This window comes from Caballeronia sp. GACF4 (assembly GCF_023631025.1).
GTDB lineage: Bacteria > Pseudomonadota > Gammaproteobacteria > Burkholderiales > Burkholderiaceae > Caballeronia.
On record NZ_JALQDW010000002.1, the window covers coordinates 457,760 to 573,102 of the forward strand.

The following is a 115,343-nucleotide window of genomic DNA, read 5'->3' on the forward strand; positions in this document are numbered from 1 at the left end:
GGCCATCGCCTGCAGATTGCACGCCGTGCCGGTATTCGACACTGTGAATCCGAACTGCCCGAAGTTGGCCGTGATATTGGCGAGCGCCGGCACGATATCCAGATAAATCACCTTCGACATCAGGCCCGATTGCGTCAACGCGGCGGCAAGCGCCTGATTGAAGCCTAGCGATGCCTGCGTCAGCAGCGCCTTGACGGCCGCGTTGCTCATCATGCCCTGCGGCGTGGTGCCGATATCCGGCACGTTCGACACCAGCACATGCGTTGCGCCATGCTGCAGCACCGAGCCGATGACGCCCGCCAGATCGATCGCCGATTGCACGATCGCGGTGGTCGCCTGCGCTGGCGTCATCTGTCCTGCCTGCACGGCCGTGAGGTTGTACAGAATATCGTTCGCGCCGCCATTGACGATGACGAGCTGATTCGAATTGAAGCTTCCGTGCGACGCCAGATAGTTCGTCACCTGTTGCGCCACCGGCACCGTCAGCGCCCCCGTGTAATTGGCCGGATCGGTCGTCGCATGACTCACGCCAATAGGATTGGTCACGCGCGATCCGCCCTGCGCGTAGCCGAGCCCCGATTGCGCCTGGGGCGGCGTGCCGAAGCCACCGGTCATCGCGGGCGTGAGCGTGTCGCCGTAGTATTGCGCGACATCCTGAACCCACACCTGACCGGGATTCGTCGTGAAGCGGCCGCCGCCGAAGTTGGCCGCCGCCACCGGCGCGTAGGTGCCGACGTCGGAGAGGCTATCGCCGAAAGAGACGACTTGCAGTTTGACACCGCCCGGCGGCAACGAATTGTTGTTGTCGTCGCCACCGCCGCCGCACGCGGCAATCAGGGCGAAAGCGGCGCTCGCCGTGGCAATTCGGGCGTAGCGCACCAGGGCGGCGCGCGTCGAGAGTTGCTTCTTCATGGACCTCGTCTCCAATTTTCGGTGTTATGTGTTTGAATCCGCAGCGCGTGTGCCTTGTGTTGGCCCGCGTGTCTGTCTGCGTTTCGTCCGGCGTGCGCCTCGATACGCGCGTGCGCTCGAACGAATTGTGCATCACGAAGGTGGTCGAGTCATCCTTCCGTCATGCGTGCCCGACAGCGTACACGGCGCGCGTGCAGGCGCGGGCGGTCTTCGTAGAAGAAATCTTCGGTCCGCCTTGCCGGGCGCGGGTTTGGCTCAATTGCGTCGCGCCTGCCTCCTATGCTTGGCGCAACGCGCGTTCAGTCTTCGATGCCCGGCTTGCGCGCGCCTTCGTACACCCATTCGAGGAGCGCGTCGTGCGCGGCGCGTGCTGCCTCGGCGCGCGGATCGTTGATGAAGCTCACCACGACATAACTCTCGCCATTGGCCGCGCCGACGTAGCCCGCGATCGCCCGGACATCGCGCAAGGTGCCGGTCTTGATGTGCGCATTGCCGAACGCGCCCGCGTTGGTCAGGCGGTTGCGCATGGTGCCGTCCACGCCGGCAATGGGCAGCGATTCGACGAACACTTGCGCGACCGGACTCGCGTTCGCCGCTTGCAGAAGGTCGGCGAGCGAGAGCGCGGAGATGGTTTCGTCGCGCGAGAGTCCGGAGCCGTTGTCGAGCACGAGACCGGCCATTGGCAGGGCGCTTTTCTTGAGAAACGTCTGGATGGCCTGCGAGGATTTGGCGGTCGTCGCGGGCGGTTTTAGTTGCGCCGCGCCGATGGTCAGAAACAGATTTCGCGCCATCACGTTGTTACTGAACTTGTTGATGTCGCGCACGATATCCGACAGCACCGGGCTGCGATGCGTGCCGACGAGCCGCGCCGACGAAGGCGTCGGGCCTTCGCGCGTGGCGCCCTGAAACGTGCCGCCCGCCTGCTTCCACAGCGCGAGGAAGCCGCCTGCGAAGAACGTCGAATGGTCGAGCGCGGCGACGTTGATGGTGCGCGAGCCGCAGCGCAACGGATAGTCGCCGATGAACGACGCCTGCACGAAGCCGCCCTGCGTCTGCGCCACGCTCGGCGATGCGGACGGCAACGTGCCCGCGCACGCGCCGCGCGTCACGCGCAATTCGTTGTCGATCTGCAGTTGCGCCAGTTGCGGCAATACGTCGATGGATACCTGCCCGTCCGGATTCGGCGTGAGCGTGAAGGTAAGCGACTTGAACGCGTAGAGCAGCGGATCGGGACCGACGTTGTAGGGCGCGGCATCGTCGTTATCGAACGCGGGCAGATCGCGCGTGGAGGCGTCGAAATAGCGCTTGTCGAGCACGAGCGCGCCATCGATTCCCGTGATGCCGTTCTTGCGTATCTGATCGACGAGATCGATCAGTTCTTCCGGCACGAGCTTCGGGTCACCCGTGCCCTGAATGTAGAGATTGCCGTGCAGCACGCCTTGTGCGTCGACATCGCCATCGGCGTAGGCGGTGGTTTTCCAGCGATAGTCGGGGCCGAGCAGCGAGAGGCCCGAGTAAGTCGTGACGAGCTTCATCGTCGATGCGGGGAGCATCGGCCGGTCCGCGTTGATCGTGACGAGCGGCACGGGCGCGCCGATACGTTGCACGACTACGCTCATCGACGAAAGCGGGATGTGCGCGTGAGCGAGCGCCGCCATGACCGGTGCGGGCAGTGGCCCGGCGGGCACGCGTTCTCGTGCGGCGAGGGCTTTCTCGGCTCTGGACGCCTTGCCTGCGCGTTTTGCCTTCGCGCCGCCATGCGCCGCGCGCTCGGGCGCCTGCGCTTGCGATTCGGACTTCGAGCCGCCACGCGCTTGTGCTTCGGGCATGTGAGCGATGGCGGCAAAGCCGATTGCGGCGGCGAGTGCAAACGACGAACAGCGAGAAACGAGCGAGACAAGCGGCATGGGCGTGCTTTTGATGTTGTTAGGCGAAGCCCACACGGGCGAAAAGCTCATTGTAGACAAGCTGGCTTGCGAAAATCGTACGAATAGGGGTTTGTCGGCTGGCCAAGGGCGGCGAGCAAGCGCGCCCCTCGTCACATCGCGTGATCAAGCGTCATAGATTCCAGCACCCTGCAAGATTCATCACATCCACCATTAAGCCTTGCTTAAGCCTGCCCGCGCCCGGCAAAGCTAGAATGGCTACGACTTTCAAAGCCGGTCTCCCCAACCAAGAAGACGAGATGCCATGCGAATCCTGCTAGTCGAAGATGACCGGATGATCGCCGAAGGTGTGCGCAAGGCGCTGCGCGCGGACGGCTTCGCGGTCGACTGGGTGCAGGACGGCGAGGCCGCGCTGACGGCCGTCGGCGGCGAGCCCTACGACCTGATGCTGCTAGACCTCGGCTTGCCCAAGCGCGATGGCATCGACGTTCTCAGGACGCTGCGCGCGCGTGCGAACGCATTGCCGGTGCTGATCGTGACGGCGCGGGACGCCATCGCCGATCGCGTGAAAGGACTCGATGCCGGCGCCGACGATTACCTCGTTAAGCCCTTCGATCTCGACGAACTCGGCGCACGCATGCGGGCGCTCATCCGTCGTCATGCGGGACGCGGCGAATCGCTCGTGCGTCATGGTCAACTCACGCTCGACCCGGTCGGTCATCAGGTGACGCTCGCGGGCGCGCCTGTCGCGCTCTCGGCGCGCGAATTCGCGTTGCTCGAAGCGTTGATGGCGCGTCCGGGCGCCGTGCTCTCGAAGAGTCAGCTCGAAGAGAAAATCTACGGCTGGGGTGAGGAAATCGGCAGCAATACGGTCGAGGTCTACATCCACTCGCTGCGCAAGAAGCTCGGCGCGGACCTCATTCGCAACGTGCGCGGCTTGGGTTACATGGTCGCGAAGGACGCCTGATGCGGTCCATCCGCCGGCAATTGCTCATCTGGCTGCTCGCGCTCGTGATTGTCGGCGTGGGCTTTGCCGGATGGCTCATCTACCGGCAGGCGCTCGCCGAAGCCAACGAACTCTTCGATTATCAATTGCAGCAGATCGCGGCGGCGCTGCCTTCGGAGCCGTTTTCGTCGGTGCTCACGTCGCGCAGCGAAAGCGACGAGGGCGTCGTCATCCAGATCTGGAATCGCAACGGCGTGCTGATGTACTACTCGCATCCGCGCGTGCCGCTCGCGCCGCACGCCGAACTCGGCTTCTCGACGGAAATGACGGCGCGCGGCGAGTGGCGCGTGTATAGCGCGATCGTCGGCGACAACGTCGTGCAACTCGCGCAGCCGCTTTCGATACGCAACCGCGTCGCGGCGGGCGTCGCGTGGCGCACGTTGTGGCCGCTGGTCCTGTTGCTGCCGCTGCTCGGGCTTGCGATCTGGGTGATCGTCGGACGCGGGCTTGCGCCCTTGCAGCGTGTGACGAGCGCGCTCGATACACGGCATCCCGAAGCACTCGATCCGCTTCCCAATCAACGCTTGCCGCAGGAAGTGCAGCCGGTCGTGCGGGCGCTGAACGCGCTGCTGGCGCGTTTGTCGACGGCGCTCGATACGCAAAAAGCCTTCGTCGCCGATGCCGCGCACGAGTTGCGCACGCCGCTTGCCGCCGTGCAGATTCAGGCGCAGCTCGTGGCGCGCGCGCAGGACGACGCATCGCGGCGCGAGGCGTTGCTCGATTTGCACGAAGGCATCGCGCGCGCCACGCGGCTCGCGGAGCAGTTGCTTGCGCTCGCGCGCTCGGAGCCGGACGGCAAGGGCGTGGCGACGAAAGTCGATCTGGCCGCGTTGCTCGAAACGTGCGTGCGCGGTTACGTGCTCGTGGCGCAGGAGCGCGGCGTGGACCTCGGCATCGAGGCAAGCGAGCCCGCCACCGTGACGGGCGACGCGGATTCATTGCGCGTGATGTTCAACAATCTCATCGATAACGCGACGAAATACACGCCGCGCGGCGGCCGCGTGGATGTCTGCTTAAAAATAAAAGATGGACATCCAGTCGTCGAAATCGCGGATTCCGGGCCGGGCATTCCAGAGAACGAACGAGAAAGAGTATTCGACCGGTTTTATCGCGTGGGCGAAAGCGTGGACCGCGCGCGTACGGATGTGGCGGGCAGCGGGCTTGGGCTTGCCATCGTGCGGCGGATTGCGGATCAGCATGGGGCGGCTGTTCACCTTGGAGCGTCCGTCGCAGGCGGACTTCGAGTCGTGGTCACGTTTTGAGTTTCACGCGCTGGTCCCTATCGGATCGTCATGCGCTGATGGGCGCATAGGGCGTTGGGCTGCGCTGGCAGGCCAAACAGCGTCCGCCTTTAGGCGCCGTCGTTGTTTAAAAAGAATTCCAAATTCCGATTCTTCTCCGGTTTGTTCAAACGCGATCGCCGGAATGAAGAACAACCAAGTTAGCGATTTGAAGGAAAGCTGTAATGCGGTAACACAGGATCTTTTCAAATCCACACAATTAATTACTCGTTTCAGACCTGATTTTCTATCGGTTAGACGTAAGTCTATTGACATCGGCAGACATTAGGAGCGCGCTTATGTCTCCTGACAACAAATTGCCGTAAATTTCGTCTCACTGCAGGCGAGCTAGTTTCGATTGATCGACGTGCTTCAAGGCAGTTAAATCAACGAGATCCTTTAATGCTCGCACCCGTCAACGTGGGCTGCGCCCATTCGGTGACATTGCTCTCTTTGATTCGTTTTTTATTCGCGATCCTTTTGCTTTAAACGGATTTCTCGTGCGAAGCAGTGTTTTATCGCATTCGATTTTTACTTTTAGGTTTATTCATGAACAAAGCTCTTCGTCCCTCGAAACTGCAATCGCGCCTGATCAAAAAAGTAATGCCCGCCGCTCTCGCTGCAGGCGCTGTTGCAATTGCATTGCCGATGACGGCGTCAGCTGTTACTGCGCCGTTGATCGTCAACGATTCGGACTTTGGCTCGCCTGATCCGGGCCAGTGTCAGTTTCTGTCGGGTCAAGCCCTAACAACCGTTGGCATGGAAAATTGCGGCACATCTGCCACTGCCGGTTACAACACAGTTACCCAAACGGGCTCAGTTTCGATCGCGAATGCTTCGATGTCTGTCGGGGGTTACCAGTTTATCAATGGCGCCGATTCTAATAACAACGCGCTGACCGTTTCGAAAACGGGCGCTAATATTCAACTCAACAATGGCAAGGTAACCAATCTTGCAGCTGGCACGGCGAATACGGATTCGGTGAATTTTGGGCAGTTGAAGAACACCGCACAAAGCACGGCAAAGGCGATTGGCGGCGGTTCCGCGCTGAATAGCGACGGCACGATTTCGGCTCCCAGCTTCGCGCTGACGAACGCAAACTCGATCAATGGTACGTCTGGCGCCGCTACCGACGTCGGCACGGCTTTCGGTACGGTCGATGCAGCGTTGGGCAAGCTCAACTCGAACGTGACGCAAAACACAGCCGACATCGCGAACCTCAACACCGGACTCACAAACGGCACACTCGGCTTGGTTCAGCAAGACCCGACGACACGCACTATCACCGTGGCAAAGTCCACGGACGGTACCGTTGTCGATATGACGGGCTCGCAGGGCGCTCGCACGGTCACGGGCGTTGCTCCTGGCGCCATTTCCGCATCGAGTCTAGATGCAATTAACGGCTCGCAGCTCTACGCTACGAACCAGAACGTGGCACAAAACACGTCCAACATTGCGCAGAACACGTCCGACATCGCGGCGCTGAACACGAACGTTGCTCAAAACACGTCTGATATCTCGTCGCTGAAAACCAACGTTGCGCAGAACTCGTCGGATATCGCGCAGAATACGAGCGACATCAGCAACATCAATCAACAGATCGCCAGCGGCAACGTCGGTCTGGTGCGTCAAGACGCAACGACGCAAAACATCACCGTTGCGAAGGACACGGGCGGCACGGTCGTCGACATGACGGGCACCGATGGCACGCGTACGGTGACCGGCGTATCCGCTGGCGCCTTGAGCGCCGACAGTACCGACGCAGTCAACGGCTCGCAGCTTTATCAAACGAACCAGAACGTTTCGAGTCTGGCGCAGCAATTGAGCAACGTCGAAGGCGCTGCTTCAACGGTCGCTTCGCAAAAGACCGACACCCCCGCTGTTGCGTCCGGCACCGACTCGACCGCTCTCGGAAATGGCTCGAAGGCTACGGGTAACAACTCCGTCGCGCTGGGTAGCGGTTCTGTCGCGGACGAAGACAACACCGTCTCGATCGGCTCGAAGGGCAACGAACGTCGCCTGACGAACGTCGCGCCGGGCATCAACGGTACCGACGGTGTCAACATGAACCAGTTGAACGCAGTTCAAAGCAACGTCGATACGGTAGCTCGTCAGGCATTTTCCGGCGTCGCCGCCGCGATGGCGATGCCGAACCTGACGCCGAGTCAGCCGGGCAAGACCGTGGTCGCAGCCGGTGTCGCGAACTACAAGGGCTACACGGCCATGGGCATTGGCGGCACCTACCGTTCGCGTGACAGCCGCTGGCTCGTCAACGCTGCAGCCTCGATCACGCCGCACGGCGACGCAGGCGTGCGCGGTCAAGTCGGCTACGAGTTCTAAGCGCGCGGTTCGCGAGCGAGACCAAACCAGAAGCACGAAGCATCGATAAGGCAGTAAGCAGGGCGGCTATCCGAAAGGGTAGCCGCCCTTTTTGCATTTTTACGCACCTTAAGAAAGCTTTAAGCGACACCCCGTAATCTTCGTTCATCCAATGGCGCCTTCTCAAGCGCAACCCGTCAGGAGCACACACGATGAAAGCGAAGATTCTCACACGCAGCGCCGTCGCAGCAGCGGTCGCCGTTGCCTTGTCGGCGGGCTACGTGGCCGGCCATAACAACGTGCCTGCGCCGCAGGTCATCGCGCCCGCGCAAGCCGCGCTGATGCCTGCCGAAGCCGCGGCGAAGACCGGCGTTCCCGATTTCTCCGGCCTCGTCGAAACCTATGGTCCGGCCGTGGTGAATATCAGCGCGAAGCATGTCGTGAAGCAAACATCCGCCCGACGCGGCAACGCGAATCAAGTGCCGATGGACCCCGACGATCCGTTCTATCAGTTCTTCAAGCGCTTTTATGGCGGCGTGCCCGGCATGGGCGGCGGCGATGGCGCGGGTCCCGGCGCGGACCGTCCGAGCGAAGGGCTGGGTTCGGGTTTCATCGTCAGCAACGACGGCTACATTCTCACCAACGCGCACGTGGTCGATGGCGCGAATGTCGTCACCGTCAAGCTCACGGACAAGCGCGAATATCGGGCGAAGGTGGTTGGCGCGGACAAGCAATCGGACGTCGCGGTGCTGAAGATCGACGCGAAAGATTTGCCCACGGTGAAAATAGGCGATCCCAACGGCAGCAAGGTCGGGCAGTGGGTGGTTGCCATCGGTTCGCCGTATGGCTTCGACAACACGGTGACCTCCGGCATCATCAGCGCGAAGTCGCGCGCGCTGCCCAACGAGAATTACACGCCGTTCATCCAGACCGATGTACCGGTGAATCCGGGCAATTCGGGCGGGCCGCTCTTCAATCTGCAAGGCGAAGTCATCGGCATCAACTCGATGATCTATTCGCAGACGGGCGGTTTCCAGGGGCTTTCGTTCGCCATCCCGATCAACGAGGCGATCAAGGTAAAGGACGCGCTCATCAAAACGGGTCACGTCGATCGCGGCCGGCTCGGCGTAACGGTGCAAGGGCTGAATCAGACGCTCGCCAATTCGTTCGGCATGAAGTCGCCGCAAGGTGCGCTCGTGAGTTCGGTCGAGCCGGGCGGACCGGCAGCGAAGGCTGGCTTGCAACCTGGCGACGTGATTCTTTCGCTGAACGGCACGCAGGTGACGGATTCGACCTCGTTGCCGTCGCAAGTCGCGGGTCTTTCGCCGGGCACATCGGCGAAGGTGCAGGTGTGGCGCGACAAGAGCGCGAAGGATCTGACCGTGACGATCGGCGCGCTGAAGGACGCCAAGACCGCAAGCGCTGACGTGAAGGGCGACGACGATGGCGGCGCCGCCGCACAGGACGCGCGCCTCGGCGTCGCGGTGCGCCCGCTCACGCCGGAAGAGAAGCAGGAAAGCTCGGTGTCGCGCGGTTTGCTCGTGCAGCAATCGAACGGTGCGGCGGCGAATGCGGGTATTCAGGCAGGCGACGTGATTCTCGCGGTCAATGGCCAGCCCGTCACGACGGCGCAGCAGTTGAAGACGATGATCTCGCACGCGGGCGACAGCATCGCGCTGCTGATCCAGCGGGACAATGCGCAGATTTTCGTGCCGGTCGATCTTGGCTGATGGTGTACGTCGATGCGCGTCATGCGGTTCGGAGTGGCGTGTTCGCGTCGCTCCGAAACGCGCTTGCGCATGCGGCATGAATGGCGCTTAGCGTCGCTGAGTCGTCCGGCGTGCTTTTCCGAACACGCAATGGATAGCACGTTCTGCAATGGCTTTCGGATCACTCCACCAAGCGCGTCCCACCGCACGATCAACAACCCCCCGCCCGAACGCGCAGGCACAAAGCATGCTCCACACCCCACTCGGTGCCCCATCGCGTGGAAAAGACGCATCGGGCGTGGCGTCGTCGGTGTGTTCGCATGCCGCGGCATCGAATAAAGGAGCCAACATAATGATGAGCAAGACCACGGGAAAACTGGCGACCGCGTTGCTGGCGACGGCGCTTTCGGCTGGAATGGCAGGCGGCGCATGGGCGCAAGCATCGAGCGCCGGCACGAGCGATACGTCGAGCGCGGGCAACGAAAACGGCGGCGGACTGCCGCAGATCGAACAGCAAGGCGATGTGTCCTACACGTCGGGCGGCGTCGGCCTCGACGAATCGCACGCCTTGCAGCGCGAACAAGCGCATTGGCCGCTATCGCTGCGTTTTACGGGTCCAACCGCGGATTACTTGTCGGGCGTGCACGTGCGGATCGTCGGCGGCAAAGGCGGCGAAGTGCTGAGCACCGATTCCATGGGACCTTACATGCTTGTCAAGCTGCCGGCGGGCAGCTACACGGTCTACGCCAAGTACAAGGATCAGGAGAAGAAGCAGTCGGTCAATGTCTCCGGACCGGGCAAGGCGAAGGCGGCGTTTCACTGGAGCATCCAGTAACGATAACTCCCGCCGGTCCGGGCGAAATCCCGTCCACCCGGCGACCAGAGTTTGTCTCATAATGAAGCCACGGGCAGCACGCTCGTGGCTTTTTTTGGTGACGAGGCGTCCAACGCGCCTCGCAAATTCGGCAGAGGCCGGAGGGCCCACGATGAGCACGGATCTGAACGACGGGCATGAAGCGGCGCATCGGATCGAGATCGCGCCGAACGGACGGCGCTGCCGCGTGATTCACCAGGGCGTCACTTACGCCGACACGCACGAAGCCGTGACGCTTTCCGAAACGGGCGCCGACGACGTGCACTATTTCCCGCGCGCCGACGTCAACATGGCGCGCCTGCAACGCTCCATCCATACATCGGACTGTCCGTTCAAGGGGCAGGCCACGCACTACCATCTGATGACCGAGGAAGGTCCGGTCGAAAACGCCGCCTGGAGTTACGAGGCGCCGCTCGAAAGCGCGCGGCAGATCGGCGGATACCTCGCGTTTTATCCATCGCGCGTCGATCGTATCGACGTGACTTCCTAGGCAGGGCGTCGAATAAAAGCGCCGAACTCGAGGCGCGCGAGCCGAAACGCAATAGCCAGATCGCGGTCCTTGCCCGGAGAAGCGGATGGAAGTCACCGAAGCGTTGCGCGTTCCGCTCGATCCGGCGCATGTGAAGGCGGCGTTGAGCGATCTCACGCTGTTGCGCGCGAGTCTCGATAATTGCGAGTCCTTTACGCTCACGCCGAGCGGCGAGTACGTGTTGACGCTCGTCATGCCGATCGGCGCCTTGCGCGCGCGTTACGAAATTCGCGCGCACATTGCTCGTCGCAGGCGTCTGGCGCAGGCCGACGAAAGCCAAGAAATCGACGACGACACCAGCACGCTCAGTTTCAAGGCCCGCGGCGAAGGCGTGGGTTCGTTGCGCGGTCAGATAGCCGTCGCGGTGAACGCGGAGGACGGTGGCGCGGACACGTGGATCGAATATACGGTCTGGGCGACGGTTTCGGGGCCGCTCGCCGCATTGCCGCCACGGCAGATCGAAAACGCGCTGCACGAAGCAGCCGACGACTTTTTCGCCGAATTCTGCGAAGTCGTGCGGGCGAAATACGGTTTGCCATCGGCGCGTGCGGAACAGGGAGCCGTGCCGCGCCGGCATCTCTTCTTGCGACCGGGTTCGATGTCGGCGGCGTTCTCGCGTCGCGGCGGCGCGACCGCTCGCGCGATGGGCGGAACCTCCAGCGATGGCGCCGCGACCAATGTGCTGCGTCATCGTCTGGCCGCGCATGGCCTCGTGCGCCGTAGTCGCGATGGCGCGGGCGCACCGCGCGTGTTCGGTCTGCCCGCCTGGGCGTGGCTCGCGATGCTAGTTTGCGTCGGACTCTTTGTGTTCTTCGCAGAGTACGTTGGCCTGCAATGAGGCGGGCATCGAACGCTCGGGGTATCCGGCGTTCTTGAGCAAGGCCGGACTGCACCGCAAGGCGTCGAAGCAGGCATCGATAACGGCTTCGGAGTCGTGTTCCGGATCGACGCTTCCAGGCAGCATCAGCGAATCGTGCAGGATGCCGGTGAAAAGCCCGTGCAACAGCGTGGTGGCGCGTCGCGTGTCGAGCGCCGCCGGCAGTTGCTTCTTTTCGATGGCATTACGCAGCGCACGCTCGATGCGCTCCATGCCGTCGCGCATGTTGTTCTGATGGCGCTCGCGCACCGGTCCCATTTCCTCGACGAACTCGCACTTCAAAAACAGAATGTCGAAGACGCGGCGGCGCTGTTCATCGGCCGTGATGCTGCGCATGCACCAGATGAAGATTTCGCGGATGCGCGCAAGCGGGTCGGGCTCCTTGCCGTCGAGCGTTGCTTCCACGAGTTCGTCGAGCGGAAGAAGACTTCGGTCGAACATGGCGTTGAAGAGGTCGCCCTTGTTGGCGAAATGCCAGTAAATCGCGCCGCGCGTGACGCCCGCGGCGTGCGCGATATCCGCGAGCGTCGTTCGCGACACACCTTTCTCGTAAAAGACGCGCTCCGCCGCGTCGAGGATGCGGTTGCGTGTTTCCTGTGCTTCTTCCTTGGTTCGTCTGACCATATTCTGCGGCCGTTGGCCGTCTGCTCCTGCCTTGCTGTTCGACCGGGCGAAGGCCGGTTGTCGAAGGTTCGTCGAACGTAATCGATTCCGTCGAGGCGATTTCGCTACGCCTTGCCGACGGATCGCTGTCTCAGTTTTTTACATTCATTCGTGAATGTATATACAATACCACCCGTCGACCGATAGCCCAAGCTGGAGAGGGCGAGTACTATCCGACCAAGCTTTCATTTCGATTGCCCGTTCTGGCCGTCCTCTTGGCCATCGGCGGCGCTTGCATAGCGCCGCGCACGGGCAGGAATACAGGCAAGCGAGCCGGCCACTGGCCGGTCGTTGCGCTCACTGGTCTCACTGCTTGGTTATTGGTCAGCGTCTTGCGACGCTTGTGCGCGGCATCGCCCGGGGAAGGCCGTCGCGCACCCAACTTCACTCTCAGTCTTAGACAGAGGTCGCTCCATGCGCGTCGAACGGGTTCCATTCCGCTTAATCACCGCCGCGACGGCTGCCGTTTTCCTGGCTGCCTGCGGACAAAAACAGTCAGCACCTCCGCCGCAAACGCCCGAAGTGGGCATCGTCACCGTGCAGCCGACCAGCGTGCCGGTCATCGCCGAATTGCCGGGCCGCACGAACGCGTTCCTGGTCGCGCAAGTGCGCGCGCGGGTGGATGGAATCGTCCTGCGCCGTGAGTTCGTCGAAGGCGCGGAAGTCAAGCAAGGTCAGCGTCTGTACAAGATCGACCCGGCGCCGTATATCGCCGCACTGAACAACGCCAAGGCGACGCTCGCCAAGGCGCAGGCGAACGTCGCGTCGCAGAACGCCTTGACCGGGCGCTACAAGGTGCTGGTCGCGGCCAATGCGGTGAGCAAGCAGGACTACGACAACGCCGTGGCCGCGCAAGGCCAGGCCGTCGCCGATGTCGCCGCGGGCAAGGCCGCCGTCGATACCGCGCAGATCAACCTCGGCTACACCGACGTGGTCTCGCCGATCACCGGCCGCACGGGTCTGTCGCAAGTCACGCCGGGCGCGTATGTACAGGCGAGCGCGGCGACGCTGCTCACCACCGTGCAGCAGCTCGACCCGATCTACGTCGATCTGACGCAATCGAGCGTCGACGGCCTCAAGCTGCGTCGTCAGATTCAGGACGGGCGTTTGCAGACTCAGGGCATCCACGCGGCGAAGGTGTCGCTGGTGCTGGAAGACGGCCGCGTCTATCCGGAGCAGGGCAAGCTGCAATTCTCCGATGTGAGCGTCGACCAAAGCACGGGTTCGGTCACCGTGCGCGCGATCTTCGACAACAAGGATCGCGTGCTGCTGCCGGGCATGTTCGTGCGGGCGCGTATCGAGGAAGGCACGAACGACAAGGCGCTCGTCGTGCCGCAAATCGGCATCACGCATGACCAGAAGGGCCAGCCGACTGCGCTCGTCGTCAACAAGGACGACAAGGTCGAACTGCGTCAGCTCGTCACCGGTGGCACGTTCGGCAACAACTGGGTGGTCGACAGTGGCTTGAATCCGGGCGACCGCGTGATCGTGAACGGCGTGGAAAAGGCGAAGCCCGGTATGCAAGTGAAGCCGGTCGCGGCGCAACTGCCCGCACAGCCGGCCTCGGGCGCGGCGGCCGGTCAGGCGCCGGCGGCATCCGGCGCGGGCGCGACACCCGACAACGCCAACAGCGCGAGCGGCGCCACGGGCCCGAGCGCAGCCGCGCCGGGCGCAGCTTCGGGCAACGCATCCGGCGCGCAAGCGGCGCCGGCATCGGCCGCATCGGGCGCGTAATAACAGGGAGCCTGTTTCATGGCAAAGTTTTTTATCGATCGCCCGATTTTTGCGTGGGTGATCGCGATTATCTTGATGCTGGCGGGCATGGCGTCGATCTTCACGCTGCCTATCGCGCAGTATCCGACGATCGCGCCGCCTGCCATCCAGATCAGCGCGACGTATCCGGGCGCATCCGCGAGCACGGTCGAAAACACGGTGACGCAGGTGATCGAGCAGCAGATGAGCGGCCTCGATCACTTGTTGTATCTGTCCTCGACCAGTGACGACTCGGGTACGGCCACCATCACGCTGACGTTCGCGGCGGGCACGAATCCGGACATCGCGCAGGTGCAGGTGCAGAACAAGCTGCAGCTTGCGACGCCATTGCTGCCGCAGGTCGTGCAGCAGCTCGGTACGAAGGTCACGAAGTCGAGCAGCAGCTTCTTGCTGGTGCTTGCGTTCGTGTCGCAGGACGGAAGCATGAACAAGTACGACCTCGCGAATTACGTGGCGTCGAAAATTCAGGACCCGCTTTCGCGTATCGATGGTGTGGGTACGGTCACGCTGTTCGGCTCGCAGTACGCCATGCGTATCTGGCTCGATGCGACCAAGCTCACCAACTACAGTCTGACGCCGGTCGACGTGCAGACCGCCATCACCGCGCAGAACGTGCAGGTGGCGGCGGGCTCGCTCGGCGGCACTCCGGCTGTTCCGGGGCAGATGTTGCAGGCGACCATCACGCAAGCGACGCTTCTGCAAACACCCGAGCAGTTCGGCAACATTCTGCTGAAGGTGAATCAGGATGGCTCGCAGGTGCGCCTGAAGGACGTGGCGCGTATCGATCTGGGTGGCGAAAACTATAACTTCGACACCAAGTACAACGGTGCGCCGACGGCCGGTTTCGGTATCCAGCTCGCAACGGGCGCGAACGCGCTCAACACCGCGAAGCTCGTGCGCCAGAAGGTCGACGAACTGTCGAAGTACTTCCCGAACGGGCTGGTCGTGAAGTATCCGTACGACACCACGCCGTTCGTGCGGCTTTCGATCGAGGAAGTGGTCAAGACCCTGATCGAAGGTATCGTGCTGGTGTTCCTCGTGATGTATCTGTTCCTGCAGAACTTGCGGGCAACGCTCATCCCGACGATCGCCGTGCCGGTCGTCTTGCTCGGCACGTTCGCGATCATGTCGGCGGTCGGGTTCTCCATCAACGTGCTGTCGATGTTCGGCCTTGTGCTTGCCATCGGCTTGCTGGTGGACGATGCCATCGTGGTGGTGGAAAACGTCGAGCGGGTGATGTCCGAGGAGCACTTGTCTCCACGGGACGCAACCCGCAAGGCGATGGACCAGATCACGGGCGCGCTGGTGGGCGTGGCGCTCGTGCTGTCGGCGGTGTTCGTGCCGGTGGCGTTTTCGGGCGGTTCGGTCGGCGCCATTTACCGGCAGTTCTCGCTCACCATCGTGGCGGCCATGGTGCTGTCCGTGATGGTCGCGCTGGTGCTCACGCCGGCGCTGTGCGCGACCATTCTGAAGCCGCATCCGGAAGGGCATCAGCCCGAGAAGAAGGGTTTCTTCGGCTGGTTCAACCGCAACTTCAACAAGAGCCAGGACAAGTACCACAAGGGCGTGCAGCACGTGATCCGGCGCTCGGGGCGCTGGCTCATCATCTATCTGGTCGTGATCGTGGCAGTGGGCATGCTGTTCCTGCGCCTGCCAAAGTCGTTCCTTCCCGATGAAGACCAGGGCACGATGTTCGTGCTCGTGCAGGCGCCGTCCGGCTCGACGCAGGAATACACGGCCGGTGTGCTCGCCGACGTGCAGAACTATCTGCTGAACGACGAGAAGGCGATCGTCGAATCCGTCTTCACGGTGAACGGCTTTTCGTTCGCGGGTCGCGGCCAGAACTCCGGTCTCGTGTTCGTGCGGATGAAGGACTACGCGCAGCGTCAGGCGAGCAACGACAAGGTGCAGGCGCTGGTCGGCCGGATGTTCATGCACTTCGCGCCCTACAAGAACGCGATGATTTTCCCGGTCAATCCACCGTCGATTCCGGAACTCGGCACCGCGTCGGGCTTCGACTTCGAGCTGGAGGATCGCGCCGGCGTGGGGCACGCGAAGCTGATGGAAGCGCGCAACATGCTGCTCGGCATGGCGTCGAAAGACCCGGTGCTCGCGCAGGTGCGTCCGAACGGCCTGAACGACACGCCGCAGTTCAAGGTGAACATCGACCGCGAGAAGGCGAATGCGCTCGGCGTCTCCATCTCCGATATCGACCAGACTTTCTCGATCGCGTGGGCGTCGCAGTACGTGAACAACTTCCTCGACGTGGATAACCGGATCAAGAAGGTGTACGTGCAGTCCGAGCCGCGCTTCCGTATGTCGCCGGAAGACATCGGCAAGTGGTACGTGCGTAACACCTCGGGCACGATGGTGCCGTTCTCGGCCTTTGCGACCACCGACTGGATCTACGGTTCGCCGAAGCTCGAGCGCTACAACGGTATCTCGGCGGTGGAAATCCAGGGTGCGGCCGCGCCTGGCAAGTCGACCGGTCAGGCCATGACGGCCATCGAAGCCATCGCGGCGAAGTTGCCGGCGGGTATTGGCTACGAATGGACGGGGCTGTCGTATCAGGAACGTCAGTCGGGTTCGCAGGCGCCTATTCTGTACGGCATCTCGATTCTCGTCGTGTTCCTGTGTCTCGCGGCGCTGTACGAAAGCTGGTCGATTCCGTTCTCGGTCATCATGGTCGTGCCGCTCGGCGTGCTCGGCGCGCTGCTCGCGGCGACGCTGCGCGGTCTGGAAAACGACGTGTTCTTCCAGGTCGGCCTGTTGACTACGGTGGGTTTGTCCGCGAAGAACGCCATTCTGATCGTCGAGTTTGCGCGTGAGTTGCGCATGCAGGGCATGTCGACGGTGGAAGCCGCGATGGAAGCGGCGCGTCTGCGGCTGCGTCCGATTCTGATGACGTCGCTCGCGTTCATTCTCGGCGTGATGCCGCTTGCCATCAGTAACGGCGCGGGTTCGGCGAGCCAGCACGCAATCGGCACCGGCGTGATCGGCGGGATGCTGACCGCGACCTTCCTTGCGATCTTCATGATCCCGATGTTCTTCGTCGTGATCAGCAAGTTCAGCAAGAGCAAGGACATGCCGGCACCGGGTTCGTCCGGCGGCGATATCGAAGGTCCGCATGGCGGCGCGCCCGCGGGCTCTGGCAAGGAAGGACATTGAAATGCTAAAACTTTCGTTGATCGCAGCCGCCGTGGCTTTCGTGGCCATGGGCTGCACCTTCGAGCCGAAGTACGACCGGCCGGCCGCGCCCGTCACGCAGACGTTCCCGGAAGGCGGCGTGTACGCCACGCAGCCGACTGCCGAAGGCGCGGCAGACAAGAGCCGCAGCGCGAGCGGGCAGACCGCGCCGGATATCGGCTGGCGCGACTTCTTCGCCGATGCGCGTCTGCAGCGTATTGTCGAACTCGCGCTCAAGAACAACCGCGATCTGCGCGTGTCGATGCTCAACGTCGATGCGGCGCGCGCGCAGTATCAGATCACGCGCGCGGGCCTCTTTCCGACGCTCGATGCGGTTGGCTCGCAAAGCAAGCAGCGCACGCCGCGCAACCTGTCGTTCTTCGATCAGACCATCTCGAACACGTATTCGGTGGGCGTGAATGCGTCGTGGGAAATCGACTTCTTCGGGCGGATTCGCAGCCTGAAGGATCAGGCGCTCGCGCAGTATTTCTCGCTCGCGGAAACGCGCAAGGCGGCGGAAATCTCGCTGGTGTCTTCGGTGGCGGACCAGTATCTGACCATGCTCGCCTACGACGATCTGCTCACCGTCACGCAGAACACGCTGAAGACGGCGCAGGAGTCGTATCGCATCACCAAGCTGCAGTTCGACAACGGTACGGGTTCGGAACTCGATCTGCGTCAGGCCGAGGGCGTGGTGCAACAGGCGCAGGCGAATCTGCAGTCGCAGGCGCGTCTGCGTGCGCAAGCGGAAAACGGTCTCGTGCTTCTCGTGGGCGAACCGTTGCCGGACGATCTGCCGGGCGGCATGCCGCTGGATGCGCAGGACTTGCTCGCCGACATTCCGGCGGGTCTGCCTTCCGACCTCCTCACGCGCCGTCCCGATATCGCGGCGGCCGAGCAGAGCTTGCTTGCGGCCAATGCGAACATCGGCGCGGCGCGGGCCGCGTTCTTTCCGCGCATTTCGTTGACGGGCAGTTTCGGTACGCTCTCGCCCACGCTTGGCGGATTGTTCAAGCCGGGTTCGGCGGCGTGGTCGTTCGCACCGCAGATCAGCGTGCCAATCTTCGAGGGCGGCACGAACGTCGCCAATCTGGATCTGGCAAACGTGCAGAAGCGCATCGAGATTGCCAACTACGAGAAGGCCATTCAGACGGCATTCCGCGAAGTGGCCGATGGTCTCGCCGCGCGCGGCACGTACGACGAGCAGATTCGCTCCCTGCAACGCTTCGTGAGTTCGCAGAGCCGGCGGCTGGAGTTGTCGGACCTGCGCTATCGCAATGGCGTGGACAGCTATCTCGCTGTTCTGACCGCGCAGACCTCGTTGTATGACGCGCAGCAGACGCTCATCAGCGCGCGTTTGAACCGCCTGACCAACCTCGTCGATCTGTACCAGTATCTCGGCGGCGGATGGATCGAGCATTCCGGCGATGCCCCGCGTCCGGCCGACACTCCCACGGATTTCGGCTCGGCTACTCCGCCGAAGGCAGCATCCGACGCGGCGAGTTGAGGTTCGCAAGTTGCGCTCGGTAGTCACTTTCGCAAGCTGTCCGTGATGGTTGATAGTGGGATGATGCAGTGAAGAGCCCGACCTCGTGTCGGGCTTTTTTTCGTCCATGGTCCACGTCGCGGCGTGACACTGAATGTACCGGGAAAACGCGTCGCGCGATGACAGGTCGTGCCAAATTTCAGCAAATTATTACCTTTGTTTAGCGTTACTGATCGACGCGCTAACTATAATCGGCATCCTCCAACGTGCCTGCGTGCTGAAGGCATGTCAGCTTTCCTGTGCAACTGCGTGCGTATCGGCATTAATCGACACGCAAATCAGTTGCGATTGCATGTGAATCGGCTGCGAATGGCTGCAAATGGGCTGCAATCGACGAAGCGCTTCCTGGCCACAGGCTTCATTCAATGGGGAAGATTAGGTATCCCGAAAAGACGATTGGCATCGACGTTCTTTCCGTCCGTCCTCGACCGAGGACGTGCGTATCTATTCATCTATTTATCCCGGTAACCACAGAGGTCGTCGCTCCATGCGTTTCGAACGGATTCCATACCGCCTCATCTGCGCTTTGTCGGTCGTCACGCTAGCGGCCGCATGCGGTGAAAACCATCCGGACATGCCGGCGCATGCGCCCGAAGTCGGCGTCGTCATGCTTGCGCCGGTCGCGGTGCCCGTCGCGAGCGAACTGCCGGGCCGCACCAGCGCTTTCATCGATGCACAAGTGCGTGCGCGCGTCGATGGCATCGTGCTGCGCCGTGAATTCACCGAAGGCAGTCTAGTCAAGGCCGGTCAGCGGCTCTACAAGATCGACCCGGCGCCGTACATCGCCAAGCTGGACAGCGCGAAAGCGTCGCTTGCGAAGGCCGAGGCGAATCTTGCATCGACCAATGCGCAAGCCGAGCGCTACAAGGTACTGGTCGCCGCGAACGCGGTAAGCAAGCAGGACTATGACAACGCTGTCGCGTCGGCCGGTCAGGCCGCCGCCGACGTGGCACAGGCTCGCGCCTCCGTGCAGACCGCGCGAATCGACCTCGGCTATACCGATGTCACCTCGCCCGTGACCGGCCAGATCGGCATCTCGCAGGTCACGCCGGGCGCCTACGTGCAAGCGGCGCAAGCCACGCTCATGGCAACCGTGCAGCAGCTCGACCAGGTGTATGTCGATCTCACGCAATCCAGCCTCGACGGGCTCAAGCTGCGCCGCCAGATTCAGGAAGGGCGTCTTACCGCGTCGGGTCCGAACGCCGCGAAGGTTTCGCTGATTCTCGAAGACGGCCGCGTCTATCCCGAACAAGGCCGCCTGCAGTTTTCCGATGTAACCGTGGACCCGTCCACCGGCTCGGTAACCGTGCGCGCCGTGTTCGAGAACAAGGATCGCGTGTTGTTGCCCGGCATGTTCGTGCGAGCGCGTATCGAAGAGGGCGTGAATCCGCAGGCGCTGGTCGTGCCTGTCACGGGCGTCACGCATGACCAGAAGGGCACGCCAATCGCACTGATCGTCGATACCGACGGCAAGGTCGCGCTACGCGAGCTCGTGACCTCCGGCATGGTCGGGCAGAACTGGGTCGTCGACAGCGGCGTGAAGGCGGGCGACCGGGTGATCGTCGAGGGTATCGAGAAGGTGCGTCCCGGCATGCCGGTGAAAGCGGTGACGGTTCAGTCGCCCGGGCCTTCCACGCAGCCTTCTTCCGACAATCAGGCCGCCGCTCCCGCGAAGGCTGCTTCAGCCGTTGCTGGCGCGTAGGGACGGAGGATACGCCACATGGCCAAGTTTTTTATCGATCGCCCGATTTTCGCGTGGGTGCTTGCCATCATCCTGATGCTCGCGGGCCTCGCGTCGATCTCGACGCTGCCGGTCGCGCAATATCCGACGGTCGCGCCACCCAGCATCCAGATTACGGCGACGTATCCCGGTGCATCGGCGCAGACGGTCGAGAACACAGTCACGCAGGTGGTCGAGCAGCAGATGAACGGGCTCGACCATCTGCTCTACATTTCGTCCACCTCCGATGACTTCGGCACGGCCACCATCACGCTGACCTTCGCGGCGGGCACCAACCCCGACATCGCGCAGGTGCAGGTGCAAAACAAGCTGCAACTGGCGACACCGAACTTGCCGCAGATCGTGCAGCAACTCGGGTTGTCGGTTTCGAAGTCGAGCAACAGCTTCCTGCTCGTGCTCGCGTTCGTCTCCGAAGACGGCAGCATGAGCCGCAACGATCTCTCCAACTACGTCGCGTCGCATTTGCAGGACCCCATCAGCCGAGTCAACGGCGTGGGCACGGTGAGCCTGTTCGGCACGCAGTACGCCATGCGCGTCTGGCTAGATCCAAACAAACTCAGCAACTTCCAGCTCACACCGGTCGACGTGCAGAACGCGCTCAAGGCGCAGAACGTGCAAGTCTCGGGCGGCCAGCTAGGCGGCACGCCTGCGGTGCCCGGCCAATCAATGCAGGCCACGATCACCGAAGCTACTTTGCTGCGCACGCCCGACCAGTTCGGCAACGTGCTTCTGAAGGTGAATCAGGACGGCTCGCAGGTGCGGGTGAAGGACGTGGCGAAGGTGGGTCTCGGCGGCGAGAACTACAACTTCGAGACGCAGTACAACGGTTCTCCGGCGGCGGGCTTCGGTATCAATCTGGCGACTGGCGCGAACGCGCTGGCGACGGCGGACGCGGTGCGCGCGAAGGTACAGGAGCTGTCGAAGTACTTCCCGCCCGGTCTCGTCGTAAAGTATCCGTACGACACGACGCCGTTCGTGCGCCAGTCGATCTCCGACGTGGTGAAGACGCTCATCGAGGCCATCGTGCTGGTGTTCCTCGTGATGTATCTGTTCTTGCAGAACATCCGCGCCACGCTCATTCCGACCATCGCGGTGCCGGTGGTGCTGCTCGGCACTTTCGGCGTGATGGCGGCGGTGGGTTTTTCCATCAACACGCTATCGATGTTCGGCATCGTGCTCGCCATCGGCTTGCTGGTGGACGACGCGATCGTGGTCGTCGAAAACGTCGAGCGCGTGATGAGCGAGGAAGGGCTTTCGCCGAAGGAAGCCACGCGCAAGGCCATGGGCCAGATCACCGGCGCGCTGGTGGGCGTGGCGCTCGTGCTGTCGGCGGTGTTCGTGCCGGTGGCGTTCTCGGGCGGCTCGGTCGGGGCGATCTATCGCCAGTTCTCGCTGACCATCGTCTCGGCAATGGTGCTCTCCGTGCTGACCGCGATGATCCTCACGCCGGCCTTGTGCGCGACCATCCTGAAGCCCTTGCCGCAAGGTCACGAGGAAAAGACCACGGGTTTCTTCGGCTGGTTCAATCGGACCTTTAACAAGGGCCGCGACAAGTATCAGGTCGGCGTTGCGCGTGTGATTCGTCGCTCGGGGCGCTTCCTCGTGTTATACCTCGCGGTCATCGCGGTGGTTGGCCTCTTGTTCACCAAGCTGCCGAAAGCGTTCCTGCCCGACGAAGATCAGGGCACGATGTTCGTGCTCGTGTCCACGCCCGCCGGTTCCACGCAGGAAATGACCCAGCGCGCGCTGAACGACGTGGCCAACTATCTTTTGAAGAAAGAAAGCGGGATCGTCGAGTCCGTCTTCACGGTCAACGGCTACAGCTTCGCGGGCCGTGGCCAGAACTCCGGCCTCGTGTTCGTGCGCATGAAGGACTTCGCCAAGCGCCAGAGCGCGGACGAAAAAGTGCAGGCGCTCGTCGGCCGAACTTTCGGACAGTTCGCGGGCTATCGCAATGCGCTCGTATTTCCGGTGAATCCGCCGTCGATTCCCGAACTCGGCACCGCGTCGGGCTTCGACTTCGAACTGGAGGATCGTGGCGGCGTGGGCCACGAAAAGCTGATGGAAGCGCGCGGCATGCTGCTCGGTCTGGCCGCGAAAGATCCGTCGCTTGCGCAGGTGCGCCCGAACGGCTTGAACGATACGCCGCAGTTCAAGGTCGACATCGACCGCGAGAAGGCGCTTGCGCAAGGCGTGTCGGCGTCCGATATCGACCAGACGTTTTCGATCGCCTGGGCGTCTTCGTTCGTCAACAACTTCCTTGATGTCGACAGCCGGATCAAGAAGGTGTATCTGCAGGGCGACGCGCCGTTCCGCATGTCACCCGACAACATCAATAGCTGGTACGTGCGCAACAACGCCGGTTCGATGGTGCCGTTTTCGTCGTTCGCGACCGGCCGATGGAGTTTCGGCTCGCCAAAGCTCGAACGCTACAACGGCAATTCGTCAGTCGAAATCCAGGGCATGGCCGCGCCGGGCCGCTCCACGGGCCAAGCCATGCAGGCCATCGAAGCCATCGCCGCGAAGTTGCCGGCAGGCATTGGCTACGAATGGACGGGTTTGTCGTTCCAGCAAATTCAATCCGGTTCGCAGGCGCCGGTTCTGTACGGCATTTCGATCCTCGTGGTGTTCCTGTGTCTCGCGGCGCTCTATGAAAGCTGGTCGATCCCGTTCTCCGTGATCATGGTCGTGCCGCTCGGCGTGGTCGGCGCGTTGCTTGCCGTCACCTTGCGTGGACTCGAAAACGACGTGTACTTCCAGGTCGGTCTTCTGACCACGGTGGGCCTGTCGGCGAAGAACGCCATTCTGATCGTCGAGTTCGCGCGCGACTTGCAGATCTCCGAAAAGATCGGACCGATCGAGGCCGCGCTCGAAGCCGCGCGTCTGCGTCTGCGTCCCATCCTGATGACCTCGCTCGCCTTCATTCTCGGTACCTTGCCGCTCGCAATCAGCAATGGCGCGGGCTCGGCGAGTCAGCACGCCATTGGCACCGGTGTGATCGGCGGCATGGTGACCGCGACGTTCCTCGCCATCTTCATGGTCCCGATGTTCTTCGTCGTCGTGCGCGCGCGCTTCGGCGGCGACAAGGAAGACGCGGACGCCGCGATCGCGCATTACGAACGGCAACGTGCCAATGCCTCGCACGGCGAGGGAAAGGGCAACAGCAACAGCAACGGCAACGGCACGGGCAAGCAGGGACATTGAGATGCGTAGATTTTCTTTGATTGCAGCAGCCGTGTCCGTGATCGCGACCGGCTGTACGATGGCGCCGAAATACGAGCGCCCCTTGCCGCCAGTCGCAGCGAGCTTTCCGACAGGCGGTGTGTACGAGACGCAACCGCCGGGGGCGCACAATGCAAACGGCGTGTCCGCGGCCGACACTGGCTGGCGCAATTTCTTCGTCGATGCGCGTTTGCAGCAGCTTATCGATATCGCATTGAAGAACAATCGCGATCTGCGCGTCGCCGTGCTCAACGTGCAGGCGGCGCAAGCGCAGTACCGTGTCGTGCGTTCGGAACTGTTTCCGACTATCGGCGCGCAAGCGGGCCAGTCGAAGCAGCGCACGCCGAAAGATCTGTCGTTTCTCGATCAGACGATCTCGAATCAGTATTCGGTCGGGTTGAACGGCGCATGGGAGATCGATCTGTTCGGCCGCGTGCAGAGTCTCAGGAATCAGGCGCTCGCGAAGTATCTTGCAACGGCGTACGCACGCAAGGCAGCGGAGTTATCGCTCGTGTCCCAGGTGGCGACACAGTATCTGCAAGTGCTGGAGGCTGACGACCTGCTTCAAGTCACGCAACAGACGCTCAAGACCGCGCGCGATTCATACGGTATCAACAAGCTCAAGTTCGATAACGGTACGGCATCGGAACTGGAACTGAGTCAGTCGCAGACCGTGGTCGAAAGCGCGGCGGCCAATTTCCAGGCGCAGGAGCGCGCACGCGCGCAAGCCGTCAATGCGCTCGTGCTGTTGCTCGGCGAGCCGATGCCCGCCGATATGACGGGCGGCATGCCGCTCGACGATCAGCACCTGTTGACCGATATTCCGGCGGGTGTGCCGTCGGATCTGCTGACGCGCCGTCCGGACATCATGGAGGCCGAGCAGAATTTATTGGCGGCGAACGCGAACATCGGCGCGGCGCGCGCGGCGTTCTTCCCGAGCATTTCGCTCACCGGCAGTTTCGGCACGCTGAGTCCGTCGCTCGGCGGGTTGTTCAAGCCGGGTTCGGCAGCATGGAGTTTCGCGCCGACCATCACGCTGCCGATCTTCGAAGGCGGTCAGAACATGGCCAATCTCGATCTGGCGAACGTGCAGAAGAAGATCGAGATTGCGCAGTACGAGAGGGCCATTCAGTCGGCCTTCCGCGAAGTCGCCGATGGGCTCGCGGCCCGCGGCACTTACGATCAGCAAATCGCGGCGCTCACGCGCGAAGTGAGCGCACAGCAGCGGCGTCTCGATCTTTCGACATTGCGCTACAAGCAGGGCGTCGATAGCTATCTCGGCGTGCTCGAAGCGCAGCAGGATCTGTATTCGACACAGCAGATGCTGATCACGGCGCGCACTGAGCGTTTGTCTAATCTGGTGAGCTTGTATCAGGCGCTCGGCGGCGGATGGATCGAGCATACGGGAGACATGCCGCGCGAGGCAGATGCGCCGGTTGCGGCATCGGCGGGTTGAGATCGTGCGAAACAGCGCCTGCTGTTCTTGCGCGACGTAAAAAAAGCGCCGCGGCTTACACCGCGGCGCTCAACGCAAGCACTACAGGAATCTGCTCTTACTGCGCTTCACGCGCATGAGCCGCGCCGTCGAACTCGTGTGCGGCCTCGCGAATCTCGCGGCGCGCATCGCGCTCCTTGCGCACGCCGTTGAACACGATATTCAGAATCACCGCCGACACCGAAGCCAGCAAGATGCCGCTGTGAAGAATCGGCTCCAGCGCATGCGGCAGTTGCGTGAAGAACTTCGGTGCGACCACCGGCACCATGCCCATACCCACGCTCACCGCGACGATGAACAGGTTGTGATGGTTCGTCGAGAAGTCCACGCGCGACAGCGTCTTGATGCCGTTCGCCGCGACCATGCCGAACATCACGATGCCCGCGCCGCCAAGCACGAACGGCGGCACCGATGCAACGACCTGCGCCATCTTCGGAAAGAGGCCGAGCACGACGAGAATCACGCCACCGGTCGCGCAGACGAAGCGGCTCTTCACGCCCGTCACTCCGATCAGCCCGACGTTTTGCGAGAACGACGTATGCGGGAACGAGTTGAAGACGCCGCCGATCAGCGTGCCGAGGCCATCGACACGCAGGCCGCGCACGAGCGCTTTCTGATCCACCGGACGATCGACGAGATCGCCGACCGCGAGAAACATGCCGGTCGATTCGATGAAGGTCACGAACATGACGATGACCATGGTCGCCACCGACAGCGCGTCGAAGTGCGGCAAGCCGAAGTGGAACGGCAGCACGACGCCGACCCACGGGGCGTGCTCGACGCCGTCCATGTTGACGCGGCCGAGCATAGCGGCGATCACGAAGCCCGCGACAATGCCGAGCAGCACCGAAATATTGGCGATGAAGCCGCGCGCGAACTTGTTGATGAGCAAAATCAGCGAAAGCACGACGAGCGACAGCAGCAGATAAACGGGATTGCCGTAGTCGGGATTGCCCACACCGCCCGCCGCCCAGTTGATGCCCACGCCCATAAGGGACAAGCCGATCACCGCGATCACCGTGCCGACCACGACGGGCGGGAAGAAACGCAGGAGCTTGCCGATCATCGGCGCGAGCACGATGCCGATCACGCCGGCCGCGATGGTCGAGCCGAACACATCGAGAATGCCGAGCGAAGGATTGGTGCCGATGGCGACCATCGGGCCGACGGCGGCGAAAGTACAACCCATGATGACCGGCAAGCGGATGCCAAAGATCCAGAGACCGAGCGTCTGGATCAGCGTGGCGACGCCGCATGAAAACAGATCGGCGCTGATGAGGAACGCGATCTGATCCTTGGACAGATTCATCGCGGCGCCGAGAATCAGCGGCACCGCAACCGCGCCCGCGTACATCACGAGAACGTGCTGGATGCCAAGTGTCAGTAACTGTCCTGTCGGCAAACGCTCGTCCACCGGATGCACCTTGTTCGAAGCCATGTCTCTCTCCTTGTATGCCTTGGCATTTGTGTGGCCTCCACGGTAAGTGCATCAAAATGCGCGAACAAGACCACGGGACGCTATACGCCGCGTTCGCACGCCGATATATATTTAGCGCGCCCGGATCATTTGCGTTTCGCGGAAGTCCTTGCTACAAGGGGTTTGGCGGTTATCGAAGCAGAACCGTCGTGTGACGAAAGGCCGCCATCTTCGTGTGCTCGTTATGATGTTCATGGCGGCGCGCGTATAGTCCGTTTTTCATGCTCGTCGCGTATTGGCGGGGTTAACCCGCGATTTACGCGTTTTCCCTTACTCCTTCCGAAGCACGAAATCCCATGCGTTTCTTAGGCATCGATCTCGGTACGGGTTCGCTGAAACTGGCCATCATCGATGAACGCGGCCACGAGGTCGCCATGACGAGCCGTGCTTATTCGGTCACGAGCGCGCATCCCGGCTGGGCCGAAACTTCCGTCGATACTTGGTACGCCGCGCTCGCCGATGCCGCCGCGCATCTTCCCGTCGACGAACGTCAGGCGGTGCGCGCGATCGGCTTCTCCGGTCAAATGCATGGCGTCGTTCCCGCCGATGCCAACGGCCGCGCGTTGCGCCCCGCGATGCTCTGGCCGGACACGCGCGCGAGCCATCTGCTCGATGCGTGGCCCGAGCCGCAGCAAAACCCCGTCGCGCCGGGCATGGCCGGTCCGCTGTTGCGCTGGCTCGTCGCGCATGAAAGCACGCTTGTCACGCAGATGCGCTGGGCATTGCAGCCGAAGGACTGGCTGCGCGCGCGTCTGGGCGGCGCGTTCGTGACGGATGCATCGGATGCATGCGCCACGGCGCTCGCCGCGCCATCGGGCGAATGGGACGATGCGCTCATCGACAAGCTGGGTTTGCAGCGCGCGTGGTTCGCACCGCTCGCGGCATCGCATGCAACGGCGGGCACGTTGTCGGCGGCAGCGGCGGCGGAACTGGGCCTGCGCGCGGGCATTCCGCTCGCCGTCGGCGCGGGCGATACGCCATGCGCCGCGCTCGGCAGCGGCCTCACCGCCGACGGCGACGCGCTTCTCACCACGGGCACCGGCGGCCAGATCATCGTGATGTGCGACGCCGCGCCCGCACCCGTGCACGGACTGCATACGTATCGCGCGGCGAGCGGCGCGTGGTATCGCATGGCGGCCATGCAGAACGTGGGCGTCGCGCTCGAAGCGGTGCGCGGCTGGCTTGGTTATGCATCGTGGCCGGCCGCTTACGACGACGCTTTCGCCGCCGACCCGAGCGCCTCCGTCACATTCCTGCCGTACCTGAGCGGCGAGCGCTCGCCGTGGATGAACCCGGCAGCGCGCGGCGGCTGGCTCGGCCTTGGTCTCAACGATTCGCGCGGCACGTTGATGCGCGCCGCCTTCGAAGGCGTGACGTTCGCATTGCGTGCGGGACTCGATGCCATCAGACAGCACGGCACGCCGCTGACTTCGTTGCGGCTTGCGGGCGGCGGTTCCATCGATGCACGCTGGCGTCAGTTGCTCGCGGATTCCCTGCAAGCCGAACTCCATGCCGTCGATTGCCCGAACGCGGCAACGCGCGGTGCGGCGATGCTCGGCGGCATCGCGGCGGGGCACTTTCGTATCGACGAGATTCACGCGCTTGCGCCATCCGCGACACGGGTCGCGATTCCGCAAACGAACCCCGCACTCGATACGCGGTATGCGCGCTTCATCGATCTGTACCAGCGCGCGCATGACTGGTTTTGAGCGTGGGCGCTCGGGGCATCGGCTACGCAAAGTGCCATGTCTAGAGCGAACCCACGCCGACCCCGCGCCGCGTTTTTCTTTTACCGCTTAAACTTTGCGCTCGACCGAAGTTCGCGCCGTCCGGTTCATGAAGAACCGCTTCATATGAGCTGCCCCTGACCACATCGAAATCAGCCATGTCCGCATCCGCACCGTCGCAACCCGCTTTCCGCTCGCGCGAATTCCTGCTCGATCACGCGCTGCACACGATGATCTTCTATCACCCGCACTGTCTCGATCCGAACGGCGGGTTCTATCACTACTACACGAACAACGGCACGATCTACGACCGCAAGTCGCGGCATCTCGTGTCGAGCACGCGCTTCGTCTTCAACTACGCGATGGCGCACAAGCACTTCGGCCTCGACGAATACCGCGGCGGCGTGAAGCACGGCATCGACTATCTGCGCGAGTTTCACTACAACCCGCAAACGGGCGGCTACGCGTGGACGCTCTCCGGCCGCGACGTCACCGATGCGACGAATCATTGTTATGGCCTTGCGTTCGTCGTGCTTGCGTATGCGAAGGCGATCGAAGCGGGTTTCGACGAAGCACGCGCCTATCTCGACGAAACCTGGCAACTGATGGAGACGCACTTTTGGGACGCCGCCCACGGCTTGTACAAGGACGAAGCGAGCGCCGACTGGAAGGTGTCGGACTATCGCGGCCAGAACGCCAACATGCACACGTGCGAAGCGTTTCTCGCCGCCTTCGAGGCGACCGGCGAAGCGCGCTATCTCGACCGCGCGGCGCTCCTCGCCGACAACATGGTGAACCGTCAGGCAGCGCTTGCGGGCGGGCTCGTGTGGGAGCACTACAAGCCGGACTGGTCTGTCGACTGGGATTACAACAAGGGCGATCGCAGCAACATCTTCAGGCCTTGGGGTTTTCAGCCGGGACATCAGACCGAATGGGCGAAGCTGCTGATGATTCTCGACCGGCATCGTCCGGAAGCGTGGCATGTCGCGCGTGCGCGTGAGCTTTTCGATCGCGCGATGGAACTGTCATGGGACGACGAGCACGGCGGCATGGTCTACGGCTTCGATCCCGACGGCAAGTTCTACGACGAGGACAAGTACTTCTGGGTGCAGGCGGAATCGTTCGCGGCCGCGGCCTTGCTCGCGGATCGCGCCGAACGCGATAGCGACAGCGCCGCCGCGACGCGCTACTGGAACGATTACGACCGTTTGTGGACCTATAGCTGGGCGCATTTCGTCGATCACAAGTACGGCGCGTGGTATCGCATCCTCACGCGCGATAACCGCCAGTACAACGACGAGAAAAGCCCCGCCGGCAAGACCGACTATCACACGATGGGCGCATGCTACGAAGCGCTGAACGTGATCCGCTAATTCCTATCAAACGACATCAGGAGCCTTGAACGATGAAGACCAAAGCAGCAATCGCATGGGAAGCAGGCAAGCCGCTCACCATCGAGGAAGTCGATCTCGAAGGCCCGCGCGCGGGCGAAGTGCTGATCGAAGTGAAAGCGACGGGCATTTGCCACACCGACTACTACACGCTCTCGGGCGCCGACCCCGAAGGCCTGTTCCCCGCGATTCTCGGCCACGAAGGCGCAGGCGTGATCGTGGATGTCGGGCCGGGCGTCGGCACGCTGAAGAAGGGCGACCACGTCATTCCGCTCTATACGCCGGAATGCCGTCAGTGCAAATTCTGCCTCTCGCGCAAGACCAATCTCTGTCAGGCAATTCGCGCGACGCAGGGCAAGGGCTTGATGCCCGATGCGACCTCGCGCTTTTCCATCGACGGCAAGCCGCTCTTTCACTACATGGGCACGTCGACGTTTTCGAACTACATCGTGGTGCCGGAGATCGCCGTCGCAAAGGTTCGTGAGGACGCGCCTTTCGACAAGATTTGCTACATCGGCTGCGGCGTGACGACCGGCGTGGGCGCGGTCGTGTATTCGGCGAAGGTCGAAGCGGGCGCGAACGTCGTCGTGTTCGGGCTGGGCGGCATCGGCCTGAACGTGATCCAGGGCGCGAAGATGGTGGGCGCGGACAAGATTATCGGTGTCGATATCAATCCGGGGCGCGTGGAGCTTGCGAAGAAGTTCGGCATGACCCACTTCATCAACCCGAACGAAGTGGAGAACGTGGTCGACCATATCGTGCAACTCACCGATGGCGGCGCGGACTATTCCTTCGAATGCGTGGGCAATGTGAAGCTGATGCGTCAGGCGCTCGAATGCACGCACAAGGGCTGGGGACAGTCGTTCATCATCGGCGTGGCGGCGGCGGGACAGGAGATCAGCACGCGGCCGTTCCAGCTCGTGACCGGGCGCGAATGGAAGGGCTCGGCATTCGGCGGCGCGCGTGGACGCACGGATGTGCCGAAGATCGTCGATTGGTACATGGAAGGCAAGATCAATATCGACGATCTGATTACGCACCATTTGCCGCTTGAACGTATTAACGAAGGCTTCGACCTGATGAAGAAGGGCGAATCCATTCGTTCCGTCGTGATCTATTGATAGAGGATGCAGCCATGCTCGAACTCGTCGAAGAACACCGTTGTTTCGATGGCGTGCAGCATATTTACCGGCATCAGTCGGACGTGATTGGCCTGCCGATGCGCTTTTCGGTTTTTTTGCCCGCGCAGGCTGCCCATTCGCGCGTGCCGGCGTTGTTTTATCTTGCCGGCCTGACTTGTACCGAAGAGACGTTTCCCATCAAGGGCGGTGCGCAACGTTACGCGGCCGAGCATGGCATTGCATTGATTTCGCCGGATACGAGCCCGCGAGGAGCGGGTATTCCGGGCGAATCCGATGCGTGGGATTTTGGCGTTGGCGCGGGTTTTTATGTCGATGCGACGGTGGCGCCTTGGGCCGAGCGGTATCGGATGTATTCGTATGTGACGCAGGAGTTGCGTGAACTGGTTTTGCGAGAGCTGCCGTTGCGCGAGGACCGGATTGGCATCTTCGGGCATTCGATGGGTGGGCATGGTGCGCTCGTGCTCGCGTTGCGTAATCCTGATCTTTATCGCTCGGTGTCGGCGTTTGCGCCAATTGCCGCGCCGTCTTTGTGTCCCTGGGGCGTTAAGGCTTTCTCCGGATATCTTGGTGATAATCGCGAAGCGTGGAAGCTATACGATGCCAGCGAACTCGTTATCGGCGATGCGGCTTCGCGTTTCGATGGCGGGATTTTGATCGATCAAGGACTTGCTGATCAGTTTCTCGACGGGCAGCTTTTTCCGGATGTTTTCGAGCGGAATGCTCGGGAGGCGGGGCATCGAGGGGTCGTCTTGCGTAAGCACGATGGGTACGATCATGGGTACTTTTTTATTTCCACGTTCGTGGGGGAGCATGTTGCGCATCATGCGCGGGCTTTGTGTAAGTGATTTTTTTGGGTTTCGGCTGGCTTTGGTTTTGGTATTTGGTTGGAGCGCTTTTTTCTTCGGGGAAGTTGCTCTGGTTTCTTGCGGTTCTTTGCAGTAGCCGCCTGCCCGGCGGAGGGGTTACTTTCTTTGCTGCTGCAAAGAAAGTAACCAAAGAAAGCAGCTTTGGAACCGGCTTCTGAAGCACAACTGGTTCCTCGCTATTTCCCACAAACCCTTTGAGCACTTCCCATTGCTCGCGCTTGTGGTTAACCAATTATTAGGTATGCGGCGTTTTTGACTGCGCTGGGACCTCTTTTGCGGTCTGATGTTCTTTCGCGCTTCTGAATAGTTGAGCCGTTGTCTTGCGTTTCTGTTCAGTAACCGCCTGCCCGGCGGAGGGGTTACTTTCTTTGCTGCTGCAAAGAAAGTACTCTTTCAGGGCAGTTCAGGACAGATTAGCCTAGTGCCTCCCGAGCCTTATGAATAAAGGGCTTGGTACAATTCGAGTGTACTTTCTGACCTATCTTGACCTGTCTAAAACCTGTTCTGACCTGCCGCAAAGTGTTGGATGGGAAGCTGCCCTCGGAGGACTCTAGCATGCGAGCCATCAATCAACTGACCGACGCAAAGATTCGCGCCTGCACAAAGTCGGGAAACCTGAGCGATGGCGGCGGCCTGCTCGTGCAGGTTACGAAGACAGGCGGCAGGAGCTTTACCTATCGCTATCAATTGAACAAGGTTCGCCGCGACATGGGCCTCGGCCCTTACCCCCTCGTGACACTCGCCGCAGCACGTCAGCGCCGTAACGAACTCGCTCGTCTCGTGAAGCAGGGTATCGACCCGATCGCGCATGCCCGTGACACCCGCATACAGGCCGCACAGGCCAGCGCCAAGCGGGTTACCTTCGCCGCCGCCTGTGAAGCCTTCATGGCCGTGCGCAGCAAGACGCTTAAAACCGACAAGCAGATCAAAAGCTGGAACCGCACGTTCGCTGTCGCTGACAAACTGCTCAACGGTCTGTACATGCACGAGGTCAGCCGGGCGAGTATCGTGACCTGCCTCGAACCCGACCGGATCGAAAAGAACCCGACTGCGACTGAGAATATGCTGCGCCTGCATGCCCTGTTCAAGTGGTCGATCGTACGCTACGAACTCGCCGCGGCGAACCCGGCCTCGATCGATGAACTACTGCAACTGCTGCCGAAGGTCATGAAGGAAGATGGCGAGGACGAGGACCACGAGCGGCGCCGCGCTGCGCTGCCGTGGGCCGATATGCCTGCATGCATGACAAAGGTCCGGGCAGACAAGACAATGGAAGCCCGCGCGATGGAATTCATCGTTTTGACCGGCGCACGCCTTGAAGAGGCTTCGCAACTGACTTGGGATGAGCTTGACCTGTCGGCAAAGAAATGGACCGTGCACAAGTCACGCATGAAAGCAGGCAAGACACAAACTGTGCCGCTGTCGGCTCAGGCTGTTACGCTGCTGGAGAGCCTGCCGAGCTACAACGACGGCAAGCCGAACCCTGAGGGCCTTGTATTCACAGCTCAGCGCGGTGGCAAGCTCTATGGTGCTTCCCTGCTAAAGCTACTATGTTGCATCGGCTATGGTGTCAAGGACATTACGACACACGGCATGCGCACGTCGCTGCGCACGTACCTCGGTGAAGTTCTGAAGGTCCGTGAGGAGGTCGCCGAAGCCGTGATCGCACATGACACGCGCAGCCGAATCCGCGAAACCTATGAACGGACCCGCTTCTATGACGAGCGCATCGAACTGATGACGAAGTGGGCGGACCTCACTGACGAGCGTATCGAGAAAGTCCGTAAGTTGAGCGCAGCGTAAAGGCGGCAGGATAGCTCCGTCACGCGTGAGGCATTTTTTCAGCCCAACGTGGATTTTTTGGGAGCCCGATCGCGGACACATTGAAATCGTCCAACTTCTCATTGATCGCGACGACAGTTGCCCGAACGCCACATTCGCTGCGACGGATAGTCTTTCGCATGATTGAACATCGGCTGCGAACGTTGGTCGATGCGGCTCAGGCGCGACCCTCGTCAAGGCTCGGATCACTATTTAGAATGCAGCTTCTGCAAAAGCCGCAATCCGAAATGAACCTAACGCAAGAAGAGCACCGCCGCTGGGTATCCAGATTCTTCAACTCGAAGGTCAAAGAGTTTGATTTTTGCTTGCGTACAGTCATCGACTGCTGCGATCAATCAATGCGGAGGTTCCGCAATAGGCAGCAGGGCGACGAACAAACGGAAGGTAAGATCGTCTACGCGTTCTCAGCGTTCACTAACACCGTGCAAACTCTTAAGGATGCCGGATCGACATTTCTTGATCCGAAGATCGGATGGAGAGATATCGAGCGCCTGCGTCATGGAAAATTCATTTGGCTTAGTAGGAATGCAGCTACTCACGATGGTAACCCTGTGATAAGCGCATGGTCAGACGGGCGCTACTTCGTGCCAAACGACATCAACCGATTTAGTCAAGCCGGTGATCTGATTGAGATTCCGGCACCAACCGTAGACGCAAGCCAATTTTGTCTTGAGTTTGCACAAGATTTCAGCGCCCTTCTTTCAACTCGTCTTACCTCCCTTGGTTCGGTAGAAGGTCCGAAGCAGAACATCGCCGACATCCAAAAATTTCTGCATTCGCCTGTGGTGCCGGACTTTGTCCGGGAGCTTTTCGATCAGCAAGAGTTTGAAATCGAGCGTGCAATTGCACAAATGAAATCTGATCCGGTGGGGGACGCTATAAAGTCACTGCGCGCTGTCGAGACGTTCTGCGAAGCTCGCCTTAACACCTGACATCGCGGATACCTCCGTCAGGAATACGTCAAGAGGGGCGCTTGGACGCTTGAATATTGGCTAGTCGCTTCGGGCAGCAGCGCCATTCCACGAAAATTTGCGAGGAACGTTTTTTTATTTGGTAATGGCCTGCATGCGCTGCTGCTTCTCAGCAGTCGCCTGAGCAGCTTTCCTAATGACGTAAGTACGCAGGTCAGCAGTCAGAAAATAAAGGCTCCTGCCGAGCGAGAACGTTGCTGGAAAGTCGGGATCGTGCTTTTCCAGCCATTCAATCACGGAGACCGACTTGCCGAGCAGCTTCGCTGCGCCCCGGCGATCGACCCGCTCGATGTCGGCATCAGTCAGCGGCGGCAGCACGGCGGCGCGCGGCAACAGGCCATCAGACGGCGCGCAGACGTAGTGGTCGGCAGCGGGTCACCAGGCACGCGCTGCTTGCGCGGGCGGCCGGGTCCACGCTTTTTCGTAGCGTCGATTGTTACGTCACTCACGTCTTTCCCCTGGTTCACGCTGCCGGATTATGACGCAGTGCGAATCAGATAAAGGATCGCCCACGACGTCGCCGTGATTGCGACCAAGAGCAGCACGAACACAAGCATGATCAGCAGGGCGCTCATGATACGCGACGCGATCGGCATATGCGACTTCGACTGCCCGATCAGTGGCGGCGGCAGATCATTCATCATCGCCGTTCTCGCCTTCGTCTACAGCAGTGCTCGTATCAAGCGTGCCCTTTACGGCGTGCTTGAGCACGGTCATGATCTTCGCGGCCTCGTCCTCGTTCGGATGCACTTGCAGGCGCGCCGTGACAGGTCCCGCCTTCACACGGCAAAATGCGCAGCTTATTGAACTTGCCATCGGTGAGCAGTAGTTCGTTTTTCTTCGTGCCGAGGTGCAGCGCGAGCGACACCGGTTTGACGCTGCCATTCCACGACAGCGGACCGAGCTGCGGGAATCGCAGGTGCGGCATGTGCTGTGTGTCCTTGCCGAGCAGGTCCGGGTCGTCACTGCTCGCGAACAATGCAGGCCGCAGACTGCCGCTGAGCTTGTCAAGGCTCGTGTTCGGCAGATCCGTTTCGATCTTTAAATCCATCGCGAGCACTTCGTCGTCACCGTGAAGCTCGGACCTGACGTTGACGTGCCGTGATGCGTAGCTCGTGCTGTGTGAAGTCGATCATAGTCTCGTTCTCCCTTCGTGACATGCGATGACGAGTTGTCGCAGCGCGAACTGCATCGACTCTTACTGTAGCTGATCCAAGGCAAACCGGAACTCGCCCACGCTTCCATTCAGCGTCTCGTCGATGGCCGTAAGGATCACGGCAGCCCCCGCGTAAAACGCGCGCTCGGTGCCGGCGCGGCGTGCGTCCGCTTTCTCGACAGGGATATGCGCTTGTGCGTAGCATTCAAACGCGCCTGCCAGCGTCAGCAGCGGCTTGTCAGGGTCACACTCCAAAGCTGTGACAGTTTCCATTGTCATGATGACTCTCTCGGCGCTTGGTCCGTCACCACGATCGAGCCGCTGCGTCGCGGCTTGATACAGGCCAGTGACTTCCCGCCGCTGGCCTTCATCGACCACCCGTGTGATCAGGTTCGCAGCGGCGGCAAGCGCGTCGCGATCACCACGGCGCTCGGCGGCATCCAATGACGACGCGACTTCGGCAAAAGTGACGGCGAAGGTTTGGGCCTGTGTCTGCGCAGGTTTCGGATCGTCGGGCGGCGGCGCGGCGGCTTTCTTCGTCTTGTTCTTCTCTGCTGTGAGTTTCGCGTCGTAGTGACGGCGGGCCTGCTCTTTGTCGTTCTCGCTGCTCAGGCGCTTCGCAAGCTCGCCGGCCGCTTTCAGGGCATCGGCATTCGCTGCGTCGTCGATCGCCTTGATAACCTCGGCAAACGTGGCTTGCCGATCACAGCAATGTTTTGCAGCGACTGCACCGGCTTCAGACCGAGTTCATTACCCCATTGCATCGCGACCGCGCAGGCCTCGGGCTTGCCCCGGTGGTCTTTTGGCGCAAGGCCACTGTTGGCGACATAGGTGGCGAACTCGATCAGCTCGCCATAGGTACGCGGTGACAGGTCACGGCTTTCCGGTTCATGATCGTGCACGACTAAGTCATTCGTCCTTGCTGGCTCCTTTGCCCTTGGTGAATCGGAAGTCGATGTACTCGGTCGGCCCGACCTCATGGCCCTTGCGATGCACGATCTTGCGGCGGTACTCGCCCCCGTACCGAGCTTGCAGATCGCCGCATCCGCGTCGCCCATCAACTCAATCAGGTATGCTTTGCAGCCATCGGCGATCCCTTCGTAGCGCTTCACTTTCGCTTTGGATCGTTGAGCGTGAAGTGCCAATGCATGTCGTCATCAGCGAGCGTGGTGGTGTTGCCGCCTGAGCCGGGATAGAGCTTGTTAAGCAGATCGATGGTGCTCGGATTGTCGTAATCGAACTCGGGCGGATGTTCCTGCTCAACGCACCGCCAGAACTCGTGCTCATGTTCGATCAGCAGGTTGATAATCTCGGTGTTGCGCGTGATGGGATAACGACGCAGTTCATTGCCACCGACACATGCGATCAGGTCCCACGCCGGAATAGTTCGTCAACACACAGGCCTGCATCTGGTCGATAACGATGCGCAACACAGATGCGGTCACGGCGGGCAAGGTGGTGCAGTTCTTATCGGCCCGCAACGGGGTTGAAATATTCAACTGGACCTCACCCCGGCAAGAGGTCACGCAGAACGTCATCTGTCCATCGTGGAATGTGGCTTACGGTGGAGAAACACGAGCGCACCGAACAAGTGCCCGCAGGCGTAACGGTCCGATCCAAACCGATTCCGGTGACCCGAGACGCATCGGACGGTATTACGCAGAAGAACGTCCAATGCCTGTATCGCACGACGCAGCCGGTGGACTTGCACCCCGTGCGTCTGGAGCAGGCGGGACCGGGCGTGCGTCACGATGGCCGCTCGATCATCCGGCTTGCCTTCAGACTCGATGCCGCCGCCAAGCGCAACGAAACCGACCTCTCGCGCCTGCGCCTGCACCTGAGCGCCGATCAGCCCGTCGCGTTCGCCATGCACCTCGCGCTCACGCGACACGTGCATGCGATCGACTGGCGTATGCCTGAAGTGCGCGATGGCGAAGCTCTACCGCTCGATGGCGTGACGATCGAACCGGCTGGCTTCTCGCCCGAAGAACGCCTTTGGCCCAAGTCCGACGCGGCGTTCGCGGGCTATCAACTGCTGCTCGAATACTTCACGTTCCGCGAAAAATTCCTGTTCGTCGATATCTGCGGTCTCGACGTGAACGAGCTGCCGGAACGCTCCACGCATTTCGAACTGGAAATCGTGCTGAAAGAAACCTATCCGCACGACATGCGCTTCAACAAAGACAACGTGCGGCTGTTCTGCACGCCGGTCATCAATCTGTTCGAACTGGACGCCGAACCGCTCGTGATCGACCATCATGAAACGGAATACCGCGTAATTCCGGCGAGCCATCAGGGCGAGCACATCGAAACCTATTCCGTCGATGGCGTGGTCGGCTTCGATCACGTCACAGCGCAAAGTTTCGAATACGTGCCGTTCTCGACCTTCCGTCATCGCGGCGGCATGATGCGGCACGAGTCGCCCGAGCGCTATTTCCATACGCGCGTGCGCCCCGGCATGGACGGCCTGCATGAGACGTGGCTGATCTTCGGCGGCAACGCATGGGAGTCGATGGAGGACTTGCCGGAAGAAAGCGTGTCACTGCGCGTGACCGGCACGAATGGCCTGTTGCCGCGCAAGGGCCTGCGTGAAGCACGCATCGACGAAATGGTAGGCGGCGCAGCGGAGCTTGTCGGCGTGAGAAACCTCGTCGCGCCGACGATGCCGCTGTACCCGCCGACCGGCGATCGCTTCCAATGGCGCGTGCTGTCACACCTCGCGCCCAACTTCCTGTCGATGATGAATGCCGAAGTGTTGCGCGGTGCGCTGGCGCTTTACGACTGGACCAATGACGAACTCAATCGCAGGCGGCTGGCGGGCATTCTGTGGGTATCGGAGACGCTGCTCGAAGAGGTGTCGGGCGGGGCCGTAGAGCGTGGCGTGTTGATCGAAGTGACGATCGATTCGCAGGCGTTCTCGGGTGACGGCGATGTGATGTTGTTCGGCGAACTGCTGCATCGGTTCTTCGAGCTTTACGCGGAGATCAACCTGTTCACGAAGCTCGAGGTCATCAGTCTGCCGACGCAGAAGCGCGTCGAATGGCCGCGCAGCAAGACGTGGCGCTCGCCACTATAAAACCGCGCGATCTGCCCGATATGCAACAGTCGATCGAACCGCTTATCGCGGCTTTGCTCGCACATGCGCGGGCGATGAGCTTCATGCAACTGTGCCGATTGCTTCAAGCAAGCCACCCCGAGATGGCAAACGGCTTTGGCTCTTGCGAGCGAGACACGCACGAGCATGAGCCGGTGCGCTTTGGCTCGCATCCCCGCATGGGTTTCCCTGCGGGCGAGATCGCGCGTGTCGAACTCGATGACTCTAGCGATGGCCCGTACGCTGTTCCATTGCCGCCCGTCGTTCGCACGACTTTCATGGGTCTGTACGGTGTCGATGCCGCGATGCCGAGCCATTACCTCGACGATATCGCGCAACGCGAAGAAGGACACGAAGCGGTCGAAGCGTTCCTCGATCAGTTCCATCACCGATTCGTGACGCTGCTGTATCGCACATGGAAGAAGTATCGCTATACCGAAACCTTCCGTTACGGCGGAGCCGATACCCATTCGCAAAACCTGCTCTGTCTTGCCGGTTTCGGTTGGGGCAACAAGCCCGCGCGCGCCGGTGAGCGACGGTGTTGGACGGGATGTTGGATGGAAAAAGCCGGATTTCCCTTGTAAATCCCTATCCATGAGGGGTTCAGCCTCAAACCCGTCTTTGCTTTGCAAAGAAAGTAACCCCCCGCCGGGGAGGCGACTACTAAACCAAAACGCAAGATAGCGGCCCAACTTCTCAACCGCGCCGAATAAAGAATGCAACCCGCTAAGCGGTTCGGAAGCTGCTTTCTTTGGTAACTTTTTGCAGCCGCAAAGAAAGCTACTCCGGCAGGAGACGGCTACTAAACCAAAACGCAAGACAACGACAAAACTCCAACCCACCGCGCCCGCAAAAGCAGCAAAAAACCTTCTCAACCCTTCCTCAACAAACTAACCCCATAAACCAAAGCCGCGAGCATCGTAATCCAGAAACTGGTAGGCCAATCCGTGTAATAGGCAAGCGTCAACCCCACCCAAGCCTGCGCGAGCGCAAAAAGACCAGCCAACACCAACCCCGACGACAACCGCGTCGTCAAATTCTGCGCAGCGGCAGCCGGCCCGACCATCAACGCAAAAACGAGCAACACTCCGACGATCTGCGTACAAGCCGCCACGGCCAACGCGGTAATCGCAAGAAACAACGTCGACACGAGCCGCAGCGAAACCCCTTTCGCCTCCGCCAGCTCCGGCTGCAGCGAAGCAAACAAAAGCGGCCGCATGATCACCGCCAACGCGCCCAGACTCACGACCGCAAGCCCCGCCAGCACGATCAACACGCTGTGACTCACGCCCAGCACATTGCCGAACAAGAGAGCCGTAGCCTGCGTCGCATAAGCCGTGAAGAAGTGCAGAAACAACAAACCGAAGCCAAGCGATAGCGACAAAATCACGCCAATCGCCACGTCACGTCCCGCGAGCTTCTCGCCGAGCGCGCCCATGCCGACGCCCGCCGCAAGTGTGACGCCAATCATCCCCCAAAGCGGCGGCAGGCCGATCAACACGGCGCCCGTTGCGCCCGTGAAGCCGACATGCGACAACGCGTGACCCGCGAACGTCTGCCCGCGCAGCACCAGAAAATAGCCGACGATCCCCGACAGCACCGCGACGATCCCCGACGCCGCGAATGCGTTGACCATGAAGTCGTATTCAAACATTGTGCGTATGCTTTCCCTTCGTGTCGTGACCGTGCGCATGCGCGTGGCCATGACCGTGATCGTGCTCATGCTCGTGCCCATGAGCATGTTCGTCGCCTTCTTCGTGCGCGTGATCGAGCTTGTCGATCTCCACATCGCCCGACATCACGAAGATGCGGCCGTTCACGCGCATCACGTCGATCGGCGAGCCATACAGCTTCGACAACACCGGCTTCGAGATGACTTCATCGACCGTGCCGAGCGCCGCGCGTCCATTGCCGAGATACAGCACGCGGTCGAGCGAGTTGAGCAGCGGATTGAGTTCATGCGCCGAGAACAGCACGGTGATGTTCAACTCGCGCTGCACACGCCGCACGAGTTCAACCACGCTCGTCTGATGCCGCGGGTCCAGACTGATGAGAGGTTCATCGAGCAAGAGAAGGCGCGGATCGCCGAGCAGACATTGCGCAAGCAGCAAGCGCTGCCGCTCGCCTCCCGACAACTCGGACAGCGGCCGCCCGGCGAGCTGCACCGCGCCGACGAGATCGAGCACGCGCTCGACATCCGCGCGAATGCGGGCATTGCGATGCGGCACGCCCCAGTGATGTCCGTCCGCCGCCATCGCGACGAAATCGCGGCCCAACACTCGCCGGCCCGCAAGCCCGCTGCGAATCTGCGGCATATAGCCAATGGTCGGATTGCCGCGCACCACCGCCGCGCCGTTCACGCGAATCGATCCGCCGGCGAGCGGCACGAGGCCGAGCAGCGCGCGCATGAGCGTGGTCTTGCCCGCGCCGTTCGGCCCGAGCACGCCGATGAATTCGCCCGTGTGGACGGTAAAGCTCGCGTCGTCGAGGATCGTGCGGCCGCCGAGTTCCAGCGTCACGCGATCGACTTCGAGCGCGGGTCCCGAGTGAACGCTCATCTTTGCCATCCTTGCAAGGCGCCCGATAACGAATCGAGCTGACTCAGCATCCATTGCTGATAGGTCTTGTTGGCAGGCAACGTCTCCGTCACGCTGACGCTAGGCAAATGCGCGTCCTTCGCCACGTTGAGCAGGCGTTTCGTGAGCGCGCCCGTCGCCTGGCTGTTGTAGATGAGCACGTGCACGCGCCGCTCGCTCAGGTCTTTTTCGAAAGCGGCGATATCGGCGGGACTCGGCTCGGTCTCGTTCATCTCGGCCATCTGGAAGCGCTGATTGCGCATCTCGAAGCCGATGGCATCGGCCATATAGCCGAACACCGGCTCGGTGGCCGTCACCGGCACGCCTTTGAAGTGTGCGCGCAATTGCGCGACGCTGGCATCGATCGGCTTGAGCGAATTCAGGAAGGTCGCGAGGCGCGCGTCGTAATCGCTCTTGTGGGACGGGTCCGCGCTTACGAGATACTGGCTCACCGCTTTAGCGACGGCGGGCATGGTCGCCGGGTCGTACCAGAGATGCGGATTGTCGCCGGACTTCTTGCCGACGAGCTGCGCCGCAACGATTATCGTGCGCGTGTCGTTCTTTCTCGATGCCGCGAGCAGTTTGTCCATCCATGGATCGTAGTCCGCGCCGTTGTAGACGACCAGCGCCGCGTGCTGAAGCGCACGCGCGGTCTTCGGGCTGGCTTCGAAGAGATGCGGATCTTCATCCGGATTGCTGAGGATACTCGTCACCTGCACGTGATCGCCGCCGAGCTGGCGGATCACATCGCCATAGAAGTTTTCAGCCGCCACGACGGGCACGCGCGTGGCTTGCGCGAACGCTCCCTGGCAAAAGCCGAATGCGGCGACGAGGCAAGTGAGGACATGCGCGAGTTTCATCGGGTTCCTTGAGTGTTGAAGGGCGTGCTGGCGCGGTGCGGCAAGGGCAAGGTTCGTGGCTCGAACGACGTGCGCTCAGGCGTGGCGGTGCTTCTTCTGGCAATCGCTGCACAGTCCGCTCAATTCGACGACCTGATGCCGTACTTCGAAGCCATGCGCGGGCGGCGTGGCCGAAAGCGACGAAGCCAGATCGCGGCCCTGTATTTCGAGCGTGTTGCCGCAGTCGTCGCAGATAAGGAACTGGCTTTCGTGCGGCTTGCCGGCATCGCAGCAGGCGACGAACGCGTTCTTCGATTCGATGCGATGCACGAAGCCGTTCTCGACCAGGAAGTCGAGCGCGCGATAAACAGTGGTGGGCGGCACGCGCGCGCCGCGCTTCGGCTCCATCGCGTCGATGAGGTCGTAGGCGCCGATCGGCTTGTGCGCCTTCAGCACGAGTTCGTACACGTGTCGGCGCAAGGGTGTGAGCGCGACGCCGCGCTCGCTCGCCAGCGCTTCCGCGCGAGCAAGCATGGTTTCGACGGATGCGGTCATGTTGAGGCTCGGTGTCCGGGTTTGATGCATGACACGGCGTTCATGTCGAATGCCGAATCGGAGAATTCCGAGATGATATAACGTATCAGCGTCGAGTGCACCTTTAGGAACGACCGTTGCTCGGAGCAGCGACTGGCGCGGCTTTCCGCCGCGGACGCAATTGCGCGTCGCACCATCGAAACTGGTTTTCCCGCCTTGACACTTCTGCACACAACGCCGATCATTCGACCACGCAAAGAGCAATTGATCGAAGCCAGAGCGTTCGCTCACTTCGAACCAAACAAAAATCTCGGAGATGTCGGTGAGATTGAGCGACAAGGTGGCGATCATCACGGTTGCCACGAGTGGTATTGGCGAAGCGGTGGCGCGGTCTTTTCTTGAAGAAGGCGCGAAGCTCGTGGTCGATGACGAGAGTGAACTCCGTCGGCGCTCCGAAGACGCTGGCGAACGCGTGCATGTGTTCGAGCGCATCGTCGCCAAGACCGTCGAGCGTTCCGGCGGTATCGACATTCCCTTCAGTCACGCGGCGCTCATCGACATGCACCCAATCCTCGGAAAATCGCGGGAAATCCACGGCCATGTCTTCGCGGTCAACGACATCATGGCCCGCGAGCTCAGCGTCGAAAAGCGGCAAGCGGACGAGTTGACGGCCCTTGCAGCGCGAGGCGCACCGTCTATAGTGAAACGGCACGATAAGCACGCAAGGGTAGGGCGCAAGACCAAAGAAGGCAGCGAAAGGTAAGAGGCGATACCGCAGCGAAGATTCAAAAGAAAACCCGAAGCAAAACCGGAATCCACGCGATATCCATCGCGCATCCCTGAGGCAGCAGGCAGCGGCACACCGGCGCTTGCGAGACAGGCACCGACGGCATCGAAGACATCGCCGCACGGCCTGTTTCCCGCATGGCGCCCATGCCAACAAAAAAGGAGACGCACCACAATGAAACGCATCCACACTATCGTTCGGGCAGAGCCGCGTGCACAGCTTGCCGTGACCGGCGTCGTCGCATCGCTCATCGCGGCAAGCGCGGCCTTCGTGCCGCCTGCGCAAGCAGCGACCACCATCACGGTGGCCACGCTCAACAACCCGGACATGATCGAGCTGAAGAAGCTCTCGCCCGCGTTCGAGAAGGCCAATCCGGACATCCAGCTGAAGTGGGTGATTCTCGAAGAAAACGTGCTGCGTCAGCGCGCCACCACCGACATCACGACCAACAGCGGCCAGTTCGACGTGCTCACCATCGGCACGTACGAAGCGCCGCAGTGGGGCAAGCGTGGCTGGCTCACGCCGATGGCCAATCTGCCCGCGAACTACGACCTCGACGACGTGGTGAAAACCGCCCGCGACGGTCTCTCGTACAACGGCCAGCTCTATGCGCTGCCGTTCTACGTCGAAAGCTCGATGACCTATTACCGTAAGGATCTGTTCGACGCGGCCGGCCTCAAGATGCCCGATCAGCCGACCTACGATCAGATCAAGCAATTCGCCGACAAGCTGACCGACAAGGCCAAGGGCCAATACGGCATCTGCCTGCGCGGCAAGGCAGGCTGGGGCGAGAACATGGCCTTCGTTTCGACGGTGGTGAACACCTTCGGCGGCCGCTGGTTCGACGAACAATGGAAGGCGCAGCTCGATTCGCCCGAATGGCACAAGGCCGTGTCGTTCTATGCGGACTTGCTCAAGGCCGACGGCCCTCCGGGAGCAAGCTCCAACGGCTTCAACGAAAACCTCACGCTGATGTCCTCGGGCAAGTGCGCAATGTGGATCGACGCGACGGTTGCCGCCGGCATGCTCTACAACAAGGCGCAGTCGCAGGTCTCGGACAAGATCGGCTTTGCCGCCGCGCCGATCGCCGTGACGCCGAAGGGCTCGCACTGGCTGTGGTCGTGGTCGCTCGCGATCCCGAAGACGTCGAAGCAGCAGGACGCCGCGAAGAAGTTCGCCGCGTGGGCCACGTCGAAGGAATATATAGAAATGGTCGGCAAGGACGAGGGCTGGGCCTCGGTGCCGCCGGGCACGCGCAAGTCCACCTACGCGCGCCCCGAGTACAAACAGGCCGCGCCGTTCGGCGACTTCGTGCTGGCGGCGATCGAAAGCGCCAATCCGAACGATGCGTCGCTCAAGAAGGTGCCGTATAGCGGCATCCAGTTCGTGGGCATCCCCGAGTTCCAGTCGTTCGGCACGGTAGTCGGTCAGTCGATCGCCGGCGTTGTCGCGAATCAGGGCAGCGTCGATAGCGCGCTCAAGGCCGCCAACGCGGCAGCCGATCGCGCAGTGAAACAGGCGGGCTATCAGAAGTAAGTCACGTAGTTCGCAGGCCGCGCGTCTTCGCCCTCCGAAGATGCGCGGCCGGTCAATCATCGAGAGGTGTCACGATGAGTCAACTGAATCCCCCTATCTCCGACCACTACCAGGAGTCCGCGGCCGAGCGCGACAAGAAGCGCGCGAAGTCGGTGCGCTGGCTGATCACGCCCTCGACCGGTCTCCTGTTCTTGTGGATGGCGATCCCGCTCGCGATGACGATCTGGTTTTCGTTCTCGCGCTACAACCTGCTCAATCCCGATGTTAAGGGTTTCGCGGGCTTCGATAACTACGAGTTCCTCGCCACCGACCCGGCGTTCGGCCCGTCCATTGGCCATACGCTGACCCTGATCGGCTCGACGCTCGGCATCACGGTGATCGGCGGCGTGCTGCTCGCCGTGCTGTTCGACCGCAAATTCATCGGGCAGGGCATTGCGCGGCTTCTGGTGATTGCGCCGTTCTTTGTCATGCCGACGGTGTCCGCGCTGATCTGGAAGAACATGATCCTGCACCCGGTGTATGGCCTGGTCGCCTCGCTGATGCGTTCCATGGGCATGCAGCCGATCGACTGGTTCGCCGACTACCCGCTCTTCGCGGTCATCATGATCGTGTCGTGGCAATGGCTGCCGTTCGCGTTCCTGATTCTCTTCACGGCGATCCAGTCGCTCGATCAGGAGCAGAAGGAAGCGGCGCGCATCGACGGCGCGGGTCCGTTCGCCATGTTCTTCTTCATCACGCTGCCGCACTTGCGTCGCGCAATCGCCGTCGTCGTGATGATGGAAACCATCTTCCTGCTGTCGATCTTCGCTGAAATCTATACGACCACCGGCGGCGGTCCGGGCACCGCGACCACCAACCTGTCGTATCTCATCTATGCGCTCGGTTTGCAGCAGTTCGATGTCGGTCTCGCATCGGCGGGCGGCATCCTCGCGGTAATCCTCGCGAACGTGGTTGCGTTCTTCCTCGTGAGAATGCTTGCGAAGAACCTCAAAGGGGAATACGAGTCATGAGCACTCAACCGGTTTCCACCAGGCCGCCCGTGCCCGTGTTCGAACATGTGAAGCGCATCGTGCCCGGCATCGTGGCGTGGATCGTTTCGATCCTGTTGTTCTTCCCGATCTTCTGGATGACGATCACCGCGTTCAAGACCGAGCAGCAGGCATACTCGTCGTCGCTTTTCTTCACGCCAACGCTCGACAGCTTCCGCGAGGTCTTTGCGCGCAGCAACTACTGGGGCTTCGCGCTCAACTCGGTGCTGATCTCGCTGGGCGTCACGGTGATCTGCCTGTTGCTCGCCGTGCCCTGCGCCTACGCGATGGCCTTCTTCCCCACGAAGAAGACGCAGAAAGTGCTGCTGTGGATGCTCTCCACGAAGATGATGCCGTCGGTCGGCGTGCTGGTGCCGATCTATCTGTTGTGGAAGAACACGGGCCTGCTCGATACGGTGTCGGGTCTCATCATCGTGTACACGCTGATCAATTTGCCGATTGCCGTGTGGATGGCGTTCACTTATTTCAACGAAGTGCCGCGCGACATTCTCGAAGCGGGACGCATAGACGGCGCGACGACGTGGCAGGAGATCGTCTATCTGCTCATGCCGATGTCGCTGCCGGGACTGGCATCGACCGGTCTCCTGCTCGTGATCCTCTCTTGGAACGAGGCGTTCTGGAGCATCAACCTGTCGAGCTCGAACGCGGCGCCGCTTACCGTGTTCATCGCGTCGTATTCGAGTCCGGAAGGCTTGTTCTGGGCCAAGCTTTCGGCGGCGTCGCTGCTTGCCGTCGCGCCGATTCTCATCGTCGGCTGGCTCTCGCAGAAGCAACTGGTGCGCGGCCTGACCTTCGGCGCGGTGAAGTGAGGCGTACCCAGTGAACCTGAAACCTTCCAGAGAAGCCGCGCTCGCAGATCGACTGATGATCTGCGACTGCGACGGCGTGCTCATCGACAGCGAAGCCGTGGCGGCGCGCATGCTCGTCACGGAATTGCAGACGCTGTGGCCAGGCGTCGATATCGAACCCGTGGTGATGCCGCTGCTCGGCTTGCGCATCGAAGCCGTGCTCGCGAGCGCGGCGGACACCGTGAACCGCACGCTCACGCAGGATCAAATCATGTCGATCCGCCGCGCGGTCGAAGCGGCGGCGGTAGAAGCGCCGCCGGTCGCGGGCATCGCCGAGGCGCTTGCCGCCGTGCCGCTCACCAAGGCATGCGCGAGCAACAGCTTCGCGGCTTACGTGGATACCGTCCTGAATCGCACGGGCCTCGTGCAGTTTTTCGGCGACAGGCGCTTCACGGCGGACATGGTGGCGAACCCGAAGCCTGCGCCCGACGTGTATTTAGCGGCGGCGCGCGCGTTGAAGGTCGACCCGTTGCGCTGCCTCGTGGTGGAAGACAGCGTGACCGGCGTGACGGCGGCGCGCGCGGCGGGCATGCAGGTGCTAGGGTTCATCGGCGGAGGACATGCGACGGAAGGACAGATCGGCGCGTTGAAGCGCGCGGGCGCGGAAGTCGTCTTCGACGACATGGCGCGCTTGCCCGCACTCGTCGAACAATGGCTGCAGCATGCGACCTTCGAGACGCCTTGAAAAGAGGCTCGGCTAAGCGTCGCAAACAAAGAAACATGGAGACGGATCATGGCTAGTCTGACACTGCGTAACATCAACAAGCGATATGAAGACACCGAGGTGATGAAGAGTGTCAACCTCGATATCAACGACGGCGAGTTCGTCGTGTTCGTCGGACCGTCGGGCTGTGGCAAGTCCACGCTGATGCGCATGATCGCGGGGCTGGAGGAGATCAGCGGCGGCGATCTGTCGATCGACGGCGTGCGCGTGAACGAGTTGCCGCCCGCGAAGCGCGGCATTGCGATGGTGTTTCAGTCGTACGCGCTCTATCCGCACATGACGCTCTACGACAACATGGCGTTCGGACTCAAGCTCGCGGGCGAGAAGAAGCCCGCGATCGATGCGGCCGTGAAGAACGCCGCGAAGATTTTGCATATCGATCACTTGCTGGACCGCAAGCCGAAGCAGTTGTCGGGCGGGCAGCGCCAGCGCGTGGCGATTGGCCGCGCGATCACGCGCAAGCCGAAAGTGTTTCTCTTCGACGAACCGCTTTCCAATCTCGACGCCGCGTTGCGCGTGAAGATGCGCCTGGAATTCGCGCGCCTGCACGACGATCTCAAGACGACGATGATCTACGTGACCCACGATCAGGTCGAAGCAATGACGCTGGCGGACAAGATCGTGGTGCTCTCGGCGGGCAATATCGAGCAGGTCGGCACGCCCAACACGTTGTATCACGCGCCGGCCAACAAGTTCGTGGCGGGTTTTATCGGCTCGCCGAAGATGAACTTTCTCTCGGGCACGGTCGAGCGCATTCAGGACGATGGCGTGCTCGTGAAGTATTCCACCGGCGAGACGCAACTGGCCGGCGTGCTGCCAGGCAATGCCAAGCCCGGCGATGCGGTGACTATCGGCATTCGTCCGGAAGCGTTACAGCCGAACGTTTCGGAATACGGCGTGTCCGCTTCGACGATGACCGTGGAAACGTTAGGCGACGCGGCTTATCTGTACGCGGAGACATCGGTGGCGCCGGACGGCTTGATCTCGCGGATTCCGCCCTTGGAGAAGCACACGCGGGGCGAGAAGCTGAAGGTGGGCGCGTCGCCGGAACACTGCCATTTGTTCAACGCCGACGGCATCGCGTTCAGGCGGCACGTGGTGGAAGCTTATCTCGTGGAGCATCCGGAATTGGCTGTGCCGAGCGTGGCGCGGGCTTGATCTCCGCAGTGGCGCCGGTGTCTCGCGTGGACGCCGGCGTCATGGGACGAGCGATTCAAGCCGCCAGCGCCGCGCGCGCGCAAAGCTCATCCGTCACCAATCCCGACAACCACTTTCCCTTCAACGCCGCGACCAGCGCCGCGCGCTTGCGCTCGCCGCCGGCAAAGCCGATGGTCGGCCGTTTCGGCGGCGAATCGATCCGGAGGCTCGTCGCGCGCGCGCCTGTTTTCGAATCGACGCGCGCTCCGTTCGCATCGATCGGCAGGCCGAGCAGTTCCGCCACCGCGCCCGCTTTCATCAACTCGTGGACTTCGGCGTTCGAGATGAACCCGTCCTCGTGCAGCGGACAATTGATGCCCACATTGCCGATGCCGACGAAAGCCACGTCCGCTTTCTGCGCGAGCGCATCCACGATCCGATAAAGACGGTGATTGCACCATTGCGCGCGCTCGGCTTCGCTATCGGCCATGAGCGGCGCGGGCAGCATGAAGTGCTTGCCGCCGGTCTTTTCGGAGAGCTGCTGCGCGACGTCGTAGCGATTGGACGAACCATCGTGCGCAATCGCGCCGACGAGCGACACCAGCCGATGCTGCGGCCGCTCCAGTTGCCCGATCTGCGCGACCACCGCCTTGAGCGTGCGCCCGCTGCTGATGGAGACGACGAGCGGTTTCTCATCGACGAGATAGCGTTCCATCACCTGCGCGCCTGCTACCGCGAGCTTGCGGTCTACTTGCTCGTTGCTGTCGCCGTCAATGGGCACCACTTCGCACATCGCGAGTCCGTAGCGGTCGCTGAGTTGCTTCGCAAGCGAAAGGCAATCGGCGATCTGATGATCGACTCGCACGCGAATCAGGTTCTTTTCGACCGCGAAGGCGACGAGCCGCTGCGCGACAGGTCGCGAGATTTGCAGTTTTTCGGCGATCTCATTCTGAGTATTGCCCGCGACGTAGTAGAGCCACGCGGCGCGCGTCGCCAGATCGAGTTTTTCGTTGGGCTTGGGCACGGTCGTTGAATTGAGTCTGCTTCAGTTGTAGTTCTTTTTATAGCGCGCGGCGCGGTTTATCGTCGGAAACCATCGCCGAATATTTACCCGCACGACCGAAACGCTGCGTTCAGGCCAAGCAAGGCGGCCAATGAATGCCGTTTGGAAAACGAAACAGCCGGCTGCCCGCTTAACGGCAACAGCCGGCTTTCGAACGTCTCTCGGCGTCAGGCTAGTCGCGGACGCGCCGGATCGAACAACGGCCGCACGTGCTGATACAGCTCGCGATAGCCCTTGAGCCGCTGGCGCAACGCCGCGTGGCGCTCGGCATTCGGCGTGAACTCCTGTTTGATGGCAGGTTTAGTCAGCACCGTCGCCGGATCGCCGCCCGCCGCGAGCCAGCCGAGCCGCGCCGCGCCGAGCGCCGCGCCCGTCTCGCCGCCGCCGTGCGTGCGCGTGGGCGTATCGAGCGCATCGGCGAACATTTGGCCCCAGTACGCACTGCGCGCGCCGCCGCCAAGCAGCGACAAGGCATGCGCTTCCGTGCCCGCGGATTGCAAGGCGTCGAGACCATCGGTCAGGGCGAGCGTCACGCCTTCCAGCACCGAATAGCCGAGCAAGGCGCGATCGGTGGCGTGCGTCATGCCGAAGAACACGCCCTGCGCGTAAGGGTCGTTGTGCGGCGTGCGCTCGCCGCTCAGATACGGCAGGAACAAAGGCGCGGTCGATAAGGCATCGGCGGGCAGCGCCTCGATTTCCGCAAGCAGCGTGGGCTCGTCGGTGGACGTGAGCTTGCATACCCAGCGCAGGCAACTCGCCGCCGACAACACCACGCTCATCTGATGCCAGCGGTCCGGAATGGCGTGACAAAACGCATGCACCGCCGATGCCGGATTGGGCCTGAAGCGATCGCCCACCACGCACAACACGCCCGACGTGCCGAGCGAGAGGAAGCCATCGCCGGGTTCGGTTGCGCCGATTCCCACCGCGCTCGCCGCATTGTCGCCGCCGCCTGCCGCAACGATGACGCCATCGGGCAAGCCGAGTTCACGCGCGAGTTCCGGACGCAAGGTGCCCGAAGGCTCGCTGCCTTCGGCGAGCTTCGGCATCTGCTGCCGCGTCATGCTGCACGCGGCGAGCAGTTCGTCCGACCAGTCGCGTCGCGCGACATCGAGCCAAAGCGTGCCGGCGGCATCGGATGGATCGGACACCTTCGTGCCCGTGAGATGCATGCGCAGATAATCCTTCGGCAACAGCACGCAAGCCGTCTGCCGGAAGATTTCCGGCTCGTTGTGCGCGACCCAGAGCAGCTTGGGCGCGGTGAAACCGGGCATCGCCAGATTACCGGCGATCTCGTGCAGATTCGGCGCGCGCTCGTAAAGCTCGGCGCACTCCTTGTCGCTGCGCATGTCGTTCCAGAGGATGGCCGGGCGCAACACGCGATCGCTCGAATCGAGCAGCACCGCGCCATGCATCTGCCCGGACAGGCCGATGCCGCGCACTTGCGCGAACTCTTTCGGAAACTTGTCGCGCAAGGCGAAGAGGGCGGCGCGCGTGCCTGCCCACCAGTCGAGCGGATTTTGTTCGGACCAGCGCGGTTTCGGGCGCGACACCGTAAAAGGCGTGCCCGCCGTGCCGATTACACTGCCGTCGCTTGCGAGCAGCAGCACTTTCACTTCGGAGGTGCCGAGGTCGATACCTAAATACATGAACGGACCTTTGTCGAAGCCAGGCGCGAAGCCCGGCAGAAAACCGGAGGCGCTAATGTAACGCCGTGCGCCTCAATGCGCCATGAGCACAACACCCAAGCGAGCCAATCAAGGCCGGTTCTTGAGCCACGCATCGACGCGCCCGATTGCCGCGCGCAGCACGCGCTCCAGGCTCTCGGTCTGCGCCATGCTGCCCCAGAGCAGCTTGTCGCCGGCGAAGGCCTTGATCGGATCGTCGGCCGTGAAATAGCCATGCGCGACGGCGGGGTCCATCACGCCATCCTGATAGGTATAAGGCAGCTTGCCTTCGTGCCAGCGTTCGAGGAAGCGAAAGAAGAGCGCGGGCAGAATCGCGGTCGAGTCGGGATCGACGTCGCGCTCGAAACATTCCGCGAGCGTCGGCGCGATAAAGCCCGGCAGCTTCGAGAAGCCATCGGCGGCGACGCGCTGATTCGTGTCCTTGATATACGGATTGCTGAAGCGGTCGAGCACGACATCGCGATACTTCGCCAGATCGATCGGGCTAGGCGTGAGGCACGGGATGACGTCGTCGGTGACATAGGCTTCGGCGAGAGCGCGAATCTCCAGGTCCTGCGTGCCTTCGTGAATGTACTGCAGGCCGACGAGCGTTCCCGCCCACGCAATGCAGCTATGACTCGCGTTGAGAATGCGGATCTTCGCCTCTTCGTACGGCAGCACGGACTCGACCATCTCCGCGCCCACCTTCTCCCAAGCGGGCCTTCCCGCGATGAAGTGATCCTCGATCACCCACTGGATGAACTTCTCGCCCATGATCGGCGCGCGGTCGTCGAAACCCGTCGCGGCTTTCACGCGCTCCGCGACATCGGGTGTCGGACGCGGCGTGATGCGGTCGACCATCGCGTTCGGGCACGAGGTGTTGGCGATCATCCAGTCGCGCAATTTCGTTTCGCCGCGCAGTTCGAGGAATTCGAGCATGCCCGCCTTGAAGCGGTCGCCGTTGCTGCGCAGGTTGTCGCAGTTCTGCAGCGACAGCTTGCCCGCGTCGTTCTTCATGCGGGCGTCGAGAATGGCGGCAATGGCACCGTAGATGGTGGTCTTCGCGCCTTTCAGGTCGGCGGCGAGATCGACGTTGCCGGTTTCGAGCTTGTCGTGTTCGTCGAGGTAATAGCCGCCTTCGGTGACGGTGAACGATACGATCTTGCATTCGGGCGCGCTGCCCGCCGCGATGAGCCCGTCGAGATCGGCGGTCCAGGGAATCACGCGGCGGATGGAGCGCACCGTTTCGTAGTCGCGCTCGCCTTGCGGCGTGACGGTTTCGAGCGTGTATTCGCCGTTTTGCGCGGCGAGCGCATCGAGCACGGCGTTCATGTCGCCGCGAATGTTGCCCACGGCGAGCGACCAGCTCGCATCGCCCGATTCGATCAGCCGGCTCAAGTACCACGCCTGATGCGCGCGATGAAAAGACCCCGCGCCGATGTGCAGGATCACATTGTTTTCGCTCGTCATGTCTCGCTTCCTTTGATTGGATGTGCGCCCGTTCTTCGCGGACGACCGTTTGCGTTTGCGACGCCTTGCGCTCACAATTTACGCAGCCGTGGTGAGCATTTGCTCTTTGGTTGATCGAATGATCGTATTGGGCATCGCGAAAGTCAAGGCACGGTGCCGCATGCGGCCGCGCGCGGCAGCGGCGCTTAAGCGCCGGACGTAGCCCAGCGCGCCGTTACAGGACGAATCGGGAATAACCCGGATAGTCAGCATGGCCGGCGTTGAACGAAGGTCTGCATCAACCATAGGCAATGACGCGGCAAACCACACAGAAAGATACGAGTCGGAGACAAAGCATGGATTACGTGATCGGCATAGACATCGGCACGCAGAGCACGAAGGCGCTCCTGGTCGATACGACTGGCGCAATCGTCGCGCAACATTCGAGCGCCTATCATCCGGATACACCGAAGCCGCTCTGGGCCGAACAATGGCCGTCCGTCTGGTTCGATGCCGTGACCGAAGCCTTGAGCGGCTGCGTTGCGAAAGCGCGCGCGAAGGGCGTCGCGGCCGATCAAATCAAGTCGGTCTGCGTGAGCAGTCTCTACGGCGGCTCGGGCATTCCCGTCGACGACGACATGGAAGCGCTTTACCCGTGCCTCATCTGGATGGATCGCCGCGCGACCGCGCAAGTCGAATGGGTGCGGCAGAACGTGGATATGGCGCGCATCGAGGCGATCACCGGCAACGGCGTCGACAGCTACTACGGCTTCACGAAAATTCTGTGGATGCGCGAGCAGCAGCCGGAAGTCTGGAAGAAGACGCGCTATTTCCTGCCGCCGAACGCGTTTATCATCCAGCGCCTCACGGGCGAACTCGCGATCGATCACAGCTCGGCGGGCAACATCGGCGGCGTGTACGACATCGGCCGCCGCGCGTGGTCGGAAGAAGCGCTCGGCATGCTCGGCATTCCCGTGTCGATGATGCCCGCGCGGCTCGTCGAGTCGTCGGAGATCGTGGGCGGGCTGTTGCCGCAGTGGGCGGACAAGCTCGGGCTTGCGGCGGGCACGCCGATCGTCGCGGGCGGCGTCGATGCGGCCGTCGCCACTTTCGCGGCGGGCGTGACGCGCGCGGGTCACCATGTCGCGATGATCGGCACGAGCATGTGCTGGGGCTACATCAACCAGAGCGTCGATGCGCGACACGGTCTCGTCTCCATGCCGCACGTCTACAACGGCAAGCGCGATCTCTACGTGTTCGGTGGCGCCAGCACGGCCGGCGCGTGCGTCGCGTGGTATCGCGATCAGTTCTGTCAGGCCGAGATCGCGGCAGCCAAGCAAATACCCGATGGCGATCCGCATCGGCTGCTCGAAGATGCGGCGGCCAAGGTCGCGGCGGGTTCGGACGGCGTCGTGTTCCTGCCTTATCTGATGGGCGAGCGCAGCCCCGTCTGGGATGCCCACGCGAGCGGCACGTTCGTGGGCTTGAATCTCTTTCACACGCGCGCGACGCTCTATCGCGCGGTGCTCGAAGGCGTCGCGTTTGCGTTGAAGCACAACATGGAAGCAGGGCGGCGCGGCGCGCAATCGCTGGATGACAAGCTGATCGTGGTCGGCGGCGCGGCGCATTCTGACCTGTGGATGCAGATCATCGCGGATGTAACGGGTTATCCCGTGCAATCCATCGAACAGGAAGTCGAAGCGGCGATGGGCGCGGCCTTGCTCGCGGCGCTCGGTGCCAATCTCATCTCACGCGAAACGGCGGAAGGCGGCTGGGTCACGCTCGTGGATCGCGCAGAGCCGGACGAAGCACGGCAACGCGTTTATAGAGACCGCTTCGGCGTCTATCTCGATCTGTATCCGGCGCTGAAGCCGCTGATGCATCGCCTGCGCAGCGACAGCTAACGCAATTCTCCGGGATGCGCGTCGAACACCGGCCCTTGCACGAAGTGCACGTCGTATTGTTCGAGCGCATTGAACTGCGCGGCATCGGCGACATTGCTGAAGATGAGCGGAATGCGCAGCCTATGCGCATACGCCACCAGATGCTTGACCACGGAATCGCGCAAGGCGGCGCGCGCATCCATCTTGATGAAGTCGAGCCGCGCCATGTCCGATACCGCCATGATCTGCCCGGCATTGGGCAGATTGCCCGCTACCTTGAAACCGTAGCGCTGATAGCTTTTGATGAGGTAGCCGAGAAACGTCTTGTGCGCGACGGCCGCCGCCGGCAATTCGATCACGATGCGTCCGGGATTCACGCCGAACTCCAGCAACACCGACGAAAAGTGCAGACCGTGGTCGTACTTCACGCTCTTCAATAACCGCTCATGCACGCGCAAAAACAGCAGACCGGGCTTTTGCGCGCCGAAGAAATTGAACGCATGCAGCGCGCGCGATAACCGGTCGAGCGCGACGAGTTCGCGGTCGTTGTCCAGTTGGCCAAAGGGATCGTGCGGAGTATCGCCTTCGATCAGCGTCTGCGCCTGCACGCCGAGTTCGTCGCCGAAACGCTCGGCGCTCTCGGGCGACGCGCTCAACATTTGCGGAAAGCTATGCGTGCCGACATCGAAGATCGGCTCATACGCGCTTGCAATACGCAACTCGCCATAGTTCGCCACCGCTTGTCCCGCGTGCTCGCCTTCGCCCAGCACGATATGCGCGCCGAGAAACGGATGCGCCTTGGCGCGGTTGACGAGTTCTGTCACGGACGGGGTGATCATGGCGCGTTCGGCGTTGAGGCTTCCAAGGCGGGACGAATTCCGTCGATGGTACCAGCGCATGGCGCCGTGGCTTGCGCCAAATTCACATATTCATATGCGGGTGGGATAAGCCACGCTCAGGGTTTACGACAAATTTCACTAAACGTAATTGGTTTTACCATTCGTAAATACCACGCGATGGCACTCATCGAGGATCACGACCATGCCGACGTTCGACACGCATACCGACGCCAGCGCGCACTATCAGTCGGGTTTCGCCAACGACTTCGCGACCGAAGCGTTGCCGGGCGCGCTGCCCATCGGCCGCAACTCGCCGCAGCGCGCGGCCTACAGTCTTTATGCGGAGCAGCTTTCCGGCACGGCTTTTACCGCGCCGCGCGCGCATAACCGGCGCTCGTGGCTGTACCGCATCCGGCCGGCGGCAGTGCATCGGCCGTTCGTGCAATTGACTGGCGATGCCTCGCGCGCGCGGCTCGTCGCCAATTTCGCCGATGTGCCGCCCACGCCGCCGAACCAGTTGCGTTGGGACCCGCTGCCGATGCCCGCCGCGCCGACCGATTTCGTCGACGGCTGGGTGACGATGGCCGGCAACGGCGCCGGCGAATCCATGAGCGGCTGCGCGATTCATCTGTACGCGGCGAACCGTTCGATGCACGAGCGCTTCTTCTACAGCGCGGACGGCGAATTGCTGATCGTGCCGCAAGCAGGGCGGCTCGCGATCTGGACTGAACTCGGCAAGCTCGATATCGCGCCGTTCGAGATCGCGGTGATTCCGCGCGGCGTGCGCTTTGCCGTGGCGCTGCCGGATGGCGAAGCGCGCGGCTATATCTGCGAGAACTTCGGCGCGTTGCTGCAGTTGCCCGATCTCGGGCCTATCGGTTCGAACGGGCTCGCCAATCCGCGTGATTTCCTCACGCCGCACGCGGCTTATGAGGACCGCGAAGGCGCGTTCGAACTCATCGCCAAGATGAATGGCGTGCTGTGGCGCGCGGATATCGGCCATTCGCCGCTCGACGTGGTCGCATGGCACGGCAATTACGCGCCGTACAAATACGACCTGCGCCACTTCAACGCCATCGGTTCGATCAGCTTCGATCATCCCGATCCGTCCATCTTTCTCGTGCTGCAATCGCCGAGCGATACGCCGGGCGTCGATAGCATCGACTTCGTGATTTTTCCGCCGCGCTGGCTCGCCGCCGAGGACACGTTCCGGCCGCCCTGGTTCCATCGCAATGTGGCGAGCGAATTCATGGGCCTCGTGCATGGTGTCTACGACGCGAAGGCCGAGGGCTTCCTGCCGGGCGGCGCGAGTCTGCACAACTGCATGTCGGGACACGGGCCGGACGCGGATACCTTCGAAAAGGCATCGAGAAGCGATACCTCGAAGCCCGCGAAGGTCGGCGACACACTCGCCTTCATGTTCGAGACGCGCACGCTCATCAAGCCGACGCAGTTCGCGCTCGAAACCGCGCAATTGCAGGCGCATTACTACGAGTGCTGGCAGGGGCTCACGAAACACTTCAACCCGGAGCAACGATGAACGACGCGCTTCCCGCGACGCGTGCGCCGCAACTCAGAAGCTGGCTCGACTCCGCCAATGATCCGGCGAGCGACTTTCCGATCCAGAACCTGCCGTTTGGAATCTTCAGCGACCCGGTGAATCCGCGGCCGCGCGCGGGTGTGGCTATCGGCGACTGGATCGTGGACCTGGCGGCGCTCGAAGAAGCGCGTCTCGTCGATGGTCACGGCACCTTCAACGCGCCGCGTCTGAACGACTTCATCGCGCTCGGACGCGATACGTGGCGCGCGGTGCGCAGCGCGCTCGGCGGCCTGCTGCAAGAGGGCGCATCCACGCTGCGCGACGACTCCGCATTGCGCCGCCGCACGCTCGTTCCGCGCGCCGATGCAACGCTCCATCTGCCCGTCGAAATTCCCGGCTACACGGACTTCTATTCCTCGAAGGAACACGCGACCAACGTCGGCTCGATGTTCCGCGATCCGAAGAATGCGCTGCTGCCGAACTGGTCCGAGATGCCGATCGGCTATAACGGACGCGCGTCGTCGGTGGTGGTGAGCGGCACGCCGGTGCGCCGCCCGAACGGCCAGTTGAAAGCGCCCAACGAAGAGCGGCCGGTGTTCGGCGCATGCCGCAAGCTGGATATCGAGCTGGAGACGGGTTTCATCATCGGGCGCGGTAATGCGCTCGGCGAACCGATTGCCTGCGCGGATGCGGAGTCGCATATCTTCGGCATGGTGCTGCTCAACGACTGGAGCGCGCGCGACATCCAGCAATGGGAATACGTGCCTCTCGGACCGTTCAACGCGAAAGGGTTCGCGACCACCATTTCGCCGTGGATCGTCACGCTCGACGCGCTCGAACCCTTCCGCACCGCGACGCCCGTGCAGGAGCCGCAACCGCTCGCGTATCTGCGGCATGAGGGCGAGCACGCGTTCGACATCGACCTGGAAGTGACGCTGAGGCCGGAGGGTGTGAGCCGCGCCACGACCATCTCGCGCACCAATTTCAGGCTGATGTACTGGTCGATGGCGCAGCAGCTTACGCATCACACGGCATCGGGCTGCAATACGCGCGTGGGCGATCTCATGGGCTCCGGCACCATCAGTGGCGCGACGCCGCAATCGTGCGGCAGTTTGCTCGAAAGCACGTGGAACGGACAACGGCCGTTGAGCCTCGTCGAAGGCGGCGAGCGCGCGTTCCTTCAGGACGGCGATGAAGTCACCTTGCGCGGATGGTGTCAGGGCGAGGGTTATCGCATTGGTTTCGGCGAGTGCGCGGGGCGCATCCTCGCGGCGCGCAAATAATTTCAAGGATTGAACATGGCGAATGCGGTCGATGTGGAGAGCGCGCTTGGCCACGCGCACCGGCCCGGCTTTCAGGCGATGCTGCTCGTGTTGTGCGGACTATGCCTCGTGATCGATGGCTTCGACGCGCAAGCGATGGGTTACGTTGCGCCGGCCGTCATCGCGGACTGGCACGTGTCGAAGGCGGCGCTCGGGCCGGTTTTCAGCGCGAGTCTTTTCGGCATGCTGCTTGGCGCGCTCGGCTTGTCGGTGCTGGCGGATCGCATCGGGCGCAGGCCGGTGTTGATCGGCTCGACGTTTTTCTTCGCGTTCTCGATGATCGCAACCGCGTTCACCGACAGCTTGCCGGTGCTCGCGGCCTTGCGTTTCGTGACGGGTCTTGGCCTCGGCTGCATCATGCCGAACGCAATGGCGCTCGTCGGCGAGTTCTCGACGGCCGAGCATCGCGTCAAGCGGATGATGCTCGTCTCGTGCGGCTTCACGCTCGGCGCGGCGCTGGGCGGCTTCGTGAGCGCGGCGCTGATCCCTGCTTTCGGCTGGCGTTCGGTGTTCTGGGTCGGCGGCCTGGTGCCTTTGTTGCTCGCGGTATGGATGGTCATCGCGCTGCCTGAATCGCTGCAATTTCTCGTGTTGAAGGGCCGCGAGGCGCGCGCCCGCGACTGGCTCGCGAAGTTCGATCCGTCGCTTGCCATCGATGCCTCGACGCGGCTCGTCGTCCGCGAAAAAGCGAGTTCGGGCGCGCCGGTCGCCGAACTGTTCCGCGCGGGCCGCGGGCCGGTCACGCTGATCTTGTGGGCGATCAGCTTCATGAATCTCATCGATCTGTACTTCCTGTCGAACTGGCTGCCGACCGTGATGCGCGATGCGGGATACTCGCCGGGCATGGCCGTGCTGGTCGGCACGCTGTTGCAGACGGGCGGCGTGGTAGGCACGCTCATGCTCGGCTGGTTCATCGAACGATTCGGCTTCGTGCGTGTGTTGCTGGCCTGCTTTCTCGTGGGCGCGGTGAGCGTGGGGATGATCGGCGGCGTGGCGCACGTGCAGTTCTGGCTATTCGTCGCGGTGTTTGCGGGCGGGTTCTGCATCGTCGGTGGACAGCCTGCGGTGAATGCGCTCGCGGGGCATTTTTATCCGACCTCGCTGCGGTCCACGGGCATCGGCTGGAGTCTGGGCATCGGACGCGTGGGGTCGGTGATCGGGCCGCTCGTCGGCGGACAGATGATCGCGCTCGGATGGAGCAATGCGTCGCTCTTTCATGCGGCGGCGTTGCCGGTGTTTTGCTCGGCGTTGCTGGTCGGCGTGCTGGCTTTCGTGCGGCGGGAGCGAAGTGGGGCGGCGCAGACGGCCTGATGTGATGGAAGCTTGATTCCTCAAGCGAAGCCGGCGCCGGCGCATTATGCCGCGTCATGCCGCCGCGCGGCCTTCGGTCGGCACGATCCAGATGTGCAACGAAGCCCGCGCGTAACGGCGTGTGCGCCATGCCTGCGAGGGCGACGCATCCGGTGGCGCGCTCGCAACCGGATCCGACAGAAAGACGGCGCGTTGGACGTTCAGGAAACGCAATCAGCGTCATCTGTCGAAGCGCGCTTCTCCCAAGCCGCCGCGCCCAGAAACGCCGCCGCCGCGACCACCAGCACGCCAATCAGCGCATCCGGACTCACGCGATCCATCAATGTCCCCGCGATGATCGGCCCGCCGAAACTCGCCACGCTCCACGAAGCGCCGACGATAGCCGTCGCCGACACCAGCGCCGTGCCGCGAAAGCGCTCGCCGCACGCAACGATAGACAGCGTATAGACGCTGCCCGCCGCCGCGCCGGTCACGAACAGGAGCGGCCAGCACAACCACGGATACTCGACCGCCCACGGCAGCAGCGGCAGCAGCAGCGTGACCACCACGCCCGCGCCGACATGCACCTTCGTGCGCCCGATACGGTCCGCCAGCCAGCCGATGGGAAACTGCATAAAGGTATCGCCGAACAGGATGGCGGAGGCGAACAGCACGCCCACGTCCGCGCCGACGCCGTGCGAGATCGCGAAGAGCGGCATCAGCGAAAGCGCGAGCGTGTCGAAGAGCGCGAAGAAACCCGTGCCGATCACGAGCGCGGGCATGCGCGGCAACACATGCCGCCAGTCGCCAGCGGTAGCGTGTTCGTCGTGCGATGCAAGCGTGTGCGGCGTGCCGCGAATCGAGGCGAGCGCGGGCAGCGCCAGCAGAAAGATCGCGCCGCAGACGGCGAAGCGCGCCGAAGTCCAGCCGCCGATGGCGCTGACGAGCACCGGCCCCGTCATCTGAAACAGAGTGAAGTTGGTCGCGTAAATGGCGACGACGCGCCCGCGCGTGGAGTCGTCGGCGAGCTGCGTGACCCATGCTTCGCCAATGGTGAATAGCAGCATCAGCGCCGCGCCGCATAGAAAGCGCAGCACGGCCCATAGCCACAAATTCACGGTGAACTGCATCGCGATGGTCGCGAACGCTGCGACGATCACCGCCCCGACAATCGTCCCGCGTGCGCCCAGCCGACTCGCAACGCGGCTTGCGCAAGGCGCGACGGCCAGTCCGCCGCCTGCCTGCATCGCCGTCATCAGGCCGACGATGCCCGTGCCGAACCCGGCTTGCGTGAGTGCAAGCGCGGTGAGCGGAATGGTTGCGCCTAGCCCGAGGCCGACCACCGCGACACTCAGTATGAGCGCGAGAAAGTCGCGAGAAAGAATGCCCTTCATATACCGCCGTGCCGCTCGCTTCGCCGAGAACCCGTGAGGATCGGCAGCAGCCTCAAGCGGCCTGCCCGAACGCAACGCGCCGCGCACGCTTGTCGAGCGTCGCGGAAAGCAGCGTGAGCGCAAAGGCGCAGCACGCCATCAGCACGCCGACCCACGGCAGCGAAGTCAGCGGCGCGCCTGCGCTGATGACGCAGCCGCCCAGCCACGCGCCCGTGGCGTTGCCCAGATTGAACGCGCCCTGGTTGAGCGTGGAGGCGAGATTGGGCGCATCGCTCGCGCGGTTCACTATCAGGATCTGCAGAGGCGGCACGATCGCGAACGCGAGCACGCCCCACAGGAAGATGGTGATCATCGCCGAGACCGGTTCGTGCATGGCGCCCGCGAAAATCGTGAGGATCACGACGATCGACAAGAGGAACGTCAGCAGCGAGCGCAACAGCTTCCAGTCGGCGAGCTTGCCGCCAAGCGTGCTGCCGACCGTGAGGCCGAGGCCGAACAACAGCAGCACGTAAGTCACGGCGTGCGGCGTGAAACCGGTGACATCCTCGAGAATCGGCGTGATGTAGGTAAAGACCGAGAACAGGCTCGCCGAAGCCAGCACGCTGATGCCGAGCACCATCAGCACCTGCGGGTTCTTGAGCACGTCGAATTCGCGCAGGATGCTGGTCTCGCGCATCTCGATGTGCTTCGGCAGGCAAACCGCGAGCGCGCCCGCCGCGGCGAGGCCGATCAAGGTCACGACCCAGAAGGTCGCGCGCCAGCCGGCCGCTTGGCCGAGCGCGGTGCCGAGCGGCACGCCGAGCACGTTGGCGAGCGTGAGGCCGGTGAACATCAGCGCGATGGCCTGCGCGCGGCGGTTCGGCGCGACCAGATCGGCCGCGACCACCGAGCCGATGCCAAAGAAAGCGCCATGACAGAACGCGGTGACGATACGCGCGCCCATCAGCACCCAGTAATTCGGCGCGAGCGCGCAAAGCGTATTGCCGACGATAAACACGCCGATCAGCCCCATGAGCGCCTTCTTGCGCGGCATCTTCGCCGTGACGACGGCAAGAATCGGCGCGCCGATGGTCACGCCGAGCGCATAGCCCGAAACGAGCATGCCTGCCGCCGGAATCGATACCGCGAGATCGCGCGCGACGTTGGGCAGCAGGCCCATGATGACGAATTCTGTCGTGCCGATGCCGAACGCGGCGATGGCGAGAGCGAGAAGGGGCAGAGGCATGGCGGAGGGTGCGAGTGCGGTGTGTCGCGCGGCGCGCGTCGTCGGAATGAGCGGCGCGAATGTCGGCGAGTGAAGGCTCGGATTCTACCGAAAGGTCATTTTTGATGCTGGTGGAAACCCTTAGTCTGCTCGGCCCGGACAATGCACTCCCGCGAACGGATATTTTGACGAATGCCGCCTCGTCGACGGAGTTTTACCCGCGCGGCCGCTAGTTGACGTCAGATGTTTCTAGTAAGGTTCTGACAGGACGCCATTGCTTGCGCGAGCGAAGTTCTGGGCGAGTGTTGGAAAAACGCAGCATCCACTGATTGACATGTCCCAACTCAAAAGTTTTTTCGGCGCCGCCTTTGCTGCCGCGCTGCTCGTCTCGGTTCACGCGCAGGCGCAAAGCAGCGCCACCGGACCCATTGCCACGTCGGCGGGCGCGCTCAATTTTCTGCGCGACGAATCGGGCTTCGCCGCCGTGCTCGGCACCGATACCTTCGACCGCTTCGACGCCAAGCGCGTCGTGCATTTCGACCAGACGGGCGCATCCGACACGCTCACGCGCTCGCTCGTGCAGACCGACGTCGGTCCCGTGCTTTACGACTTTCGTCACAAGCCGCCGCTCGTGCAGCGCATCGGCAAGAGGCTCGTCGTCAAACGCGTGTTCTGGCAAGGCGAGGAAGTCGTCATGCAGACGTCGTCCGGCTGGTACGGCTATCAGCGCGGGACATTGACCAAGCTGCAATCGTCGACGTCGACATATCACTGACTCAGTTGCGCACGTTGAAGACGCGTTCGCCCGCCACGACATAAACCGCTTCGCCGCGCACGTCGCCGTTGACCTCGAAACCGCCAGTGAACGCGCCGAACGCGGGCAGCACGCCCGAGCGTTGGCCGAAGCGAAAGCACGGCAGCCGCACGCTGTCGGCACGCGTCGCGAGCCGGTACACAGGGTGTTCATGTCCGGCGAGCGCGTAGGCATCGTCCACGGTTTGCGGATGATGACAAAGCGCCCACGGTCCCAGCCGATACGGCTCCTTCACGAGTTCCACGCCGAACGCTTCGGGCAGCGCGCCCGCGTGCTTGTCGTGATTGCCTTCGACCAGCACGAGCCGCATTTGCCGATGCCGCATGCGCCACGCATGTAGCGCCGTAAGCGTTTCATCGGCATGCGACTCGCGCGCATGGAGCAGATCGCCGAGAAACACGATCGCTTCAGGTTTATGCGTGGCGACGAGCGTATCGAGCCGCATCAGGCTTTCCGCCGTCGTGCCGACTGGCACTGGAATGCCGCGCGCGCGAAACACGGCGTCCTTGCCGAAGTGGGCGTCGGCGATGAAGAGCGTCATTAGAATGGGATCGAAGGCCGCGCGCTCCGCCGAAAGCAGGAGCGCGTGACCGTTCACGTCGACCGTCAGTGCTTCAATTGCCATTTGCATCCTATGCTTGCGCTGCTTTTTCCAGATCGGCAAGCATACGCTCCACGCGGTCCGACAGCTTTTCGGTACTCACCTTTTCACGCAGACGCGCGATGATCAGCGGAAACGCAAAGGGCGTCGGCTTCTTCGGATGCGTGAGCGCGAGACGGCTTTCGCTCATGCGTTGCAGCGCGGCGCGGATGCGGCCGAGTTCGAGTTCCTGCAACATGACTTCCTGATCGGCCTGCGTGAGCAGCAGATTGCCGCTGTCGTGCTTGCGGAACACTTCGTAGAAAAGCCCGCTCGACGCCTGCAATTGCCGCGCGCTTTTCTGCTGCCCCGGATGCCCTTGATAAATCAGCCCCGACACGCGCGCAATTTCCCGGAAGCGCCGCGCCGACAATTCAGAGGCATTGAGGCTCGCGAGAATGTCGTGCTCGAGATTTTCCGCCGAGAAAAGCCCTTCCTCGATGAGCGTCTCCCAGTCGAACGGCCGCGCCGACAGCAGTTCGAAGCCGTAATCGTTCATCGAAATGGAAAAGGTGCTGGGCTGATCGCGCGCGACGCGCCAGCCGATGAGCGAGCCCAACCCGATGTGCGCCATGCGCCCGGCGAATGGATAACAAAAGAAGTGATGTCCTTCGCGCGACCGCACGCTTTCGACGACCAGCACGCCCGGTCCCGGCAGCGCGGACCATTTCGCCTGCAAGTCGAGCAGCGGTTGCACGGCGCGCATTTCGGGTTCGTCGTAGATGCCGTCGTTGGCGCGCGCGAGCATGACGAGCGCGGCTTCCGAGAGCTCGGACGAGAGCGGCATCTTGCTGCCGGCCCATTGCGGCATCGCGCCGCGCGAGGAGGTCGCGCGTTTCACGTAGGCGGTCATGTCGCGCACGCGCACGAGTTCGAGCGCGCGGCCGCCGAAGGTGAAGACATCGCCCGGTTTCAGGCGCGAGATGAACGATTCTTCCATCGCGCCGATCCGTCCGCCCGTCATGTAGGCCACGCTGATGGTCGCATTGGCGACGATGGTCCCGACATTATTTCGATGCCTGCGCACGAGGTCCTCGCGCGGCACGCGATACACGCCGTCGTCGCCATGAACGACGCGGTGATAATCCGGATACGCCGAAAGCGAAGTGCCGCCGCGTTCGACGAAGGCGAGCGCCCAGTCGAATTCGGCCTGCGTGAGATCGCGATACGCATACGCCGTGCGTACTTCGTCGAACATGTCGGCGGGCGTGAAGCCGCCGCCTATCGCCACGGTCACGAGATGCTGCACGAGGACATCGAGCGGCTTGAGCGGCATGTCTCGTCCTTCGATACGCCGCTCGCCGATGGCCCAGCGCGCCGCAGCCGCCTCCACGAGTTCGAGCGCATGCGTCGGCACGATGGTCACGCGCGACACACGCCCCGGCGCGTGTCCCGAACGTCCGGCGCGCTGCATGAGACGCGCGACGCCTTTGGGCGAGCCGATCTGAAACACGCGAGCCACCGGCAGAAAATCGACGCCGAGATCGAGACTCGACGTGCAGACGACGGCTTTCAGCTGCCCGTTCTTCAGACCGAGTTCGACCCAGTCGCGCACTTCCTTGTCGAGCGAACCGTGATGCAGCGCGATGAGCCCGGCCCACTCCGGCTTCAACTCCAGAAGCGCGCGATACCAGATCTCGGATTGCGAGCGGGTATTGGTGAAGACGAGCGAGCTTTGCGCGTGCTCGATTTCATCGGCGACGGGTCCGACCTGGCGCACGCCGAGATGGCCGCCCCACGGAAAGCGCTCGATGGTCTCGGGAATCAGCGTGTCGACGACGAGCGTTTTCGGCTGCGCGCCGCGCACGATGACGCGTGGCGTGCGCACGGGATGCAGCAGCGCGTCGTGCGCGAGCGCGAGATTGCCGAGCGTGGCGGAGAGACCCCAGATTTGCACCTCGGGACGCCAGCGCGCGAGGCGGGCGAACGCGAGTTGCGTCTGCGTACCGCGTTTGTTGCCGAGCAGTTCATGCCATTCGTCGACCACGACGAGCCGCACGTGCGCGAGTTCTTCGCGCGCGTTGGCGCGCGTGAGCATGAGCGTGAGGCTTTCCGGCGTGGTGACGAGCGCGGAAGGCATGCGGCGGTTCTGACGCGAGCGTTCCGTGGATGACGTATCGCCCGTGCGCAAGCCGACGGTCCACGGCACCGAGAGCGCCGTCACCGCCGTTTGCAAGGCGCGGGCGGAATCGGCGGCGAGGGCGCGCATCGGCGTGATCCACAGCACGGTGAGCGGCGCGGGGAGGGGCGTTTTGTCGGTGATGGCGGCAACGCGGTCGGCGGTCTTTGCAGTGGATTGCGCGCTGTCCTCCGGGTCCGCAACAGCAAGCGCGCGGCTTTGCTCGTCGAGCCGGGAATTGCCAGCGGTCTTGCCTTTACGCTTCGCGCCCGCTTTGGGCTTCGGCGGTCCCGCGTACGCCGCAAGCGCCCCGAGCCACACGGCCCATGTTTTGCCCGCGCCCGTGGTCGCATGCAATAAGCCGCTCGCGCCTCGTTCGATCTCACGCCAGACTTCCCGCTGAAACTCGAACGGCTGCCAGCCGCGCGAATCGAACCAGCGCGTGATGCGTTCGTCCATCGGCTTCGCGGCTTCCTGCGCGTCGTATTCAAATGGCGCGGGTTTGAATAGCTCGGCGGCGGCATCGAGCTTGGCCTGCGCCGCCTGCGTGCGCGGCACGCGACGCGGACGCGGCGCACGGCGCCTGGATCGCGCCGACGTGTCGGGCGTGTCGGGCGTATCGATACCGTCCGCATCGTCGAGTTCACTCATGCCGATGCTCCGCGCGAGCTTCTCATGCCACCGCCTCGTTCAAAAACCCCTTGAGCATGTCGAGCGTATCGGCGTCCTCGATAGTCTTGTCGGTCCGCCAGCGCAGCATGCGCGGAAAGCGCACCGCGATGCCCGATTTGTGGCGTGGACTCGCCTGAATGCCCTCGAAGCCGATCTCGAACACGAGCGTCGGCGTGACGCTGCGCACCGGACCGAATTTTTCGATGGTCGTCTTGCGCACGATTGCATCGACCTTGCGCATTTCCTCGTCGGTCAAGCCGGAATAGGCCTTGGCGAACGGCACCAGCGTGCGCACGCCGTCCGCTTCGTCCCAGACCGCGAAGGTGAAATCCGTGTAGAGGCTCGCGCGCCGGCCATGGCCGCGCTGGGCGTAGAGCAGGACGGCGTCGATGGCGTAGGGATCGATCTTCCACTTCCACCAGGTGCCCGACGCCTTGGTGCGGCCGACGCCATACATCGACATGCGCTCTTTCAGCATGAGCCCTTCGACACCGCGCGCGCGGCTTTCGCCGCGCAAGCCGGCGAGCGTCTCCCAATTGGGCGCCACCACGAGCGGCGACACGCGCAAGACATCCACCGCGAGCGATGCCGCCAGCGCATCCAGCTTCGCACGACGCGTTTCCAAAGGCTCGGTGCGCAGGTCGCGGCCATCGGCTTCGAGCAGATCGTAGGCGAGCATCGCGGCGGGAGAATCGGCGAGCACTTTCTTCGTCAGCGACTTGCGCGTGATGCGCGGCTGCAGACGCGCGAACGGCAGCGGTGCGTCCGCGCCCGGTTCCCACGCGAGAATCTCGCCGTCGATCACGGTGCCGTCGGGCAGTGCGGCGCCAAGCGCGGCAAGCTCCGGAAAGCGCTCCGTGACGAGATCCTCGCCGCGCGACCAGATCCACACGCGGCCCGCGCGCTTGACGATCTGCGCGCGAATGCCGTCCCACTTCCATTCGGCGATCCAGTCCGATGGCGCGCCGAGCGTCGCCGGATCGATTTGCAACGGATGCGCGAGAAAGAAGGGAAACGGCAGGCCGATATCGCTTTCGTGCGGGGTATCGACGTCATCGCCTTCGGCTGTCGGCGCGATCAGCCGAAGATAACGCGCCGCGCTCGGGCTTTGGCGCGAATCGGTCCAGCCGACCATGCGTTGCGCGATGCGCTTGTGATCGACGCCCGCCACTTGCGCGAGCGCGCGCACGACGAGTTGCCGCGCGACGCCCACACGAAAACCGCCGCCGATCAGCTTGGTGAGCAGGAAGCGCTCGCCCCAGTTGAGTTCGTCCCAGTAACCGAGCAGCCGCTCGCGCAACTCCGCCGGCGACACGCCACGCAAGGTCAGCACGCGCTCCTCGATCCATTGAGCAAGCCCGAGTTCCGATTCGCGCGAGGCGGGCGGGAGCACGTGCGCAATCGTCTCCGCGAGATCGCCGACGGCCTGATACGACTCCTCGAAGAGCCAATCCGGCAGACCCGCGCGTTCGCGGGCGAGTTCGGTCAAGAGGCGCGTCGGCACCGACTGGCGCGGTTTGCCGCCTGCAAGGAAGTACGACGCCCACGCCGCGTCTTCGGCCGCGGCGCCCGAGAAGTAGGCGATCAGCGCTTCGAGCTTCTCGTTCGTCGATGTGGTGGCGTCGAGCGCCGTATAGAGCGTCGCGAAGCGTTTCATTGCGGCGCGGTCTCGGCTGACGCGTCGGTCGCGGCTGGCGCAGAGACTTCGGCGGGCGCATCGGCGGCATCGGCTTCGATGGCGTCGTCGCCGTATTCGGTCGTGAACGCGCCTGCTTCGAGACCTTGCTCGGTGAGCCAGCGCACCATCGGCTCGATCTGTCCGTGCGTGACGATCACGCGTTCCGCGCCCGTCGCGCCTATCGCGAGTTGCAGGCCCGGCCAGTCCGCATGGTCGGACAACACGAAGCCGCGGTCCACGCCCTTGCGCCGCCGCGTGCCGCGCAGACGCATCCAGCCGGACGCGAAGGCATCGCTGTAATCGCCGAAGCGGCGCATCCACGTGCTGCCTTGCGCGGATGGCGGCGCGACGATCAGCGCGCCCTTGAACTTGGCCTTGTCGCGCGCGGCGATTTCACTGACGAGGCGCGTCGGCGGCAGGTCGACACCCGCATCGCGATAGGCGCGATTCAGCGGCTCGACCGCGCCATGACAGAAGATCGGCCCGATACTCCTGTCGATGCCCGCGAGCACATGCTGCGCCTTGCCGAACGAATAGCAGAAGAGCACGGAAGCGCGGCCTTCGGCGGCGTTATGCCGCCACCATGCATCGACGCCATCGAACACGGCCTTGGACGGTTCCCATCGATAGATCGGCAAGCCGAAGGTCGATTCCGTGATGAAGGTATCGCAGCGCACGGGCTCGAAGGGCGCGCACGTGGGATCGGGCTCGACCTTGTAGTCGCCGGATGCGACCCACACGCGGCCGCCGTGCTCCACGCGCACTTGCGCCGAGCCGAGCACATGTCCGGCGGGATGCAGCGAGACCGTCACGCCGTTCACGTCGACGCTCTCGCCATAAGGCAGACCTTGAACGTCGATGCCCGGAAGGCGCGACTGCAACACGCCCAGCCCTGCTTCGGCGGTGAGATAGCGCGCGTGTCCGAAGCGTGCGTGGTCCGCATGCGCATGTGTGATCACGGCGCGTTCGACCGGTCGCCACGGGTCGATATAGAAGCGGCCCGGCGGGCAAAACAGCCCTTCGGGCCGCGCGACGATCAGGTCGTAAGAGGTGTCCACGAGACGTTGAGGCATGCAGCTTGCCAATAGTGTTCGATTCCGACCACAAAAGCACGCCACGTGCCCGTCATGGTGCTTTCACGATTAACCGCTAGGGTGTAAAAGTTTAAACTGACTCATCTATCGCCGCTTCATCTCGCGATACGCGCGCACGGGGCGCGCGCCGCTCGTCTTTTTGGTGCCGAACATGGATACGATCGTAGCGCCGACCGCCGCAGAAGCGGTCTGGATCGTCAGGCTGCAAGGCCATCCTCAGTACGACTTCGTGCGCCTGAAACGGGTCTTCAACGACCCGGGTTCCCGCCATCAGGTCGTACTCGTCGATGTCAGGAAACTGCTCGAATGCGCCAATCGCGACGACACCGACTACGTGCTCAAGGCCGTCACCGACTGGCACGCGGGCAAGGTACGCGGTATCCGCGAGTTTCTCGACCCGGACAATCCGCGTGTGCCGGAGATGCCTTACGTGACCATCAGCGTGCGCCGCTCGTCGGGTTTTCTCGGCTTGCTGGGCGTGCATCGTGAGGGTGTGATCGCGTTTCGCAACGGGCAGCATCGCGCGCGCTATCTGGCTCATGCGGGCGCGCTTTGCATGCCGGTGGAAGTGCACGAGCGCGAAGCGGCCATGCTGCTTGCCATGTGCGCCGCGCCCGGCGAAGCGAGCGCGGAATACGGCGATATGTGATTGCGCCGGTCAGGCGGCGGGGGCATCGACCAGATTACGTGGCGTGCCGTTCGCCCATGCGATGAGGTTGCCGAGCGTGGTCGATGCAATCTCGATCAACGCCTCGCGCGTAAAAAACGCCTGATGCGCGGTAATGATGACGTTCGGAAACGTGAGGAGACGCGCGAGCACGTCGTCCTGAAGCAAGTGGTCCGAATGGTCTTCGAAGAAAAGACCGCCTTCTTCCTCGTAGACATCCAGTCCGAGATGCGCTAACTGGCCGCTCTTCAGCGCGCCGATCAACGCATTGCTTTCCACGAGCCCGCCGCGTCCGGTATTGATGAGCATGGCGCCGCGCTTCATGCTTGCGAGCGCGCGTTCGTCGATCATGTGATAGGTCGCGGGCAGGAGCGGACAGTGCAGCGAGACGACATCGGAGTTCGCGAGCAGTTCGTCCAGAGCGACATAGCGCGCGCCGCGTTCGAGCAGGTCCGTGGCTGGCGGTCCTGGATCGTAGGCGAGCACCTGCATGCCGAAGCCCGCCATGATCTTGCCGAACGTGCGCCCGATGATACCCGTGCCGACCACGCCGACGGTCTTGCCATACAGATCGAAGCCGAGCAGGCCCTTGAGCGAGAAATCGCCTTCGCGCGTGCGCGCCACCGCGCGATGCAGCCGGCGATTGAGCGTGAGGATCATGCCGGCCGCGTGTTCCGCCACCGCATGCGGCGAATACGCGGGAACGCGCGTGACGGCGATGCCAAGGCGCTTGGCCGCATGCAGATCGACATGATTGAAGCCCGCCGAGCGCAATGCGACCAGACGCGTGCCGCCTGCGTGGAGCTTTTCGAGTACGGCGGCGTCGACGAGATCGTTGACGAATGGGCAGACGGCCGTGAAACCTTGCGCAAGGATGGCCGTCTGCGCGTCGAGATGAGCTTCGCGAAAATCGAGCTCGACGCCGAACGATTCGTTAGCCTGACAAAACGTATCGGCGTCGTACTGACGGCTGCTAAAGAGAATGAGGCGATGGGAATGGGCGCTCGACATGTTTCGTCACAGGCAAGAATCGACGCGTACCGGCCTGTGAGATAAGCCGCACGCCTTTGGGGTTAGTGGTGGGTCGCCGAGGTGACGGCAGGCGTCACGCCTGCGCCCGGTGCGGGTTTGAAGGCGGGGGGCGTCGGCCGATAGATTTCATCTGGCTTGGACGATGCCGAGGTCACTTCCTGAGTGAGCCTTTCAAGCGCGTAGTCGATGAAAAAGCGCGTCTTGGCAGGCAGATATTGACGTCCCGGATAGACGATCGACACTTTCATCTCCGGGTCGTCGATGGTGTACTCGGGCAAGAGCCGCACGAGCGTGCCGTCTGCGATATCCCGGTTGACGATGCCTTCGGGCAGGATCGAAAAGCCCATGTCACGCATCGTCGCAAGGCGCACCATCAGCGCACTGTTGACCGAGTAGACGGGAGCGAGGGCAACTTGGTCCGCTGCTCCATGGCGGTGCCGGAAATGCCAGGAAGAGCTTCGTATCTCGCTGGGTAGCCCAACGGACGGCATGGACTGTAGATCGGTTGGCGTGGCGGGCGTGCCGTGTTCAGCGAGATACGCGGGCGTGGCAACGGGCACGAGCGCGTTATTGCCGACGGGACGTTCGACGAGCGCGGTGCTCGACACCATGAACGCGGTGACGATTCCCACGTCATAGCCGTCTTCGACGAGATCGACGTGACGTTCGGCGAGCGTCAGGCGCACATTGACTTTCGGATAAAGCTTTCTGAATCCGTCGATTAACGGAGTAAGGGTTAGGAGTGAAAGCGCGCTCGATGCCACCACGCGCAAAGTGCCGCTAGGTTCGCCTTCGGTATGGGTAACTGCCGACTCAAGATGATCCAGTTCTTCCAGCAGAGCCCGACAGCCTTCGAGATAGCGTGTGCCGGCTTCCGTGAGAGAAAGATTTCGCGTGGTCCGGTTAATCAAACGCGTTCGCAAATGCGCTTCGAGCATGGCAATTGCCCGTGTCACCAAGGCATTTGAGACGTCTAGTTGCTGGGCGGCTCGTCTGAAGCTTTCGGTATCGGCTACCCGAACGAAAACTCGCATTGCATGGATCTGATTCATTGTGCAGCCCTCAGGTTGTACAGCGATGGAGTGAGTTAGGCGCATCCAAAGATACGGCCGTTCACTTTTGTTGACCCTCGTTTTGTTCTTTAAACGGATAATATTGACAGGACGAAAGAAATGCAATATTTAATTTTTTAAGGTAAATAGAGTAATTGCGCACGTGACGGGTTTTATTTCGGTTTTTCGTAGACGCACGGACTTGATGGTTGATTTTTATACGAATCTGCTCCTGAAGGTGCGATATCGCACGGAACCGCGCTTATGCTTGCCGGCAAAGCCATAACGAAGTCGTATGAAGTATTGTGTGGATACTAAAAAGCAGCATTTTAATTAACCGTGAGATTAGTAGTGGGTTTATGTTAAGAAACGTATCTCCGCTTTGCTGAATTGGATAAAATCCAATCGGGATTTTCCCGGCTTGAGAGCTAATAAATAAACCCGAGGTTCTGTCGACAATCAACCGGATCTACACCAACCATGCTGTGGACTCTGTTAAAGGCGCAACCGGAAATAGCCCTCTTCGCGAGTCTCGCGATCGGTTTTTTTATTGGGTCTTTCAAACTCGGGCCGATTCAGCTGGGCGGCGTTTGCGGCACGCTTATCGTCGCGCTGATTCTCGGGCAAAGCGGCGCGCGAATTTCCCCCGATCTGAAAAATATCGCTTTCGCGCTTTTTATCTTTGCGCTCGGATTCACGGGCGGCCCGCAGTTTTTCGCGAATGTCGGACGCGGCTGGCGCTACGGCATCCTCTCACTCGTGGAAGTCGTGGTGGTGGTGGCGCTCGTGCTCCTGAGCGTGCGCCTGCTCAGGCTCGATCCAGGCACGGCGGCGGGACTTCTGGCCGGCGGCGCCACCGAATCGGCCGTGATCGGCACGGCGTCCGAGGCCATCGGGCGGCTTGGGCTTCCGGCCGCGGAAATCGCGCGCTTGCAGGCGAATATCGTGACCGCGTACAGCGTGAGCTACCTGTTCGGGCTTGTCACGATCGTGCTCTTTTCGAGCCAGTTCGCGCCGCTCATCCTGCGCGTTAATCTGCGCGATGAAGCCGAGCGCGTGTGGCGCAAGCTCGGTGGCGACGGCGCGCTGTCCGAAGGGCAGACGCTTGCCGCGCCGCCTCTCGCCGGACGCGAACTAAAAGTGACGGCGGGCGCGGGCCAGTCCATCGGCGATCTTGAAAAGCGCTTCGGCAACAACATCAGCGTGCAGCGCGTGTTGCGCGACCGCTCGGTCATCAAGGCGCAGCCGTCGGTCATCTTGAAGGCGAACGACCGCGTGATGGTCGGCGGCCGCCGCGAGGCGATCGTCGAGGCACTGCCCGCCATCGGCGAGGAAGTGTTCGGCGGCGGCGTCTCGGATGTCTACGTCGAGAAAGTCGATGTCATGCTCACAGCGCGCGCGCTGCACGGCCTCACGCTTGCCCAGGCGCGCGCCCGCGCCGCGCCGGGCGAAGGGCGCGGCGTCTTCGTCGCGGCCGTGACGCGACTGGACAGCACCATTCCCGCGTTGCCCGGCACGCAACTGCATCGCGGCGATGTGCTGACGCTCGTCGGCAACAAGGAAGATGTCGCGCGCGGCGCGTCGAAGCTCGGCTACATCATCCGCGCGACCCAAAAAACCGACTTCGTGTATCTCGGGCTCGGCGTGATCGCGGGCATCGCGATCGGGCGGTTTTCTGCGCGTGTCGGCGGCATCGACATCACGCTCGGCACGGGCGGCGGTTGTCTTCTCGCGGGTCTTCTGTTCGGCTGGATTCGTTCGCGCTATCCGGTGATCGGCTCGTTGCCATCCGCTGCCGCGCAGATTCTCAAGGACTTCGGGCTGTGCACCTTCATCGCGGCGGTGGGCTTGTCGGCGGGCGCGGACGCGCTGCGGCTGATTCGCGAATTCGGTATCGCGCTGCCGCTTGCGGGCATCGTCATCACGCTGGGGCCCGCGCTCGCGTCGCTTTTTATCGGCAGGATGCTGCTCAAGCTCGAAGTGCCGATGCTGCTCGGCGCGATCGCCGGCCAGCAGTGCAGCACGCCCGCCATCAGCGCGCTCGTCGGCGTGACGGGCAACGCGACGCCCGTGATCGGCTACACCATCACCTATGCGATCTCGAACGTGCTGCTGCCGCTGCTCGGGCCGCTCGTCGTCGGGCTGGCAAGCAAGCTCGGCTGAAGGGGACATCGACATGGAATGGCTGCACCTCGTCTTTCAGAAGTCGCCCGAAACGGCGCTCTTTCTTTCGCTCGCGGCGGGTTATCTCATCGGCCAGGTCAACTTCGGCAAGTTCCAGCTGGGCGGCGTGGGCGGCTCGCTGCTCGCGGCGGTGGCGATCAGCCAGATCGGCGTGCAGATCGACAATGGCGTGAAGGCGGTGATGTTCGCCGTGTTCATCTATGCGGTCGGCTACGACTCCGGGCCGCAGTTCTTCAATTCGCTCAATCGCAAGACGCTGCGCGAAATCGCGATGGCCGTGTTTCTGGCCGTCTCCGCGCTCGTCACGGTGATCGTCTGCGCGAAGGTCTTCGGATTGAACAAGGGACTCGCGGCCGGACTCGCGGGCGGGGCGCTGACGCAATCGGCGATCATCGGCACGGCGGGCGACGCCATCGCGCGGCTCGGCTTGCCGGCCGCCGAAGCGAAGGCGCTCCAGTCCGATGTCGCCATTGCCTATGCCGTGACTTACGTCTTCGGCTCGCTCGGCGCGATCATCGTCTGCGTGAACATTCTGCCGAAGTTCATGGGACAGAGCCTGAAGGAAGCATCCGTCGATGCCGAGCGGCAGCTTGCGGGCGGCGGCGCATCCGGGCCCGCGGCGGGCCAGGTTTCCGCGTTGCCCGCGCTCGTCGGGCGGGCGTTTCGCGTGACGGCGGCAAGCGGCGCGGCGGGCCGCACGGTGGCCGACCTCGAAATGGCCGAAGCGGACATGATCACCATCGAGCGCATCCGGCGCGGCGGCAAGGCGCTCGAAGCGCGTCCCGACGTCATGCTCGCGGCAGGCGATATCGTGCTCGTCGTCGGACGGCGCGAAGTAATGGTGAGCGCGGCGGCGCAACTCGGCGAGGAAGTCGCGGACACCGACGGCATCAGCGTCGTCATGCAGAAGCGTCAGGGCGTATTCACCAAGCGCGGCATGAACCACACGACGATCGCCGCGCTGCGCGCGACCGTGGATCGCGACATGCGGCACGGCGTCTATATCCAGGAGATTTCGCGCGCCGGTTCGCCTATGCCCGTGTTGCCGGAGACGCGCCTCGAACATGGCGATGTGATCACCGTCTACGGTTCGCCGCAAGACACGAAGCGCGCCGTCGATGCCGCCGGTTACGAGCTTCCCTTTACCGACAAGACCGACTTCATCTACATGGGCGTGGGTATCGTGCTGGGACTGCTGATCGGGCTGATCGTGGTGCGCGTGGGTGGCATACCGATCACGCTCGGCTCGGGCGGCGGCTGTCTGCTCACGGGCCTTCTGTTCGGCTGGATGCGCGGCAAGCATCCGATGTATGGCGTCATGCCGCCCGCCGCATCGCAATTGCTGAAGGACTTCGGGCTGGCCGCGTTCGTCGCGGTGGTCGGCCTGAACTCGGGCTTGCAGGCGGTCGTGACGGTGAAGCAAAGCGGCGTGACCATCTTTCTGCTCGGCGTATTCGTCACGCTGTTTCCGCTTCTTCTCACGATGCTGTTCGGCCGATATGTCCTCCGTTACGACAACGCGGCGGTTTTCGCGGGCGCGCTGTCGGGGTCGCGCAGTGCGAATCCGGCGTTCGGCGGCGTGCTCGACAAGGCGGAAAGCCCGGTGCCGACGGCTGCGTTCGCCGTCACCTACGCGCTTGCGAACGTGCTCCTGACCTTGCTCGGGCCGCTCGTCGTCGGACTGGTCTAGCGAAGACCTGGAGTGCTCCTTGCGACATAATCGGCCTTCAGCACAAGGAGGCTTTCCATGGCGAACACACTGCCAACCGTCACGTTGCCGAACGGCGAAACCATTCCAAAGCTCGGCCAGGGAACCTGGGAGATGGGCGAACGCCCGAACACCCGCAAGACCGAGATCGCCGCATTGCGCGAGGGCGTGGAACTCGGCATGACGCTCATCGATACCGCCGAAATGTACGGCGATGGCGAAAGCGAAAAGCTGATCGCCGAAGCGCTCGGCGACCGGCGCGAGGACTTGTTCATCGTCAGCAAGGTGTATCCGCATAACGGCAATGAACGCGGCGTGCAGAGCGCGTGCGAGCGCAGCCTGAAGCGGCTGGCGACGGACCGCATCGATCTTTACTTGCTGCACTGGCGCGGCGGCGAGGATCTGGAAGGCGTGATCGCGGGCTTCGAAAAGCTCAGGCGCGATGGCAAGATTCGCCACTGGGGCGTGAGCAACTTCGACACCGACGACATGGAAGAACTTTTTTCGCTCGATCACGGCGATGCCTGCGCAACCGATCAGATTCTCTATAACGTCGCGCGTCGTGGACCCGAATTCGACCTGCTGCCGTGGTTGCGCGAGCGCCGCATTCCGGCGATGGCGTATAGCCCCGTCGATCACGCGCGTCTACCGAAGGGCGGGGCGCTGGAGAAGATCGCGGCGGCGCGCGGTGTTTCGGCGTTTCAGGTCGCGCTCGCGTGGGTGCTGCAACAGCCGCAAGTCTTCGCGATTCCTAAAGCCGCGGATATTGCGCATATCCGCGAGAATCGCGCGGCGCTCGACCTTGCGTTGTCGGCGGATGAACTGGCGGATATCGATCAGCAGTTCAAGCCGCCAAAAGCGAAGCGCGGGTTGGAGATGCTTTGAGCGGGCTCAAGTGCAAAGCACGTGCAAGTCACGTGCAAGCGTGATGCAAATGCACCGACCCCAGCACCGCCACTTCAGCCGGCGTGCGCTTGAGATCAGCTTCGTTCACCTGTTTCGCATCGGTGAGGAAGTCATCGACGATCGATGACACCGACGTATCCGTCAGGCACAGCGACACGCGCTTGGTGTCGCCATCCTGCAGCGACGCGCGTTGCGACAGGAACAGCACGCCGTACTGATAACCCCGCACGATGCCGCGCACGGCGCCCACGCACTGACCTTGCGCGGTGTTGTCGCCCTTCTGGGCGCATTGCTGCGCGAGCGAATAAGCAGTGAAGCTCTGGTCGATGGCGGCAGGCGCCGCCGTCTGCGCGTGAGCGGCGGCCGAACCGAAGGCACAAGCTGCGGCGAGAGCGAGCGAGAGAGTGGGTTTCATCGATTGAATCCTCGTTGTTTTGAGAGTGAACCGATGAGAGGCGCAAACACGCACTTTGGTTCCGGGCGCGCGGCGCTTAAGTCACCTTTTCGGGACTTTGCAGCGCGCGCAGCTCCTCGACCGGAATATGACAGTGAATGGCATGACCGTGCCCCGCATCGCGGCAAGGCGGAACCTCGCGTTCGCAGATGTCGCCGATCTTGCGCTGACAGCGCGTGTGGAACACGCATCCCGAAGGCGGATTCGCCGCGCTAGGCAACTCGCCCGACAAGCGAATGCGCTCGCTTTGCACGGGCGCGCTTTCGAGCGCGGGCACCGACGAGAGCAATGCTTCGGTGTACGGATGCTGCGGCCCCGTGAAGACATCCGCCGCGCGGCCGATCTCCATGATGCGCCCGAGATACAGCACCGCAATCCGATCCGACAAATAGCGCACGACGTGCAGATCGTGCGAGATAAACACGTAGCTCACACGCCGTTCGCGCTGCAAGTCCGCCAGCAGATTGAGGATGGCGGCCTGCACGGAGACATCGAGCGCGGAAGTCGGCTCGTCGCAGACGACGACGCGCGGATCGCCCGCAAAAGCACGCGCGATCGCCACGCGTTGCTTCAACCCGCCGGACAACTGGCGCGTGCGCGAGCCGAGATAGCGCTCCGGCAGACGCACGGCTTCGGTCAGCGATTGCAGGCGCTTTTCCTTCGCTTCGCCACGCAGCGACGCGAGTTTCGACAGCGAACGCGCAATCAGCCGGCGCACCGAATGCGCGCGATTGAGCGCCGAATCCGGGTTCTGAAACACGATCTGCAGCGACTTCACCTGCTCGTCGCTGCGCCGCGTGACGCGTTCGGGCAGATGCTGGCCGTCGAGTTCGAGCGTCGCGCCCTTGTCCGGCGAGACGAGGCCCAGCAGCAGCTTGGCGAGCGTGGTTTTGCCGCTGCCCGATTCGCCGACCAGTCCGAGTGTTTCGCCTTGCACGAGGTCGAGCGAGACATCGTGAACGGCGCGCACTTCTTCATCGCCGACATGGAAGGTTTTGGACAGGTTGCGTGCGGTGAGCGCGAGCGTCGGTTGCGCTCGATGATCGAGTGGAGGCGCGGCGGGCGTTTCGTCGGTCGAACGCGGCAGCATTTCCGCGCGTTCGTGATAGTGACAGCGCGCCATCTGATCGCCGTGCGCCGCACTCATCCGATACGGCGGCGGCGCTTCCTTCAGACACCGTTCGTCGGCGAGCTTGCAGCGCGCGGCGAAGATGCACCCTTGCGTCACCGATCCCGGCAGCGGCAACGAACCGGGAATGGTGTCGAGCCGGCCATTTTCCTTGCTGCGGCCACTCGTCGGCAGACAGCGCAACAGGCCCACGGTGTATGGATGGCGCGGCTTTGCGAAGACATCGGCGGTTGCGCCTTCCTCGACGAGCTTGCCCGCATACAGCACGCCGACGCGCTCGCACATGCGCCCAATCACCGCGAGATTGTGGCTGATGAACAGCACGGCGGTGCCGAGTTCCTCACGCAATTGCGCAATGAGATCGAGCACTTCGGCTTCGACGGTGGCATCGAGACCGGTGGTGGGTTCATCGAGAATCAGCAGTTCGGGATTGCAGGCAAGCGCCATGGCGATCACCACGCGCTGCTGCATGCCGCCCGACAGTTGATGCGGGTAGCTTTCCATCACCCGTTCGGGCGATGCAATACGCACACGTCGCAGCATCTCCACCGTGCGCTCGAGCGCGTCGCTTTCAGAAGCGCCCGAAGCCTCGAAGGCTTCGGACACTTGCCGCGCGACGGTCAGCGACGGATTCAACGCGCGCCCCGGGTCCTGATAGACCATGGAGACGGCATCGGCGCGCATTTCGCGCAGGGCGTCGGCGGACAGCGCGGAGACATCGCGCCCGGCTATCGAGATGCGGCCTGACTTTACGCGGCCGTTCTTCGGCAAGTAGCGCAGCACCGCGAGCGCCGCCGTCGACTTGCCGCAGCCGGATTCGCCGACGAGTCCGTACGCTTCGCCACGCCGCACGCGCAAGGAGACGTCCTGCAGCACTTCGCGCTCGCGTCCGCGCGAACGGTAGGCCACCGTCAGTCCGACGATGGTGAGCGCGTCGGTCGCTTCGCCCTTGGCGGCGCCGAACGTGGGAAATGCCGATGGCGGCGGTCCGTTCATCGGTCGAGCACTCCTTGCACGGCATCCGCGACGAGGTTGACAGCGACGACGAGCGAGGCAATGGCGGCGGCATCGAACACGACCGTCCACCACGCGCCGCCCGCCATCAGCGTATAGCTTTCGGACAACGCGAGTCCCCAGTCGGCGGACGGCGGCTGAATGCCGAATCCCAGGAACGATAGCGTCGCGACCGCGAAGATCGCGTAGCCGAGCCGCACGGTGGCTTCGACGATGATCGGCGGCAGCACGTTCGGCAGAATCTCCGCGAACATGATGTAAAGCGCGTTCTCGCCGCGCAACTGCGCCGCCATCACGTAGTCGAGATGGCGTTCGCCCAGCACGGCGGCGCGTACCGTGCGCGCGGTGATCGGCGCGAAGGTCAGGCCGATCACGATAATCACCGTCGTATTGCTCGCGCCCACGGCGGCCAGCGCCAGCAGCGCGACGATGACGAGCGGCAGCGCGAGAAGAGCGTCGATCGCGCGGCCGACGACGGCATCAACCCAGCCGTCGAAGTAGCCGACCACGAGGCCGATGGCCGTGCCCGCCGCCGTGCCGATGAGTGTCGCCAGCGGCGCGATGGTGAGAATGTCGCGCGACCCGACGATCACGCGCGCGAACACGTCGCGGCCGAGCTGATCGGTGCCGAACCAGTGATCGCCGGAAGGCGGCGCGAGCGAGTTCAAGGGATCGGAAGCGTAGGGATCGATCGGCACGGCATGCTGACCGAACAAGGCGCACAGCACCCAGAAGAGCAGGATCGACACGCCGACGACGAAGGTCGCCGAGCGCAACAGCGCGAAAAGCGCCTCGAAGCGCTTCGGTTTGACGGGAGCGAGGGCTTGCGTGCTCATCGCCCATCTCCCGACGAATCCGCCGTGCGCAGACGCGGATTCAGCACGACGTAAAGCGCATCCGCGATCAGATTCGCCGCCGTGTAGATCACGCCGATGCTGAGTACGCCTGCTTCGAGCATCGGGAAGTCCTTGGCCTTCGCCGCGTTGTAGATCAGCGAGCCGATGCCCTGATAGTGGAAGAGCGTCTCCACGACGACCAGCCCGCCGATCATGTAGCCGAGCTGCGTCGCGGCAACCGTCACGGTTGGCAGAAGCGCATTGCGCAGCACGTGCCGCCAGATCACGATACGGCGCGGCAAGCCCTTGAGGATTGCGGTGCGCGTGTAGTCGGCATCGAGCGCTTCGACGGTGCCCGCGCGCGCCATCCGCGCGATATAGCCGAAGAACACGAAGACGAGCGGCAGCACCGGCAAAATCAGATGCTGCAATTGCGTGAGAATGCCGGCATCGGCGCTGACGCTTGCTTCTATCGGCAGCCATTGCAGCCACACGCCGAAGATGAGGATCAGCACGATGGACGAGACGAATTCCGGCACGACCGTCAACGTGAGTCCGCCAATGCTGATGATCCGGTCGATCCAGCGCCCCGCGTGCAGCGCCGCATACACGCCGCCTGCAATGCCGAGCGGCACCACGACGATGAACGCCAGCGCGCCGAGCTTCGCCGAATTCCACAGCGCCTCGCCGATAAACGGTGCAACCGGCGCGCGAAACGCATACGACTCGCCCATGTCGCCGCGCAGGAAATGCGTGATCCACGCCGAATATTGCGTGAGAAGCGGCCGGTCCACGCCGAGCTGATGATTCAGCGCGGCGACAGCGCGCGCATCCGCGAGCGGGCCGAGAATGGCGCGGCCGACATCGCCCGGCAGCAACTGGCCGCCGGCGAAGATGATCATCGACAAGAGCCAGAGTGTGACGAGCGCGAGCAGCACGCGCACGCCGACGAAGCGCAACACGCGGCGTGCTTTCGCGCCGCCGTTGCGCGCCGGCCCGATGCGGGTCGAGGGCGTGATCGTGCTCATCCTCGCGAACCTCCTTTAAGCCGCCGACACCGTCGCCCGGTCGAACCACATCTGCGAAATCGCATTGAAGCGCACGCCCGAAACATTGGCGCGCGTGACGATCAGCTGGTCGTAGAAGTACGGGATGATCACGGGCGTTTCATCGAGCAACAGACGCTGAATGTCGCCCGACACTTTCTTCTGCGATGCCACGTCGAGCGAGGCCACGAACTGCGCGACGAGTTTGTCGTAAGCGGGATTCTTGAAGTGCGCCGCGTTCCAGGTGCCGTCGCTCGTGAGCGGCGCGTTGAGGAACACGTTCGGCACGCCGCGATGCCCGTAGTCCGTGATGCCGAGCGGCGAATCCAGCCAGTCCGACTTGCCGAACGTGCCCGAGCCGTAATACAGATCCTGACTTTCGACCTTCAGCGTGATGCGGATGCCCACGGCCTTGGCCGCGTTCTGCACGACGACCGCGAGGTCAGGAATTTCCATGTACTTTTCGGTCGTGAGCGTGATGTCGAAGCCGTTCGCCACGCCTGCCTCGCCGAGCAGTTGCTTGGCCTTCGCAACATCGAGATGGCGCTGCGGCACGGAAAGATCGCTCGACGGAAACACGGGCGCAAACGGGCTGTCGTTGCCGACCGTCGCGCGGCCCTTGAACAACCCTTTCACGATGACTTCGCGATTGATCGCCAGTGCCAGCGCCTGGCGCACGCGCTTGTCCTTGAACGGGCCGGTGTCGCAGCGCATGTGAATCTGCCGATGCGAGCTCGACTTCGCGCCCAGCACCTTGAACTGCGAGTTGCTCAGGATCGAGACGCCGCCTTGCACGGTGAAGTCGCCCATGACGTCGGCCTGGCGGCCTTGCATGGCGAGAAGCTGCGCCTGATGGTCCGCATAGAACGAGAAGTTCACGCGGTCCGGCAGCGCTTTCGCGCCCCAGTAGTCGAGATTGCGCACGAACGACGCGCCCACTTTCGGCGTGTACTTTTCGAGCTTGAACGCGCCCGTGCCCATGAAGGTCTTCTCGTACGAACCCGTGAAATTCGCCGGGAGAATGACGGCGTTGTAGTTGTCGGACGAAACGTAGTAGGGGAAATTGCCGTTGGGCGCGTCCAGATGAAACTCGACGGTGTGATCGTCGATGGCCTTTGCGGAATCCTTCGACAGCACGCCTTTCAGAACCGAGAGCGCGGCCGAACCGGCGTTCGGATCGGCCAGGCGGTTGAAGGTCGCGGCCACGTCCTTGGCGGTCATGGTCTGGCCGTCGTGGAACTTCACGTTCTGGCGCAGTTTGAAAGTCCAGACATCGCCCTTCGCATTCGACGACCACGACAGCGCGAGCGCGGGATTGAGCGCGAGCTTTTCGCTGTCGTCGTCGATCAGGAATTCGCCTGTCTGATTGATGAGCGCGAGACCCGAGGCATCGGTGACGGTGAGCGGATCGACGGCGCCCGCGGGCGTCAGATGCGCCACGCGAATCGTGCCGCCCGGCTTGGCCGCGGCCTGAGCGCGAGCGTTCGTCGCGCCGAGTCCAAGCAAGCCGCCAGCCGAAAGCGCGATACCCAGCACGCTCGCATGACGCAATAACTCGCGGCGCGTAAGCCGGCCTGCCTTGAATTCGTCGATCGCATGATTACCCAGGTCGCCCGCATGAGTGCGCGCTGCGTCGAGGTGATGTGCGTCGGTCGAGGATTTCTTCATCGGTGGTCGTTCCGTATGCGGGTTGTCGTTATGCGTTCGGCCACGCGAAAAGCGTTGCCGCGTCGTTTCGAGGAAGCAAGGAACGGGCCGCATGCCAAGGCGTGCGGCCGGTATGTCAATGATCGTGCGGATGCTTGTGGATCGGGTCGACCCAGAAGACTTCCTCGGGCGCTTCCACGGCATCGATATTCAGGTTCACGACGACGGCTTCGTTGTCGCTGCGCACGAGCACGCATTCGAGCGGATCGTCGGTGCTCGCGTTGATTTCCTGATGCGGCACGTAAGGCGGCACGAAGATGAAGTCGCCCGGACCGGCTTCGGCGGTGAATTCGAGGTGTTCGCCCCAGCGCATGCGCGCCTGTCCGCGCACGACGTAGATCACGCTTTCGAGCGCGCCATGATGATGCGCGCCGGTCTTGGCATTCGGATGGATCGTGACCGTGCCCGCCCAGATTTTCTGCGCACCGACGCGCGCTGCATTGATCGCGGCCGCGCGGTTCATGCCCGGCGTCTGCGCGGTGTTGGTGTCGAGCTGGTCGCCCTTGATGACCTTGACGCCGTGCTCGCGCCAATCGGTGTGATGTGCGTCGCTCATAGTGGTCGTGATGGTCGTGGTGATCGCGTCGGGTTTGTCGTTTTGGTCTGCGGATAAAAAAAGTCCGTTGCCGCCACCAACAACGCGCGAGCAACGGACTTCCGATATTACACGTCTTAAGCAGCGATCATTTTCCTTTGGAATTGATGATCGCTTCGGACACGTTGGACGGCGTCTCGGTGTAGTGCTTGAACTCCATCGTGTAGGTCGCGCGGCCTTGCGTGAGCGAACGCAGCGAAGTGGAGTAGCCGAACATCTCGGCCAGCGGCACCTCGGCGCGCACGATCTTGCCGCCGCCGCCCGCGATATCGTCCATGCCCTGCACGATGCCGCGACGGCTCGACAGATCGCCCATCACGTTGCCCATGAACTCCTCGGGCGTTTCCACTTCGACGGCCATGGTCGGTTCGAGCAGCACCGGCCGCGCGCGGCGCATCGCTTCCTTGAACGCGATGGAGCCTGCCATGCGGAAGGCGTTTTCGTTCGAATCGACATCGTGATAGGAACCGAAGGTCAGCGTTACTTTGGTGTCGACGACCGGATAGCCCGCCAGCACGCCTGCCTTGAGCGTTTCCTGAATGCCCTTGTCGACCGCCGGGATGTATTCGCGCGGAATCACGCCGCCCTTGATGGCATCGACGAATTCGTAGCCCTTGCCAGGGTCCGGTTCGAGCGTGATGACCGCATGGCCGTATTGGCCGCGCCCGCCCGACTGCTTGACGAACTTGCCTTCCACGTCCGTGACCTTGTTGCGCACCGTCTCGCGATACGCCACTTGCGGCTTGCCGACCGTCGCTTCGACGCCGAACTCGCGCTTCATCCGGTCGACGAGAATTTCAAGGTGCAGTTCGCCCATGCCGGAGATGATGGTCTGACCGGATTCCTCGTCGCTCGTGACGCGGAACGACGGATCTTCCTGCGCAAGCCGGTTCAGCGCGATACCCATCTTTTCCTGGTCGGCCTTCGTCTTCGGCTCGACGGCCTGCGAGATCACCGGTTCCGGGAAGATCATCCGTTCGAGGATGATGACGTGGTTCGGATCGCACAGCGTGTCGCCCGTGGTCGCTTCCTTGAGACCGACCGCCGCCGCGATGTCGCCCGCGCGCACTTCCTTGATTTCCTTGCGCTCGTTGGCGTGCATCTGCAGGATACGGCCAAGGCGTTCCTTCTTTTCCTTCACCGGGTTGTAGACCGTATCGCCGGAATTCACGACGCCCGAATACGTACGGAAGAAGATCAACTGGCCGACGAACGGGTCCGTCATGATCTTGAAGGCGAGGGCGGCGAACGGCTCGTCATCGCTCGGATGTCGTTCCGCTTCCTGGTCGTCTTCCGTGTGGCCAAGGATGGCGGGCACGTCCACCGGCGACGGCAGATAGTCGATCACCGCGTCGAGCATGGCCTGCACGCCTTTATTCTTGAACGCGCTGCCGCAAAGCATCGGCACGATTTCGTTGGCGATGGTGCGTTGTCTGAGCGCCGCCTTGATTTCTTCCTCGGTCAGGCTTTCGTGGTTCTCGAGGTACTTTTCGAGCAGTTCCTCGTTGGCTTCGGCGGCGGCCTCGACCATCTTGCCGTGCCATTCGTGCGCGAGTTCCTTGAGGTTGTCGGGAATCTCCGCATAGGTGAACTTGATGCCCTGGCTGTCGTCGTCCCAGAGAATGGCCTTCATCTTCACGAGATCGACCACGCCCTGAAAGTGATCTTCCGCGCCGATAGGAATTTGAATCGGCACGGCCACGCCCTTCAGACGCTCGCCGATTTGCCGCTGCACGCGGAAAAAATCCGCGCCGACGCGGTCCATCTTGTTGACGAACGCAATGCGCGGCACCTTGTACTTGTTCGCCTGACGCCACACGGTTTCAGACTGCGGCTGCACGCCGCCGACCGAGTCGTAGACCATGCACGCGCCATCGAGCACGCGCATCGAGCGTTCGACTTCGATGGTGAAGTCGACGTGTCCCGGCGTATCGATGATATTGATACGGTGTTCAGGATAATTGCCCGCCATGCCTTTCCAGAAGGCCGTGGTTGCAGCCGACGTGATCGTGATGCCGCGCTCCTGCTCCTGTTCCATCCAGTCCATCGTGGCCGCGCCGTCGTGCACCTCGCCGATCTTGTGCGTCACGCCGGTGTAGAAAAGAATGCGCTCGGTGGTGGTGGTCTTGCCGGCGTCGATGTGAGCGCTGATGCCGATATTTCGGTAGCGCTCGATGGGAGTCTTGCGGGGCACGTGAACCTCCTTTGGAGTAGTAAGCCCTGGCGGCATGCGCATATTCCGTGCACGCCGCCGCACGATTGCCGTCCGGGCTCGCAACGGCATCGCGATAATCTTTTCAGGATAGCGCGTTGGCAAGGTCTTTGCAGGAAACTCGTTGGAACGCTCCTGCGGCAATCGAAAAGGCTCGGAGACGGCCATATGCGGCCGGTATGGACGAAAAAAAGGCGCGTTCACGTGACGCGCCTCTTTATCTTTCCAGCGATTGCCGCGATTACTGTGCGGCCGGCAAGCCCGAAATCTTCGTTCCCGGCTTGATGCCTTTGGCCGTGAACCAGCCCTTGCTCATTTCGAGGGCATAAACGCCGTTGTTGCGCGGGCAATGGTTGTTCTCGGTTTCGGCTTGCATCTCGTCGATGTCGGTGACGGTGCCATCCGCGCGAATGAACGCGATCGACAGCGGGATCAGCGTGTTCTTCATCCAGAAGCAGTGGACCGCGTTTTCCTGAAACACGAAGAGCATGCCTTCGTTCGATGCAAGCTGCGTGCGATACATGAGGCCTTGCTCGCGATCGGCATCGTTGGCGGCGACAGCGGCATCGATCACGAACATGCCGGCGGTGAGTCTTGCGCGGGGGAAATCGGAAGGTTGCTTGGCACCGGGCGGCATGGTCTGCGCTTGTGCAAGCGGCATTGCCGCAAACGGCAACAACAACGCAATAGTTAATGCTCGCACGGCGGCAAGCGCGCGGCTCGCAATGCGCGAACGCCAATTTGAATGATTCGGACCGAATGAAGACTTCAAGGCATGAAACAACGGAATCACGACGATGCTCCTTATCAAGAATCGATGCGCCGAGAATCCGGCAGGCTCACGGCAAACTCGCGAATGTTACTCGAAGCGCGTGCCATGAGGCGAGTCGATAAAACAAAAGGGCAGATGCCGTGTTGGCCATCTGCCCTTCAACGCCGTAAAGACGGCGATATTGCTCGTTATTGATTTTGCAGGTAATGCAACATCGAACTTCGCTATACCGCCTCTTACAACGAACTTACTGAGCTGCCGAAGCGGCTTCCGGTGCCGAAGCGGCAGCCTTCTTGTGCGCGTGCTTCTTCGAGCTCTTGTGCGACTTGTGAGCCTTCTTTGCCGGTGCCGACGAAGCAGCAGCCGGAGCAGCAGCTTCCGGTGCCGATGCTTGTGCGAATGCAGCCGTTGCGAACAGGCCAGCGACGAGAGCAGCGATCAGTTTGTTCATTTGTGAATCCTCTAGCTTGAGTTGATTAACCAAACGACCCGGTCATGGAGTCATGTCGGTAAACGAGCCATCCACCTTTCGGTTGACAGTCGTATCGATGATTTGGTCTTCGATACAGCTGTGAGCGCTTTGACCTTTCAAATACCCTGGAGCACACAGCATATTCAATTGGTTTATCGCTCATGCCGGATAGCTTTGTTCGGCATCTGCGGTCCTTAACGCATCGCGTGAAGACTCGGTTGACGTCGTTTGAAAGAGATTTGCAAACGCGCGGCAAAAAGTTTCTCGGCGCTTTGCACGCGTGCTTACACGACACGCCATTTAAACGCACGACGTGACGCTTATCGTCGATAAAGCTTTAAGCGCGTCGCCACGGCGCACGCGCATTCACCTCGATGCATTCGCCCGGCGCGAGTCCGAGCGCGAAGATATCGAGTGCGCCGACAGCCACGCGCACGAGCCGCAACGTCGGATAGCCCACGGCTGCGGTCATGCGCCTGACCTGCCGGTTCTTGCCCTCGGTGATGGCGAGCTCGATCCACGTCGTGGGGATTGCCGCGCGATAGCGGATCGGCGGATTGCGCGGCCAGAGCGCGTCGCTATCTTCTTGGGCGACGAAGGCGCATTGGCACGGACGCGTCACGTAGTCGCCCAGATCGACGCCTTTCGCGAGATGCGCGAGCGCGGCATCGTCAGGGGCGCCTTCCACTTGCGCCCAATAACGCTTGACGAGCTTGTGACGCGGCTCCGCAATACGCGCCTGCAATGCGCCATCGTCGGTGAGTAAAAGCAGGCCTTCGCTGTCGGCGTCGAGCCGGCCCGCCGGGTACACGCCCGGCGTCTTTACCCAGTCGCCGAGCGAGGGACGCGTTTCGTGCGCGGAAAACTGGCAGATGGTGCCGAAGGGTTTATTGAGCGCGATGAGCGGCATCGGAGGAAGGCGCGGCGGAATTCGAAGCGGCATCTTAATGCATAATGAGCCGCCCCCAATCCTGACGCGAGCCGACGCAAGCGCGACGCCAGGCCTCGAACGGCGACCGGCTGTACTCGCGCGTGGTTAGAATGCTGTTCTGGCCATGCTCGCGGGCGCCGTCGACGTTCATGGTCCGCGAATCGTCCGCACTATCGCGCCAGCTTCCATTCGAGCCCGGCCTTCTTTGGAGTCGACCATGCCGTATCAGCACATCCAGGTTCCGGCGGACGGTGAAAAGATCACCGTCAACGCGGATTACTCGCTCAACGTCCCGGATCAGCCGATCATCCCGTATATCGAGGGTGACGGTACGGGCGTCGACATCACGCCGGTCATGATCAAAGTGGTCGATGCGGCGGTCGAGCGGGCCTACGGTGGCAAGCGCAAGATTCAATGGATGGAGATCTTCGCGGGCGAGAAGGCGACGCGCGTCTACGGCCCCGATGTCTGGCTGCCGGACGAAACGCTCGACGTGGTGAAGGAATACCTCGTGTCCATCAAGGGACCGCTCACGACGCCGGTGGGCGGCGGCATTCGCTCGCTCAACGTCGCGCTGCGCCAGCAGCTGGACCTCTACGTTTGTCTGCGGCCGGTGCGCTACTTCAAAGGCGTGCCTTCGCCCGTGCGCGAGCCGGAAAAGGTCGACATGGTGATCTTTCGCGAGAACTCGGAAGACATCTATGCGGGCGTTGAGTGGCCCGCCGAATCGCCGGAAGCGAAGAAGGTCATCCAATTTCTGCGCGAGGAAATGGGCGTGAAGAAAATCCGCTTTCCGGACTCGTCGGGGCTCGGCATCAAGCCGGTGTCGCGCGAGGGCACCGAGCGGCTCGTGCGCAAGGCAATTCAATACGCCATCGACAACGAGCGCCGCTCGGTTTCTCTCGTGCACAAGGGCAACATCATGAAGTTCACCGAGGGCGCGTTCCGCGATTACGGCTATGCGCTCGCGCAGAAGGAGTTCGGCGCGGAACTTATCGACGGCGGCCCTTGGATGAAGGTGAAAAATCCGAAGACGGGTGGCGATATCGTCGTCAAGGACGTGATCGCGGATGCGTTCCTTCAGCAGATTCTTTTGCGCCCCGCCGAATACGACGTGATCGCCACGCTGAACTTGAACGGCGATTACATTTCCGATGCGCTCGCAGCACAAGTTGGCGGGATCGGCATTGCGCCGGGCGCCAATATGTCGGACTCGGTTGCAATGTTCGAAGCCACTCACGGCACCGCGCCGAAGTACGCCGGCAAGGATTATGTGAATCCGGGATCGGAAATTTTGTCTGCCGAGATGATGCTGCGTCATCTCGGCTGGACCGAGGCGGCGGATCGAATCATCGATTCAATGGAACAATCCATTCTGTCCAAACGCGTTACTTACGACTTCGCGCGTCTCATGGAAGGCGCGACGCAAGTTTCATGTTCGGGTTTCGGCGAAGTAATGATCGAGAATATGTGACAGCGCGGCCGCAACGAATCACCGGCATTTGCATTAAAACCCCAAGGGCTTAAAGTCTTTGGGGTTTTGTCTTTGGTAAAACGCGTAGAAACAGGCAATAAAAAAACCCGGCCTGGGCCGGGTTTCAAAGGCTTTGCGCTTCTTACGGTCAGTCCGCGTCTCAGACAGTGTCCTGGATGTTGGAAGCCTGCTTGCCCTTCGGTCCCTGGACGATCTCGAAGGAGACCTTCTGGCCTTCCTTGAGCGTCTTGAAACCGTTCATTTGAATCGCCGAGAAATGTGCAAACAGATCCTCGCCGCCTTCATCGGGCGTGATGAATCCGTAACCTTTCGCGTCGTTAAACCATTTGACCGTACCAGTAGACATTCGTACATCCCCTCTAACTCTCGTCGCAACCAGAGCACGCTCGAAAAGCTCGTCGGCCACCCCACTTTGTGAACCGCGTCCTCCTCACTAGCTCACCTCGGCTCTTTTTCTATTTCCGGAGGCCCCCGGAAAAAAGTGCCAGTTTGATTGTTGAATCTCTTAAATCGGGTGTCAAGGAAATTTTGAGATGGCCGTTAAGCTCGTTGTGTATGTCGCATTCGTAGGGTAATTCCTGCATTGCGTGTGCGCAGCCGCCCAAGCAAGCCATCTTGAAAAGTCGCATAATCGTCTCACTTGTGTGGTAACCCGGCGGCCCCCGGCACCCGGCGTGCAGTTTGTTTTTTTTGAAGCTGTGCGATACTGGTTTCAACGAGGTGCAAGCGGGCCGCGCTGACGTGATAAGCAGCGGCAGGATTGAATGGACGTTCCATCTGCGAGCGTTGCAGCCAGCAGTAACATCGACCGGGTGACCGGCGCTGGTGCGACGATTGCGGTGGAATCGGTGTTGTTTAGAATGGGTGTATGGCGACAAATCCCAACAAGCAGGACGGCACGGTACTTGAGCGGCAGGAGCAGAAGCTCAAGCAGCCGGCGATGTACAAGGTAGTGCTGCTGAACGACGACTTCACGCCGATGGAATTCGTCGTGATGATCGTGCAGGAATACTTCAATAAGGATCGTGAGACTGCGACGCAGATCATGCTGAAGGTTCATCGCGAAGGCAGGGGAGTTTGTGGGGTCTACACGCGAGACATTGCGTCGACCAAAGTTGAGCAAGTCGTTAGCCATGCACGGCAGGCGGGTCATCCGCTGCAGTGCGTGATGGAGGAAGCATGATTGCCCAGGAACTGGAAGTCAGTCTGCACATGGCGTTTATGGAAGCACGTCAGGCGCGGCATGAGTTCATTACGGTCGAGCATCTCTTGCTCGCCCTTTTGGACAATCCGACCGCGGCTGAGGTGTTGCGTGCCTGCGCAGCCAACATTGAAGATTTGCGTCAGAACCTGCGCAATTTCATTCATGACAACACGCCGACCGTGCCCGGCACGGACGACGTCGATACTCAGCCGACGCTTGGTTTCCAGCGCGTGATTCAACGCGCGATCATGCATGTGCAATCGACCTCGAACGGCAAGAAGGAAGTGACCGGCGCGAATGTGCTCGTCGCGATCTTCGGCGAGAAGGATTCGCATGCGGTCTACTACCTGCAACAGCAGGGCGTGACGCGTCTCGATGTCGTGAATTTCATTTCGCACGGTATTGCCAAGAGCAGTAGCGGCGATGCAGCCAAGGCGAGCAGCGAGGCGAATCCGGAGTCGGAAGACGCCGCGGCGCAGAAAGAAACGCCGCTCGCACAATTCACGCAAAACCTCAACCAAAGCGCGAAGGACGGCAAGATCGATCCGCTGATCGGCCGCGAGTCCGAAGTCGAGCGCGTGGTGCAGGTGCTGTGCCGTCGCCGCAAGAACAATCCGCTGCTGGTCGGCGAAGCTGGCGTGGGTAAGACCGCGATTGCGGAAGGCCTCGCCTGGCGCATTACGCGCGGCGAAGTGCCGGACATTCTGGCCGACGCTCAGGTCTACTCGCTCGATATGGGCGCGTTGCTAGCGGGCACGAAGTATCGCGGCGATTTCGAGCAGCGTCTCAAGACGGTATTGAAGGAACTGAAAGAGCGTCCGCACGCCATTCTGTTCATCGACGAAATTCACACGCTGATCGGCGCTGGCGCGGCTTCGGGCGGTACGCTCGACGCGTCGAACCTGCTGAAGCCGGCGTTGTCGTCGGGACAGTTGAAGTGCATTGGCGCGACCACGTTCACCGAATATCGCGGCATCTTCGAGAAGGACGCGGCGCTTTCGCGGCGTTTCCAGAAGGTCGATGTCACCGAGCCTTCGGTCGAGCAGACAGTTGCGATTCTGCGCGGTTTGAAGTCGCGTTTCGAAGAGCACCACGGCGTGAAGTATTCGTCGGGCGCGCTGTCGGCGGCGGCTGAACTGTCGGCGCGCTTCATCACGGATCGTCATCTGCCGGACAAGGCGATCGACGTGATCGACGAAGCGGGCGCGGCCCAGCGCATTTTGCCGAAGTCGAAGCAGAAGAAGACTATTGGAAAGAGCGAGATCGAAGAGATCATCTCGAAGATCGCGCGCGTCCCGCCGCAAAGCGTGTCGCAGGACGATCGCAGCAAGCTTCAGACGCTCGATCGCGACCTGAAGGCGGTCGTGTTCGGTCAGGATCCGGCTATCGACGCGCTGTCGGCGTCGATCAAGATGGCGCGTGCGGGTCTTGGCAAGATGGACAAGCCGATCGGCGCGTTCCTGTTTTCCGGCCCGACCGGTGTCGGCAAGACCGAAGTCGCGAAACAACTGGCGTTCACGCTGGGCATCGAGTTGTTGCGCTTCGACATGTCGGAATACATGGAGCGTCACGCGGTGAGCCGGTTGATCGGCGCGCCGCCGGGCTATGTCGGCTTCGACCAGGGCGGTTTGCTGACCGAGGCCGTCACGAAGAAGCCGCATTGCGTGCTGCTGCTGGACGAAATCGAGAAGGCGCATCCGGACATCTACAACGTGCTGCTGCAGGTGATGGACCACGGCACCTTGACCGACAACAATGGCCGCAAGGCGGACTTCCGCAACGTCATCATCATCATGACGACGAACGCGGGCGCCGAGGCCATGGGCAAGGCGGTGATCGGTTTCACCGCGAAGCGCGAGTCGGGCGACGAAATGGCCGACATCAAGCGGATGTTTACGCCTGAGTTCCGGAACCGGCTGGATCAGATCATCAGCTTCCGTTCGCTGGACGAGGAAATCATCCTGCGCGTGGTCGACAAGTTCCTCATGCAACTGGAAGATCAGCTGCACGAGAAGAAGGTCGACGCGGTCTTTACCGACGCCCTGCGCAAGCATTTGGCGAAGCACGGTTTCGATCCGCTGATGGGCGCGCGACCGATGCAGCGTCTGATTCAGGACACCATTCGCCGCGCACTCGCCGACGAGTTGTTGTTCGGCAAGCTGCTCAACGGTGGTCGCGTGACGGTGGACGTCGATGCGGAAGACAAGGTGCAACTGACCTTCGACGAAAACACGGCTCCGCCGCGTAATCCGAATCCGGAAGCGATCGAGGTAGATTGAGTTTTTTGCGGTTGAAGACAAAAACGGCGCGGATTGCATCCGCGCCTTTTTTTTTACGCGTCTCGCCCAGATTCCTAGTGATTGAGCGAGATCGGGTTATCCATGTAGACATTCAGCTTCTGTCTGGTCCACGGTTCCGGGTTGCCTATGGTCGTGACGATGCCCGTCGTCGCGCCGCCGCCGAGCAACAAGGTGAAAATGCCACGCAGTGGAAAGTCGCCGTAGAGGGGGTTGGTGATATCGAACGGCTCGGAGCGCGTGAACATGTCCGCGACCGTGTTGCCCATGTATTGCGTGAACGCGTCCGGGAAAGGCAGCGCAAGCACGGTTGCATTGACGTGGCTTGCATCCGAGCCGATTGCCGGATCGCCGAGAATGCAGCTTCCGCCCGTGCCCCAGTGCTGTGAATCGAACGGGTCCGCGACCGGGTCGTCAATGGTCGGGATGTGGCTGGCCGGAATTTGCCACGGCATCACGGGCAACTTGAGCGCACGACTGACGGCCTTGCAAAAGTCGAAAAAGCGATCCCATTCGCGTGGGCCGTAGCAATAGCCATTTTCGTAGGCGCGCTGAGTGAAGTCGTCGGCTTCATACCGGTCGATAGCCAGAAAGTCGGGCTTGTACGGCTCGTCGTAGACGCCAAGGCTCTGGACATAGCTCGCGGTCTGCTGCGCCATTTGCGCGGGATCGACGTCAGCCTCGTAGATCCATTCCGAGTAGCCCACACCCCAAAGGTTGATCTGCCAGCCGAAAGTCACCTTGGGCGCGATGGTGCGCGTCAGCCAGTTCACGGCCAGCACATAGCCTTTGATGTCCTCCGTGACGTTTGCGGGAATCGTGGCGGTGACCTGCCAGTGATCGAGCGCGGTCTGCAGCGGCGCGCGTACCGGCATCGCGTAAGTTGGAGCATATTTACCCTGCTCGCATGAGCCGAGGAAGTCAGGATTCACGATGAATCCCGCCGGCACCGGATGCGCGCTGTCGATCGCCTCGTTCGCGATATTGAGCGCCAGAATGTAGTTCGCGAAGCTGTGTGCGTGAGCGTCCGCGTTCGCCAACTGGTCCGGCGTGTCGCCGAGCGACAGGTTGCAGGTGTAGGACACCATTACGGGCAGCACCGGCTGCACATTGCCCAGGTCGTCCTCGACTGAACGGGCAAGCGAGATCGTCGCGCGGGTCTGAGGGTCGTCCGTCAGATACGTGCTGGCGTCGCCAGCGCCGTCCGTTCCGGCATAACAGAAGATCGAAGTTGCGCGCGCGGCGACGAAATCCGCTTCATTGCTCGGCACGAGATCGGTACAGCCGCCGAACGACAGATAGTTCGGAAAGCCGGGCACGGTGAGATTGGCGGAGGTCGTAATGCTCACATCGAGATGCGCGCTCTCGTCGGTCGTCACGTTGAGCGAGGACGGTGCCTCGACGACATAGACCACGCCCGCGAGAAGGAAATCGCCCGCCGTCGTGCTATAGCTGCCTGGCTGTATCGGAACGGCGAATGCCGTCTGTTGCGACTTGGCGGATACGTTCTGCACATAGGTCATGGAACCGCCCGTCAGACGCAATTCGATCGCATGATCGACCGCATCCTGAGCCGTGATATTGATCGGCAGCTCGACATAGCCCGTGGTGGGGACGTTCGAGGTGGTCATCATCGAATCACTGATCGTCAAAGTTTGCAGTGCATTCGTCAGCGTGACGAGCGGCACCGAGAACGAGTATTCGACATTATTGAGCGCGACGTTTTGAATCGAGACTTGTGCGCTGCCCGAGGGTGGCAGCTTGCGTAGCGAAACGACGCTGTTCGTCCGGGTGTCGAATAATGCGAGCGTCGCGCCGGTCTCGATGTCGTTCACCGTCACATGAAGCGTTTCGGTCGAAAGGCCGGTAAGCGCGCCAAACGAGAGATCGAGCGAACAGTAATATTCGACCGGACCAAAGCTCGCTTTAAGCGACGAGGTTTGACCCGCCACGATCTTGACGGTCGACTGGTCCACGAGCAACGGAGCGAGGACCGTCTCATCGCCCGTGACAACAGGGTTGGCTATCACGCTATACGTGCCTTGTTCCAGTTCGGACGTACACGTCTGGTCATAGCAAAGGACGACGGTGACGGCCGCGTCCCCCTGAGTCAGCGTGAGTGTGGGAAGCACACCGGACAGAGCGGGATCGGGCGCGGCCGGACACGTGATTGACAGGGTTCCTTCGATATCGGGCGACTGGTCCGCCGCGAAGGTGAACGAATTGAGCCACGTGTCGGGGCTGGCTACCAGATTCCCATTGATGCCGATGGTGATCTGATCCGCCGGCTGCATCGTGTAGGACGTGGTGTAGTCGATCGTCACGGTGGCGTCGAAAGTGCCGTCGCCCAGCTGCGAAACGTCGGCGGTAATGTCTCCGATCACGTACACGGCATACGCTGGCGTGATTGCCGTAGCGTCGATATTGGCTGGGGAGTGAAAGTTGAACGCAAGATAGTTGTCGACCGTGACCGCGCTGTCGTCTTCATAGCGCAGGTTGGAGACGATGATCGTGCCGTACCATTCATTGGCGCCCGCACCGACGACTGCATCATATTTGATCTGCATGTTCTTGCTCCATCCGTTATTTCGGCTGGAATCATTATCAATTCGATATACGAAATAATAACGAGCCGATTTGTGAACTTACTTTATTTAAGTATGTACAACGAACTAATTGCAATGTGTCTTGTTTGGCTCCTAGAACAATCAAGATATTGAGAATCTCGATAGCCGCTGCCAGCTTATCGAGGCGTGGTGCCGAACACCTTTAAATCAGTTCGACACCCGATTTATAGGTGGCGGAAATAAATGCCAGAATGGGAGAAATCCGAGATTTGCGCACCGTATCGGGGCGCGCCGGTGATGGCGCTCGAATAGAAAACGACTGATCGGGCCGTTGCAGCCCGACCTATGCGGCTTAGTGCTTGCCCGTGCTACCGAAACCACCCGTGCCACGCGCGCTGGCATCGAAATCGTCGACGATATTGAACTGTGCCTGCACCACCGGCACGATCACCAATTGCGCAAGACGCTCCATCGGATTCAACGTAAATGCAGTGTCCCCGCGATTCCACGTCGATATCATCAGTTGCCCTTGATAATCCGAATCGATCAGACCGACCAGATTGCCAAGCACGATGCCATGCTTATGACCGAGTCCTGATCGCGGCAGAATTAGCGCCGCATAACCGGGGTCCGCGAGATGAATGGCGAGGCCAGTGGGCACGAGCACGGTTTGATGCGGCTCGATGACCATCGGCTCGTCCAGACACGCGCGCAGGTCGAGGCCCGCGCTGCCAGGCGTGGCATACGCGGGCAGGAAATCGCGCATGCGCGCATCGAGAATCTTGACGTCGAGTTTCATACGTTCTTTTGAGCGTGGCGGCCGAGTTCGAATGCCTCGGCGAGAAGTTGATAGGACCGCGTGCGCGCAGCATAGCTGCCGGCGACTGTAAGGACGATGAGTTCATCGGCGTCGAATTGCTCTTGCAGCGCATGCAGCTTTTCCGTCACGCGCTCTGGCGTGCCGATGATACTGCGCGCTTTCTCATGCGCGATCACTGCGAGCTCGCGTTCGCCGTAGACCTGCGAGATGCCCTGCGCAATCGACGGAATAGGCTGATTCAAACCATAAGCCATTTGCACGCGCCGCAGATCCACCGCGCGTTCGAGCGCATCGGCTTCCTTGTCGGTATCGGCGCAAATCACGAAAACGGCTGCGGCGAGATAAGGCTTCTCCTCGTGGCCGGCCGTGAAACGCTCACGATAAGCCTCCGCCACGCGATGCCCATACTGCGCGTTGATGAAGTGCGCAAACGCAAAGCGAATGCCGAGTTGCGCGGCGAGCAAGCCGCCGAAATCACTGGAGCCGAGCATCCACAGTTGCGGACGCGTTTCGATCTGCGGCTGAAGCAGCACGCCTTTCGCGAGTGAATCGTCGGGCAGTTCGCCTTTGAAAAGCGCGACGAGTTCGGCCACTTGTTGCGGGAAAATGTCGCCGCGATTGTATGAACCCGCGGCCACCGCCTGCGCCGTGCGCATGTCGCCGCCCGGCGCGCGCCCGACACCCAAGTCCACGCGATTCGGAAACAGCGCTTCGAGCATCAGGAACTGTTCGGCCACCTTGAACGAACTGTAGTAGGGCAGCATGACACCGCCCGAGCCAATGCGGATACGCTTCGTGAGACTTCCGATACGCGCGAGCATCACTTCCGGACACGGGTTCGACACACCGTACAAACCGTGATGCTCCGCGCACCAGTAGCGCGTGTAGCCGAGGTCGTCCGCGAGTTGAGCGAGATCGAGCGTGGCCGCGATGGCATCCGCGGTCGAGTGACCGTGGATCACAGGCGTCTGGTCTAAAACCGAGAGCTTTGTCATGGGCTTAGGAGAGGATCGAGCCGCCGCCGCGTGGCGCGCGTTTCGCTATTTCGCCGATCAGCGTACGAGCAAGCGTCGCTTTGTCGGCGCGCGGCAAGGGTGTCGCGCCGGATGCTTCGAAGAGCACGACTTCGTTGTCGTCGCGGCCGAACGTGAGCGGACCGAGATTGCCGATCAGAAGCGGCACGTTTTTGCGCTTGCGCTTCTCTTCGCCGTGAACGTCAAGATCGCCGCTTTCCGCCGCGAAGCCGACGCAATAGGGCGGGTTCGGCTGCTTGGCCACCAACGCAAGAATGTCCGGATTCTCGACGAACTCGAATGATGGCAACGGCTGACCCGCGACCTTCTTGATCTTGTGCTCGCTGACATGATCCACACGCCAGTCCGCGACCGCCGCCACCGCGATGAAAATGTCCGCATCGGGCGTGGCCTGCATGACGGCGTCATGCATCTGCATGGCCGTCTGCACGTCTTGCCGAAACACGCCCCAGGGCGTTGGCAGCGAAACGGGCCCCGCCACCAGATGCACGTCCGCGCCGGCTTGCGCCGCCGCACGCGCGAGCGCGAAGCCCATCTTTCCTGATGAACGGTTCGTGACGCCGCGCACGGGATCGAGCGGCTCGAAAGTCGGGCCGGCCGTGATGAGGACGCGCTGGCCGCGCAGAATCTTCGGCTGGAAGAAGGCGCAGATGGCTTCGAACGTGGCTTCGGGTTCGAGCATGCGTCCGTCGCCGACCTCGCCGCACGCTTGCGAGCCCGAATCCGGTCCTAGCACCTCGATGCCATCCCCGCGAATGTGCGCGACGTTGCGCTGCGTGGCCGGGTTTTGCCACATCTGCTTGTTCATGGCGGGCACGACGAGCAGCGGACAATCGCGTGCAATGCACAAGGTCGAGAGCAGGTCGTCGCACATGCCGTGCGCGAGTTTCGCGAGAAAGTCGGTGGATGCGGGCGCGATGACGATGGCATCCGCCTCGCGCGAAAGATCGATATGCGGCATGTTGTTCGGCATGCGCGCGTCCCATTGCGAGGTGTAGACGGGACGGCCCGACAACGCCTGCATGGTGACTGGCGTGATGAACTGCGTGGCCGCTTCCGTCATCACGATTTGCACGGTCGCGCCCGCCTTGATCAAGAGGCGCGTGAGTTCCGCGATCTTGTAGCAGGCGATACCGCCGGTGAGGCCAAGCACCAAATGCTTACCCGTGAGTTCGCTAGTCAACTTGCCTCCATCGATGCGAGACGCGCGGCTCTCTGTAAAGCCGCGCCGGAAACATCAGCGCGAACCGCGCACGCGCCGCAGTTCGTCGAACACGAGCAGGACCGCGCCGACCGTAATCGCGCTGTCGGCAAGGTTGAACGCGGGCCAGTGCCACGCGCGCACGTGAAAGTCCAGAAAGTCGATCACGTGACCATAAGCGATACGATCGATCACGTTGCCGATCGCGCCGCCCATGATGAGCGCGAGCGCCGTGCAGAAGAGCCGTTGCGCGGCGTGCTTCTTGAGCAGATAGCCAATCACGACAGCAGCCACCACGCCCAGCGCCGTGAACGCCCAGCGCTGCCAGCCGCCCGCCGCCGCGAGAAAGCTGAACGCGGCGCCGCGGTTATAGACGAGGAACAGGTTGAAGAAGGGCGTGAGCGCGTGCGGTTCGCCGTAAGCGAAAATCTTCTGCACCGCGATCTTGGTCAACTGATCGAACAGAATGACGATCAGCGCGACGCCGAGCCACGGCGCAAGCGAGCCACTACCGGAAGTTTGTTTCGACATCGTTCGAACCATTATGCCGCGCCCCGCGTTTCGCCAGCGCCGAAAAGGTTGGAGAAGCAGCGGCCGCACAGTCCCGGATGATCCGCGTGCGAGCCGACATCCGCGCAGTAGTGCCAGCAGCGCTCGCACTTGAGATAGCTCGATGCGCTCACGTCCACGCCTTCTTCCGCTTCGCTCGCCACGCGCTCGAGCGCCGCCGATGACGTGATCAGCACGAAGCGCAACGCATCGCCGAGACTGGCGAGCGCGTCATAACGCGCGCCGCTTGCGCGCACGAGCACCTCGGCTTGCAGCGACGAGCCGATCAGATTGGCCGTCCGCGCTTCTTCCAGCGCCTTCGTCACGTCGCCGCGCGCGTTGCGGATGAGCGTCCACGTATCGAGCAATTCGCCCGCGTTCGCCACTTCCGGATACGCGTGATAGACCTCGGTGAAGATGGTTTCCTGACCGGGCTTGAGCACCTTGTACGCCTCTTCCGCCGTGAACGACAAATACGGCGCGATGAGCCGCAGCAAGCCATGCGCGATGTGATAAAGCGCCGTCTGCGCGCTGCGGCGCTCGCGTGAATCGGGCTTCGTCGTGTAAAGACGATCCTTCAGCACGTCGAGATAGAAGCCGCCCAGGTCTTCCGAGCAGAACGTGGCGATCTTGGCGACGACCGGGTGGAACTCATATTTTTCGTAATGCGCGAGCGCGTCGTCCTGCAGATTGCGCGACAGCGCGATCGCGTAACGATCGATTTCGAGCCAGTCTTCGACCGGCAACGCGTTCTTCTCGAAGTCGAAGTCGGACAGATTGGCGAGCAAGAAGCGCAGCGTGTTGCGGATACGCCGATACGTCTCCGTCACGCGCTTCAGGATTTCCTCGGAGATCGCGAGCTCGCCGGAATAGTCCGTCGATGCGATCCACAAGCGAATGATTTCCGCGCCCAGACGGTTCGCCACCTCGTGCGGATCGACGCCATTGCCGAGCGACTTCGACATCTTGCGGCCTTCGCCATCGACCGTGAAGCCGTGCGTGAGAAGCGCGTCGTAGGGCGGGCGGCCGTCGAGCATGGATGCCGTCAACAGCGACGAATGGAACCAGCCGCGATGCTGGTCCGAACCTTCGAGATACAGGTCCGCCGGGAATTGCAGCGAGTCTTTGTGCGAGCCGCGCAGTACGTGCCAATGCGTGGTGCCGGAGTCGAACCAGACGTCGAGCGTGTCGCGGTTCTTTTCGTACATGTTGGCGTCGTCGCCGATCAGCGCGCGCGGGTCCAGCGCCTGCCACGTTTCTATCCCGCCTTGCTCGACGCGCTTCGCGACTTCCTCGAGCAATTCGAGCGTGCGCGGATGCAGTTCGCCCGTTTCCTTGTGCACGAAAAACGCCATGGGCACGCCCCACTGACGCTGACGCGAAAGCGTCCAGTCCGGGCGATTCGCGATCATGCTGTAAAGGCGCTGCTTGCCCCACGACGGATAGAACGCCGTGTTCTCGACGCCTTCCAGCGCGGTCTCGCGCAGCGTCTTGCCGCCGTCCTTCGGCGTCACGTCCATGCCTGCGAACCATTGCGAGGTCGCGCGATAGATGATCGGCGTCTTGTGGCGCCAGCAATGCATGTAGCTGTGCGTGTACTTCTCGGTCTTGAGCAGCGAGCCTGCGCCTTCGAGCGCCTCGATGATCCGCGGATTCGCGTCCCAGATCGACAGTCCGCCGAAAAGCGGCAGCGATTCGATATAGCGGCCGTCGCCCATGACGGGGCTGACGATGTCGGAGTCCGACATGCCGTGCGCCTTGCACGACACGAAGTCTTCCACGCCGTACGCTGGCGACGAGTGCACGACGCCCGTGCCGCTTTCTGTCGTCACGTACTCACCGAGATACACGGGCGCCGTGCGCTTGTAGCCCGGATGCGCCGCCGCGAGCGGATGATGAAACCGCAGGTTCGCGAGCTTCGCACCGGTCGTCGTGGCGATGACTTCGCCCGGCAAGCCGTAGTTCTGCAGGCATGCCTCGACGCGCTCTTGCGCGAGGATGAGGAGGCCGCGCGGGGTATCGACGAGTGCGTAGACGATCTCCGGATGCACGTTCAGCGCCTGATTGGCGGGAATGGTCCAGGGCGTGGTCGTCCAGATGACGATGCCGCCTTCAGCCTTCGGCAACGCGGGCAAACCAAACGCCTGCGCGGTCTTTTCGGGTTCGGCGAACGCGAACAGCACGTCGATGGTCGGATCGGTCTTGTCCTTGTATTCGACTTCCGCTTCGGCCAGCGCCGAGCCGCAGTCGAAACACCAGTTCACGGGCTTGAGGCCCCGGAACACGTAGCCCTTTTCCATGATCTTGCCGAGCGCGCGGATTTCACCGGCTTCGTTCGCGAAGTTCATGGTCTTGTACGGATTGTCCCAGTCGCCGAGCACGCCAAGACGCCGGAAACCGACCTTCTGTTTCTCGATCTGCTCGCTCGCATAAGCGCGCGCCTTCTGCATGACTTCCGTGGCCGGCAGCGACTTGCCGAACTGCTTTTCGATCTGGATTTCGATCGGCATGCCGTGGCAATCCCAGCCCGGCACGTAGACCGCGTCGAAGCCCGCGAGATTGCGCGCCTTGACGATCATGTCCTTCAGAATTTTGTTGACCGCGTGACCCAGATGGATGTCGCCGTTCGCATACGGCGGGCCGTCGTGCAGGATGAACTTCTTGCGGCCCTTGCTGGCGGCGCGAATCTTCTCGTAGATTTTTTTGTCCTGCCATTCCTTCACCCACGCAGGTTCGCGCTTGGGCAAATCGCCGCGCATGGGGAACGGGGTGTCGAGCAGGTTGACGGGATATTTCGCAGCAGCTTTTTGTTTCTTGTCGCTCATGTGTGACTCGGTGAATTCGGTGAGACGGCGTCGCCGACGCGCGCAGTGATTCGATGACGGGGCAGCGGGCGGCGCAAGGGCGCCGCGCGCTCACCTAATTCGGTCGGTGGCCGAAATGGCGAAGCCCGTCGCGCCGCTGCCCGCCGCGCTTGCCGGCGGCAGGCCGAAGTAGGCGCGCGCGCTGGCGACGTCCTTAGCGATGGCAACGGAAAGCGTTTCCAGGTCGACGTACTTTTCTTCGTCGCGCAGCTTCTTCAGGAATTCGACGCGCACGAGCTTGCCGTAGGCGTCGCCGTGCCAGTCGAGCACGAAGACTTCGAGCAGCACGCGGCCGGAGTCGTCGACGGTCGGGCGCAGGCCGAGACTCGCGACGGCGGGCAAGGGTTCATCGGCAAGCCCATGCACGCGCACGACGAAGATGCCGGCGAGAGCGGGCCGCTTGTGCGCAATCGGCACGTTGAGCGTGGGAAAGCCGAGATCGCGGCCAAGCTTCGCGCCATGCACGACGTGGCCGCTGATGACGTACGGACGGCCAAGCGCGAGTTGCGCGGCGTCGAGGTCGCCCGCGACGAGCGACGAGCGCACCGACGACGACGAAATGCGCGCGCCGTTCGGATGCGCGACGGTTGCCATCTGCTCGACTTCGAAGCCGTGTTTTTCCCCGGCTGCCTTGAGCGATTCGAAGTCGCCCGCGCGTTTGGCGCCGTAGCGGAAGTCGTCGCCGATCATGACCCAGCGCGCGTGCAGCCCGTTCACGATGATGTCTTCGACAAACTTGTCGGGCGGCTGGCTCGCGAACGTGTGATTGAAATGCTCGACCACCACGCGATCCACGCCATTCGTGCGCAGCGCTTCGAGCTTGTCGCGCAACATGGCGATACGCGGCGGCGCGCCCGCCGGATTGAAGAATTCGCGCGGGTGAGGCTCGAAGGTCATGACGCAGACCGGCAGCCCGCGTGCGTCCGCGGCGGCGCGCACGCGCGCGAGCAACGCCTGATGACCGCGATGGACACCGTCGAAGTTGCCGATGGTCAGCGCACAAGGCGACCGGCTTTCGGCATTGGGGAGGCCGCGAAAGACTCTCACGATAGACGTTGGTGGGTGGGCAGGGCTTGCGCCGCAAAGCGTTAGATTATAAACGCTCGCACGCATCGACGGGCGCGCGCGGCCGGATGCTGCGCGCTCGTCAATCGGATTGGCACGATTTTCGCCGTCGCCGAATGATAAAATCCGCGAATGAAAAATATCGTCATTCTGATCTCCGGACGCGGGAGCAACATGGAGGCCGTCGTGCGTGCTTGCGCGCGCGAAGGCTGGCCGGCTCGCGTTCGCGCGGTCGTTTCAAACCGGCCGGATGCCGCCGGGCTTGGCTTCGCGGCCGAGAACGGCATTCAAGGCGTGGTGGTGGATCATCGCGAATTCGACTCGCGTGAAGCGTTCGATGGCGCGCTCGCGCGGGAAATCGATCGCTTCGAACCGGATTGCGTGGTGCTCGCGGGCTTCATGCGGGTTTTGACAAATGCCTTCGTCGAACGCTATTCGGGGCGCATGCTCAATGTGCACCCGTCGCTCTTGCCGAGTTTCGCGGGCTTGCGCACGCATCAGCAAGCGCTCGATGCCGGCGTGCGCGTGCACGGCGCCAGCGTGCATTTCGTGACGCCCGAGCTGGATCATGGTCCGATCGTCGCGCAAGCCGCGGTGCCGGTCTTGCCCGGCGACGACGCCGCCACGCTCGCCGAGCGCGTGCTGGCCGTCGAACATGAGATTTACCCACGCGCGGTGCGCTGGTTCGTGGAAGGGCGTCTTGCCATCGAGGGAAAGCGCGTCGCGCTTCGTTCCTCTGAGCCACAGTGGCTCTTTGCCGACATTGCCGGGGAGGGCGCATGAGGCTGCATGGATTTTTGATTGGTCAAACTGAAACGCTATTGGCGGATGTACTCCGCTTTTCAGGTCCCGCCGATGCCGCGACCAGCCGTTTCTTCCGCGCGCATCCGAAGCTCGGTCACAGCGAGCGCGGCGTGATCGCGGAGGCGGTGTTCGCCGTGCTGCGCCGGAAAATGGAGTTTTCGCATCTGGCCGAAAGCGGCAGCGGCAACCAGGCGCGGCGTCTCGCGCTTCTCGGGCTGATGCAGACTGCCGGTCTCACCGCGCTCAAGCCGCACGTCTCGGCCGACGAATACCAATGGCTCGCGCAGGTATCGAAGATCGATCCCGCGAGCTTGCCGGTGCGCATACGCACGAACTTGCCGCAGTGGATTTACGAGGCCATGGCCAAGCGTTTCGACGCCGAGGAACTCGCCAAACTCGCGGCCGCGCTGAACTATCCGGCGCCGCTCGATCTGCGCACGAATCCGATCAAGGCGAGCCGCGATGTCGTTTTGAAAGCGCTGAGCGAGGCCGGCATCGACGCGGGCGAAATGCCGTTCGCGCCTTTCGGCGTCCGCGTGGACGGCAAGCCCGCGCTCACGCGCCTCGCGCCGTTCCAGGAAGGCTGGATCGAAGTGCAGGACGAGGGCAGCCAGTTGCTGTGCTCGCTGATGGCGCCGCGCCGTGGCGAGATGATCGTCGACTTCTGCGCGGGCGCGGGCGGCAAGACGCTGGCGCTCGGCGCAATGATGCGCTCGACCGGCCGTCTCTACGCGTTCGACGTCTCCGACCGGCGTCTCGCCAAACTCAAGCCGCGTCTTGCGCGCAGCGGGTTGTCGAACGTGAATCCGGTGCTGATCGACAGCGAACACGACGCGAAGATCAAGCGCCTCGCGGGCAAGATCGACCGCGTTCTCGTCGATGCTCCCTGCTCCGGCTTGGGCACGTTGCGTCGCAATCCCGACCTGAAGTGGCGGCAATCGCCCGCGACGGTTGCGGAACTCACGCCCAAGCAGCTCTCGATTCTCACGAGCGCGGCGCGCCTCGTCAAACCCGGCGGGCGTCTCGTCTACGCGACGTGCAGCATGCTCGAAGCCGAAAACGAAGGCGTGGTGAAGCAGTTCCTGGAAGCGCATCCGAACTTCCGTGTCGTGCCCGCGCGCGATGTGCTGGCGGAACAGCGCATCGACCTCGACACGGGCGAGTTCTTGTCCTTGTGGCCGCACAAGCACGGTACCGACGGCTTCTTCGCCGCCGTGCTGGAACGCGTGCCCGACGCAAAATCGCCAAAGGCTTCCGCGGCGGAAGACGAAGCGCCTTCCGAAAGCTGATGCCGAACCGCATCCTGACGCATCTTTCCGAACGCCTGTTTCGCGACTTCGGCGAACCGGAGGTGCTGTGGCAGGTTGCGGTTCTGATCGGCCTGCTGGTCGTCGCGTGGTGGTGTGCGCGGCTGTTGCGTAAGCGGCTGGATGCGCGCCGCCAGTCGCGCTTCGAGGCGGTGCGCTTCGGCGCGGAGAGCCTGAACAAAGCGCTCTTTCCGCTGCTCGGCACGGTGTTCGTGACGGCCGCGCAACTGTTGCTCGCGCCGTTCATTCACACCGCGTTCCTGCGGCTGGCGCTGGTGCCGTTGTTGGGCATCACCGTCATCTATCTGATGTTCTACGTCGCGCGCCGCGTGTTCAGTCGCGACGGCACCGAGCACGAGGCGGGCGCGCTCCTCTTTCTGTTCGAAAAGCTCGTGACGACCATTGTCTGGGTCGTGATGCTGCTCACCGTAATGGGCATACAGGACGACGTCGTGCGCTGGATGGCGAGCGTGCGCTTCAATTTCGCCAACGCGCACATGACGTTGCTGTCGCTTGCATCGGGCGTGTTGTGGGTCTGCGTGACGCTGATCGTGGCGATGTGGGCCGGCGCGCTGCTCGACGACCGGCTGATGCGCTCCCGCTCACTCGACGCCAATCTCAAGGTCGTGCTTGGCCGCGTTGCGCGGGCACTGATGATCCTCGCGGCCATATTGGTGAGTCTGTCTATCGTCGGCATCGACATTACGGTGCTCGGCGTGTTCGGCGGCGCGCTCGGCGTGGGGCTGGGTTTCGGCTTGCAGAAGATCGCGAGCAACTATGTCTCGGGCTTCATCATTCTGCTCGACCGGTCGCTGCGGCTTGGCGACATGATCAATGTGAGCAACTATCAGGGCACGGTCACGCAGATTCGCACGCGCTATACCGTCGTGCGCGGACTCGACGGCATCGAAACGTTGATTCCGAACGAAAAACTCATCACCGACGTGGTACAGAACCATTCGTCGTTCCTGACGCGCGGCAACGCGAAGATTGCCGTGCAGGTGAGTTATCGCTCCGACGTGGAACGCGCGATGCTTATACTCGTGGAAGCCACGAACGATGTCGACCGCGTGCTGCAAGACCCTGCGCCCGCCGCATTGCTCGCCAGCTTTGGCGCTGACGGAATCAACCTGGAACTGAGTTTCTGGATCGAAGATGCCGCGAAGGGCACGGGCGGCGTCAAGTCGCAGGTAAATCGTCGTGTTTGGCGGTTATTCTGTGACAACGGCATTGAAATCCCCTACGCGCAACGCGAGATAAGGATTGTTGGCGACGCGCGCAATGCACCAGTCGATACGGTAGGAAATGCCGAAAGGCGCGGCGATGACGCTGCAGCGCCGGCCGGAGCCCGGGTTTGATGCTTGATCCGTTGATCTGGATCGAAAACAGGCATTAAATCGGCGCGTGAGTTTTTGCGCGTTTTGTTACCATACAAGAAATTCTACCTTTACGACAAAGACTTGGAACGCATGCAGTAGAATGCGATCGAACTTGCGCGCGTTTCTTTCATGTGCCCAACACGGTGTTCAGCGTTATTTGCACCGGCCATTTTTTCCGAATTTAACAGCTAGATAGGTAAATTGCCTTGCTGAATTCTTCTCTCGAATTTCTCGCCAACGGATTGCTCGACTTTTCTTGGTGGCAGATCATTTTGTTCACGCTCGCGATGACGCACGTCACCATCGCTGGCGTCACAATCTATCTGCATCGCTGCCAGGCGCATCGTGCGCTCGACCTGCATCCGATCGCGAGTCACTTTTTCCGTTTCTGGCTCTGGTCGACCACCGGCATGCTGACCGGCCAATGGGCGGCGATCCACCGCAAGCATCACGCGAAGTGCGAAACCGAAGAAGATCCGCACAGCCCGCAAACGCGCGGCATCTGGAAGGTGCTGCTCGAAGGCGCCGAGCTTTATCGCGTCGAAGCTAAAAACGAAGAGACCATGCGCAAGTTCAGTCACGGCACGCCGAACGACTGGCTCGAACGCAATCTCTACACGCGTTATCCGATCCTCGGCATAAGCATCATGATGGTTATCGACGTCGCGCTGTTCGGCATCGTCGGTCTGTCGGTCTGGGCCGTGCAGATGATCTGGATTCCGTTCTGGGCAGCTGGCGTGGTCAACGGTCTTGCGCACTGGTGGGGTTATCGCAACTTCAATTCGGCCGATGCCAGCACGAACATTTTCCCGCTCGGTATCCTGATCGGCGGGGAAGAGCTGCATAACAATCACCACACGTATGCCACGTCGGCGAAGCTGTCGAATAAGTGGTACGAATTCGATATCGGCTGGCTCTATATCCGCATGTTGTCGGCTGTGGGTCTCGCCAAGGTGAAGAAGGTCGCGCCCACACCGCGTCTGGCGGACAGCAAGTCTGTGCTCGACAACGACACGCTGCAAGCCGTGCTCGCGAACCGCTACGAAGTGATGGCGCGCTACGGCAAGGCGCTCAAGCGCGCATACGCACAGGAACTGTCGAAGCTGAAGGAAGCCGGTGCGCGTGAGAAGTATCAGTTGATGCGCGGTGCGCGCAAGTGGGTCCATAAGGAAGAAGACGGTCTCGACGAGCCGCAGCGCAAGCAATTGCCGGAACTGTTCTCGGACAACCAGAAGCTGCGCACGTATATCGAAATGCGCAAGGACCTGTCGGCAATGTGGGACCGCTCCAATGCGTCGCGCGAGCAACTGCTGGTGCAATTGCAGGACTGGTGCCACCGTGCAGAAGAGAGCGGCATCAAGGCTCTGCAAGACTTCGCGATGCGCCTGCGACGCTACGCCTGATATCGCGATATCCGTTAAAATTTGATGACGTCACAAGACCCCGCTCTGGCGGGGTCTTTGTTTTTGGGCGGCGGATTTCGCGTTTTGTCGCGGCGCTGGGTTTGCAGCGTGGCCGGGCAGCGCATCGATACGAGTCAGCGCCGGCACGACACTCGCGCGGACACAGGAGACAGAAACAATGGAAGCGATCAGGAGCGTCGAATACGACCGGCCGCATGGCCTGACGTGCGGCGTAGGCGAGGCGTGGGCACGTGTTCCCAACGCGCCGTCCGCCGAAGAGAAGCGCGAATTGAAGGCGCGAATCCGTGCGCTGTTGCATCGGGAAGAGGCGGTTTTGGTGGCGCACTATTACGTGGACTCCGAGCTCCAGGAACTCGCCGATGAAACGGGCGGTTGCGTCGCCGATTCGCTCGAAATGGCCCGTTTCGGCCGCGATCACGCCGCGAAGACACTGGTCGTCGCGGGCGTGCGTTTCATGGGCGAGACATCGAAGATCCTGAGCCCCGGCAAACGCGTGTTGATGCCCGATCTGGACGCCACCTGCTCGCTCGACCTCGGCTGTCCGCCCGACGAATTCTCCGCTTTCTGCGATGCTCACCCGGACCGCACGGTCGTCGTGTATGCGAACACTAGCGCGGCCGTGAAGGCGCGCGCGGACTGGATGGTCACCTCATCGATCGGACTGGAAATCGTCGCGGATCTGCACGCGCGCGGCGAGAAGATTCTGTGGGCGCCGGACCGGCATCTCGGCAACTACATCCAGAAGAAGACCGGCGCGGACATGCTCTCGTGGCAAGGTTCGTGTCTCGTGCACGACGAGTTCAAAGGCATCGAGCTGGATCTTTTGCGCGCCGAATATCCGGACGCGAAGGTTCTCGTTCATCCGGAATCGCCGGAAGGCGTCGTGCAACTGGCGGACGTCGTCGGTTCGACCACGCAGCTGATCGATGCGGCCGTCAAGCTCGACGCAAAGCGCTTTATCGTCGCGACCGATCTCGGCATCCTGCACAAGATGCGGCTCGCGGCGCCCGGCAAAACCTTCATCGAAGCGCCGACCGCCGGCAATAGCGCCACGTGCAAGAGCTGCGCGCATTGTCCGTGGATGGCGATGAACGGCCTCGCCAATCTCGCCGATGTGCTCGAGCGCGGCCACAACGAGATTCACGTCGATGCGGCTATTGCCGGGCGCGCGCGCGTGCCGATCGACCGCATGCTCGACTTCGCCGCGCGTCACAAGAAGCGTGTGCAGGCGAGCGGCGATCTCGCGAAGGATCAAACGTTGTTCTCGAACGTGGGGCCCGCATGACGAACCACTCGCCTTTATTCGCGGAGATCCGCGCGCAGTACGGCGAAGCGTTCGATGCCGCGCTCGCCCGCAATGTCGCCGATGCGCTCGCCGAGGACATCGGCAGCGGCGATCATACGGGGCGTCTCGTGCCAGCAGACACACGTCGCACGGCGCGCATCATCGTGCGGGAAGAGGCGGTGCTGTGCGGCGCGCCGTGGTTCGACGAGGTGATGCGTCGCGTCGATCCGAGCATCGAAGTCGAATGGCGGTATCGCGAAGGCGAGCGCATGACGGCGAATACGCCGGTCGTCTTGCTGCGCGGCCAGGCGCGTTCGCTTCTGACCGCCGAGCGCAACGGCCTCAATTTCCTGCAATTGCTGTCGGGCGTGGCAACGGCGACGCGCCGTTATGTCAATGCCATCGAAGGCACGCGGGCGCGCATCCTCGACACGCGCAAGACGCTGCCCGGCTTGCGGCTCGCGCAGAAGTACGCGGTGCGCGTGGGTGGCGGCGCCAATCAGCGGCTCGCACTCTACGACGGCATTCTGATCAAGGAAAATCACATCGCGGCGGCGGGCGGCGTCGGCGCTGCAATGGACGCCGCGCTCGCGCTCGACGCGGGCGTGCCCATTCAGATCGAAGTGGAAACGCTGGCGCAGCTTGAAACCGCGTTGGCGCATCGCGCGGAATCTGTGTTGCTCGACAACTTCACGCTCGACGCCATGCGCGAAGCCGTGCGCGGGACGGCGGGAAGGGCGCTGCTCGAAGTCTCGGGCAGCGTGAATTTCGAGACCGTGCGGGCGATTGCGGAGACGGGCGTGGACCGCGTCTCTATCGGCGCATTGACGAAGGACGTGCGGGCAACGGATTTTTCGATGCGTTTGATCGAAGAGTAAGCTTGCTGCGCGTCGACATCTAAACCGCGCGCCGCCTCGCCGCCGGCGGCATCAACACAGTCGGAAGCGCTTTCGGCAAAGTCGCCGGCCAGTCGCGACTGAAGTGCAGCCCGCGGCTCTCGCGTCGCGAGCACGCGCTTTCCACGATCAGCGACGCCACATCCACGAGATTGCGCAGTTCCAGCAAATCGCGGCTGACCTTGAAGTTCGCGTAGTACTCGTGGATTTCGTCGCGCAAAAGCGCAAGCCGATGCTGCGCGCGAGCCAGCCGCTTGTCCGTGCGCACGATGCCCACGTAATTCCACATCAGCCGCCGCAACTCGTCCCAGTTGTGCGCGACGACGACTTCTTCGTCCGGATCGGAAACGCGGCTTTCGTCCCAGTCGGGCAGCGGCGCATGGCAGCCCGCTGAATAACCTTCCGTCTCGATCGCCTCGGCCGTCGCGCGCCCGACCACCAGACATTCGAGCAGCGAGTTGCTGGCGAGCCGGTTCGCGCCATGCAGACCTGTGTACGACGTCTCGCCGACCGCATAAAGTCCCGCGCGATCCGTGCGGCCCGCGAGGTCCGTCACGACGCCGCCGCAGGTGTAATGCGCGGCGGGCACGACGGGAATCGGCTCCTTCGCGATATCGATGCCGAATTCGCGGCAACGCGCGAGGATCGTCGGGAAATGTTCTTCGAGAAACGCGCGCGGCTGATGGCTGATGTCGAGATAGACGCAATCGATGCCGCGCTTCTTGATTTCGAAGTCGATCGCGCGCGCGACGATGTCGCGTGGTGCGAGTTCGGCGCGTTCGTCGTGCGCGGGCATGAAGCGCGTGCCGTCGGGTAGACGCACTACGCCGCCTTCGCCGCGCACGGCCTCGGAGATCAGGAACGACTTGGCGTATGGATGGAACAGGCAAGTCGGATGAAACTGGATGAACTCCATGTTGGCGACGCGGCAGCCCGCGCGCCACGCCATCGCGATGCCGTCGCCGGTGGCCGTGTCGGGATTCGTCGTGTACAGATAGACCTTGCCCGCGCCGCCCGTGGCGAGCACGGTGTGCGGCGCTTGAATCGTCACGGTTCGTCCGCTCGCGAGATCCAGCGCGTAGAGACCATGACAGCGGTGCCCCGGCAAGCCGAGCCGGTCGGACGTGATCAGATCTATCGCGGTATGGTCTTCGAGAACCGTGATGTTCGGATGATTGCGCACGCGCTCGTTGAGCGTCGTGACGACTGCGTGGCCGGTGGCATCCGCGGCATGAATGATCCGCCGATGGCTATGGCCGCCTTCGCGCGTCAGATGGAAGCCGAGTTCCGCGGAGACATCGCGCGTGAAGGGCACGCCTTCCGCGATCAGCCATTCGATTGCCGCGCGCCCGTTTTCGACGATGAAGCGCGTCGCCGCTTCGTCGCAAAGTCCGGCGCCCGCGACGAGCGTATCGCGCACGTGATTGTCGATGCTGTCCGCCGAATCCAGCACGGCCGCGATGCCGCCTTGCGCCCAGTCGCTCGCGCCGACGCTCACCGCGCGCTTGGCGATGATCGCGACGCGCCGCGTTTCGGCCAGGTTCAACGCCACGCTCAAGCCTGCGAGCCCGCTTCCCACGATCGCTACATCGAAATTCATGCTGCTCGATCTCCGTCTATGTGCTTTTTATGACTGCAAGCCGGCAAGCATAACGCGCTCGCCACCCAACCGGCACGGATAACCCGCGCGCGAACGTGTGAAAGCGAAAGAAGAAAAATCGCGCGCACAAACAAAAAGCCCCGCGTGTGCGGGGCTTCTCGTGTCTTTGTCAGGCTCTCAATATCAAGCGCTTACTTGATCTTGGTTTCCTTGTACTCAACATGCTTGCGGACGACGGGATCGAACTTCTTGATCAGCATCTTTTCCGGCATGTTGCGTTTGTTCTTGGTCGTCGTGTAGAAGTGACCCGTACCTGCGGTCGATTCCAGCTTGATCTTGTCGCGTGCGCCCTTGGCCATGTGCGTGCTCCTTAGATTTCACCGCGTGCGCGCAGGTCTGCGAGCACGGCGTCAATACCGTTCTTGTCGATCAGGCGCAGGCCGGCGTTCGAGACGCGCAGACGCACCCAGCGGTTTTCGCTTTCAACGAAGAAACGGCGGTTCTGCAGGTTCGGCAGGAAACGGCGCTTGGTCTTGTTGTTTGCGTGGGAAACGTTGTTGCCCGACATCGGGCCTTTCCCAGTTACTTGGCATACGCGTGCCATGAGGACACTCCTAAAACACGTTGAGTCCGGAAGTCAAACGCTCGATTTTGGGGGAATCCCGCAATCGATACCTCAAATTCGCCCGATTGCCTTGAACGGGGAGTTGGCAGCACGGTTATGCCAATGAGGACGACGTAAGCCCGAAACAGGTGGGTTGAGAAAACGAATCGTGGATTCTAGCAGGAAAAACGTAGCAATATCAAGCCCGTTCGTCCTCATCTTAGTCAACCTCGACTGCTTCGGGTCAAATCTAAAGCCAGCCCTCACGCGCGAAAGAAAAAATCTCATTGCCCGCGACCACCATGTGATCGAGCAATTTCACGTCGATGAGATTCAGCGCATCTTGCAGCGTGCGGGTGAGCTTCTTGTCGTTCGCGCTAGGCTCCACGCCGCCAGACGGATGATTATGCGCCACGATCAGCCCCGCCGCGTTCAGATGCAAGGCACGCTTCACGATCTCGCGCGGATACACCGCCACCCGCGTGAGCGAGCCGCTCGCTTCCACGTGCGCATCGATCAGCTGATGCCGCGCATCGAGATAGATGCACAGGAAAAGTTCGTTAGGCTGAGTGCCGATTCTCAGGCGCAGAAAGTCTTCCACCGCGCCCGGCGAGTTCAGCAGCATGCGTTCGCGCGCCTTCTCGATGAGCGCCCGTCGACACAGTTCCGACACGGCCAAAAGCGTGGCCGCGCGCGCCTCGCCGACGCCGCGCTCTTCCTGGAGCTGAAGCGCGGACGCGTCGAGCACGCCGCGAATCGAGCCAAAGCGCCGCAGCAGCGCACGCGCCACATCGACTGCCGTTTTGCCCGGCAATCCTGTGCGCAAAAATACGGCGAGCAACGCGGCGTCGCTCAACGAGTCGCCGCCGGACTGCAACAGACGCTCGCGCGGCTTGTCCGTCTTGTCCCACTGGGAAATTGGCAGAACGGAAACGGGCTGCGGCAGCGCGGGGCCGGCTTCCATTTCACGCATCAGAATCTCGAAATTGGCGGACATTCCTTCCCCTGAGGCCATCTTAAGGCTGTATTTTTGCGAGATACACCGCACTTACGCCGCTCGAGCGAAGCGCGGCGCTTCCCAACTCTGTCTTACAATAGCGGTTTCGGCGCGCGCTCCGCCCCGCCACGCGGCCCGAAGTATCGCGCCAGGCGCACGTCCCGCTTCCGACTGAACCGTCACAGCCAATACTCATGAGCATCATCGATATCTCCGAGGTGAAACCCGGTTCGCATGTCACGCTTCATTACCGGCTCGCACTGGCCGATGGCGCCGACATCGTCAACACGTTCACCGACAAGCCCGCGACCCTCCTGCTCGGCGCAGACCAACTCGCGCCGCCACTGGAAGAGATTCTGCTGGGAATGAAGGTCGGCCACCATTCGACCTTTCAGCTAACGCCGGAGCAAGCGTTCGGGCCGCGCAATCCGGAGCTCGTGCAGCGCGTGTCGCTCGCGACGCTGCGCGAAAACAGCATGATCGGTGAGGATTTTTCTCCCGGCGATCTCGTCGAATTCAACGCGCCCAACGGTGGGCGCTACGCGGGCGTGCTCAAGGAAGTGGGCGAGACGTCGGCGCTTTTCGACTTCAATCACCCGCTCGCCGGCCAGTCGCTGGCCTTCGAAGTGAAAATCATCGGAATTCTGTAGCCATGAGCCTGACTGAAAGCCTCAACGAGATCGATACCGACGTCGAGATCCTGCTCGCGCAGCCGCGCGGCTTTTGCGCCGGCGTGGATCGCGCGATCGAAATCGTCGAGCGGGCCATCAAGCTGTTCGGCGCGCCCATCTACGTGCGGCATGAAATCGTCCACAACGCCTACGTGGTGTCGGACCTGCGCAAGAAGGGCGCCATTTTCATCGAGGAACTGGACGACGTGCCCGAAGGCGCCACGCTTATCTTCAGCGCGCACGGCGTCTCGAAAGCGGTGCGCGGCGAAGCCGAAGCGCGCGGTTTGCGCGTGTTCGACGCCACGTGTCCGCTCGTGACCAAGGTGCACATGGAAGTCGCGAAAATGCGCCAGGAAGGCTTCGACATCGTGATGATCGGCCACAAGGGCCATCCGGAAGTCGAAGGCACGATGGGTCAGTCAGGCGAGGGCATGCATCTCGTCGAGGATATCGAAGACGTCCTGAAGCTCGATCTGCCCAATCCTGACCGCATTGCCTATGTCACGCAGACAACCCTGTCCGTCGACGACGCCTTCGCCATCATCGACGCGTTGAAGACCAAGTATCCGGCCATCAAGGAGCCGAAGAAGCAGGACATCTGCTACGCGACGCAAAACCGTCAGGACGCGGTGAAGTTCCTCGCGCCGCAATGCGACGTGGTGATCGTCGTGGGCAGCCCGAACAGTTCGAATTCGAGCCGTCTGCGCGAAGTGGCCGAGAAGCGCGGCATCCCGGCCTATATGGTCGATTCGCCGACGCAGATCGATCCGCGCTGGGTGGAAGGCAAGAAGCGTATCGGCGTGACGGCGGGCGCATCGGCGCCGGAAGTGCTGGCGCAGGCGGTAATCGCCCGTTTGCGTGAGCTCGGTGTGCGCAACGTGCGTTCGCTCGAGGGAATCGAGGAAACCATCGCGTTTCCGCTGCCGCGCGGGCTGACCTTGCCGCAATGAGTTAGATAGTTCTTTCGAAAAAGCGCCTACGGGCGCTTTTTTTCGTTTCGCGTGGACGCTTTTGCTCAAGAACGGAACTACTTGGGCCGACATAAGACCCAAGCGGCAAGCACTATTTTGGGGCGACTTTTGTTCGGTGAAAATTTAAGGGTTTCCCCTCGCTGCAAGGGCGCAAACGTCAACGCTTCAACGCGCCGAATAAACCCGTTCCCGTTATGGTGCAACTGCTGC

91 protein-coding genes and 6 pseudogenes (1 of these 97 cut by a window edge) are annotated in these 115,343 nt (G+C 62.2%); 50 read left to right on the forward strand and 47 right to left on the reverse strand.

What is annotated here, in order from left to right; translation table 11 throughout:
• Both NCR40_RS02210 and dacB read right to left on the reverse strand, forming a co-directional pair.
• On the reverse strand, positions 1–912 hold the 5' portion of the coding sequence (locus NCR40_RS02210; protein ID WP_250463320.1) for an SGNH/GDSL hydrolase family protein. Its footprint begins 198 nt before the window's first position; the window shows 912 of its 1,110 coding nt (coding positions 1–912); the start codon lies at positions 910–912; its stop codon lies off the left edge, out of view.
• A gap of 299 nt (positions 913–1,211) precedes the next feature.
• Complete coding sequence (gene dacB / locus NCR40_RS02215) at positions 1,212–2,741, reverse strand: D-alanyl-D-alanine carboxypeptidase/D-alanyl-D-alanine endopeptidase (protein ID WP_502800652.1); 1,530 nt, start codon at positions 2,739–2,741, stop codon at positions 1,212–1,214.
• Positions 2,742–3,102: 361 nt separating this feature from the next.
• Between dacB and NCR40_RS02220 the strand changes: the two genes are divergently transcribed.
• From NCR40_RS02220 to NCR40_RS02250, 9 genes and pseudogenes are all read left to right on the forward strand, one after another.
• Entirely contained in the window at positions 3,103–3,765 is a 663-nt protein-coding gene (locus tag NCR40_RS02220) for a response regulator (protein ID WP_244827152.1), read from the forward strand.
• Positions 3,765–5,066, forward strand: a complete 1,302-nt coding sequence (locus NCR40_RS02225; RefSeq protein ID WP_250463326.1) for an ATP-binding protein — start codon at positions 3,765–3,767, stop codon at positions 5,064–5,066. The genes NCR40_RS02220 and NCR40_RS02225 overlap by 1 nt, the downstream gene beginning before the upstream one ends.
• An 858-nt stretch (positions 5,067–5,924) precedes the next feature.
• Positions 5,925–6,506, forward strand: a pseudogene (locus NCR40_RS31585) (beta strand repeat-containing protein); the annotation flags it as partial.
• A 297-nt stretch (positions 6,507–6,803) separates the two neighbouring features.
• Positions 6,804–6,888, forward strand: a pseudogene (locus tag NCR40_RS31590) (hypothetical protein); the annotation flags it as partial.
• Between the two features lie 116 nt (positions 6,889–7,004).
• A pseudogene (locus NCR40_RS31595) lies at positions 7,005–7,424 on the forward strand (YadA family autotransporter adhesin); the annotation flags it as partial.
• Positions 7,425–7,615: 191 nt separating this feature from the next.
• On the forward strand, positions 7,616–9,133 hold the full coding sequence (locus tag NCR40_RS02235) for a DegQ family serine endoprotease (protein ID WP_244827155.1): 1,518 nt from the start codon (positions 7,616–7,618) through the stop codon (positions 9,131–9,133).
• 331 nt (positions 9,134–9,464) lie between these two features.
• On the forward strand, positions 9,465–9,947 hold the full coding sequence (locus tag NCR40_RS02240) for a peptidase associated/transthyretin-like domain-containing protein (RefSeq protein ID WP_250508607.1): 483 nt from the start codon (positions 9,465–9,467) through the stop codon (positions 9,945–9,947).
• Between the two features lie 151 nt (positions 9,948–10,098).
• A complete protein-coding gene (locus NCR40_RS02245) occupies positions 10,099–10,476 on the forward strand; it encodes a DUF427 domain-containing protein (RefSeq protein WP_250491846.1) in 378 nt (125 codons plus the stop codon).
• 85 nt (positions 10,477–10,561) lie between these two features.
• Entirely contained in the window at positions 10,562–11,353 is a 792-nt protein-coding gene (locus tag NCR40_RS02250; RefSeq protein ID WP_250508608.1) for an SRPBCC family protein, read from the forward strand.
• On the opposite strand, the gene NCR40_RS02255 is transcribed toward NCR40_RS02250, so the two are convergent.
• Positions 11,300–12,016 (reverse strand): TetR family transcriptional regulator, encoded by a 717-nt coding sequence (locus NCR40_RS02255; protein ID WP_244827159.1) that lies wholly within the window; start codon positions 12,014–12,016, stop codon positions 11,300–11,302. The genes NCR40_RS02250 and NCR40_RS02255 overlap by 54 nt on opposite strands.
• Positions 12,017–12,469: 453 nt before the next feature.
• Between NCR40_RS02255 and NCR40_RS02260 the strand changes: the two genes are divergently transcribed.
• The 6 genes from NCR40_RS02260 to NCR40_RS02285 all read left to right on the forward strand — a co-directional run bounded on the left by NCR40_RS02260 (position 12,470) and on the right by NCR40_RS02285 (position 24,979).
• Entirely contained in the window at positions 12,470–13,789 is a 1,320-nt protein-coding gene (locus NCR40_RS02260; protein WP_244827160.1) for an efflux RND transporter periplasmic adaptor subunit, read from the forward strand.
• A gap of 18 nt (positions 13,790–13,807) precedes the next feature.
• A complete protein-coding gene (locus tag NCR40_RS02265) occupies positions 13,808–16,996 on the forward strand; it encodes an efflux RND transporter permease subunit (protein ID WP_244827161.1) in 3,189 nt (1,062 codons plus the stop codon).
• 1 nt (position 16,997) lies between these two features.
• On the forward strand, positions 16,998–18,521 hold the full coding sequence (locus NCR40_RS02270) for an efflux transporter outer membrane subunit (protein WP_250508609.1): 1,524 nt from the start codon (positions 16,998–17,000) through the stop codon (positions 18,519–18,521).
• Between the two features lie 526 nt (positions 18,522–19,047).
• Complete coding sequence (locus NCR40_RS02275) at positions 19,048–20,262, forward strand: efflux RND transporter periplasmic adaptor subunit (protein ID WP_250508610.1); 1,215 nt, start codon at positions 19,048–19,050, stop codon at positions 20,260–20,262.
• An 18-nt stretch (positions 20,263–20,280) separates the two neighbouring features.
• The gene (locus tag NCR40_RS02280; RefSeq protein ID WP_250491850.1) at positions 20,281–23,505 is read left to right on the forward strand and encodes an efflux RND transporter permease subunit; all 3,225 of its coding nucleotides are present in this window, start codon (positions 20,281–20,283) and stop codon (positions 23,503–23,505) included.
• Position 23,506: 1 nt separating this feature from the next.
• Positions 23,507–24,979, forward strand: coding sequence for an efflux transporter outer membrane subunit (locus tag NCR40_RS02285; RefSeq protein WP_250508611.1), 1,473 nt, complete (start codon positions 23,507–23,509; stop codon positions 24,977–24,979).
• Positions 24,980–25,076: 97 nt separating this feature from the next.
• Here NCR40_RS02285 and NCR40_RS02290 read toward each other — a convergent pair whose 3' ends face one another.
• On the reverse strand, positions 25,077–26,456 hold the full coding sequence (locus tag NCR40_RS02290) for a nucleobase:cation symporter-2 family protein (RefSeq protein ID WP_250508612.1): 1,380 nt from the start codon (positions 26,454–26,456) through the stop codon (positions 25,077–25,079).
• A gap of 335 nt (positions 26,457–26,791) precedes the next feature.
• Here NCR40_RS02290 and NCR40_RS02295 point away from each other — a divergent pair, with 335 nt between their 5' ends.
• The 6 genes from NCR40_RS02295 (at position 26,792) to NCR40_RS02320 (ending at position 34,395) form a co-directional block, all read left to right on the forward strand.
• Positions 26,792–28,204 carry a xylulokinase gene (locus tag NCR40_RS02295; RefSeq protein ID WP_250491852.1) on the forward strand — a complete coding sequence of 471 codons (1,413 nt, stop codon included), beginning with the start codon at positions 26,792–26,794 and terminating at the stop codon, positions 28,202–28,204.
• Positions 28,205–28,380: 176 nt separating this feature from the next.
• A complete protein-coding gene (locus tag NCR40_RS02300) occupies positions 28,381–29,595 on the forward strand; it encodes an AGE family epimerase/isomerase (protein ID WP_250508613.1) in 1,215 nt (404 codons plus the stop codon).
• A 32-nt stretch (positions 29,596–29,627) separates the two neighbouring features.
• The gene (locus NCR40_RS02305) at positions 29,628–30,734 is read left to right on the forward strand and encodes an S-(hydroxymethyl)glutathione dehydrogenase/class III alcohol dehydrogenase (RefSeq protein ID WP_244827166.1); all 1,107 of its coding nucleotides are present in this window, start codon (positions 29,628–29,630) and stop codon (positions 30,732–30,734) included.
• A 14-nt stretch (positions 30,735–30,748) separates the two neighbouring features.
• Complete coding sequence (gene fghA, locus NCR40_RS02310) at positions 30,749–31,600, forward strand: S-formylglutathione hydrolase (RefSeq protein ID WP_250508614.1); 852 nt, start codon at positions 30,749–30,751, stop codon at positions 31,598–31,600.
• Positions 31,601–32,176: 576 nt separating this feature from the next.
• A complete protein-coding gene (locus NCR40_RS02315; RefSeq protein ID WP_250508615.1) occupies positions 32,177–33,424 on the forward strand; it encodes a tyrosine-type recombinase/integrase in 1,248 nt (415 codons plus the stop codon).
• A 236-nt stretch (positions 33,425–33,660) separates the two neighbouring features.
• Entirely contained in the window at positions 33,661–34,395 is a 735-nt protein-coding gene (locus NCR40_RS02320) for a hypothetical protein (RefSeq protein ID WP_250508616.1), read from the forward strand.
• A gap of 114 nt (positions 34,396–34,509) precedes the next feature.
• Here NCR40_RS02320 and NCR40_RS02325 read toward each other — a convergent pair whose 3' ends face one another.
• The 5 genes from NCR40_RS02325 to NCR40_RS02345 all read right to left on the reverse strand — a co-directional run bounded on the left by NCR40_RS02325 (position 34,510) and on the right by NCR40_RS02345 (position 36,492).
• Positions 34,510–34,752, reverse strand: a complete 243-nt coding sequence (locus tag NCR40_RS02325; protein WP_250508617.1) for a hypothetical protein — start codon at positions 34,750–34,752, stop codon at positions 34,510–34,512.
• 158 nt (positions 34,753–34,910) lie between these two features.
• On the reverse strand, positions 34,911–35,078 hold the full coding sequence (locus NCR40_RS02330; protein WP_250508618.1) for a hypothetical protein: 168 nt from the start codon (positions 35,076–35,078) through the stop codon (positions 34,911–34,913).
• A 35-nt stretch (positions 35,079–35,113) separates the two neighbouring features.
• On the reverse strand, positions 35,114–35,494 hold the full coding sequence (locus tag NCR40_RS02335) for a hypothetical protein (RefSeq protein WP_250508619.1): 381 nt from the start codon (positions 35,492–35,494) through the stop codon (positions 35,114–35,116).
• Positions 35,495–35,632: 138 nt separating this feature from the next.
• Positions 35,633–36,034, reverse strand: coding sequence for a hypothetical protein (locus tag NCR40_RS02340; RefSeq protein WP_250508620.1), 402 nt, complete (start codon positions 36,032–36,034; stop codon positions 35,633–35,635).
• Positions 36,035–36,228: 194 nt separating this feature from the next.
• The gene (locus NCR40_RS02345; RefSeq protein ID WP_250508621.1) at positions 36,229–36,492 is read right to left on the reverse strand and encodes a hypothetical protein; all 264 of its coding nucleotides are present in this window, start codon (positions 36,490–36,492) and stop codon (positions 36,229–36,231) included.
• Positions 36,493–37,012: 520 nt separating this feature from the next.
• On the opposite strand from NCR40_RS02345, the pseudogene NCR40_RS31600 reads away from it, so the two are divergent.
• The 3 pseudogenes from NCR40_RS31600 to NCR40_RS02355 all read left to right on the forward strand — a co-directional run.
• Positions 37,013–37,105: pseudogene (locus NCR40_RS31600) on the forward strand (phage tail protein); the annotation flags it as partial.
• A 52-nt stretch (positions 37,106–37,157) separates the two neighbouring features.
• A pseudogene (tssF, locus tag NCR40_RS02350) lies at positions 37,158–38,666 on the forward strand (type VI secretion system baseplate subunit TssF); the annotation flags it as partial.
• Positions 38,630–39,214: pseudogene (locus NCR40_RS02355) on the forward strand (type VI secretion system baseplate subunit TssG); the annotation flags it as partial. The pseudogenes tssF and NCR40_RS02355, both read left to right, overlap by 37 nt.
• Positions 39,215–39,555: 341 nt before the next feature.
• Here NCR40_RS02355 and NCR40_RS02360 read toward each other — a convergent pair.
• The 4 genes from NCR40_RS02360 to NCR40_RS02375 form a co-directional block, all read right to left on the reverse strand.
• Entirely contained in the window at positions 39,556–40,338 is a 783-nt protein-coding gene (locus tag NCR40_RS02360; RefSeq protein ID WP_244827172.1) for a metal ABC transporter permease, read from the reverse strand.
• Complete coding sequence (locus NCR40_RS02365; protein ID WP_250508622.1) at positions 40,331–41,242, reverse strand: metal ABC transporter ATP-binding protein; 912 nt, start codon at positions 41,240–41,242, stop codon at positions 40,331–40,333. Before NCR40_RS02365 ends, NCR40_RS02360 begins: the two co-directional genes overlap by 8 nt.
• A complete protein-coding gene (locus NCR40_RS02370; RefSeq protein ID WP_244827968.1) occupies positions 41,239–42,120 on the reverse strand; it encodes a metal ABC transporter solute-binding protein in 882 nt (293 codons plus the stop codon). Before NCR40_RS02370 ends, NCR40_RS02365 begins: the two co-directional genes overlap by 4 nt.
• Positions 42,121–42,195: 75 nt before the next feature.
• A complete protein-coding gene (locus NCR40_RS02375) occupies positions 42,196–42,654 on the reverse strand; it encodes a Fur family transcriptional regulator (RefSeq protein ID WP_250463381.1) in 459 nt (152 codons plus the stop codon).
• A gap of 319 nt (positions 42,655–42,973) precedes the next feature.
• On the opposite strand from NCR40_RS02375, the gene NCR40_RS02380 reads away from it, so the two are divergent.
• The 6 genes from NCR40_RS02380 (at position 42,974) to NCR40_RS02405 (ending at position 48,735) form a co-directional block, all read left to right on the forward strand.
• On the forward strand, positions 42,974–43,396 hold the full coding sequence (locus NCR40_RS02380) for a hypothetical protein (protein WP_250508623.1): 423 nt from the start codon (positions 42,974–42,976) through the stop codon (positions 43,394–43,396).
• Between the two features lie 198 nt (positions 43,397–43,594).
• The gene (locus NCR40_RS02385) at positions 43,595–44,956 is read left to right on the forward strand and encodes an ABC transporter substrate-binding protein (protein ID WP_250508624.1); all 1,362 of its coding nucleotides are present in this window, start codon (positions 43,595–43,597) and stop codon (positions 44,954–44,956) included.
• A gap of 74 nt (positions 44,957–45,030) precedes the next feature.
• The gene (locus tag NCR40_RS02390) at positions 45,031–45,966 is read left to right on the forward strand and encodes a carbohydrate ABC transporter permease (RefSeq protein ID WP_244827177.1); all 936 of its coding nucleotides are present in this window, start codon (positions 45,031–45,033) and stop codon (positions 45,964–45,966) included.
• Complete coding sequence (locus tag NCR40_RS02395) at positions 45,963–46,814, forward strand: carbohydrate ABC transporter permease (RefSeq protein WP_244827178.1); 852 nt, start codon at positions 45,963–45,965, stop codon at positions 46,812–46,814. The genes NCR40_RS02390 and NCR40_RS02395 overlap by 4 nt, the downstream gene beginning before the upstream one ends.
• A gap of 55 nt (positions 46,815–46,869) precedes the next feature.
• Positions 46,870–47,538, forward strand: coding sequence for an HAD family hydrolase (locus NCR40_RS02400; protein ID WP_244827969.1), 669 nt, complete (start codon positions 46,870–46,872; stop codon positions 47,536–47,538).
• A gap of 48 nt (positions 47,539–47,586) precedes the next feature.
• Positions 47,587–48,735 carry an ABC transporter ATP-binding protein gene (locus tag NCR40_RS02405; RefSeq protein ID WP_244827179.1) on the forward strand — a complete coding sequence of 383 codons (1,149 nt, stop codon included), beginning with the start codon at positions 47,587–47,589 and terminating at the stop codon, positions 48,733–48,735.
• Positions 48,736–48,790: 55 nt separating this feature from the next.
• On the opposite strand, the gene NCR40_RS02410 is transcribed toward NCR40_RS02405, so the two are convergent.
• The 3 genes from NCR40_RS02410 to dalD form a co-directional block, all read right to left on the reverse strand.
• Positions 48,791–49,738 carry a sugar-binding transcriptional regulator gene (locus tag NCR40_RS02410; RefSeq protein ID WP_250491869.1) on the reverse strand — a complete coding sequence of 316 codons (948 nt, stop codon included), beginning with the start codon at positions 49,736–49,738 and terminating at the stop codon, positions 48,791–48,793.
• A gap of 206 nt (positions 49,739–49,944) precedes the next feature.
• Complete coding sequence (gene xylB / locus NCR40_RS02415; RefSeq protein ID WP_250491870.1) at positions 49,945–51,426, reverse strand: xylulokinase; 1,482 nt, start codon at positions 51,424–51,426, stop codon at positions 49,945–49,947.
• A 108-nt stretch (positions 51,427–51,534) separates the two neighbouring features.
• Complete coding sequence (dalD, locus tag NCR40_RS02420; protein WP_250508625.1) at positions 51,535–52,914, reverse strand: D-arabinitol 4-dehydrogenase; 1,380 nt, start codon at positions 52,912–52,914, stop codon at positions 51,535–51,537.
• 335 nt (positions 52,915–53,249) lie between these two features.
• Between dalD and NCR40_RS02425 the strand changes: the two genes are divergently transcribed.
• Entirely contained in the window at positions 53,250–54,797 is a 1,548-nt protein-coding gene (locus NCR40_RS02425) for an FGGY-family carbohydrate kinase (protein WP_250508626.1), read from the forward strand.
• Here NCR40_RS02425 and NCR40_RS02430 read toward each other — a convergent pair.
• Positions 54,794–55,615, reverse strand: a complete 822-nt coding sequence (locus tag NCR40_RS02430; protein ID WP_250508627.1) for an EAL domain-containing protein — start codon at positions 55,613–55,615, stop codon at positions 54,794–54,796. The genes NCR40_RS02425 and NCR40_RS02430 overlap by 4 nt on opposite strands.
• A 202-nt stretch (positions 55,616–55,817) precedes the next feature.
• Between NCR40_RS02430 and hmgA the strand changes: the two genes are divergently transcribed.
• From hmgA to NCR40_RS02445, 3 genes are read left to right on the forward strand one after another with little or no spacing between them, the layout of a single operon-like run.
• Complete coding sequence (hmgA, locus tag NCR40_RS02435) at positions 55,818–57,155, forward strand: homogentisate 1,2-dioxygenase (RefSeq protein ID WP_250508628.1); 1,338 nt, start codon at positions 55,818–55,820, stop codon at positions 57,153–57,155.
• Positions 57,152–58,438 (forward strand): fumarylacetoacetase, encoded by a 1,287-nt coding sequence (fahA, locus tag NCR40_RS02440; RefSeq protein ID WP_250508629.1) that lies wholly within the window; start codon positions 57,152–57,154, stop codon positions 58,436–58,438. The genes hmgA and fahA overlap by 4 nt, the downstream gene beginning before the upstream one ends.
• A 15-nt stretch (positions 58,439–58,453) precedes the next feature.
• On the forward strand, positions 58,454–59,788 hold the full coding sequence (locus tag NCR40_RS02445; RefSeq protein WP_250508630.1) for an MFS transporter: 1,335 nt from the start codon (positions 58,454–58,456) through the stop codon (positions 59,786–59,788).
• Between the two features lie 200 nt (positions 59,789–59,988).
• Here the strand turns inward: NCR40_RS02445 and NCR40_RS02450 are convergent, their stop codons facing one another.
• Complete coding sequence (locus NCR40_RS02450; RefSeq protein WP_250508631.1) at positions 59,989–61,161, reverse strand: MFS transporter; 1,173 nt, start codon at positions 61,159–61,161, stop codon at positions 59,989–59,991.
• A 52-nt stretch (positions 61,162–61,213) separates the two neighbouring features.
• Positions 61,214–62,386 carry an MFS transporter gene (locus NCR40_RS02455; RefSeq protein ID WP_250463404.1) on the reverse strand — a complete coding sequence of 391 codons (1,173 nt, stop codon included), beginning with the start codon at positions 62,384–62,386 and terminating at the stop codon, positions 61,214–61,216.
• A 313-nt stretch (positions 62,387–62,699) separates the two neighbouring features.
• On the opposite strand from NCR40_RS02455, the gene NCR40_RS02460 reads away from it, so the two are divergent.
• A complete protein-coding gene (locus NCR40_RS02460; protein WP_250463406.1) occupies positions 62,700–63,140 on the forward strand; it encodes a hypothetical protein in 441 nt (146 codons plus the stop codon).
• Between the two features lies 1 nt (position 63,141).
• On the opposite strand, the gene pdeM is transcribed toward NCR40_RS02460, so the two are convergent.
• The 4 genes from pdeM to NCR40_RS02480 are packed head-to-tail and all read right to left on the reverse strand — an operon-like array spanning position 63,142 to position 69,361.
• The gene (pdeM, locus tag NCR40_RS02465; protein WP_244827191.1) at positions 63,142–63,804 is read right to left on the reverse strand and encodes a ligase-associated DNA damage response endonuclease PdeM; all 663 of its coding nucleotides are present in this window, start codon (positions 63,802–63,804) and stop codon (positions 63,142–63,144) included.
• A gap of 7 nt (positions 63,805–63,811) precedes the next feature.
• Complete coding sequence (locus tag NCR40_RS02470) at positions 63,812–66,589, reverse strand: ligase-associated DNA damage response DEXH box helicase (RefSeq protein ID WP_250508632.1); 2,778 nt, start codon at positions 66,587–66,589, stop codon at positions 63,812–63,814.
• Between the two features lie 22 nt (positions 66,590–66,611).
• Complete coding sequence (locus NCR40_RS02475) at positions 66,612–68,267, reverse strand: ATP-dependent DNA ligase (protein ID WP_250508633.1); 1,656 nt, start codon at positions 68,265–68,267, stop codon at positions 66,612–66,614.
• Entirely contained in the window at positions 68,264–69,361 is a 1,098-nt protein-coding gene (locus NCR40_RS02480; RefSeq protein WP_250508634.1) for a ligase-associated DNA damage response exonuclease, read from the reverse strand. Before NCR40_RS02480 ends, NCR40_RS02475 begins: the two co-directional genes overlap by 4 nt.
• Positions 69,362–69,533: 172 nt before the next feature.
• Here NCR40_RS02480 and NCR40_RS02485 point away from each other — a divergent pair, with 172 nt between their 5' ends.
• A complete protein-coding gene (locus tag NCR40_RS02485) occupies positions 69,534–70,031 on the forward strand; it encodes a plasmid fertility inhibition factor family protein (protein WP_244827195.1) in 498 nt (165 codons plus the stop codon).
• A gap of 9 nt (positions 70,032–70,040) precedes the next feature.
• Here NCR40_RS02485 and NCR40_RS02490 read toward each other — a convergent pair whose 3' ends face one another.
• Both NCR40_RS02490 and NCR40_RS02495 read right to left on the reverse strand, forming a co-directional pair.
• Entirely contained in the window at positions 70,041–71,060 is a 1,020-nt protein-coding gene (locus NCR40_RS02490) for a 2-hydroxyacid dehydrogenase (protein ID WP_250508635.1), read from the reverse strand.
• Positions 71,061–71,122: 62 nt separating this feature from the next.
• Complete coding sequence (locus tag NCR40_RS02495) at positions 71,123–72,133, reverse strand: LysR family transcriptional regulator (protein ID WP_250491978.1); 1,011 nt, start codon at positions 72,131–72,133, stop codon at positions 71,123–71,125.
• 480 nt (positions 72,134–72,613) lie between these two features.
• On the opposite strand from NCR40_RS02495, the gene aspT (NCR40_RS02500) reads away from it, so the two are divergent.
• From aspT (NCR40_RS02500) to NCR40_RS02510, 3 genes are read left to right on the forward strand one after another with little or no spacing between them, the layout of a single operon-like run.
• Positions 72,614–74,296, forward strand: a complete 1,683-nt coding sequence (aspT, locus tag NCR40_RS02500; protein WP_250508637.1) for an aspartate-alanine antiporter — start codon at positions 72,614–72,616, stop codon at positions 74,294–74,296.
• Positions 74,297–74,309: 13 nt separating this feature from the next.
• Positions 74,310–76,007: an aspartate-alanine antiporter gene (gene aspT / locus NCR40_RS02505; RefSeq protein WP_250508638.1), complete on the forward strand. Its 1,698-nt coding sequence runs from the start codon at positions 74,310–74,312 to the stop codon at positions 76,005–76,007.
• A gap of 57 nt (positions 76,008–76,064) precedes the next feature.
• Complete coding sequence (locus NCR40_RS02510) at positions 76,065–76,910, forward strand: aldo/keto reductase (RefSeq protein WP_250508639.1); 846 nt, start codon at positions 76,065–76,067, stop codon at positions 76,908–76,910.
• A 28-nt stretch (positions 76,911–76,938) separates the two neighbouring features.
• Here the strand turns inward: NCR40_RS02510 and NCR40_RS02515 are convergent, their stop codons facing one another.
• The 10 genes from NCR40_RS02515 to NCR40_RS02560 form a co-directional block, all read right to left on the reverse strand.
• Positions 76,939–77,346: a hypothetical protein gene (locus NCR40_RS02515; protein ID WP_250491885.1), complete on the reverse strand. Its 408-nt coding sequence runs from the start codon at positions 77,344–77,346 to the stop codon at positions 76,939–76,941.
• A gap of 76 nt (positions 77,347–77,422) precedes the next feature.
• A complete protein-coding gene (locus NCR40_RS02520; RefSeq protein WP_250508640.1) occupies positions 77,423–79,510 on the reverse strand; it encodes an ABC transporter ATP-binding protein in 2,088 nt (695 codons plus the stop codon).
• Positions 79,507–80,364, reverse strand: coding sequence for an ABC transporter permease (locus NCR40_RS02525; protein ID WP_244827202.1), 858 nt, complete (start codon positions 80,362–80,364; stop codon positions 79,507–79,509). Before NCR40_RS02525 ends, NCR40_RS02520 begins: the two co-directional genes overlap by 4 nt.
• Positions 80,361–81,392, reverse strand: coding sequence for an ABC transporter permease (locus tag NCR40_RS02530; protein ID WP_250508641.1), 1,032 nt, complete (start codon positions 81,390–81,392; stop codon positions 80,361–80,363). Before NCR40_RS02530 ends, NCR40_RS02525 begins: the two co-directional genes overlap by 4 nt.
• 15 nt (positions 81,393–81,407) lie before the next feature.
• Positions 81,408–83,078 carry an ABC transporter substrate-binding protein gene (locus NCR40_RS02535; RefSeq protein WP_250508642.1) on the reverse strand — a complete coding sequence of 557 codons (1,671 nt, stop codon included), beginning with the start codon at positions 83,076–83,078 and terminating at the stop codon, positions 81,408–81,410.
• 115 nt (positions 83,079–83,193) lie between these two features.
• A complete protein-coding gene (locus NCR40_RS02540) occupies positions 83,194–83,673 on the reverse strand; it encodes a cupin domain-containing protein (RefSeq protein WP_244827205.1) in 480 nt (159 codons plus the stop codon).
• A gap of 127 nt (positions 83,674–83,800) precedes the next feature.
• Positions 83,801–85,906 (reverse strand): elongation factor G, encoded by a 2,106-nt coding sequence (fusA, locus tag NCR40_RS02545; protein WP_250463444.1) that lies wholly within the window; start codon positions 85,904–85,906, stop codon positions 83,801–83,803.
• 259 nt (positions 85,907–86,165) lie between these two features.
• Entirely contained in the window at positions 86,166–86,708 is a 543-nt protein-coding gene (locus tag NCR40_RS02550) for a DUF192 domain-containing protein (RefSeq protein WP_370652125.1), read from the reverse strand.
• Between the two features lie 235 nt (positions 86,709–86,943).
• Positions 86,944–87,147, reverse strand: a complete 204-nt coding sequence (locus NCR40_RS02555; RefSeq protein WP_244827208.1) for a hypothetical protein — start codon at positions 87,145–87,147, stop codon at positions 86,944–86,946.
• A 358-nt stretch (positions 87,148–87,505) separates the two neighbouring features.
• The gene (locus NCR40_RS02560; RefSeq protein WP_244827971.1) at positions 87,506–88,078 is read right to left on the reverse strand and encodes a pseudouridine synthase; all 573 of its coding nucleotides are present in this window, start codon (positions 88,076–88,078) and stop codon (positions 87,506–87,508) included.
• Between the two features lie 238 nt (positions 88,079–88,316).
• Between NCR40_RS02560 and icd the strand changes: the two genes are divergently transcribed.
• Positions 88,317–89,573: an NADP-dependent isocitrate dehydrogenase gene (icd, locus tag NCR40_RS02565; protein ID WP_244827209.1), complete on the forward strand. Its 1,257-nt coding sequence runs from the start codon at positions 88,317–88,319 to the stop codon at positions 89,571–89,573.
• Between the two features lie 160 nt (positions 89,574–89,733).
• Here icd and NCR40_RS02570 read toward each other — a convergent pair whose 3' ends face one another.
• Positions 89,734–89,940, reverse strand: coding sequence for a cold-shock protein (locus NCR40_RS02570; RefSeq protein ID WP_244827210.1), 207 nt, complete (start codon positions 89,938–89,940; stop codon positions 89,734–89,736).
• A gap of 522 nt (positions 89,941–90,462) precedes the next feature.
• Between NCR40_RS02570 and clpS the strand changes: the two genes are divergently transcribed.
• Positions 90,463–90,777, forward strand: coding sequence for an ATP-dependent Clp protease adapter ClpS (gene clpS, locus NCR40_RS02575; RefSeq protein ID WP_244827211.1), 315 nt, complete (start codon positions 90,463–90,465; stop codon positions 90,775–90,777).
• Positions 90,774–93,077: an ATP-dependent Clp protease ATP-binding subunit ClpA gene (gene clpA, locus NCR40_RS02580; protein ID WP_244827212.1), complete on the forward strand. Its 2,304-nt coding sequence runs from the start codon at positions 90,774–90,776 to the stop codon at positions 93,075–93,077. The genes clpS and clpA overlap by 4 nt, the downstream gene beginning before the upstream one ends.
• Positions 93,078–93,151: 74 nt before the next feature.
• Here the strand turns inward: clpA and NCR40_RS02585 are convergent, their stop codons facing one another.
• The 7 genes from NCR40_RS02585 to NCR40_RS02615 all read right to left on the reverse strand — a co-directional run bounded on the left by NCR40_RS02585 (position 93,152) and on the right by NCR40_RS02615 (position 103,177).
• Positions 93,152–95,662 (reverse strand): hypothetical protein, encoded by a 2,511-nt coding sequence (locus NCR40_RS02585; protein WP_250508643.1) that lies wholly within the window; start codon positions 95,660–95,662, stop codon positions 93,152–93,154.
• A gap of 352 nt (positions 95,663–96,014) precedes the next feature.
• Positions 96,015–96,461, reverse strand: coding sequence for a dUTP diphosphatase (gene dut, locus NCR40_RS02590; protein ID WP_250508644.1), 447 nt, complete (start codon positions 96,459–96,461; stop codon positions 96,015–96,017).
• Complete coding sequence (locus tag NCR40_RS02595; protein WP_244827215.1) at positions 96,458–97,477, reverse strand: LLM class flavin-dependent oxidoreductase; 1,020 nt, start codon at positions 97,475–97,477, stop codon at positions 96,458–96,460. Before NCR40_RS02595 ends, dut begins: the two co-directional genes overlap by 4 nt.
• A gap of 4 nt (positions 97,478–97,481) precedes the next feature.
• Positions 97,482–98,699 (reverse strand): bifunctional phosphopantothenoylcysteine decarboxylase/phosphopantothenate--cysteine ligase CoaBC, encoded by a 1,218-nt coding sequence (gene coaBC / locus NCR40_RS02600; RefSeq protein WP_250508645.1) that lies wholly within the window; start codon positions 98,697–98,699, stop codon positions 97,482–97,484.
• Positions 98,700–98,753: 54 nt separating this feature from the next.
• On the reverse strand, positions 98,754–99,260 hold the full coding sequence (lspA, locus tag NCR40_RS02605; protein WP_244827217.1) for a signal peptidase II: 507 nt from the start codon (positions 99,258–99,260) through the stop codon (positions 98,754–98,756).
• Positions 99,260–102,091: an isoleucine--tRNA ligase gene (gene ileS / locus NCR40_RS02610; protein ID WP_250508646.1), complete on the reverse strand. Its 2,832-nt coding sequence runs from the start codon at positions 102,089–102,091 to the stop codon at positions 99,260–99,262. Before ileS ends, lspA begins: the two co-directional genes overlap by 1 nt.
• A gap of 90 nt (positions 102,092–102,181) precedes the next feature.
• On the reverse strand, positions 102,182–103,177 hold the full coding sequence (locus tag NCR40_RS02615; RefSeq protein WP_244827219.1) for a bifunctional riboflavin kinase/FAD synthetase: 996 nt from the start codon (positions 103,175–103,177) through the stop codon (positions 102,182–102,184).
• A 150-nt stretch (positions 103,178–103,327) separates the two neighbouring features.
• Here NCR40_RS02615 and purN point away from each other — a divergent pair, with 150 nt between their 5' ends.
• The 6 genes from purN (at position 103,328) to nadC (ending at position 110,272) form a co-directional block, all read left to right on the forward strand.
• Positions 103,328–103,978: a phosphoribosylglycinamide formyltransferase gene (gene purN, locus NCR40_RS02620; protein WP_250491894.1), complete on the forward strand. Its 651-nt coding sequence runs from the start codon at positions 103,328–103,330 to the stop codon at positions 103,976–103,978.
• The gene (locus tag NCR40_RS02625; RefSeq protein WP_244827221.1) at positions 103,975–105,288 is read left to right on the forward strand and encodes an RsmB/NOP family class I SAM-dependent RNA methyltransferase; all 1,314 of its coding nucleotides are present in this window, start codon (positions 103,975–103,977) and stop codon (positions 105,286–105,288) included. Before purN ends, NCR40_RS02625 begins: the two co-directional genes overlap by 4 nt.
• On the forward strand, positions 105,288–106,664 hold the full coding sequence (locus NCR40_RS02630) for a mechanosensitive ion channel family protein (RefSeq protein ID WP_250508647.1): 1,377 nt from the start codon (positions 105,288–105,290) through the stop codon (positions 106,662–106,664). Before NCR40_RS02625 ends, NCR40_RS02630 begins: the two co-directional genes overlap by 1 nt.
• Positions 106,665–106,891: 227 nt before the next feature.
• Positions 106,892–108,088, forward strand: coding sequence for a DesA family fatty acid desaturase (locus NCR40_RS02635; protein ID WP_244827223.1), 1,197 nt, complete (start codon positions 106,892–106,894; stop codon positions 108,086–108,088).
• 178 nt (positions 108,089–108,266) lie between these two features.
• Positions 108,267–109,394, forward strand: coding sequence for a quinolinate synthase NadA (gene nadA / locus NCR40_RS02640; protein WP_250463466.1), 1,128 nt, complete (start codon positions 108,267–108,269; stop codon positions 109,392–109,394).
• The gene (gene nadC / locus NCR40_RS02645; protein WP_250508648.1) at positions 109,391–110,272 is read left to right on the forward strand and encodes a carboxylating nicotinate-nucleotide diphosphorylase; all 882 of its coding nucleotides are present in this window, start codon (positions 109,391–109,393) and stop codon (positions 110,270–110,272) included. The genes nadA and nadC overlap by 4 nt, the downstream gene beginning before the upstream one ends.
• A 19-nt stretch (positions 110,273–110,291) precedes the next feature.
• Here the strand turns inward: nadC and nadB are convergent, their stop codons facing one another.
• The 4 genes from nadB to radC form a co-directional block, all read right to left on the reverse strand.
• Positions 110,292–111,890, reverse strand: coding sequence for an L-aspartate oxidase (gene nadB / locus NCR40_RS02650; RefSeq protein WP_250508649.1), 1,599 nt, complete (start codon positions 111,888–111,890; stop codon positions 110,292–110,294).
• A 191-nt stretch (positions 111,891–112,081) separates the two neighbouring features.
• Positions 112,082–112,249 carry a 50S ribosomal protein L33 gene (rpmG, locus tag NCR40_RS02655; protein WP_007180630.1) on the reverse strand — a complete coding sequence of 56 codons (168 nt, stop codon included), beginning with the start codon at positions 112,247–112,249 and terminating at the stop codon, positions 112,082–112,084.
• Positions 112,250–112,260: 11 nt separating this feature from the next.
• Complete coding sequence (gene rpmB, locus NCR40_RS02660) at positions 112,261–112,494, reverse strand: 50S ribosomal protein L28 (protein ID WP_008351171.1); 234 nt, start codon at positions 112,492–112,494, stop codon at positions 112,261–112,263.
• A gap of 250 nt (positions 112,495–112,744) precedes the next feature.
• On the reverse strand, positions 112,745–113,491 hold the full coding sequence (radC, locus tag NCR40_RS02665; RefSeq protein ID WP_250463474.1) for a RadC family protein: 747 nt from the start codon (positions 113,489–113,491) through the stop codon (positions 112,745–112,747).
• A gap of 194 nt (positions 113,492–113,685) precedes the next feature.
• On the opposite strand from radC, the gene NCR40_RS02670 reads away from it, so the two are divergent.
• Both NCR40_RS02670 and ispH read left to right on the forward strand, forming a co-directional pair.
• Complete coding sequence (locus tag NCR40_RS02670) at positions 113,686–114,141, forward strand: FKBP-type peptidyl-prolyl cis-trans isomerase (protein ID WP_250508650.1); 456 nt, start codon at positions 113,686–113,688, stop codon at positions 114,139–114,141.
• A gap of 2 nt (positions 114,142–114,143) precedes the next feature.
• Positions 114,144–115,112 (forward strand): 4-hydroxy-3-methylbut-2-enyl diphosphate reductase, encoded by a 969-nt coding sequence (gene ispH, locus NCR40_RS02675; RefSeq protein WP_244827229.1) that lies wholly within the window; start codon positions 114,144–114,146, stop codon positions 115,110–115,112.
• Positions 115,113–115,343 lie beyond the last annotated feature (231 nt).

What these genes read in the sequence shown, in the direction of transcription:
- NCR40_RS02330 (WP_250508618.1), bottom strand. Translation starts at nt 35,078, where the DNA reads ATGATGAATGATCTGCCGCCGCCACTGATCGGGCAGTCGAAGTCGCAT.
- NCR40_RS02445 (WP_250508630.1), top strand. Translation starts at nt 58,454, where the DNA reads ATGGCGAATGCGGTCGATGTGGAGAGCGCGCTTGGCCACGCGCACCGG.
- hmgA (WP_250508628.1), top strand. Translation starts at nt 55,818, where the DNA reads ATGCCGACGTTCGACACGCATACCGACGCCAGCGCGCACTATCAGTCG.
- NCR40_RS02480 (WP_250508634.1), bottom strand. Translation starts at nt 69,361, where the DNA reads ATGCCTCAACGTCTCGTGGACACCTCTTACGACCTGATCGTCGCGCGG.
- NCR40_RS02450 (WP_250508631.1), bottom strand. Translation starts at nt 61,161, where the DNA reads ATGAAGGGCATTCTTTCTCGCGACTTTCTCGCGCTCATACTGAGTGTC.
- NCR40_RS02530 (WP_250508641.1), bottom strand. Translation starts at nt 81,392, where the DNA reads ATGAGCACGATCACGCCCTCGACCCGCATCGGGCCGGCGCGCAACGGC.
- NCR40_RS02490 (WP_250508635.1), bottom strand. Translation starts at nt 71,060, where the DNA reads ATGTCGAGCGCCCATTCCCATCGCCTCATTCTCTTTAGCAGCCGTCAG.
- NCR40_RS02400 (WP_244827969.1), top strand. Translation starts at nt 46,870, where the DNA reads ATGATCTGCGACTGCGACGGCGTGCTCATCGACAGCGAAGCCGTGGCG.
- NCR40_RS02460 (WP_250463406.1), top strand. Translation starts at nt 62,700, where the DNA reads ATGTCCCAACTCAAAAGTTTTTTCGGCGCCGCCTTTGCTGCCGCGCTG.
- ileS (WP_250508646.1), bottom strand. Translation starts at nt 102,091, where the DNA reads ATGAGCGACAAGAAACAAAAAGCTGCTGCGAAATATCCCGTCAACCTG.
- NCR40_RS02250 (WP_250508608.1), top strand. Translation starts at nt 10,562, where the DNA reads ATGGAAGTCACCGAAGCGTTGCGCGTTCCGCTCGATCCGGCGCATGTG.
- NCR40_RS02315 (WP_250508615.1), top strand. Translation starts at nt 32,177, where the DNA reads ATGCGAGCCATCAATCAACTGACCGACGCAAAGATTCGCGCCTGCACA.
- NCR40_RS02625 (WP_244827221.1), top strand. Translation starts at nt 103,975, where the DNA reads ATGAGGCTGCATGGATTTTTGATTGGTCAAACTGAAACGCTATTGGCG.
- NCR40_RS02535 (WP_250508642.1), bottom strand. Translation starts at nt 83,078, where the DNA reads ATGAAGAAATCCTCGACCGACGCACATCACCTCGACGCAGCGCGCACT.
- NCR40_RS02485 (WP_244827195.1), top strand. Translation starts at nt 69,534, where the DNA reads ATGGATACGATCGTAGCGCCGACCGCCGCAGAAGCGGTCTGGATCGTC.
- NCR40_RS02560 (WP_244827971.1), bottom strand. Translation starts at nt 88,078, where the DNA reads ATGCCGCTCATCGCGCTCAATAAACCCTTCGGCACCATCTGCCAGTTT.
- NCR40_RS02555 (WP_244827208.1), bottom strand. Translation starts at nt 87,147, where the DNA reads ATGAACAAACTGATCGCTGCTCTCGTCGCTGGCCTGTTCGCAACGGCT.
- NCR40_RS02270 (WP_250508609.1), top strand. Translation starts at nt 16,998, where the DNA reads ATGCTAAAACTTTCGTTGATCGCAGCCGCCGTGGCTTTCGTGGCCATG.
- NCR40_RS02290 (WP_250508612.1), bottom strand. Translation starts at nt 26,456, where the DNA reads ATGGCTTCGAACAAGGTGCATCCGGTGGACGAGCGTTTGCCGACAGGA.
- NCR40_RS02295 (WP_250491852.1), top strand. Translation starts at nt 26,792, where the DNA reads ATGCGTTTCTTAGGCATCGATCTCGGTACGGGTTCGCTGAAACTGGCC.
- xylB (WP_250491870.1), bottom strand. Translation starts at nt 51,426, where the DNA reads ATGTATTTAGGTATCGACCTCGGCACCTCCGAAGTGAAAGTGCTGCTG.
- dacB (WP_502800652.1), bottom strand. Translation starts at nt 2,741, where the DNA reads ATGCCCGAAGCACAAGCGCGTGGCGGCTCGAAGTCCGAATCGCAAGCG.
- nadA (WP_250463466.1), top strand. Translation starts at nt 108,267, where the DNA reads ATGGAAGCGATCAGGAGCGTCGAATACGACCGGCCGCATGGCCTGACG.
- ispH (WP_244827229.1), top strand. Translation starts at nt 114,144, where the DNA reads ATGAGCCTGACTGAAAGCCTCAACGAGATCGATACCGACGTCGAGATC.
- aspT (WP_250508637.1), top strand. Translation starts at nt 72,614, where the DNA reads ATGCTGTGGACTCTGTTAAAGGCGCAACCGGAAATAGCCCTCTTCGCG.
- purN (WP_250491894.1), top strand. Translation starts at nt 103,328, where the DNA reads ATGAAAAATATCGTCATTCTGATCTCCGGACGCGGGAGCAACATGGAG.
- nadC (WP_250508648.1), top strand. Translation starts at nt 109,391, where the DNA reads ATGACGAACCACTCGCCTTTATTCGCGGAGATCCGCGCGCAGTACGGC.
- NCR40_RS02495 (WP_250491978.1), bottom strand. Translation starts at nt 72,133, where the DNA reads ATGAATCAGATCCATGCAATGCGAGTTTTCGTTCGGGTAGCCGATACC.
- NCR40_RS02265 (WP_244827161.1), top strand. Translation starts at nt 13,808, where the DNA reads ATGGCAAAGTTTTTTATCGATCGCCCGATTTTTGCGTGGGTGATCGCG.
- NCR40_RS02385 (WP_250508624.1), top strand. Translation starts at nt 43,595, where the DNA reads ATGAAACGCATCCACACTATCGTTCGGGCAGAGCCGCGTGCACAGCTT.
- NCR40_RS02390 (WP_244827177.1), top strand. Translation starts at nt 45,031, where the DNA reads ATGAGTCAACTGAATCCCCCTATCTCCGACCACTACCAGGAGTCCGCG.
- clpS (WP_244827211.1), top strand. Translation starts at nt 90,463, where the DNA reads ATGGCGACAAATCCCAACAAGCAGGACGGCACGGTACTTGAGCGGCAG.
- NCR40_RS02475 (WP_250508633.1), bottom strand. Translation starts at nt 68,267, where the DNA reads ATGAAACGCTTCGCGACGCTCTATACGGCGCTCGACGCCACCACATCG.
- NCR40_RS02365 (WP_250508622.1), bottom strand. Translation starts at nt 41,242, where the DNA reads ATGAGCGTTCACTCGGGACCCGCGCTCGAAGTCGATCGCGTGACGCTG.
- NCR40_RS02630 (WP_250508647.1), top strand. Translation starts at nt 105,288, where the DNA reads ATGCCGAACCGCATCCTGACGCATCTTTCCGAACGCCTGTTTCGCGAC.
- rpmB (WP_008351171.1), bottom strand. Translation starts at nt 112,494, where the DNA reads ATGGCACGCGTATGCCAAGTAACTGGGAAAGGCCCGATGTCGGGCAAC.
- lspA (WP_244827217.1), bottom strand. Translation starts at nt 99,260, where the DNA reads ATGGTTCGAACGATGTCGAAACAAACTTCCGGTAGTGGCTCGCTTGCG.
- pdeM (WP_244827191.1), bottom strand. Translation starts at nt 63,804, where the DNA reads ATGGCAATTGAAGCACTGACGGTCGACGTGAACGGTCACGCGCTCCTG.
- NCR40_RS02360 (WP_244827172.1), bottom strand. Translation starts at nt 40,338, where the DNA reads ATGTTTGAATACGACTTCATGGTCAACGCATTCGCGGCGTCGGGGATC.
- NCR40_RS02405 (WP_244827179.1), top strand. Translation starts at nt 47,587, where the DNA reads ATGGCTAGTCTGACACTGCGTAACATCAACAAGCGATATGAAGACACC.
- dut (WP_250508644.1), bottom strand. Translation starts at nt 96,461, where the DNA reads ATGAAACTCGACGTCAAGATTCTCGATGCGCGCATGCGCGATTTCCTG.
- NCR40_RS02220 (WP_244827152.1), top strand. Translation starts at nt 3,103, where the DNA reads ATGCGAATCCTGCTAGTCGAAGATGACCGGATGATCGCCGAAGGTGTG.
- nadB (WP_250508649.1), bottom strand. Translation starts at nt 111,890, where the DNA reads ATGAATTTCGATGTAGCGATCGTGGGAAGCGGGCTCGCAGGCTTGAGC.
- NCR40_RS02425 (WP_250508626.1), top strand. Translation starts at nt 53,250, where the DNA reads ATGGATTACGTGATCGGCATAGACATCGGCACGCAGAGCACGAAGGCG.
- NCR40_RS02540 (WP_244827205.1), bottom strand. Translation starts at nt 83,673, where the DNA reads ATGAGCGACGCACATCACACCGATTGGCGCGAGCACGGCGTCAAGGTC.
- NCR40_RS02300 (WP_250508613.1), top strand. Translation starts at nt 28,381, where the DNA reads ATGTCCGCATCCGCACCGTCGCAACCCGCTTTCCGCTCGCGCGAATTC.
- NCR40_RS02470 (WP_250508632.1), bottom strand. Translation starts at nt 66,589, where the DNA reads ATGAGTGAACTCGACGATGCGGACGGTATCGATACGCCCGACACGCCC.
- NCR40_RS02520 (WP_250508640.1), bottom strand. Translation starts at nt 79,510, where the DNA reads ATGAACGGACCGCCGCCATCGGCATTTCCCACGTTCGGCGCCGCCAAG.
- NCR40_RS02510 (WP_250508639.1), top strand. Translation starts at nt 76,065, where the DNA reads ATGGCGAACACACTGCCAACCGTCACGTTGCCGAACGGCGAAACCATT.
- NCR40_RS02370 (WP_244827968.1), bottom strand. Translation starts at nt 42,120, where the DNA reads ATGAAACTCGCGCATGTCCTCACTTGCCTCGTCGCCGCATTCGGCTTT.
- NCR40_RS02260 (WP_244827160.1), top strand. Translation starts at nt 12,470, where the DNA reads ATGCGCGTCGAACGGGTTCCATTCCGCTTAATCACCGCCGCGACGGCT.
- icd (WP_244827209.1), top strand. Translation starts at nt 88,317, where the DNA reads ATGCCGTATCAGCACATCCAGGTTCCGGCGGACGGTGAAAAGATCACC.
- NCR40_RS02595 (WP_244827215.1), bottom strand. Translation starts at nt 97,477, where the DNA reads ATGACAAAGCTCTCGGTTTTAGACCAGACGCCTGTGATCCACGGTCAC.
- rpmG (WP_007180630.1), bottom strand. Translation starts at nt 112,249, where the DNA reads ATGGCCAAGGGCGCACGCGACAAGATCAAGCTGGAATCGACCGCAGGT.
- aspT (WP_250508638.1), top strand. Translation starts at nt 74,310, where the DNA reads ATGGAATGGCTGCACCTCGTCTTTCAGAAGTCGCCCGAAACGGCGCTC.
- NCR40_RS02585 (WP_250508643.1), bottom strand. Translation starts at nt 95,662, where the DNA reads ATGCAGATCAAATATGATGCAGTCGTCGGTGCGGGCGCCAATGAATGG.
- fahA (WP_250508629.1), top strand. Translation starts at nt 57,152, where the DNA reads ATGAACGACGCGCTTCCCGCGACGCGTGCGCCGCAACTCAGAAGCTGG.
- NCR40_RS02515 (WP_250491885.1), bottom strand. Translation starts at nt 77,346, where the DNA reads ATGAAACCCACTCTCTCGCTCGCTCTCGCCGCAGCTTGTGCCTTCGGT.
- NCR40_RS02455 (WP_250463404.1), bottom strand. Translation starts at nt 62,386, where the DNA reads ATGCCTCTGCCCCTTCTCGCTCTCGCCATCGCCGCGTTCGGCATCGGC.
- NCR40_RS02320 (WP_250508616.1), top strand. Translation starts at nt 33,661, where the DNA reads ATGCAGCTTCTGCAAAAGCCGCAATCCGAAATGAACCTAACGCAAGAA.
- NCR40_RS02570 (WP_244827210.1), bottom strand. Translation starts at nt 89,940, where the DNA reads ATGTCTACTGGTACGGTCAAATGGTTTAACGACGCGAAAGGTTACGGA.
- NCR40_RS02240 (WP_250508607.1), top strand. Translation starts at nt 9,465, where the DNA reads ATGATGAGCAAGACCACGGGAAAACTGGCGACCGCGTTGCTGGCGACG.
- NCR40_RS02275 (WP_250508610.1), top strand. Translation starts at nt 19,048, where the DNA reads ATGCGTTTCGAACGGATTCCATACCGCCTCATCTGCGCTTTGTCGGTC.
- NCR40_RS02280 (WP_250491850.1), top strand. Translation starts at nt 20,281, where the DNA reads ATGGCCAAGTTTTTTATCGATCGCCCGATTTTCGCGTGGGTGCTTGCC.
- NCR40_RS02285 (WP_250508611.1), top strand. Translation starts at nt 23,507, where the DNA reads ATGCGTAGATTTTCTTTGATTGCAGCAGCCGTGTCCGTGATCGCGACC.
- NCR40_RS02235 (WP_244827155.1), top strand. Translation starts at nt 7,616, where the DNA reads ATGAAAGCGAAGATTCTCACACGCAGCGCCGTCGCAGCAGCGGTCGCC.
- NCR40_RS02255 (WP_244827159.1), bottom strand. Translation starts at nt 12,016, where the DNA reads ATGGTCAGACGAACCAAGGAAGAAGCACAGGAAACACGCAACCGCATC.
- radC (WP_250463474.1), bottom strand. Translation starts at nt 113,491, where the DNA reads ATGTCCGCCAATTTCGAGATTCTGATGCGTGAAATGGAAGCCGGCCCC.
- NCR40_RS02225 (WP_250463326.1), top strand. Translation starts at nt 3,765, where the DNA reads ATGCGGTCCATCCGCCGGCAATTGCTCATCTGGCTGCTCGCGCTCGTG.
- dalD (WP_250508625.1), bottom strand. Translation starts at nt 52,914, where the DNA reads ATGACGAGCGAAAACAATGTGATCCTGCACATCGGCGCGGGGTCTTTT.
- NCR40_RS02375 (WP_250463381.1), bottom strand. Translation starts at nt 42,654, where the DNA reads ATGACCGCATCCGTCGAAACCATGCTTGCTCGCGCGGAAGCGCTGGCG.
- NCR40_RS02430 (WP_250508627.1), bottom strand. Translation starts at nt 55,615, where the DNA reads ATGATCACCCCGTCCGTGACAGAACTCGTCAACCGCGCCAAGGCGCAT.
- NCR40_RS02395 (WP_244827178.1), top strand. Translation starts at nt 45,963, where the DNA reads ATGAGCACTCAACCGGTTTCCACCAGGCCGCCCGTGCCCGTGTTCGAA.
- NCR40_RS02670 (WP_250508650.1), top strand. Translation starts at nt 113,686, where the DNA reads ATGAGCATCATCGATATCTCCGAGGTGAAACCCGGTTCGCATGTCACG.
- NCR40_RS02245 (WP_250491846.1), top strand. Translation starts at nt 10,099, where the DNA reads ATGAGCACGGATCTGAACGACGGGCATGAAGCGGCGCATCGGATCGAG.
- fghA (WP_250508614.1), top strand. Translation starts at nt 30,749, where the DNA reads ATGCTCGAACTCGTCGAAGAACACCGTTGTTTCGATGGCGTGCAGCAT.
- clpA (WP_244827212.1), top strand. Translation starts at nt 90,774, where the DNA reads ATGATTGCCCAGGAACTGGAAGTCAGTCTGCACATGGCGTTTATGGAA.
- NCR40_RS02305 (WP_244827166.1), top strand. Translation starts at nt 29,628, where the DNA reads ATGAAGACCAAAGCAGCAATCGCATGGGAAGCAGGCAAGCCGCTCACC.
- NCR40_RS02525 (WP_244827202.1), bottom strand. Translation starts at nt 80,364, where the DNA reads ATGAGCACGCAAGCCCTCGCTCCCGTCAAACCGAAGCGCTTCGAGGCG.